General features: G+C 70.6%; 109 protein-coding genes, 1 rRNA gene and 1 riboswitch (1 of these 111 running past the window's edge). Of the genes, 55 read left to right on the top strand and 55 right to left on the bottom strand.

From position 1 onward, the window contains the following. Positions 1-60 carry the 3' portion of a (2Fe-2S)-binding protein gene (locus FDA94_RS27335; RefSeq protein ID WP_137249940.1) on the top strand. It extends 516 nt beyond the left edge of the window, so 60 of the gene's 576 nt are visible here — the last part of the coding sequence; its start codon lies off the left edge, out of view; the stop codon is at positions 58-60. 9 nt (positions 61-69) lie between these two features. Here FDA94_RS27335 and FDA94_RS27330 read toward each other — a convergent pair whose 3' ends face one another. Beyond that, positions 70-453 (bottom strand): YdeI/OmpD-associated family protein, encoded by a 384-nt coding sequence (locus FDA94_RS27330; protein ID WP_137249939.1) that lies wholly within the window; start codon positions 451-453, stop codon positions 70-72. Between the two features lie 94 nt (positions 454-547). On the opposite strand from FDA94_RS27330, the gene FDA94_RS27325 reads away from it, so the two are divergent. From FDA94_RS27325 to FDA94_RS27295, 7 genes are all read left to right on the top strand, one after another. Further along, positions 548-1351 (top strand): ABC transporter ATP-binding protein, encoded by an 804-nt coding sequence (locus tag FDA94_RS27325; protein ID WP_137249938.1) that lies wholly within the window; start codon positions 548-550, stop codon positions 1349-1351. A gap of 12 nt (positions 1352-1363) precedes the next feature. Next, positions 1364-2350, top strand: coding sequence for an ABC transporter substrate-binding protein (locus FDA94_RS27320; protein WP_137249937.1), 987 nt, complete (start codon positions 1364-1366; stop codon positions 2348-2350). Further along, entirely contained in the window at positions 2347-4404 is a 2058-nt protein-coding gene (locus FDA94_RS27315) for an iron ABC transporter permease (protein WP_137249936.1), read from the top strand. The genes FDA94_RS27320 and FDA94_RS27315 overlap by 4 nt, the downstream gene beginning before the upstream one ends. Position 4405: 1 nt before the next feature. After that, a complete protein-coding gene (locus FDA94_RS27310; RefSeq protein ID WP_137249935.1) occupies positions 4406-5296 on the top strand; it encodes a siderophore-interacting protein in 891 nt (296 codons plus the stop codon). Positions 5297-5335: 39 nt separating this feature from the next. Next, a complete protein-coding gene (locus FDA94_RS27305; RefSeq protein ID WP_137249934.1) occupies positions 5336-6124 on the top strand; it encodes an SDR family oxidoreductase in 789 nt (262 codons plus the stop codon). Between the two features lie 193 nt (positions 6125-6317). Continuing rightward, positions 6318-6857, top strand: a complete 540-nt coding sequence (locus tag FDA94_RS27300) for a hypothetical protein (RefSeq protein WP_137249933.1) — start codon at positions 6318-6320, stop codon at positions 6855-6857. A gap of 34 nt (positions 6858-6891) precedes the next feature. Beyond that, positions 6892-8280 carry a PepSY-associated TM helix domain-containing protein gene (locus FDA94_RS27295; protein ID WP_137249932.1) on the top strand — a complete coding sequence of 463 codons (1389 nt, stop codon included), beginning with the start codon at positions 6892-6894 and terminating at the stop codon, positions 8278-8280. A 3-nt stretch (positions 8281-8283) separates the two neighbouring features. On the opposite strand, the gene FDA94_RS27290 is transcribed toward FDA94_RS27295, so the two are convergent. Next, complete coding sequence (locus tag FDA94_RS27290) at positions 8284-9180, bottom strand: sulfite exporter TauE/SafE family protein (RefSeq protein WP_137249931.1); 897 nt, start codon at positions 9178-9180, stop codon at positions 8284-8286. 155 nt (positions 9181-9335) lie between these two features. On the opposite strand from FDA94_RS27290, the gene FDA94_RS27285 reads away from it, so the two are divergent. The 11 genes from FDA94_RS27285 (at position 9336) to menD (ending at position 18900) form a co-directional block, all read left to right on the top strand. Continuing rightward, positions 9336-9713 carry a hypothetical protein gene (locus tag FDA94_RS27285; RefSeq protein ID WP_137249930.1) on the top strand — a complete coding sequence of 126 codons (378 nt, stop codon included), beginning with the start codon at positions 9336-9338 and terminating at the stop codon, positions 9711-9713. Positions 9714-9749: 36 nt separating this feature from the next. Next, positions 9750-10664, top strand: coding sequence for an SDR family NAD(P)-dependent oxidoreductase (locus FDA94_RS27280; RefSeq protein WP_137249929.1), 915 nt, complete (start codon positions 9750-9752; stop codon positions 10662-10664). A gap of 13 nt (positions 10665-10677) precedes the next feature. Next, complete coding sequence (locus tag FDA94_RS27275) at positions 10678-11478, top strand: isocitrate lyase/PEP mutase family protein (protein WP_137249928.1); 801 nt, start codon at positions 10678-10680, stop codon at positions 11476-11478. 10 nt (positions 11479-11488) lie between these two features. Then, complete coding sequence (locus FDA94_RS27270; protein ID WP_137249927.1) at positions 11489-12088, top strand: molybdopterin-dependent oxidoreductase; 600 nt, start codon at positions 11489-11491, stop codon at positions 12086-12088. 76 nt (positions 12089-12164) lie between these two features. Further along, positions 12165-12863 (top strand): ferredoxin reductase, encoded by a 699-nt coding sequence (locus tag FDA94_RS27265; protein WP_137249926.1) that lies wholly within the window; start codon positions 12165-12167, stop codon positions 12861-12863. Positions 12864-12866: 3 nt separating this feature from the next. Then, positions 12867-13136, top strand: a complete 270-nt coding sequence (locus tag FDA94_RS27260) for a DUF6510 family protein (protein ID WP_137249925.1) — start codon at positions 12867-12869, stop codon at positions 13134-13136. Positions 13137-13181: 45 nt separating this feature from the next. Continuing rightward, entirely contained in the window at positions 13182-14312 is a 1131-nt protein-coding gene (locus FDA94_RS27255) for an amidohydrolase family protein (protein WP_137249924.1), read from the top strand. Positions 14313-14390: 78 nt separating this feature from the next. Then, positions 14391-15194 carry a class I SAM-dependent methyltransferase gene (locus FDA94_RS27250; RefSeq protein ID WP_246060181.1) on the top strand — a complete coding sequence of 268 codons (804 nt, stop codon included), beginning with the start codon at positions 14391-14393 and terminating at the stop codon, positions 15192-15194. Then, entirely contained in the window at positions 15194-16378 is a 1185-nt protein-coding gene (locus tag FDA94_RS27245) for an isochorismate synthase (RefSeq protein WP_137249922.1), read from the top strand. The genes FDA94_RS27250 and FDA94_RS27245 overlap by 1 nt, the downstream gene beginning before the upstream one ends. A gap of 6 nt (positions 16379-16384) precedes the next feature. Beyond that, positions 16385-17263, top strand: a complete 879-nt coding sequence (locus tag FDA94_RS27240) for a 1,4-dihydroxy-2-naphthoyl-CoA synthase (protein ID WP_137249921.1) — start codon at positions 16385-16387, stop codon at positions 17261-17263. Continuing rightward, positions 17251-18900 carry a 2-succinyl-5-enolpyruvyl-6-hydroxy-3-cyclohexene-1-carboxylic-acid synthase gene (gene menD / locus FDA94_RS27235; protein WP_137249920.1) on the top strand — a complete coding sequence of 550 codons (1650 nt, stop codon included), beginning with the start codon at positions 17251-17253 and terminating at the stop codon, positions 18898-18900. The genes FDA94_RS27240 and menD overlap by 13 nt, the downstream gene beginning before the upstream one ends. On the opposite strand, the gene FDA94_RS27230 is transcribed toward menD, so the two are convergent. The 7 genes from FDA94_RS27230 to FDA94_RS27200 form a co-directional block, all read right to left on the bottom strand. After that, the gene (locus FDA94_RS27230) at positions 18870-19454 is read right to left on the bottom strand and encodes a GTP-binding protein (RefSeq protein ID WP_137249919.1); all 585 of its coding nucleotides are present in this window, start codon (positions 19452-19454) and stop codon (positions 18870-18872) included. The genes menD and FDA94_RS27230 overlap by 31 nt on opposite strands. Next, positions 19435-19794 carry a DUF742 domain-containing protein gene (locus FDA94_RS27225; protein WP_030452107.1) on the bottom strand — a complete coding sequence of 120 codons (360 nt, stop codon included), beginning with the start codon at positions 19792-19794 and terminating at the stop codon, positions 19435-19437. The genes FDA94_RS27230 and FDA94_RS27225 overlap by 20 nt, the downstream gene beginning before the upstream one ends. Next, the gene (locus FDA94_RS27220; RefSeq protein ID WP_137249918.1) at positions 19791-20204 is read right to left on the bottom strand and encodes a roadblock/LC7 domain-containing protein; all 414 of its coding nucleotides are present in this window, start codon (positions 20202-20204) and stop codon (positions 19791-19793) included. The genes FDA94_RS27225 and FDA94_RS27220 overlap by 4 nt, the downstream gene beginning before the upstream one ends. Next, positions 20201-22453 carry a sensor histidine kinase gene (locus tag FDA94_RS27215; RefSeq protein ID WP_137249917.1) on the bottom strand — a complete coding sequence of 751 codons (2253 nt, stop codon included), beginning with the start codon at positions 22451-22453 and terminating at the stop codon, positions 20201-20203. Before FDA94_RS27215 ends, FDA94_RS27220 begins: the two co-directional genes overlap by 4 nt. Positions 22454-22591: 138 nt before the next feature. After that, on the bottom strand, positions 22592-24088 hold the full coding sequence (locus FDA94_RS27210) for a prenyltransferase/squalene oxidase repeat-containing protein (RefSeq protein WP_246060180.1): 1497 nt from the start codon (positions 24086-24088) through the stop codon (positions 22592-22594). Then, the gene (locus FDA94_RS27205; protein ID WP_137249916.1) at positions 24085-24879 is read right to left on the bottom strand and encodes a terpene synthase family protein; all 795 of its coding nucleotides are present in this window, start codon (positions 24877-24879) and stop codon (positions 24085-24087) included. Before FDA94_RS27205 ends, FDA94_RS27210 begins: the two co-directional genes overlap by 4 nt. After that, positions 24876-26225 (bottom strand): cytochrome P450, encoded by a 1350-nt coding sequence (locus tag FDA94_RS27200; RefSeq protein WP_137249915.1) that lies wholly within the window; start codon positions 26223-26225, stop codon positions 24876-24878. The genes FDA94_RS27205 and FDA94_RS27200 overlap by 4 nt, the downstream gene beginning before the upstream one ends. Positions 26226-26634: 409 nt before the next feature. Between FDA94_RS27200 and FDA94_RS27195 the strand changes: the two genes are divergently transcribed. The 3 genes from FDA94_RS27195 to FDA94_RS27185 all read left to right on the top strand — a co-directional run bounded on the left by FDA94_RS27195 (position 26635) and on the right by FDA94_RS27185 (position 31172). Next, positions 26635-28812, top strand: a complete 2178-nt coding sequence (locus FDA94_RS27195; RefSeq protein ID WP_137249914.1) for a glycoside hydrolase family 5 protein — start codon at positions 26635-26637, stop codon at positions 28810-28812. A gap of 202 nt (positions 28813-29014) precedes the next feature. Beyond that, positions 29015-29974 (top strand): ketopantoate reductase family protein, encoded by a 960-nt coding sequence (locus tag FDA94_RS27190; protein ID WP_137249913.1) that lies wholly within the window; start codon positions 29015-29017, stop codon positions 29972-29974. 85 nt (positions 29975-30059) lie between these two features. Further along, a complete protein-coding gene (locus tag FDA94_RS27185) occupies positions 30060-31172 on the top strand; it encodes a cellulose binding domain-containing protein (RefSeq protein WP_246060179.1) in 1113 nt (370 codons plus the stop codon). 101 nt (positions 31173-31273) lie between these two features. Here FDA94_RS27185 and FDA94_RS27180 read toward each other — a convergent pair whose 3' ends face one another. Then, a complete protein-coding gene (locus FDA94_RS27180; RefSeq protein ID WP_137249912.1) occupies positions 31274-31942 on the bottom strand; it encodes a response regulator in 669 nt (222 codons plus the stop codon). A gap of 73 nt (positions 31943-32015) precedes the next feature. Here FDA94_RS27180 and FDA94_RS27175 point away from each other — a divergent pair, with 73 nt between their 5' ends. Further along, on the top strand, positions 32016-32222 hold the full coding sequence (locus FDA94_RS27175; protein ID WP_062439771.1) for an EF-hand domain-containing protein: 207 nt from the start codon (positions 32016-32018) through the stop codon (positions 32220-32222). A 135-nt stretch (positions 32223-32357) separates the two neighbouring features. Here FDA94_RS27175 and FDA94_RS27170 read toward each other — a convergent pair whose 3' ends face one another. Next, positions 32358-32720: a hypothetical protein gene (locus FDA94_RS27170; protein ID WP_137249911.1), complete on the bottom strand. Its 363-nt coding sequence runs from the start codon at positions 32718-32720 to the stop codon at positions 32358-32360. A gap of 13 nt (positions 32721-32733) precedes the next feature. Further along, entirely contained in the window at positions 32734-33831 is a 1098-nt protein-coding gene (locus FDA94_RS27165; protein ID WP_170991146.1) for an NAD(P)/FAD-dependent oxidoreductase, read from the bottom strand. Positions 33832-33849: 18 nt separating this feature from the next. Between FDA94_RS27165 and FDA94_RS27160 the strand changes: the two genes are divergently transcribed. From FDA94_RS27160 to FDA94_RS27130, 7 genes are read left to right on the top strand one after another with little or no spacing between them, the layout of a single operon-like run. Next, positions 33850-34485, top strand: coding sequence for a helix-turn-helix domain-containing protein (locus FDA94_RS27160; protein ID WP_137249909.1), 636 nt, complete (start codon positions 33850-33852; stop codon positions 34483-34485). A 38-nt stretch (positions 34486-34523) separates the two neighbouring features. Then, on the top strand, positions 34524-35681 hold the full coding sequence (locus FDA94_RS27155; RefSeq protein ID WP_137249954.1) for a homogentisate 1,2-dioxygenase: 1158 nt from the start codon (positions 34524-34526) through the stop codon (positions 35679-35681). Then, on the top strand, positions 35678-36427 hold the full coding sequence (locus FDA94_RS27150; RefSeq protein ID WP_246060178.1) for a hypothetical protein: 750 nt from the start codon (positions 35678-35680) through the stop codon (positions 36425-36427). Before FDA94_RS27155 ends, FDA94_RS27150 begins: the two co-directional genes overlap by 4 nt. Continuing rightward, positions 36424-37521, top strand: a complete 1098-nt coding sequence (gene fahA, locus FDA94_RS27145) for a fumarylacetoacetase (RefSeq protein ID WP_137249908.1) — start codon at positions 36424-36426, stop codon at positions 37519-37521. Before FDA94_RS27150 ends, fahA begins: the two co-directional genes overlap by 4 nt. Before the next feature lie 10 nt (positions 37522-37531). Next, positions 37532-38641: a L,D-transpeptidase gene (locus FDA94_RS27140; RefSeq protein ID WP_246060177.1), complete on the top strand. Its 1110-nt coding sequence runs from the start codon at positions 37532-37534 to the stop codon at positions 38639-38641. Between the two features lie 44 nt (positions 38642-38685). After that, positions 38686-39117, top strand: a complete 432-nt coding sequence (locus tag FDA94_RS27135) for an NfeD family protein (protein WP_137249907.1) — start codon at positions 38686-38688, stop codon at positions 39115-39117. Between the two features lie 2 nt (positions 39118-39119). Beyond that, the gene (locus tag FDA94_RS27130) at positions 39120-40187 is read left to right on the top strand and encodes an SPFH domain-containing protein (protein WP_170991145.1); all 1068 of its coding nucleotides are present in this window, start codon (positions 39120-39122) and stop codon (positions 40185-40187) included. On the opposite strand, the gene FDA94_RS27125 is transcribed toward FDA94_RS27130, so the two are convergent. From FDA94_RS27125 to FDA94_RS27080, 10 genes are all read right to left on the bottom strand, one after another. Beyond that, complete coding sequence (locus FDA94_RS27125) at positions 40184-41491, bottom strand: Fic family protein (RefSeq protein WP_212735533.1); 1308 nt, start codon at positions 41489-41491, stop codon at positions 40184-40186. The two genes, FDA94_RS27130 and FDA94_RS27125, sit on opposite strands and share 4 nt — an antisense overlap. Before the next feature lie 96 nt (positions 41492-41587). Further along, complete coding sequence (locus tag FDA94_RS27120; protein WP_137249904.1) at positions 41588-43174, bottom strand: GTPase; 1587 nt, start codon at positions 43172-43174, stop codon at positions 41588-41590. Beyond that, positions 43171-44889, bottom strand: a complete 1719-nt coding sequence (locus FDA94_RS27115) for a P-loop NTPase family protein (RefSeq protein WP_137249903.1) — start codon at positions 44887-44889, stop codon at positions 43171-43173. Before FDA94_RS27115 ends, FDA94_RS27120 begins: the two co-directional genes overlap by 4 nt. 65 nt (positions 44890-44954) lie before the next feature. Then, positions 44955-45449 (bottom strand): hypothetical protein, encoded by a 495-nt coding sequence (locus FDA94_RS27110; protein ID WP_137249902.1) that lies wholly within the window; start codon positions 45447-45449, stop codon positions 44955-44957. A 247-nt stretch (positions 45450-45696) separates the two neighbouring features. Continuing rightward, positions 45697-47160, bottom strand: a complete 1464-nt coding sequence (locus tag FDA94_RS27105; protein WP_137249901.1) for a sensor histidine kinase — start codon at positions 47158-47160, stop codon at positions 45697-45699. Then, a complete protein-coding gene (locus FDA94_RS27100) occupies positions 47157-47843 on the bottom strand; it encodes a response regulator transcription factor (RefSeq protein ID WP_137249900.1) in 687 nt (228 codons plus the stop codon). Before FDA94_RS27100 ends, FDA94_RS27105 begins: the two co-directional genes overlap by 4 nt. Then, positions 47840-48361 carry a hypothetical protein gene (locus FDA94_RS27095; protein WP_137249899.1) on the bottom strand — a complete coding sequence of 174 codons (522 nt, stop codon included), beginning with the start codon at positions 48359-48361 and terminating at the stop codon, positions 47840-47842. The genes FDA94_RS27100 and FDA94_RS27095 overlap by 4 nt, the downstream gene beginning before the upstream one ends. A gap of 20 nt (positions 48362-48381) precedes the next feature. Then, on the bottom strand, positions 48382-49641 hold the full coding sequence (locus tag FDA94_RS27090) for an ABC transporter permease (RefSeq protein ID WP_137249898.1): 1260 nt from the start codon (positions 49639-49641) through the stop codon (positions 48382-48384). After that, positions 49638-50366 (bottom strand): ABC transporter ATP-binding protein, encoded by a 729-nt coding sequence (locus FDA94_RS27085; RefSeq protein ID WP_137249897.1) that lies wholly within the window; start codon positions 50364-50366, stop codon positions 49638-49640. The genes FDA94_RS27090 and FDA94_RS27085 overlap by 4 nt, the downstream gene beginning before the upstream one ends. Beyond that, positions 50363-51403: an efflux RND transporter periplasmic adaptor subunit gene (locus tag FDA94_RS27080; RefSeq protein ID WP_137249896.1), complete on the bottom strand. Its 1041-nt coding sequence runs from the start codon at positions 51401-51403 to the stop codon at positions 50363-50365. Before FDA94_RS27080 ends, FDA94_RS27085 begins: the two co-directional genes overlap by 4 nt. A 131-nt stretch (positions 51404-51534) precedes the next feature. On the opposite strand from FDA94_RS27080, the gene FDA94_RS27075 reads away from it, so the two are divergent. Then, entirely contained in the window at positions 51535-52935 is a 1401-nt protein-coding gene (locus FDA94_RS27075) for an HlyD family efflux transporter periplasmic adaptor subunit (RefSeq protein ID WP_137249895.1), read from the top strand. Here the strand turns inward: FDA94_RS27075 and FDA94_RS27070 are convergent. From FDA94_RS27070 to lhgO, 3 genes are read right to left on the bottom strand one after another with little or no spacing between them, the layout of a single operon-like run. Then, positions 52932-54323 (bottom strand): sensor histidine kinase, encoded by a 1392-nt coding sequence (locus FDA94_RS27070; protein ID WP_137249894.1) that lies wholly within the window; start codon positions 54321-54323, stop codon positions 52932-52934. The genes FDA94_RS27075 and FDA94_RS27070 overlap by 4 nt on opposite strands. Before the next feature lie 4 nt (positions 54324-54327). Beyond that, positions 54328-55032, bottom strand: a complete 705-nt coding sequence (locus tag FDA94_RS27065; RefSeq protein ID WP_030452139.1) for a response regulator transcription factor — start codon at positions 55030-55032, stop codon at positions 54328-54330. Between the two features lie 33 nt (positions 55033-55065). Further along, positions 55066-56220 (bottom strand): L-2-hydroxyglutarate oxidase, encoded by a 1155-nt coding sequence (lhgO, locus tag FDA94_RS27060; protein ID WP_137249893.1) that lies wholly within the window; start codon positions 56218-56220, stop codon positions 55066-55068. A 21-nt stretch (positions 56221-56241) separates the two neighbouring features. Here lhgO and FDA94_RS27055 point away from each other — a divergent pair, with 21 nt between their 5' ends. Beyond that, positions 56242-56607, top strand: a complete 366-nt coding sequence (locus FDA94_RS27055) for a hypothetical protein (RefSeq protein ID WP_083976857.1) — start codon at positions 56242-56244, stop codon at positions 56605-56607. Positions 56608-56616: 9 nt separating this feature from the next. Here FDA94_RS27055 and FDA94_RS27050 read toward each other — a convergent pair whose 3' ends face one another. Both FDA94_RS27050 and FDA94_RS27045 read right to left on the bottom strand, forming a co-directional pair. Continuing rightward, the gene (locus FDA94_RS27050) at positions 56617-59073 is read right to left on the bottom strand and encodes an SCO7613 C-terminal domain-containing membrane protein (protein WP_137249892.1); all 2457 of its coding nucleotides are present in this window, start codon (positions 59071-59073) and stop codon (positions 56617-56619) included. A 110-nt stretch (positions 59074-59183) separates the two neighbouring features. Next, positions 59184-60173 carry a hypothetical protein gene (locus FDA94_RS27045; RefSeq protein ID WP_137249891.1) on the bottom strand — a complete coding sequence of 330 codons (990 nt, stop codon included), beginning with the start codon at positions 60171-60173 and terminating at the stop codon, positions 59184-59186. 92 nt (positions 60174-60265) lie between these two features. Between FDA94_RS27045 and FDA94_RS27040 the strand changes: the two genes are divergently transcribed. Together FDA94_RS27040 and FDA94_RS27035 are read left to right on the top strand one after the other, a co-directional pair. Further along, positions 60266-61237: an aldo/keto reductase gene (locus tag FDA94_RS27040; RefSeq protein WP_137249890.1), complete on the top strand. Its 972-nt coding sequence runs from the start codon at positions 60266-60268 to the stop codon at positions 61235-61237. Positions 61238-61758: 521 nt separating this feature from the next. Then, positions 61759-62169: a hypothetical protein gene (locus FDA94_RS27035; protein WP_137249889.1), complete on the top strand. Its 411-nt coding sequence runs from the start codon at positions 61759-61761 to the stop codon at positions 62167-62169. A gap of 285 nt (positions 62170-62454) precedes the next feature. Here the strand turns inward: FDA94_RS27035 and FDA94_RS27030 are convergent, their stop codons facing one another. The 4 genes from FDA94_RS27030 to FDA94_RS27015 form a co-directional block, all read right to left on the bottom strand. Next, complete coding sequence (locus tag FDA94_RS27030; RefSeq protein WP_137249888.1) at positions 62455-63693, bottom strand: MFS transporter; 1239 nt, start codon at positions 63691-63693, stop codon at positions 62455-62457. A 149-nt stretch (positions 63694-63842) separates the two neighbouring features. Next, positions 63843-64304, bottom strand: a complete 462-nt coding sequence (locus tag FDA94_RS27025) for a MarR family winged helix-turn-helix transcriptional regulator (RefSeq protein ID WP_137249887.1) — start codon at positions 64302-64304, stop codon at positions 63843-63845. Between the two features lie 118 nt (positions 64305-64422). Continuing rightward, positions 64423-66363, bottom strand: coding sequence for an endo-1,4-beta-xylanase (locus FDA94_RS27020; RefSeq protein ID WP_246060176.1), 1941 nt, complete (start codon positions 66361-66363; stop codon positions 64423-64425). A gap of 145 nt (positions 66364-66508) precedes the next feature. Continuing rightward, on the bottom strand, positions 66509-67981 hold the full coding sequence (locus FDA94_RS27015; protein ID WP_137249886.1) for an NCS2 family permease: 1473 nt from the start codon (positions 67979-67981) through the stop codon (positions 66509-66511). 136 nt (positions 67982-68117) lie between these two features. Here FDA94_RS27015 and FDA94_RS27010 point away from each other — a divergent pair, with 136 nt between their 5' ends. Continuing rightward, the gene (locus FDA94_RS27010; protein WP_137249885.1) at positions 68118-68381 is read left to right on the top strand and encodes a DUF2530 domain-containing protein; all 264 of its coding nucleotides are present in this window, start codon (positions 68118-68120) and stop codon (positions 68379-68381) included. On the opposite strand, the gene FDA94_RS27005 is transcribed toward FDA94_RS27010, so the two are convergent. From FDA94_RS27005 to FDA94_RS26995, 3 genes are read right to left on the bottom strand one after another with little or no spacing between them, the layout of a single operon-like run. Continuing rightward, positions 68323-69063 carry an SAM-dependent methyltransferase gene (locus FDA94_RS27005; RefSeq protein WP_137249884.1) on the bottom strand — a complete coding sequence of 247 codons (741 nt, stop codon included), beginning with the start codon at positions 69061-69063 and terminating at the stop codon, positions 68323-68325. The genes FDA94_RS27010 and FDA94_RS27005 overlap by 59 nt on opposite strands. A gap of 12 nt (positions 69064-69075) precedes the next feature. Next, positions 69076-72165, bottom strand: coding sequence for a sacsin N-terminal ATP-binding-like domain-containing protein (locus FDA94_RS27000; protein ID WP_137249883.1), 3090 nt, complete (start codon positions 72163-72165; stop codon positions 69076-69078). Between the two features lie 26 nt (positions 72166-72191). Continuing rightward, the gene (locus FDA94_RS26995) at positions 72192-72959 is read right to left on the bottom strand and encodes a DUF3027 domain-containing protein (protein ID WP_137249882.1); all 768 of its coding nucleotides are present in this window, start codon (positions 72957-72959) and stop codon (positions 72192-72194) included. Positions 72960-73065: 106 nt separating this feature from the next. Here FDA94_RS26995 and FDA94_RS26990 point away from each other — a divergent pair, with 106 nt between their 5' ends. After that, a complete protein-coding gene (locus tag FDA94_RS26990; RefSeq protein WP_246060175.1) occupies positions 73066-74481 on the top strand; it encodes an MFS transporter in 1416 nt (471 codons plus the stop codon). Here the strand turns inward: FDA94_RS26990 and FDA94_RS26985 are convergent. Continuing rightward, entirely contained in the window at positions 74478-74879 is a 402-nt protein-coding gene (locus FDA94_RS26985; protein ID WP_062338697.1) for a cold-shock protein, read from the bottom strand. The genes FDA94_RS26990 and FDA94_RS26985 overlap by 4 nt on opposite strands. A 90-nt stretch (positions 74880-74969) precedes the next feature. Continuing rightward, entirely contained in the window at positions 74970-75584 is a 615-nt protein-coding gene (locus FDA94_RS26980) for an HAD family hydrolase (RefSeq protein ID WP_137249950.1), read from the bottom strand. Positions 75585-75684: 100 nt separating this feature from the next. Here FDA94_RS26980 and FDA94_RS26975 point away from each other — a divergent pair, with 100 nt between their 5' ends. Beyond that, positions 75685-76362, top strand: a complete 678-nt coding sequence (locus FDA94_RS26975) for a TetR/AcrR family transcriptional regulator (protein WP_137249881.1) — start codon at positions 75685-75687, stop codon at positions 76360-76362. Here the strand turns inward: FDA94_RS26975 and FDA94_RS39470 are convergent. After that, the gene (locus FDA94_RS39470) at positions 76246-77301 is read right to left on the bottom strand and encodes a hypothetical protein (protein WP_170991144.1); all 1056 of its coding nucleotides are present in this window, start codon (positions 77299-77301) and stop codon (positions 76246-76248) included. The two genes, FDA94_RS26975 and FDA94_RS39470, sit on opposite strands and share 117 nt — an antisense overlap. Before the next feature lie 53 nt (positions 77302-77354). Between FDA94_RS39470 and FDA94_RS26965 the strand changes: the two genes are divergently transcribed. Both FDA94_RS26965 and FDA94_RS26960 read left to right on the top strand, forming a co-directional pair. Then, positions 77355-79613 carry a helicase-associated domain-containing protein gene (locus FDA94_RS26965; protein ID WP_137249879.1) on the top strand — a complete coding sequence of 753 codons (2259 nt, stop codon included), beginning with the start codon at positions 77355-77357 and terminating at the stop codon, positions 79611-79613. Positions 79614-79629: 16 nt separating this feature from the next. Beyond that, positions 79630-81270, top strand: coding sequence for a DNA repair helicase XPB (locus FDA94_RS26960; RefSeq protein WP_137249878.1), 1641 nt, complete (start codon positions 79630-79632; stop codon positions 81268-81270). A 242-nt stretch (positions 81271-81512) separates the two neighbouring features. Here the strand turns inward: FDA94_RS26960 and FDA94_RS26955 are convergent, their stop codons facing one another. After that, on the bottom strand, positions 81513-81824 hold the full coding sequence (locus tag FDA94_RS26955) for a hypothetical protein (RefSeq protein ID WP_137249877.1): 312 nt from the start codon (positions 81822-81824) through the stop codon (positions 81513-81515). Between the two features lie 124 nt (positions 81825-81948). Between FDA94_RS26955 and FDA94_RS26950 the strand changes: the two genes are divergently transcribed. Then, the gene (locus FDA94_RS26950) at positions 81949-83940 is read left to right on the top strand and encodes a HelD family protein (protein WP_137249876.1); all 1992 of its coding nucleotides are present in this window, start codon (positions 81949-81951) and stop codon (positions 83938-83940) included. Then, positions 83937-84350 carry a GNAT family N-acetyltransferase gene (locus FDA94_RS26945; protein WP_137249875.1) on the top strand — a complete coding sequence of 138 codons (414 nt, stop codon included), beginning with the start codon at positions 83937-83939 and terminating at the stop codon, positions 84348-84350. Before FDA94_RS26950 ends, FDA94_RS26945 begins: the two co-directional genes overlap by 4 nt. A 56-nt stretch (positions 84351-84406) precedes the next feature. Here FDA94_RS26945 and groL read toward each other — a convergent pair whose 3' ends face one another. The 5 genes from groL to FDA94_RS26920 all read right to left on the bottom strand — a co-directional run bounded on the left by groL (position 84407) and on the right by FDA94_RS26920 (position 89285). Next, positions 84407-86038: a chaperonin GroEL gene (groL, locus tag FDA94_RS26940; RefSeq protein WP_137249874.1), complete on the bottom strand. Its 1632-nt coding sequence runs from the start codon at positions 86036-86038 to the stop codon at positions 84407-84409. A gap of 332 nt (positions 86039-86370) precedes the next feature. Further along, complete coding sequence (locus FDA94_RS26935) at positions 86371-86571, bottom strand: cold-shock protein (RefSeq protein ID WP_030452168.1); 201 nt, start codon at positions 86569-86571, stop codon at positions 86371-86373. Positions 86572-86965: 394 nt separating this feature from the next. After that, the gene (locus FDA94_RS26930) at positions 86966-87241 is read right to left on the bottom strand and encodes a MoaD/ThiS family protein (RefSeq protein ID WP_137249873.1); all 276 of its coding nucleotides are present in this window, start codon (positions 87239-87241) and stop codon (positions 86966-86968) included. Between the two features lie 28 nt (positions 87242-87269). Continuing rightward, entirely contained in the window at positions 87270-88514 is a 1245-nt protein-coding gene (gene thrC, locus FDA94_RS26925; protein ID WP_246060174.1) for a threonine synthase, read from the bottom strand. 14 nt (positions 88515-88528) lie between these two features. Beyond that, a riboswitch (SAM riboswitch) is annotated at positions 88529-88667 on the bottom strand. Between the two features lie 57 nt (positions 88668-88724). Further along, on the bottom strand, positions 88725-89285 hold the full coding sequence (locus tag FDA94_RS26920; protein WP_061299589.1) for an RNA polymerase sigma factor: 561 nt from the start codon (positions 89283-89285) through the stop codon (positions 88725-88727). Between the two features lie 96 nt (positions 89286-89381). Between FDA94_RS26920 and FDA94_RS26915 the strand changes: the two genes are divergently transcribed. Continuing rightward, the gene (locus FDA94_RS26915; RefSeq protein WP_137249871.1) at positions 89382-90806 is read left to right on the top strand and encodes an alpha,alpha-trehalose-phosphate synthase (UDP-forming); all 1425 of its coding nucleotides are present in this window, start codon (positions 89382-89384) and stop codon (positions 90804-90806) included. Between the two features lie 47 nt (positions 90807-90853). Continuing rightward, complete coding sequence (locus FDA94_RS26910) at positions 90854-92008, top strand: MFS transporter (RefSeq protein WP_170991142.1); 1155 nt, start codon at positions 90854-90856, stop codon at positions 92006-92008. On the opposite strand, the gene FDA94_RS26905 is transcribed toward FDA94_RS26910, so the two are convergent. The 3 genes from FDA94_RS26905 to FDA94_RS26895 all read right to left on the bottom strand — a co-directional run bounded on the left by FDA94_RS26905 (position 91986) and on the right by FDA94_RS26895 (position 93724). After that, a complete protein-coding gene (locus FDA94_RS26905; protein WP_137249869.1) occupies positions 91986-92582 on the bottom strand; it encodes a hypothetical protein in 597 nt (198 codons plus the stop codon). The two genes, FDA94_RS26910 and FDA94_RS26905, sit on opposite strands and share 23 nt — an antisense overlap. A gap of 10 nt (positions 92583-92592) precedes the next feature. Continuing rightward, positions 92593-93414, bottom strand: a complete 822-nt coding sequence (gene otsB / locus FDA94_RS26900; protein ID WP_137249868.1) for a trehalose-phosphatase — start codon at positions 93412-93414, stop codon at positions 92593-92595. 70 nt (positions 93415-93484) lie between these two features. Then, positions 93485-93724, bottom strand: a complete 240-nt coding sequence (locus FDA94_RS26895; protein ID WP_062439604.1) for a DUF3263 domain-containing protein — start codon at positions 93722-93724, stop codon at positions 93485-93487. A gap of 55 nt (positions 93725-93779) precedes the next feature. Here FDA94_RS26895 and FDA94_RS26890 point away from each other — a divergent pair, with 55 nt between their 5' ends. The 3 genes from FDA94_RS26890 to FDA94_RS26880 all read left to right on the top strand — a co-directional run bounded on the left by FDA94_RS26890 (position 93780) and on the right by FDA94_RS26880 (position 96258). Then, positions 93780-94592 (top strand): SAM hydrolase/SAM-dependent halogenase family protein, encoded by an 813-nt coding sequence (locus FDA94_RS26890; protein WP_246060173.1) that lies wholly within the window; start codon positions 93780-93782, stop codon positions 94590-94592. Between the two features lie 67 nt (positions 94593-94659). Continuing rightward, the gene (locus FDA94_RS26885; protein WP_137249866.1) at positions 94660-95793 is read left to right on the top strand and encodes a S8 family serine peptidase; all 1134 of its coding nucleotides are present in this window, start codon (positions 94660-94662) and stop codon (positions 95791-95793) included. Between the two features lie 138 nt (positions 95794-95931). Then, the gene (locus tag FDA94_RS26880) at positions 95932-96258 is read left to right on the top strand and encodes a hypothetical protein (RefSeq protein WP_137249865.1); all 327 of its coding nucleotides are present in this window, start codon (positions 95932-95934) and stop codon (positions 96256-96258) included. 83 nt (positions 96259-96341) lie between these two features. Here FDA94_RS26880 and FDA94_RS26875 read toward each other — a convergent pair whose 3' ends face one another. From FDA94_RS26875 to FDA94_RS26855, 5 genes are all read right to left on the bottom strand, one after another. Beyond that, positions 96342-97358, bottom strand: coding sequence for an ABC transporter ATP-binding protein (locus FDA94_RS26875; RefSeq protein ID WP_137249864.1), 1017 nt, complete (start codon positions 97356-97358; stop codon positions 96342-96344). After that, a complete protein-coding gene (locus FDA94_RS26870) occupies positions 97342-98388 on the bottom strand; it encodes an ABC transporter ATP-binding protein (protein WP_137249863.1) in 1047 nt (348 codons plus the stop codon). Before FDA94_RS26870 ends, FDA94_RS26875 begins: the two co-directional genes overlap by 17 nt. 12 nt (positions 98389-98400) lie before the next feature. After that, on the bottom strand, positions 98401-99318 hold the full coding sequence (locus tag FDA94_RS26865; protein ID WP_137249862.1) for an ABC transporter permease: 918 nt from the start codon (positions 99316-99318) through the stop codon (positions 98401-98403). After that, a complete protein-coding gene (locus FDA94_RS26860) occupies positions 99311-100252 on the bottom strand; it encodes an ABC transporter permease (protein WP_137249861.1) in 942 nt (313 codons plus the stop codon). Before FDA94_RS26860 ends, FDA94_RS26865 begins: the two co-directional genes overlap by 8 nt. A gap of 116 nt (positions 100253-100368) precedes the next feature. Beyond that, positions 100369-102036 (bottom strand): peptide ABC transporter substrate-binding protein, encoded by a 1668-nt coding sequence (locus FDA94_RS26855; protein ID WP_137249860.1) that lies wholly within the window; start codon positions 102034-102036, stop codon positions 100369-100371. Between the two features lie 476 nt (positions 102037-102512). On the opposite strand from FDA94_RS26855, the gene FDA94_RS26850 reads away from it, so the two are divergent. The 4 genes from FDA94_RS26850 (at position 102513) to FDA94_RS39465 (ending at position 105079) form a co-directional block, all read left to right on the top strand. After that, on the top strand, positions 102513-103424 hold the full coding sequence (locus FDA94_RS26850) for an ABC transporter permease (RefSeq protein WP_137249859.1): 912 nt from the start codon (positions 102513-102515) through the stop codon (positions 103422-103424). Beyond that, positions 103417-104247: an ABC transporter ATP-binding protein gene (locus tag FDA94_RS26845; protein WP_246060172.1), complete on the top strand. Its 831-nt coding sequence runs from the start codon at positions 103417-103419 to the stop codon at positions 104245-104247. Before FDA94_RS26850 ends, FDA94_RS26845 begins: the two co-directional genes overlap by 8 nt. Positions 104248-104303: 56 nt before the next feature. Continuing rightward, positions 104304-104840: a YbhB/YbcL family Raf kinase inhibitor-like protein gene (locus FDA94_RS26840; RefSeq protein ID WP_137249858.1), complete on the top strand. Its 537-nt coding sequence runs from the start codon at positions 104304-104306 to the stop codon at positions 104838-104840. A gap of 77 nt (positions 104841-104917) precedes the next feature. Next, complete coding sequence (locus tag FDA94_RS39465; protein WP_231515393.1) at positions 104918-105079, top strand: hypothetical protein; 162 nt, start codon at positions 104918-104920, stop codon at positions 105077-105079. A 93-nt stretch (positions 105080-105172) separates the two neighbouring features. On the opposite strand, the gene FDA94_RS39460 is transcribed toward FDA94_RS39465, so the two are convergent. Further along, the gene (locus FDA94_RS39460; protein WP_170991140.1) at positions 105173-105631 is read right to left on the bottom strand and encodes a hypothetical protein; all 459 of its coding nucleotides are present in this window, start codon (positions 105629-105631) and stop codon (positions 105173-105175) included. A 264-nt stretch (positions 105632-105895) separates the two neighbouring features. Continuing rightward, a complete protein-coding gene (locus FDA94_RS26835; RefSeq protein ID WP_137249857.1) occupies positions 105896-107209 on the bottom strand; it encodes a KamA family radical SAM protein in 1314 nt (437 codons plus the stop codon). A gap of 182 nt (positions 107210-107391) precedes the next feature. Here FDA94_RS26835 and FDA94_RS26830 point away from each other — a divergent pair, with 182 nt between their 5' ends. From FDA94_RS26830 to FDA94_RS26815, 4 genes are all read left to right on the top strand, one after another. After that, a complete protein-coding gene (locus tag FDA94_RS26830) occupies positions 107392-107952 on the top strand; it encodes a DUF1707 SHOCT-like domain-containing protein (protein WP_137249856.1) in 561 nt (186 codons plus the stop codon). A gap of 168 nt (positions 107953-108120) precedes the next feature. After that, positions 108121-109122, top strand: coding sequence for a phosphate acyltransferase PlsX (gene plsX, locus FDA94_RS26825; protein WP_246060183.1), 1002 nt, complete (start codon positions 108121-108123; stop codon positions 109120-109122). A gap of 41 nt (positions 109123-109163) precedes the next feature. After that, on the top strand, positions 109164-110885 hold the full coding sequence (gene argS / locus FDA94_RS26820; protein ID WP_137249854.1) for an arginine--tRNA ligase: 1722 nt from the start codon (positions 109164-109166) through the stop codon (positions 110883-110885). A gap of 126 nt (positions 110886-111011) precedes the next feature. Then, complete coding sequence (locus FDA94_RS26815; RefSeq protein WP_246060182.1) at positions 111012-112322, top strand: hypothetical protein; 1311 nt, start codon at positions 111012-111014, stop codon at positions 112320-112322. A gap of 224 nt (positions 112323-112546) precedes the next feature. On the opposite strand, the gene FDA94_RS26810 is transcribed toward FDA94_RS26815, so the two are convergent. After that, the gene (locus FDA94_RS26810) at positions 112547-112930 is read right to left on the bottom strand and encodes a cell division protein SepF (protein WP_137249853.1); all 384 of its coding nucleotides are present in this window, start codon (positions 112928-112930) and stop codon (positions 112547-112549) included. 538 nt (positions 112931-113468) lie between these two features. On the opposite strand from FDA94_RS26810, the gene FDA94_RS26800 reads away from it, so the two are divergent. After that, on the top strand, positions 113469-114686 hold the full coding sequence (locus tag FDA94_RS26800) for a glycosyltransferase (protein ID WP_137249851.1): 1218 nt from the start codon (positions 113469-113471) through the stop codon (positions 114684-114686). 579 nt (positions 114687-115265) lie between these two features. Here the strand turns inward: FDA94_RS26800 and rrf are convergent. After that, positions 115266-115343, bottom strand: a 5S ribosomal RNA gene (rrf, locus tag FDA94_RS26795); the annotation flags it as partial.

Genomic DNA, 115343 nt, shown 5'->3' with positions numbered 1-115343 from the left:
TGTCTCCACTATCGGGTGGGCGGCATCTGCGGCGACTGCGTCCTCACCGCCATCCGCTGACCCGGGTCGTCAGCCCTTGGTGCCCGACCAGCGGCCGTCGGCCTTGGCCTGATCGACCTGGGCCTGCCCGGCGGGGCGCATCCGGCCCTCGTCGATGAGCCGCTGGGCCAGGTCGCTGTTGCGCGGCGACCACTTGGAGGTCTTCTTCCTCGGCTGGTAGCGGAGGATGTAGTAGTCGTCGTCGTAGCGGTACATCTTCGAGTCGACCCAGCCGTAGCACGACGAGCTCTCCAGGGCCTCTTCGAAGGTGATCGTCGGGATCCCGCGCCCCTTCTTCGCGAACTTCAGCCACAGGCCGGGCTCGTGGGCGTGGTTCTTCTCCAGCCAGTCTTCGAACGCCTCGGCGGAGGCGAACGGGATGATCGGGTATCCGTCGGACTCGTGGCGCTCCATGGCGGGAGTCTGCCACCAGAGGTCGCCGTCTAACTGGGGTGTCCTTTTTACCCGATATTGAAGGTTGGCGAAGGTTAGCCTAACCTAAGTCCACGTGACCGAAACTCTCGCGTTGCGCGGCTCCGGCCTGTCCCTCGCTTACCAAGGCACTCCCGTCGTCCGCGACGCCGGGATCACGCTGCGCCCCGGCCGGGTGACCGCGCTCGTCGGCCCCAACGGCAGCGGCAAGTCGACCCTGCTGCGCGCGCTGGCCCGGCTCCACGAGCCCGTTTCCGGTTCCGTACGGCTCGGCGACGACACCTCGGCCTTCGATCTCGCCCCCCGCGAGTTCGCCAGGAAGGTCACGCTGCTCTCCCAGTCACGGCCGACGCCTTCTGGCGTGCTGGTGCGGGACGTGGTGGCGTACGGCCGCCATCCCCACCGGGGGCGCTGGCGGGCCGGAGACGCCGAGGGCGCGGCGGCGGTGGCGCGGGCCATGGACCTGACCGGCACGACCGCGATGGCCGACCGTCCCGCCGACGAACTGTCCGGCGGCGAACTCCAGCGCGTCTGGCTGGCCACCTGCCTGGCCCAGGAGACCGGCGTGCTGCTGCTCGACGAGCCCACCACCTTCCTCGACCTCCGCTACCAGGTCGAACTGCTCGACCTGGTCCGCGACCTCGCCGACCACCACGACGTCGCCATCGGCGTCGTGCTGCACGACCTCGACCAGGCCGCCGCCATCGCCGACGAGGTCGTCCTGCTGCACGGCGGCCGCATCAGGGCCGTCGGCTCCCCCGCCGACGTCCTCACCGAGGCACTCCTGACCGAGGCCTACGGCATCCGGGTCGAAGTGACCCACGACGGCGCGACGATCCGGACCCGTCCGGTCGGCCGTCATTCGAAAAGCACCGTTTAAGGAAGACGTTCAATGAAGCCCCTGCGCACCGCGCTCCTCATCGCCGCCGTCCTGGGATTGGGCGCGTGCGGGACGACCGAGCCCGCCGCAGCCCCCTCCGCCGCCCCCGCCGCCTCCGAGACCCAGGCCCAGGCGATCACCATCACCGACGGCCTCGGCCGCGAGGTCAAGCTGGCCAAGCCCGCCACCCGGGTGGTCGGCCTGGAGTGGGGCGAGATCGAGATGCTCGTCGGCCTCGGCGTGATGCCGGTCGGCGCGGCCGACGTCAAGGGATACGCCACCTGGGTCACCGCCGCGCCGCTCGACCCGTCGGTCAAGGACGTCGGCACCCGTGGCGAGCCGAGCGTCGACGCCATCGTCGCCCTGCAGCCCGACCTCATCGTGATGGAGGCCGCGGCCAACAGCCCGATCGTGGCGCAGCTGGAGAAGTTCGTCCCGGTGCTGGTGCCCAAGGGCTCGTCGGCCACCGACAACCTGGGCCGCATGCGCGCCGACCTGAAGATGATCGCGACCGCCGTCGGCAAGGAGGCCGAGGCCGACCGGCTGCTCACCGACATGGACGCGAAGTTCGCCACCGCCAAGTCGGCCATCGAGGCCGCCGGGCACGCCGGCAGCCCGTTCGCCATGGCCGACGGATGGTCCGAGGGCGGCAGCGTGTCGATCCGGATGTTCGGCAAGGGCGCCCTGGTCGCCGAGACCGCCGAGGCCATCGGCCTGCGCAACGCCTGGACCGGCGACGTCGACCCCGACTGGGGCCTGGGCACCACCGACGTCGAGGGCCTGAGCCCGCTCAAGGACGAGAAGATCCGCTTCTTCTACAACGCCAGCGACGGCGCCGACGTCTTCGCCGACGACCTCAAGAACAACGCGATCTGGACCTCCCTGCCCTTCGTCAAGAGCGGCCAGGTCACCAAGCTGCCCGACGGCATCTGGACGTTCGGCGGCCCCCTCTCGGTGGCCCAGTACGCCGACGCGCTCGTGAAGGCCTACACGGCTTGACCACCACCGTCGTGACCCCCGCCGCCCCCCGTCTCGGGGTGGCGGGCGTCTTCACCGCCGCCGTGGCCGCGATCGTCGTGGTCGCGGCGGTGCACCTCACCCAGGGCACCTCCTCGGTCGGGCTGTTCGACCTGCTCGACACCGGCGACGAGGCCATGCGCGTGCTGCTGGCCTCCCGGCTGCCGCGCCTGCTGGCCGCGATCGCGGTCGGGCTGGCGCTCGGCGCGTCCGGGGCGCTGCTCCAGTCGATCTCGCGCAACCCGCTCGCCTCGCCCGACACCCTGGCGGTCTCCTCCGGCGCCTACCTCGCCGTGGTGGCCGCCGCGGCGCTGGGCGTCAACCTGCCGACCCTGCCGTCGGGCGGGCTGGCATTCCTCGGCGGCCTCGCGGCGGCCGGGCTCGTCATGGCCGTCTCGGCGGGCGGGCGCAGCGGCACCACCCGGCTGATCCTGGCCGGGTCGGCGGCGGCGCTGGCGTTCACGGCGCTGACGAACCTGATGATGATCCTGTTCCAGCAGGAGACGACGGGCCTGTACGCCTGGGGTTCGGGCGCGCTGACGCAGAAGGACCTGTCGGTCGTGACGCAGGTCGCGCCGGTCATCGTGCTCGCGCTGGCCGCCGGGGTCCTCCTCGGGCCCCGGCTCGACGTGCTCGGGCTCGGCGGCGAGGGCGCGACCGTGCTCGGCGTCAACGTGCGCCGGCTGCGGTTCGGGGTGACCCTGCTCGCGGTGCTGCTGGCCAGTGCGGCCGTGGTGATCGCCGGGCCGGTCGGCTTCGTCGGGCTGTGCGCGCCGGTGGTCGTACGGCTGGCCGGGCGGTGGCTGCCCGGCCTGCTGGCGCACCGGAATCTGGTCCCGCTCTCCGGCCTGGCCGGAGTGCTGGTGGTGCTGGCCGCCGACGTGTCGCTGCGGGCACTGTTCGGCGGCCAGTCGGGGGTCGACGTGCCGCCCGGCGTGGTGACGGCGCTGGTCGGCGCCGCGGTGATGGTCTACCTGGCCCGGCGGCACCGCGACGGCGGCCCGGCCCGGCGCCCGCCCGGCATCCGGGCCGCCGCCCACCGCTCCCGCGCCGTCTTCACTGCCTTCGTCCTCGGCGGTACGGCTCTGCTAGCCGGGGCCGTCGTGCTCGGCATGCTCCTCGGCGACACCTTCCTGCGGACCGGCGACATCGGCCTGTGGCTGCAGGGCCGTACGAACATGGGCATCACGTTCGTGCTCGACCAGCGCTATCCCCGCGTCCTGGCGGCGGTGCTGGCCGGGGCCGCGCTCGCGGTGGCCGGCACGATCATCCAGGCCGTCTGCCGCAACCCGCTGGCCGAACCGAGCGTGCTCGGCATCACCTCGGGCGCGGGGGTCGGCGCGATCTCGATCATCTCGTTCGCCCCGGCGGCCGGGCTGTGGGCCGTCACGGGCGCCGCCGGGCTGGGCGCGCTGGTGGCGTTCGCGCTGGTCTACGGCCTGGCATGGAAGGGCGGCCTGAGCTCCGACCGGCTGGTGCTGATGGGCTTCGCGGTCGCCTCGGCGGGCACGGCGCTGACCGTGCTGATCATCGTCGAGACCGACCCGTGGAACACCGCCACGGCGCTGACCTGGCTGTCCGGCTCGACCTACGGCCGGACCCCGCTGCAGCTGCTGCCGGTGGCGATCGCGCTGGCGGTCGTGGTGCCGCTGGTGGCCGGGCAGCGCCGGGAACTCGACCTGCTCTCGCTCGACGAGCACACGCCGCGCATCCTGGGGGTGCCGGTCGAACCGGCCCGCCTCACCGCCCTGGCGGGCGCGGTGCTGCTGACCGCGACCGCCGTCTCGGCGATCGGCGTGGTCGGCTTCGTCGGGCTCGTCGCCCCGCACGCCGCCCGCGCCCTCGTGGGCGGCCGGCACACCCGGGTCCTGCCGGTCGCGGCCCTGCTGGGCGCGCTGCTGGTCAGCCTCGCCGACACCCTGGGACGGACGGTCATCGCCCCCGCCCAGATCCCCGCCGGACTGGTCACCGCCATGCTCGGCACACCGTATTTCGTCTGGCTGCTGTGGCGGTCACGAGCGGGACAGGAGTCCTGACATGCACGACCCCTGGCACGTCTTCCAGGTGCGCGTCCGCCGCGTCGAGCGGCTGAGCCCGGCGTTCCTGCGCGTCACCTTCACCGGCGACGACCTGGAGCACTTCGCCGACCCCGGCTACGACCAGCGGATCAAGCTGGTCGTCCCGATCCCCGAGTACGGGACGCTGCTGTTCCCCGACGGCCCCGACTGGCACGCCCGCTACCGCGCCCTCCCCGACGATCAGAAGAACCCGATCCGGACCTACACCGTCCGCGCCGTCCGCCCCTCGGTCGCGGAGGTGGACGTGGACATCGTCCTGCACGCCGACGACGGCCACCTCGGCCCGGCCGCCCGGTGGGCCGCCGACGTGCAGGAGGACGACCGCTGCGCCCTGTGGGGACCCGACTCCCGGCACGGCGGCCCCTACGGCGGGCTGGAGTTCAAGCTGCCCGCCGACGGGGGCAACCTGCTGCTGGCCGGCGACGAGACGGCGGTCCCGGCCATCACCCGCATCCTGGAGCAGCTCCCCCCGCACATCACCGGGGAGGCGCTGATGGAGGTGCCGGAGACGGCGGACGTACAGAAGGAGACCGCGCCCGCCGGAATGCGGGTCACCTGGCTCCCGAGGAACGGCGCCGACCACGGCTCGCTGCTGATCGACGAGGTGAAGGCGGCGGCGGCCCGCCTCATCCCGCCGGCCGCCCCCGCGCAGGTGGAGGACGTCGACGTCGACGTCGACATTTTGTGGGAGATCCCCGACGCGCCCCCGGCGGCCTGCTACGTGTGGCTGGCCGGGGAGGCCGCGGTGGTCGTGACGCTGCGGCGGCACCTGGTCGGCGAGCGAGGTCTCGACCGGAAGGCGGTGGCGTTCATGGGCTACTGGCGGAAGGGCCGGGCCGAGTCGAATTGAGGTCATGACCTGACCGCAGGGGTTCCTAGGGTCGGCGGCATGACACGCATCCTGGTGACGGGCGCCACCGGCAACGTCGGCCGCCCCCTGGTGAACCGGCTCCTGGCGGAGGGCCACGACGTCCGCGCCCTCACCCGCGACCCCGCGCGAGCGGCGCTGCCGGACGGGGTGGAGGTCGTTCGGGGAGACCTGGCGAACCCGGCGGGCCTCTTCGACGGCGTGACGGCCGCCCACCTCATCACCTTCGCGGGCGACCCGGCGGCCATCGCCGAGGCGGCCCGCGGCCTGACCCGGGTGACCCTGCTGCAGGGCTCCCTCACCGCCGACCCCCTGGAACAGGCCCTCCGCGCGGCGGGCCTGCGCCCGACCTGCCTGGCCCCCGTCGAGTTCATGTCGAACGTCCTGGAATGGGCAGACTCGATCAAGGCGGAGGGCGTCGTCCGCGACGGCTTCGCCGCCATGCCGAGCTCGATGATCCACGAGTCGGACATCGCCGACGTCGCCGCGTGCGCCCTGACGCAGGACGGCCACCAGGACAAGGAGTACTGGCTCACCGGCCCGGAGGCGCTGACCGCGCCCGAGAAGGTGGCGGTGCTGTCGAAGGTCCTGGACCGCGAGATCCGCTTCGAGGAACTCACCGCCGACCAGATGGTCGCCGTCTGGACGTCATGGGGCTTCGGCGAGGAGGACGTCGCCTTCATGCTCCAGGTCCGCACCGACCCCCCGGTCCAGGGCCGCACGGTCCTCCCGACGGTGGAGGAGGTCACGGGCCACCCGGCCCGCACCTTCGCCGACTGGGTCCAGGAGAACGCGGCGGCCTTCCGCTGAAAGAGCCACCCGCATCCCCCGGTGAGGAGGATGCGGGCGGCCTCATCGGCAGCCCGGTGGCGGAGACGCCGGGGGCGGTGCGACGGTCGGCCCGGTGAAGGTTTCATCGAACGGCCGGGGCCTCTGTCGCGTATCTCCGCTCGTGAGAGTTTGAGGCCTTGCCTCTCTGATCGTTTCTGGGAGCATTGCGGTCGTGGACATCGGCGGGCCCGGATTACGCGTCGCACGCGCGGCGCTGTTCGCCGTCGTGTGCGTGCTCGCGTCTCTGGCCATGCACCTGCTCGCCGGCGGCTCCCCGGTCCACCTCCCGCTCATCGGCGCCGCGACCGTCTCGACCGGCTGCGTCGCCTTCGCGCTGGCCCGCCGCCGTCTCTCGGGCGCGGCCCTGCTCGGGTTCTGCTTCCTGTTCCAGTACGGCATGCACCACCTCTTCGCCCTGGGAGCCGTGACCCCTCCGGCCGACCACCACACCGGCGGCGCGGCGGCCACGCTCGGCATGGCCGTCGCGCACGGCGTGGTCGCGGTGCTGTCGGCGGCCTGGCTGTCACGGGGCGAGAGCGCCCTGGCCGAACTGCTCCACCTTCTGGTGGCGCGGCTCCTCGTGCTGCTGCGCCCCCGCGTCCCGGCCGTCGGGCCCGTGGTGTTCCGGCGCGCGGCGGAGGCCGTCCCGGACGGGCGGTTCCTCACCTCCGTTCTCCGGCGGAGGGGTCCACCGGTTCAGCCCGCCCGCTGAACCCGTCGACCTCTCAACCCCGGAGCGAGAAACCATGACCTCGATCGACGTGCGTCCGACGACGCCCGAAACCGACCCTAAAGCGTCAACACACAACTACCGTCTGCTGTGGCGGTGGCACTTCTACGCCGGGGTGTTCGTCGCCCCGATCCTGTTCGTGATGGCCGTGACCGGCTCCATCTACCTGTTCAAGCAGCCCTTCGAGGCCTGGTCGCAGCAGGACGTGCGGGAGGTGGCCGCCGTCGCGGACCCGGTGCCGCTCGCCGATCAGGTCGCCGCGGCACAGGCCGTGAAGCCGGGCGTCGACATCAGGGCGGTGATCCCGCCCTCGGGCCCCGACCGGTCGACGCGGATCATCTTCCAGGGCGCCGACCCGGGCCCGTTCGCCGACGGGATCTCCGTGTACGTCGACCCGGGCGACGGCAAGGTCCTCGGCGTGGTCGACGACGCCGGCACGTTCATGGCGGCGGTTCGCAAGATCCACGGCGAGCTGATGGCCGGGGTCGTCGGCGACCGGATCGTGGAGACGGCCGCGTGCTGGTCGCTGATCCTGATCGCGACCGGCACCTACATGTGGTGGACGACCAGGAAGCGCGCCGCCCCCAAGAAGAAGACGCGCGGTTCGCTGCGCCGGCTGCACATGTGGACCGGCGTCGGCGCCGGCGTGGCGATCGTGTTTCTCGTGCTGTCGGGCCTGCCCTGGTCGGGCTTCTGGGGCGACTACGTGAACAAGGCCCAGGCCTACTTCGACTCCGGCTACCCCGAGGTGACCTCGACGTCGACGCTCAGCGGCGACCTGTCGCACCACCCCGACGCGAAGGTGCCCTGGGCGGCCGAGAACCTGCCCGTGCCGGAGTCGGAGGCGCACCACGGCGGTGGCGGCGGCGTGCTCCAGCCGGGCGCGATCGCGCTGGAGGCGGCGCTGGCGGCGGCCCGCCCGGCGATCCGCGACTGCCCGCCCGGCCAGTGCGACCTGAAGATGCTGCTGCCCGCCGAGCCGACCGGCGTCTACACGGTCGTCACCGACCACTATCGCGACCCGTCGGCCGGGCAGACCCTGCACGTCGACCAGTACAGCGGGAAGATCCTCACCGACTACGGCTGGAACGAGTACGGCGTGATGGCCAAGGCCGTCGAGCTGGGCATCGCGATCCACGAGGGCCGCCGCTACGGCGTCGTCAACCTGCTGGTGATGCTCGGGGCGTGCCTGGCGCTGATCGGGCTGATCGTGACCGGCGTCTGGATGTGGTGGAAGCGGCGTCCGAAGGGCTCGGTCGGCGCGCCCCGCCGCCCGGCGAACGGGCGCACCACGTGGGGCGTGGCGGCCCTGCTCGCCGTGCTGGGGATCCTGTTCCCGCTGGCCGGGCTGACGATGGTGGCGATGCTGGTGATCGACCGGATCGCCGTGCGGCTGGGCTCCTGACGGTCAGGCCGCCGGGGTCAGTTCGGTCTCGGCGGCCTTCGTCTTGCGGTGCTCGCCGACCGAGTAGACGACCGACCCCACCCAGACGAGCGCGAGGACGACGTACACGACCGTCTGGACCGAACTGGAGGCGGCGATCCAGTCACTGCGCAGGAGAGTGCGCACGTTGGTGAGGATGATCAGGCCGCCGACGGCGGAGCCGAGGATGCGCGGCGGCACGTGCCGCACCAGCCAGGCGGCGATCGGCGCGGCGATGACGCCGCCGAGCAGCAGCACGCCGACCCAGGCGAAGTCGATGTTCTCCGAGCCGATGCCGACCAGGAAGCCGAGCGAGGCGGCGATGGCGACGAGGAACTCGCTGGCGTCGATGGAGCCGATGACCTTGCGCGGCTCCATCCGGCCGCTGGCCAGGATCGCCGGGGTGCCGACCGGCCCCCAGCCGCCGCCTCCGGTCGCGTCGACGAACCCGGCGAACAGCCCGAGCGGGGCCAGGAACCGCTTGCGCATCGGCTTGCCGAGCTGTCCCTTGGGCAGGCCGAAGGCGGTGAAGCGGATCAGGATGTAGAGGCCGAGCGTGAGCAGGATCAGCGACATGATCGGCGCGCCCGACTCGGTGGAGAGGCTCGACAGGAAGGTCGCGCCCGCGAAGGCGCCGATGGCGCCGGGGATACCGATCTTCGCGACGACCTTCCAGTCGATGTTGTTGAACCGCCAGTGCGCCACGCCCGAGGCGAGAGTCGTGCCGATCTCGGCCAGGTGGACGGTCGCGGACGCGGCGGCGGCGTTGGTGCCGATGGCCAGCAACAGGGTCGTGGAGGTGACGCCGTATGCCATGCCGAGGCTGCCGTCGACGAGTTGGGCCGCGAACCCGACGAGCCCGAGCAAGATCAGTGACCGCACGGCGTCTCCCTTCGATTCCTACTTTGCCCCTAGGTTAAATGATGACCTTTCTGCGATGAAACAGCCGCTCTGCGCCATCTGCAAAAGACCAGGTCGGGGTAAGGGTCTCGTCACTCGCCCCGCTCGTGGTCGCGCCCCTTCTTAATGTCGGCCGTGTGAACGCATTGACGAGCGGAGACCTCGCCCTCGGCGCGGCCGTCGGGGTCGGCGGGCTGGGCCTGAGCATGGTCGGCCTGTGGGTGAACCGGCGCACCCTCGACGAGCCGGGCCCGCCGGCGGTGGCGTGGCGGATCGCGCGGGTGCGCGGCACCCAGTCGCTGTGCTGGCTGACCAACACCGGCACCGACCGCGCCCTGTCGGTGACGGCCGACTGGCGCAAGGCCGGGCCCGGCCTCGGCGACCTGCCCGCGCAGGTGGCGATCGGGCCGGGGTCGAGCTGGCAGTTCCTGCTGCGCCCGGCGGCCCGGCACCCTTCGGTGATCTGGCTGACCTGGGAGGGGCAGCGGGAACCGGTGGCCGTGCCGATGCCTTGACCGGGCGTTGACGGCTCGCTCGCTAGTTTCGGAGTTATGACCGTTAAAACGCCTTTTGGGGCTGATTCCACGGCGAGTGAGGTCATCGAAGGCATCGACCTCGGCGGCAAGCGCGCCATCGTCACCGGCGCCAACTCCGGCATCGGGCTGGAGACCGCGCGGGTCCTGGCCGACGCGGGCGCCGAGGTCATGCTCGCGGTCCGCGACGTCGACGCCGGCATCCGCGCCGCCGACGAGATCGGCGGCAAGGTCGCCATCGCCCACCTGGACCTGTCCGACCAGACCTCGGTCCGCGACTTCGTCGCCGGGTGGGCCGGGCCGCTCGACATCCTGGTGGACAACGCGGGCATCTCGGCGATCCCGCTGACCCGCACTCCCGAGGGCTGGGAGCTGCAGTTCGCCACCAACCACCTCGGCCACTTCACGCTGACCACGGGCCTGCACGAGGCGCTGGCCATGCGGCCCGGAGCCCGCGTGGTGGTGCTGAGCTCGGTGGCGAACCTGCGGTCGCCGGTCGTCTTCGACGACATCCACTACCTGCGCCGCGAGTACGACCCGATGGAGGCCTACGGCCAGTCGAAGACCGCCAACGCGCTGTTCGCGGTCGGCGCGGCCGGGCGCTGGGCCGGCGACGGGATCATGGTGAACGCGGTGATGCCCGGGGTGATCCGCACCGGCATCCAGCGCTACTTCACCGAAGAGGGCTTCCAGAACCTGTTGGACAACACCGGCCGCCCGGAGGGCAAGACCATCCCGCAGGGCGCCGCGACCACCGTCCTGGTGGCGACCTCGCCGCTGCTCGACGGCGTCACCGGCCGCTACTTCGAGGACTGCAACGAGGCCGAGCCCTACCCGGGCATCGGCCCGAAGCGCGGCTACGCCCCGTACGCGGTCGACCCGGAGCTCGCCATGCGGCTCTGGTACGTCTCACAAGAGATGCTGCAAACCTGATCTACTGAGCCGTATGTCCTCTCTCACCGAGAAAGCACGTGTCTTCCGGTCGCTGCACGTCCCCGGCGACCCGCTCCTGCTGCCCAACGCCTGGGACGTCGCCAGCGCCCTGCTCACCGAGGCGGCGGGGGCCAAGGCGGTCGCCACCACCAGCGCGGGCGTGGCCTGGAGCCTGGGCGTGCCCGACGGCGACAACCTCGGCCGCGACCGCGCCGCCGAGGCGGTCAGGCGGGTCACCGAGGTGGTCGGGGTCCCGGTCACCGCCGACATCGAGGGCGGCTTCGGCGCCACGCCCGACGAGGTGGCCGTGACGATCACCCGGATCCTCGAAGCGGGCGCCGTGGGCGTCAACATCGAAGACGGCGCCCGGAGCCTCGCCGACCAGGCGGCCCGGCTGGCCGCCGCCCGGCAGAGCGCCGACGACTTCGGCGTGCCGCTCTTCATCAACGCCCGCATCGACACCTACCTCAGGGGCGGCGACGACCTGGCCGACACCCTGCGGCGGGCGTCGGCGTTCCTGGAGGCGGGCGCGACCGGGATCTTCGTCCCGGGCGTGCACGACCCCGGACTGGCCGCGCAGCTCGTCAAGGAGATCGACGCGCCGGTGAACATGCTGCTCGGCCCGGGAGCGCCGCCGGTGAGCGCGTTCGCCGAGGCGGGGGTGGCCCGGATCAGCCTGGGCTCGTCGGTCGCCTCGGCCGCCTACGCCGTGGCCAAGGCCGCGACCGAGGAGCTGCTGGCCGGAGGGACGTACACCTCGATCGCCGCAGGTCTCCCCTACGGCGAGCTCAACAACCTCCTGCAAAAGGGGTAGGACGCCAGTTATGGGGATCATTTCGCGCGCCTTCCAGGGCCGCCCGAGAGACCACGACGAGAACCTTCCGCCGGGCCAGTATCTGGTCCACGACTTCCCGGTTCTGTCGGCCGGGCCCACCCCGAGGGTCCCGCTCGACCGGTGGGAGTTCGCCATCGACACCGCCGAGGGCCAGGTCCACCGCTGGTCGTGGGAGGAGTTCCTGGCCCTGCCGCAGGAGACCCCGACCGTCGACCTGCACTGCGTGACCAAGTGGTCGAAGTTCGGCACCGAGTGGAAGGGCGTCAGCCTCGACGTCCTGATGGAGGACGTCGAGTCGGCCGCCGAGTACGCCCTGGCCTACAGCTACGGCGGCTACACGACCAACCTGCCGCTGGAGGACCTGCTCGACGGCAAGGCCTGGATCGTGTACGAGTTCGACGGCGAGGAGCTCGCCCCCGCCCACGGCGGCCCGGCCCGGCTGCTGGTGCCGCACCTCTACCTGTGGAAGTCGGCCAAGTGGATCAAGGGGATCCGGCTGCTCAACGAAGACTGGCCGGGCTTCTGGGAGACGGCGGGCTACCACAACTACGGCGACCCGTGGCGCGAGCAGCGCTACCAGGGTGATTAGACGTGACGCGGACGGCCGAGGGCCGGCCGCGGCTCGGACTCCGAACCTACCTCGAAGAACACAGCTGACCTGGCGGGTGGCGACGGTCACCGAGATCCGCCAGGAGACCCCGACGGCCCGGACGCTGGTCTTCGACGTGCCCGGCTGGCCCGGCCACCTCCCCGGCCAGCACGTCGACGTGAAGCTCACCGCCGACGACGGCTACAGCGCCCAGCGCAGCTACTCGATCGCCAATGGCGACGACGGGGAGCGCGTCGAGCTCACCGTCCAGCAGGTCGGCGACGGCGAGGTGTCGCCCTACCTGACCGAGGTGCTGGAGGTGGGCGACCAGATCGAGCTGCGCGGCCCGGTCGGCGGCTGGTTCGTGTGGCGTCCCCACTCTTCTCCGCCGGTGCTGCTGATCGGGGGCGGGTCGGGCATCGTGCCGCTGATGGCGATGATCCGGTCACGCGGGAAGTCCGACACGCCGTTCCGGCTGCTCTACTCGCTGCGCGATCCCGGCCAGCTGTTCTACGCGCGCGAACTCGAGAAGGTGACGGCGGGGGTCGAGGTGGCCTACCTCTACACCCGGACCGCCCCGCCCGACGCGGGCCGCGCCGCCGGGCGGATCCGCGCGGCCGACCTGGTCGCCTACGGCTGGCCGCCGGAGACCTCTCCCGACGTCTTCGTCTGCGGGCCCACGGGCTTCGTCGAGGCCGCCGCCGACCTGCTGACCGAGCTGGGCCACGACCCCGCCAAGATCAAGACTGAGCGTTTCGGACCCACCGGAGGCTGACCCATGGAGAACCTGGACTACCAGGACGGCAACGCCCTCGCCGGGCCGCTGAGCGAGATCTTCACCCTCGACGTCACCACCGCGCACGGCACCTGCGCGGGCTGCGGCCGGCGGGGGGCGCTGGCCGAGCTGCGCGTCTACGGGCCCGAGCCCGGTCTGGTCGCCCGCTGCCCGGGGTGCGAGGAGGTCGTGCTGACCCTCGTGCGCGGGCCGAAGGACGCCTGGCTCGACCTGCGCGGCTCGGTCTCGTTGCGCATCCCGATCACTGAGTAGCCCCATACTCATGCGCGGGCCCGGAAACAGGCGGATATTCGGGCCATGCTCATCATTCGCGCGCGGCGCGTCTTCGACGGCCGGGACCTGACCGCCAAGCGTGCCGTCGTCGTCTCCGGCGGCAAGGTCGTCGAGCTGCTCGACGACGCGCCGGAGCACGGCGACGTCCGCGACCTGGGCGACGTCACCCTGCTGCCCGGTCTCGTCGACACCCACGTCCACCTGGCCTTCGACGCCTCCCCCGACCCCGTGACGGCGCTCGACCGGGAGGGCCTGTACGACCGGATGCGCGCCCACGCCCGGCAGCAGCTGGCCGCCGGAGTCACCACGGTCCGCGACCTGGGCGACCGCGGCTACCTGGCCCTCCGGCTGGCCGGGGAGATGACCGACGGGCCGGAGATCCTCAGCGCCGGCGCCCCGATCACCTCGGTGAAGGGGCACTGCTGGTTCCTCGGGGGCGAGGCCGAGGGGGTCGAGGGCGTGCGCCGGGCCGTACGCGAACGGGCCGCGAAGGGCGCGCACGCGATCAAGGTGATGATCACGGGCGGCGAGATGACCCCCGGCACCCACTCCCACCTCAACCAGTTCTCCCAGGCGGAGATCGACGCGGCGGCCGACGAGGCCCGCCGCCACGGGTTACCGATCGCCGGTCACGCCCACGGCGGGCCGGGCATCGCGGCGGCGGTCGCGGCCGGGTTCGACTCGGTCGAGCACGTCACCTTCCTCACCGCCGACGACGTCGCGCCCGACCCGGCGATCATGGCGGCCATGGCCGCGAACGGCGTCGCCGCCTCGCTGACCGTCGGGGTCACGCCGGGCGTCACCCCGCCGCCGAGGATCGCCGCGCTGATCCCGAAACTGTTCGATTCGTTGCGCCTCCTGCGCTCCTCGGGCGTCACCATCGTCGGCGGCAGCGACTCGGGCATCGGCCCGCCCAAGCCCCACGGCATCCTCACCCACGGCGGCGAGATGCTGACCGTGGCCGGGATGACGCCGGTGGAGATCCTGCGCGCCTTCACCTCCGACGCGGCCAGGGTGTGCCGGATCGAGAACCGGAAGGGGCGCATCGCGCCGGGCTTCGACGCCGACCTTCTCGCGGTGCGCGGCGACCCCACGACCGACCACACCGCCCTCCGCGAAACCGCCGCCGTGTTCCGGAACGGCGCATCACTCTGAGTGTCTGCCGATGTCCTGATGTAATCACGCCCTAGCATGCGGAACCGGACTGCTTGTCTTTCCCGGGGGGGAAATCCAGTGACGCATGCGCTCGCGCACCAATATGTGTTCGACAACGACGGAGACCACTCGGCCGACCAGCACCGCTGCCTGGCCGACCTGCTCGACCCGCTGACCTTCGGCCGGCTCGCCCAGACGGGCGTCGGCGACGGCTGGAACTGCCTGGAGATCGGGGCGGGCGGCGGCAGCGTCGCGCGGTGGCTGGCCGACCGGGTCGCACCCCGCGGCCACGTCTTCGCCACCGACATCAAGCCGGGCCTCATCCCGGCCCACGACGGGCTGACCGTCACCAGGCACGACATCGTGCGCGATCCGCTGCCGCCGGCGGCGTTCGACCTGGTCCACGCCCGGCTGGTGCTCAGCCACCTGCCCGAGCGGGCGGCCGTGCTGGCCCGGCTGCGCGACGCGCTGCGGCCGGGTGGATGGCTGCAGATCGACGAGATCGACGTCACCCACTGGCCCGCCCTGCTGACCCCCGACCACGGCTCCCGCGAGCTCTACGAGACGTTCCTGCGCGCGATGGCCACCGTGCTCGTCGGCGTGGGCAGCGACCCGACGTGGGGACGTTCGGCCGCGCAGGAGATCGCCCAGGCCGGGTTCACCCAGATCGACCCGTGGTGCCACGTCGAGGTGTGGGGGCCGAAGTCGCCCGGCCTGGAGCTGCTCACCAGCAACAGCTTCCATCTGGAAGACCACTTCCTGGCCACCGGCCTCACCCGCGACCAGCTCGACGAGGTGCGGGCCGTCATGGCCGACCCGGGGTTCCGCTCGGTGTCCTTCACCGTCCACTCGGTGCTGGCGCGCCGGCCAGAGGAGACCTGATGGAGCTGGTGCGGACGGTCCCGATCCAGGATCCCGGCCCGCTCATCGACGCCGCGCCGTTCGCCGACAGCCTGCTCTGGCTGCACGGCGACGAGGGCATGGCCGGATGGGGGATCGCGGCCCGGTTCGAGGTGAGCGGGCCCGGCCGGTTCGAGCACGCCCGCCGGTGGTTCCGGCAGTGGCTGGCGCGGCGCAACGTCGACGACCGGGTGGGCCTGCCGGGCTCGGGGCCGGTCGCGTTCGGCAGCTTCACCTTCGACCACGGGCCCGGACGGTCGGTGTTCGTCATCCCGCAGGTGCTGATCGCCCGGCGCGGCGGCGCGTCGTGGATGACGACGGTCGGCGACCCCTGCCATCCCGATGGAACGGTCCCGGACCCGTTGCCGAACGTACGGTGGCTGGCCGAGCCCGACGCCGAGGAGCGCTGGCACAAGCAGGTGTCCCGGGCGGTCGAGGACATCAGGGCCGGGCGGCTGCACAAGGTCGTGCTGGCCAGAGACGTGCGGGGGCTGCTCGGGGGGCCGTTCGACCCGCGCACGGCGGTCTCGCGGCTGCACGACCGCTTCCCCGGCTGCTGGACGTTCGCCGTCGACGGGCTCGTCGGCGCCTCGCCCGAGCTGCTGACCGGCCGGTTCGGGCGGATGGTGAAGTCGCTCGTGCTGGCCGGCACCGACTGGCCCGGCGGGGCGATCGGCCTCGGCACCGAGAAGACCGCGGTCGAGCACGAACTGGCCGCCGACTCCGCCGAGGACGTGCTGCGGGCGCACTGCTCGCAGCTCGACGTCCACGAACCGCACGAGCTGCAACTGGCCAACGTCACCCACCTGGCGACCCGCATCAGCGGCACGCTCAGCCACAACGTCGACGCGCTCACCCTCGCCTCGCGGCTCCATCCGACCGCCGCCGTCTGCGGCACCCCGTTCCGGGAGGCCCTGTCGCTGCTACGCGAGCTGGAGAACCTCGACCGGGGGCGCTACGCCGGCCCGGTCGGCTGGCAGGACGCGCGCGGCGACGGCGAATGGTGCATCGCGCTGCGGTGCGCCGAGGTGAAGGGACCCGACCTCCGGCTGTTCGCCGGATGCGGCATCGTCGGCGACTCGAACCCCGCCTCGGAGTGGCACGAGACCGAGGCCAAGCTCGGCGCCATCCGGGATCTGTTCGCCGAACCCACTTGCGTAAAGTGAGACAGCATGGTTTCTGAACTGTTCGACGAGAAGGCGTGGCGCCCCGTCGAGGGCTTCGACTTCGCCGACATCACCTACCACCGCGCGGTTGACCAGGGCACGGTTCGGATCGCCTTCAACCGTCCCGAGGTGCGCAACGCCTTCCGCCCGCAGACGGTCGACGAGCTCTTCCAGGCGTTCGACCACGCCCGGCAGCAGGTCGACGTCGGGTGTGTGCTGCTGACCGGCAACGGGCCCTCGCCGCGCGACGGCGGCTGGGCCTTCTGCTCGGGCGGCGACCAGCGCATCAGGGGCAAAGACGGCTACCAGTACGCCGACGGCACCCCGGCCACCGGCCGGCTCCACATCCTGGAGGTGCAGCGGCAGATCCGCTTCATGGGCAAGGTCGTCATCTGCGTGGTGCCGGGCTGGGCGGCGGGCGGCGGCCACAGCCTCCACGTGGTGGCCGACCTGACCCTCGCCAGCCGCGAGCACGCGAAGTTCAAGCAGACCGACGCCGACGTCGCCAGCTTCGACGGCGGCTTCGGCAGCGCCTACCTGGCCCGCCAGGTGGGCCAGAAGTTCGCCCGCGAGATCTTCTTCCTGGGCGACACCTACGACGCCGAGGCCGCCCACCGGATGGGCATGGTCAACGCGGTGGTGCCCCACGAGGAGCTCGAGGTCGTCGCCCTCGAATGGGCCCGCAAGATCAACGCCAAGAGCCCGACCGCGCAGCGGATGCTCAAGTACTCGTTCAACCTCATCGACGACGGTCTCGTGGGCCAGCAGGTGTTCGCCGGGGAGGCGACGCGGCTGGCGTACATGACCGACGAGGCGGCCGAGGGCCGTGACTCGTTCCTGGAGAAACGCTCACCCGATTGGAGCCCGTTCCCATGGCACTTCTGAGCGGGAACGGCTCCACCGCGCTGGCCGGGGTGGTCGTCGACGAACTGGCCCGCTGCGGGCTGGCCGAGGTCGTCGTCTCCCCCGGCTCGCGGTCGACGGCGCTCGCCCTGGCCTTCCACAACAACGACGACGTGCGGCTGCACGTCCGGGTCGACGAACGCTCGGCCGCGTTCCTGGCGCTGGGCCTGGCCCGGCGGTCGGGCCGCCCGGTCGCTCTCGTCTGTACGTCCGGCACCGCCGCCGCCAACTACCTGCCCGCTGTGGTCGAGGCCGCCGAGTCGGGCGTCCCACTGCTGCTGCTGACGGCCGACCGGCCGCCGGAGCTGCGGGCGACCGGCGCCAACCAGACGATCGACCAGATCAAGCTCTACGGCGGCCACGTGCGCTGGTTCTGCGAGATGGGGGCGGCCGAACCGGGCCAGATGCCCTACTGGCGGACCACCGTCGACCGGGCCTGGTCGGCCATGCTGCACCCCGACCCGGGGCCCGTCCACGTCAACCTGGCCTTCCGCGACCCGCTGATCCCGTCGGGCGACGCCGACAAGCTGCTGGAGGGCCGCGCCGACCGCCGTCCGTGGACGGTCATGACGCCGCCCGCGCCGGCCCTCGACCCGGTCGAGCTCCCGGCCGAGGAGCGCGGCGTCATCGTGCTCGGCGACGGCGCAGAAGACGACGACTGGGAGGGCCTGGCCGAGGCCACCGGCTGGCCGATCCTGGCCGAGCCGACGAGCGGCCACCGCAGCGGCCCGGCGGCGATCTCGACCTACCGCAGCCTGCTCGGCGACCCGGCGTTCGCCCGGGTGTTCCGGCCCGGCCTGGTCGTCACCTCCGGCCGGGTGGGGCTCTCCCGCGCGGCGCTGGCCTACATCCGGTCGGCCGAACGCCACGTCGTGGTCTCCCGCGCCGCCCGCCACCCCGACCCGACCCGCACCGCGATGGCGGTCGTGCCGTCGGTGCGCCCCGGCGAGACGACCGGCCCGACCGACTGGACGGCCACCTGGCACGAGGCCGAGAAGCGCGCCCGCGACGCGATCGACCTGCTGCTCGACGCCACTCCGGTGAGCGAGCCGAGGCTGGCCCGCGACCTGGTCGCGGCGCTGCCGTCGAACGCGCTGCTGTTCGCCGGGTCGAGCATGCCGATCCGCGACCTCGACCTGGCGATGCGGCCGCGCGACGGCGTGCGGATCCTGGCCAACCGGGGCGCGTCCGGCATCGACGGCCTGGTGTCGTCGGCGATCGGCGCGGCGCTGGCCCACGACGGCCCCTCCTACGCCCTGATCGGCGACCTGTCGCTGATCCACGACCAGAACGGCCTGGTCATGGGCCCGATGGAGCCCCGGCCCGACCTGACGATCGTGGTCGTCAACAACGACGGCGGCGGCATCTTCTCGACCCTCGAACCGGCCGGTCGGCCGGAGTTCGAGCGCCTCTTCGGCACGCCCCACGGCGTCAGCGCCCGCGACGTCGCCGCGATGGCCCAGATCCCGTACGCGCGCGTCAACGGCGTGAACGAGATGCAGCCCAGCACCGGCCTGTGGGTGGTCGAGGTCGTGACCGAACGCGACGAACAGGCAGCCGTCCGCCGACGCATCCAGGAGGCGGTGTCTCAGACCTTGGCCACCGGCCGCTTGCTGTAGGCGTGCTGGACGAGGGTGATCAGCACCTCTTTGCCGGAGGCGCGACGGCGGGCGTCGCACAGCAGGACGGGGATGTCCGGCGGCAGGCTGAGCGCCATCTTCACCTCGGCCAGGTCGTAGACCGGGGCGCCCTCGAAGCAGTTGACCGCGACCACGAACGGGGTGCCGCGCCGCTCGAAGTAGTCGACCGAGGGGAAGCAGTCGGAGAGGCGGCGGGTGTCGGCGAGCACGACTGCGCCCAGGGCGCCCCTGGCCAGTTCGTCCCAGACGAACCAGAACCGCTCCTGGCCGGGGGTGCCGAACAGGTAGAGCACGTAGTCGTCGCCGACGCTGATCCGGCCGAAGTCCATCGCCACCGTGGTGGTGGTCTTCCGCTCGACGCCCGACAGGTCGTCGACGCCGACGCTGCGGTCGGTCAGCACCTCTTCGGTCCGCAGCGGGCGGATCTCGGAGACCGCGCCGACCATCGTCGTCTTGCCCACCCCGAAGCCGCCCGCGATGAGCAGCTTCACCGGCGTGGGCATGCGCACCTTGTCAGAGGGCACGGAGGCCATCGAGCACCGCCCTATACATTCGCTCGTCGAGTACGTCCACCTCGGGCTGCGGGTCCTGGACGGCCACGAAGCCCGAATCGAGCAGGTCGCCGAGCAGCACCCGGACCGTGCCCGCGGGCAGGTCGAGGGCGGCGGCGATCTCGGCCACCGACAGCGGCCGGCGGCACAGCCGCACGATCGCCAGGTGCTCGGGGTCGAGCCCGACCTCCAGCCCGGTCGGCTGCCTGATGGCGACCGCCAGGGAGATCAGGTCGAGGTTCGCGCGGGCCTCGGTCCGGCCGCGCGAGATGACGTAGGGACGGACGACCTGCTCGTCGTACAGCTGCTCGTCTGGGTTCACGGGTCGCTCCTGCCCGTAGAAGACGCCGCGGACCGTGCGGGAGACGTCAGGTACTGGCCGACGCGGACCACGAGCATCGCCATCTCGTAGGCGACGAGGCCGACGTCGGCGTCCTCCTCGCAGAGCACCGCGAGGCACGCGCCGTGGCCGGCGACGGTGACCACCAGGTAGGCCGACCGCATCTCGATGATCGTCTGCCGGACGGCGCCGCCCTCGAAGCGTTCGCTCACACCGCGGGCCAGCGACTGCACTCCGGCGGCCACCGCCGACAGGTGTTCTGCGCTGGATATCTCCAGGTCCCGTGAGCTCGCGAGCAGCAGCCCGTCGGAGGACAGCACGATGCCGTGCCGAACCTCCCGGACGTTGCTGACCAGGTCGTCGAGGAGCCAGGCGAGGTCGGCGGCGGTCACCGATCGTCCCCTTCGTTCTGTTGGAGTTTGCGGGCCGCATCGGACCGGCCCCGCCGGGTGCCCGACTGGAACGAGCCCATGATGCGCATGATCTCTTCGGGTGACCGTTCGTCGTCCTCTTCCTCCGGATCGGCGAATTCGTCGACCGCCTCGCGCAGCGACGGGGCGATGCTCGCCTGGGGAACGCGGAAGGGCAGACCAGACGGGGTGAACTCGGTCACGGTGGCCTCCGGGACGCGCGGAGCGACAGGGGTGTCCTGCTCGGGCTCGGGGCGGCGCTGGGTGAGCTGAGCCACGGGCGCGGCGAGCATCGTGACCTCGGCCAGTCTCGGGAGGGCCTCGGGCAGCTGCTCGGCCGGGGGGATCTCGGCGGGCCGGTCGTCGATGACCAGCTCGCTCGGCAGCAGTACGACGGCGGTCGTGCCGCCGTAGGGGGAGCTCTTGAGCGACACCCGGATGCCGTGGCGTTCGGCCAGGCGGCTGACCACGTAGAGGCCGAGCCGGGCGGTGCTCGACAGGTTGAACTCCGGCGGGTTGAGGATGCGGGCGTTGGCCTCGTCGAGGTCCTCCTGGGTCATCCCGAGACCCCGGTCTTCGATCTCGATGGCGTAGCCGCTGGCGACCGGGTGCCCGCCGACCTGCACGACCGTGTAGGGCGGCGAGAACGACACGGCGTTCTCGATGACCTCGGCGAGCAGGTGGATGACGTCGCCGACGGCCCGTCCGGTCAGGTCGACCTGGCCCATCGGCATGATCGTCACACGCGTGTAGTCCTCGACCTCGGCGAGCGCGCCGCGCACCACGTCGACCATCGGGACCGCGCGCCGCCAGGCGCGGGCCGGGCTGGCGCCCGACAGGACGATGAGGTTCTCGGCGTTGCGGCGCATGCGGGTCGCGAGGTGGTCGACCCGGAACAGGTCCCTGAGCTCCTCGGCGTCGGTCTCGCGGCGCTCCATGACGTCGAGCAGGGTGAGCTGGCGGTGCACGAGCGACTGGGTGCGCCGGGCCAGGCTGAGCAGGATGTCGCGGATCGACTGCCGGAGTTCGGCCTCCTCGACGGCGGTCCGGATCGCGGTCTCCTGCACGGCGTTGAACGCCTGGCCCACCTGGCCGATGACGTCGCCGCCGAACTCCAGGGGCGGCGCCTCCTTGGCGACGTCGACCTTCTCGCCGTGGGCGAGCCGTTCGACGACGCCGGGCAGCCGCTCGTCGGCGAGCTGGTGGGCGGCGTCGCGGAGCTTCTCCAGCTGCGCGACCAGCCGCCGGGCGGTGGTGATCGACAGGATGATCGAGGCGATGACGGCCACCAGGCCGAGACCGCCGGCCAGCACGAGCCGGAGGATGACGCCCAGCGCGACCGGCGTGGCCCGCTCGACCACCCGGTCACCGCCCGCGAGGACCTCGTCCATCATCCGGCCGAGCGCGACCGAGGTGGTCTGCCGCCACTGGTCGGCGGTGACGGGCGGCGCCTCCAGGGTCCGGCCGCGCTCCATCACCGCGTTCTCGGTCTGGCGGAGGCGGGTGAAGGCGTCGCTCTCGAGCAGCGTGTCGAAGTAGGCCCGGTCGGCGGGCCGCAATTCGCTGACCTGCTCGGCCGTGTGGAATCGCTGGGCTCCGACGATCTGGACGAATTTCGCGTGTTCGGCGGCGCCGAATCGGCCGGCCGCGATCGCGCCCGCGAGCAGCGCGTCCTCTTGCGAAAGAACTTCACGTGCGCGCTGAAGGCTGATGAAAGTGCGAGCATCCTTCGCGATTTCGTCGTCGTCGAGGGTCGCGACGGAGAAATACGTGCGGAAGACGGCGTCGAGCATCTTGGTGTAGCCGTCGGCGGCCTGGTCGCGGTTGATGCGGCCCTGGTCGACCGCCTTGCGGATGTCGGACAGGCCGGACAGCAGGCCGAACAGCTCGTCGAGGCGCTTGGTCGTGTCGGGGCTGGAGGCGAACTTGACGTCGTCGCCCTTGGCCAGGCTCTCGAAGTGGGCCCTGGTCTGGTCGGTCTTGACCCGCAGCCCGGCCATGTCGGCCAGCGGGCGGCGGCTCGCGAGCTGGACGACCGACGCGCGCCGTTCGTCCTGGAGGGCCAGCACGAGCGCGTCACTGGGCTGCGCGACACCCTGGTCGAAGGTGTTCACGAACAGGAGGTTGACGCCTTCCCGGAGCGTGACCCAGGCCGCGAACCCCCAAAGGGCCGCGAGGGACAGCAGCAGTGCCACCACCTTGGTGCGCACTCGGGAATTGCGGAAGCGCATATCAACCACCCTGGGACGTTTCCCGGCGATTACTAACTCGTCACCGCTTAGCGGGGATTTCCGGGGCGCAAGCCGCAAGCGCCCCGGGGAACCTTAGCAATGCCGGGAAACACACTCAACACGTGTCCCTTTATGTACTCATATCTGAAGATAGGCCGCTGCATTCCGTCGCGTGAGATGACGCGCCGCGATCATGGCCGCTCTGACGATGGAAACGGGCAGGTACAGATCCTTGTCGTGCCACAGCGGCGGCCATTCCGAGACGTCGTCTTCGTCGGTCAGAAAGGCGTGCCCCCGGGCCGCCGCCTCACGGTGCAGGGGGCCGCCGGCGAGCAGTAAGATCTGCAACGCGTAGGCGGTCTCCTCCGGCGTGCCGGCCCACCTGCCCCACGATCCGTCGTCCCGCTGGCTGGCGAGTGTCCAGGTCAGCGCCCTTGCCACACTCTCTTCCGCAGCCTTGCCGCCGTACTCGCGCAGGGCCAGGGCGGCGCAGGCGGTGGCGTAGAGGGGGCTGGCGTGCCAGCGGTCGTGCCACGAGCCGTCGGGGAGCTGTTTCGCGATGAGCCACGCGGCGGCCTTCTCGGCCCGGGGGCGGTAGCGGCGGGCGTCCGGCACCAGCGTCAGGTGGCGGCCCAGGGCGTCCAGCACGTGGGCGTTCGTGCTGATGGAGGCCCCTTCCTCGCCCTGCCAGGTGCAGAAGTGGGTGTCGAGTTCGTAGGCCAGCAGGCACTCGGGGTCGTACGGGATCCCGAACAGCCCCAGGGCGTAGAGGGCCACCGAGGTGGTGTCGCAGTCGGGCGGCAGGCCGGGGCCGGCCGGGCTGCCCACGGGGCCGATGGCCGCCACCAGATCGGCCAGCATCTCGGCCGGGGGATCGACCGGCACACCGGCTCTGACCAGCGTGCTCAGCACCCAGCCGCGTTCGAAGACGGTGATCGGCAGGCCCACCGGGACCGGTCCGCCGAACCGCCTCGCCACCGCCTCCAGGTGCAGGCGGGCCGGGTTGCCGGCGTCCATGAGCCCCCGGTCGCCGAGGTAGGCCGCGGTCGCGGCGGGGGATGCTCCGACCGTACCAATAGAAGTAAGGCCGGTTTGCGCAAAAGTGGCGGAATCTCCCGCTATTTCCAGAGCATGAAGCAATTTCTCTGGAACTTGCGCACCCGATTTCAACCAGCCGCGAATTCGGCCGAGCGGGGCCGTGCTCATGCCGGGCGGGAGCGGCAGGCCCGGGTCGCCGAGACGCGCGTTGATCAGGCCGATCAGGTGCGGCACGATCAGCTCGATCGCCGGCATGTCGGGCAGCGGCCGCCACGGCTCGTCGATCAGCCGGCGGGCCAGCACGGCCAGGCCCCGCTGCGCGGCGGCCTTCGGATCGCCCCGGCGCGGCGCCGGATCCCCCCGGTCGACGGCGGACAGCAGACCTTCGGTCGCCGACAGGGTGGGCACCAGGTCGTAGCCGTCGGGCGCACCCCAGCCGCCGTCGGGCCGCTGCTCGGCGCACAGGTACTCGACGCGTTCGGCGTGCCCCACCAGCCAGGGCGCGAGCGTGACCAGGCGGCCGGTCTCGTAGACCGACGGCGACACGTCGCCCCACGGCCGCGACATCAGGTCGCGCACGAGTTCGTCGGCGGTCACCGGCTCCCCCAGTAGTCGGCGACGCCGTAGAAGCCGGAGCTGTAACCGATCTGACGGCCCAGGTAGTCGGCCTGGGGGCCGTCGCCGATGAGCTTCCCGGCGGTGCCGACCAGGGTCTCGATGCGCTCACGGACCTCGCCGGGGGTCGGGCCGAGCATCAGCGCGTTCAGGTCGCCCCAGCTGACGTCGCGGTGGTGGGTGGCCAGGTCGTTCAGCAGGCGCAGCACCTTCTGCACCTCGTCGCTGGCCGGGAGCAGGCCGGGCACGTCGGCCACCCCGTTCCTGGTCCAGTGGGCGACGTTGACGAACGTCGAGCCGAAGTTGGCCGCGTTGTCGAGGTAGGCCTCCAGCGTCGGCAGTTCCCCGCTCGCCTTCCAGGCGAACTCGCGGCGCATGGCGTGCAGCATCCGGGCCAGTTCGGCCTCGAACAGCCCGGTGGTGTCGGCCACCTCGTCGCGGATCTCGCCGAGGAAGGCGGTCAGCGGGCTTTCGACGGTCCCGGCGAGGCACTCGCCGACGATCGCGTCGACCTCTTCGGCCCGGGACGCCCTGTGGTCGATCAGCCAGTCGACCGCGAAGATCCACAGGGACAGCCGGTTGGCCACCCTGAGCTCGGCCACGGTCGCGTCGGGCGAGCCGAACGCGTTGGCCAGCGAGACGGCGTTGAACAGGGTCGCGTCGAACGGCTTGGCCGGGAACAGGCCGGGGTGGGCGGCGGCGCGGGCGGTCAGATCGCGCGCGGAACCCGCCGCCAGCCCGCTGACCCGGCCGGCGGCGTGGGCGTCGATCACGAGGTCACCCGGCGCAGGATCAGCTCGATCTTCTTGCGGCTGCGCAGCGTTCCGGCGGGCTGCACCGGGAACGGCCCTTCGGTGACCAGCTCCGGCCGGAACCGCTTCAGCAGCCCGGCGATCAGCAGCGGCGCCTCGATGAAGAACAGGTGCTGCCCGAGGCACAGGTGCGGCCCGGCGCCGAACGGCAGGTAGGAGTAGCGGTGCCGCTTCTCGCGGTCGCCCTCGAACCTGGTGGGGTCGAAGGTCAGCGGGTCGGGCCAGAACTCGTCCAGGCGATGGGTGATGTACGGGCTGATGAGCACCTGCGACCCGGCCCTGAGGGTGACCCCGCCGACCTCGTGGGTCCTGGTCACCAGGCGGGGCATGGCCCAGCCCGCCGGATAGAGGCGCATCGTCTCGCGCAGCACCATGTCCAGGTAGCGCAGCTTCGGCAGCGCGTCCGCGCCGACCGGCCCGTCGCCGGTGGCCTCGTCGATCTCCGCGTAGAGTCGCGCCGCCACGTCGGGATGGCCGTGCAGGATCGGCCACAGCCAGGTCAGCGCGACCGCGGCGGTCTCGGTGGCGGCGCCGTAGATGCTGGCCAGGTCGTCGCGGAGTTTGAGCTCGGTGAGCTCGCGACCCTCGTCGTCGCGAGCGCGGACGAGCGCCGAGATGATGTCGGGCCCGTCGCTCCTCTCCTTGCGGGCCTGCCTGATCAGCGGGTAGATCACGTCGTCGATGGTCTGCCGGGCGCCCATGAACTTCTTGTCGCCGGGCAGCGGCACCCGGTCGGGCACGAACGGCAGCGCGATCCGGAAGCCCAGCGACGTGTTCGCGGTCGTGTACGCCGGCCCGAGGACCTCGGCCTCCCGGGGGGAGATCCGGTCGCCGAAGAGCACCGAGACGACCGCCCGGGTGACGATGCGGTTCATCACGTCCATGGCGTCGATCGGCACGTCCGGGGTGAGCTCGTCGAGACCCTGGTCGATCGTGGCCGCCATGTCGTCGGTCAGCGAGGCCACGTAGCGCGCGGTGAAGAGCGGCTGGAGCACCTTGCGGCTGGCCGCCCAGCCGGGCCCGTCGCCGATGACGCTGTCGCCGAGCAGCCGCTCGACGGGCTTCCAGAACATGCCCTTGCGCAGAAAGCTGGTCCAGTCGCCGCGCAGCGCGTGCTGGAGGTGATCGGGGTGGCTCAGCAGGTAGGGCCGGAACGGCCCGACGTCGAGCCGGACGATCTCCCCTCGGGCGTCTCTGGCCACGTCGGCCAGGCCTTCGAGCGGGGCTTTGACGACCATGGGCAGCAACCGGCGTAACGGCAGGTTGCGCGGGGGCCGGGCGGGTCTCGCGGGTGTCTCGACGGACATTTCTCGGTGCTCCCCACAATGAAGGATTTGCGCAGCACAGTCAGCGCCCCGGCGGAGGAGCGCTTGAACGGTCCAAGAGATCGGGCGTACGTGACCAGGAACGGCGACCGGTTTCGACGGTCCGAAGAGTGCCGGTTACCTCCCGATTTTCCGCTTCACTAGCTATATGTCGCACCTGTGATGATTTGCCGTAACTTCGGCATCACCGGCGCAGTATCACATGATCAAATGACGATGATCAAGATTGCAGTGGAGTGACACTTTTGTAGGCACCTGACCGAAATACCTGGATCGGTCCTAATTTGCCGTCATTTGCGACATAATGCGCCAATCTGACCAGCGAGAACACCCCTAGTCGGAAGGCCTGTGGGGCTGGTTGGATCACGGGGTGCCCCGCCGTCTAGTCACCGTGGACCCCACCGCCCTCCGCGCCGCGGGCGCCGGGTCCGCCGTGCTCGCCGGGCTGCTCCTGACCTTGGACCTGGCCGACCCGACGGGCCTGCTCGCCCCCGGCCGCGCCGAGGCCGTGCTGACCGTGACGGCCTTCTTCGGCGCCTCCTACCTGCTGCGGCGGGGCTTCCTGGCCACCTGGGGCCTGCTGGTCCTGGCCGCCGTGGTGGGGCGCTTCCTCGGGACCGTTCCGCTGGGCGAGGGGCCCTTCACCACCGCCTGGGCCGCCGGCTTCACCGGCGTCTACCTGGGCGTCCTCTGCTGGCCCGCCGCGATCCCGGCTTGGATCGTGACACGCCGCACCCGGCGGGTCTGGGGGCGGCCGGTGCCGGAGTTCACGGTGATGACGGCGTTCGCGGGCGTCGGAGGGCTGCTCGTGCTCGGTTCCGGGTGGTGGACGCACTCGCCCGTCGGTTACGCGTTCGGTGGCGGGTGGTGGTTCTTCGCGCCGACCGCCGGCGCCGGGGTCGTGGGCGGGCTGGTCGGCCTCGCGGTGTTCCTCGCCGTCGTCCACGTCGCGTCGGCGCGGCTGGTCGCGGGGCCCGGCCGGTTCGTCGGGTGCTGGCTCGCGTGCCTCTGCGGGGGGCTCTTCCTGGGCTTCGCCCAGAGTGTGGCGGCGCTGTTCGCGTACGGACCCGCCGACGCCGTCTCGGGCGACCTGTGGCCGGTGCTCGCCCTGTTCATCAGGATGGCGGTGGGGGCCTCCTACGGCACGGTGATCGGGCTGTTCGCCGCCACGGCCACGATCCTGCTGCCCGGACGGAAGAAGGCGGCCGTACCCGCCCTGGCCCTGGCGATGACGCTGTCGCCGGAGGCCTCCGCGCTGCCCGACCGGGCCATCACCGACGGCCACGGCCGCCAGGTGCTGTTACGCGGGGTCGGGGTGAACCAGCTCGTCGACTACTGGAGCGGCGACTCGACCAAGGAGACCGTGCGCCCCCTCACCGACGGCGACTTCCGCCAGATGGCCGCGATGGGCTTCTCCGTGGTCCGGCTGGCCGTCTCGTGGTCGCTGCTCGAACCCACGCCGGGCACGCTCGACGCCGGTTATGTGGCCCGCATCCGCCGGGCCGTCGACCAGGCCGCCGCCAACGACATGGTCACCGTCATCGACCTGCACCAGGACGCCTGGGGCCGGGGCGTGGTCGCCCCGATGGGCTCCACCTGCCCGACCGGCACCACCCCGCTGATCGGCTGGGACGGCGCCCCCGGCTGGGCCACCCCGTTCGACGGCAGCAAGCGCTGCCAGTTCCTGGTGAAGGAACTGGCCCCGGTGGTCAACCGGGCCTTCGGCGACTTCTACGCCGACCGCGGCGGCGTCCAGACCCGGCTGGTCGCGACCTGGGGGCGGCTGGCCCGCGAGTTCGCCGACTCGACCGCCGTCGCCGGGTTCGACCTGATGAACAGCCCCGGCCTCGGCGAGACCCCGCCGCTGACCTCCTCGGCCGCGCTCGGCCGCTTCTACGCCCGCGCCGTCGCCGCCATCAGGGAGGCCGAACGCGCGGCGGGCGGCCACCGGCACCTGATCTTCTTCGAGCCGGGCCCGCTGTGGGCGCCCTGGCCCGGCTTCGCCGCCGACCCCCGCCTGGTGCTGGCCGTCAAGCCCGGCGACCTGCCGATCGACCCGGCCCGCGCGGTCGCCCTCGCGGCCCGGATGGCCGACCGCTACGGCACGCCCCTGTGGACCAGCGCGTGGGGCGGGGGGCGGCTGGCGGCGTACGCGAAAGCGGAGGACAGCGCCATGATCGGCGGCGCCTTCTGGGTGTGGAAGCAGGCCTGCGGCGACCCGCACCTGGCCGGGACCGATCCGGCCATCGCCGGGAACCTGATGACCGTCGACTGCGTGACCGGCACGGAAAGGGGACCGTCACGCTCCGTGAGCAACGCCGTGAGCAGGGCATACCCGAGGGCGGTGCCGGGCCGCCTCGCCTCGCTGTGGTCGGATCCGGAGCGTCGCCACCTGCGGCTGACCGGAACCAAGGGGACCGGGCGGTGCGACCTCGACGTCTGGGCGCCGGGCCCGACCCGCCCGGTCGTGACGACCTCGGGGATCTCCAGCGTGGCGTTCCGGCAGGTGCCCGGCGGGTGGCGGCTCTCGGGCTGCCCGGCGGGCGACTTCGCGCTGGAGTTGCGCTAGGGACCTAAGCGGTCGCGGTGACCAGCCAGGCGAGGCCCAGCAGGATGACGACCGGGATCAGCCAGACGACGACCTCGATCGCGAACTCCTTGTACATGAGCCTTCCTTCCGTGCGGTCCGCAGTTTCGTTCAGGCAGCATATTGGGTGACCCGAAATCCGCCGAAGTCAACAGTCCACGGTCACGTTGGCAGAATCGGGCATATGCGCTACGTCATCATCGGGGCCGGCGGCATCGGGGGCACCATCGGCGCCCGCCTCTTCCAGTCCGGCCACGACGTCATATTGTCCGCCCGAGGGTCTCATCTGGCCGCGCTCCGCTCAACCGGGCTGCGTTTCATCACCCCCAACGGAACGGAAACACTTCGGATCCCCGCCGTGGGCGGCCCGGCCGATCTCGAACTGCGCGAGGACGACGTGCTGATCGTCGCCACCAAGACGCAGGACACCGCGGCGGCCCTGGCGGCGTGGGCCCCGCACGCCGACGGCCTGCCGGTGGTCTGCGCGCAGAACGCCGTCGAAAACGAGCGCCTCGCCCTGCGCCTGTTCGCCGACGTCTACGGAATGCTGGTCTGGATGCCCGCCCTGCACCTGGAGCCCGGCACGATCGTCGCCTACGGCACTCCCAAGTCCGGCATGCTCTCCGTCGGACGTTATCCACAGGGTGTGGATAAACTCTCCGAGACGATCGCCGCCGACCTCGACCGCAGCGGCTTCGCCTCGTGGGCCGACCCCGCGATCATGCGCTGGAAGTACGGCAAGCTCCTCGGCAACCTCGGCAACGCCGTCGAGGCCCTGGCCGGCCCCGACCCCGCCGGGCTCGACCTGGCCGGGCGGGCCCGCGAAGAGGGCGTCGCGGTCCTGACCGCCGCCGGCATCGACGTGACCACGCCCGACGAGGAACGCGCCCGGCGCGGGCGGCTGGTCGAGCACGGCGAGATCGAGGGCGTGCCCCGGCCGGGCGGCTCGTCATGGCAGAGCCTGGCCAAGGGCAGCGGCACGATCGAGGCCGACTACCTCAACGGCGAGATCGTCCTGCTCGGCCGCGCCCACGGGGTGGCGACCCCGGTGAACGCGATGCTGCAGCGCGAGGCGAACCGGGCGGCCCGCGAGTCCCGCCCGCCCGGCTCCCTCTCGGTCGGCGAGCTGACGGCCCTGATGTGAAACGTACATGCGTCATCCCAGGTCAGAGCCCTGGGTCAGAACAAGTTTCTAGGAGCTGAGCGGCCGGTCTTCTTACCATCCGCCCGTGAAGACGTCGAAGATGAGCGCCCTGGTGGCGGCTCTGGTGCTGCTCGCCGCGTTCTTCGTCACGCGGCCCGCCGAGGCGGCCACGGTGCGGATCATGCCCCTGGGCGACTCGATCACCGGCTCGCCCGGCTGCTGGCGCGCCCTGCTGTGGCAGCGCCTGCAGCAGACGGGCTACACCTCGGTCGACATGGTCGGCACGCTCGGCCCGCAGGGCTGCGGAGTGAGCTACGACGGCGACAACGAGGGCCACGGCGGCTACCTGGTGACCAACGTGGCGGCGCAGAACCAGCTCGTCGGCTGGCTGAACGCCACGAGCCCCGACATCGTGCTCATGCACTTCGGCACCAACGACGTCTGGAGCAACCGCTCGACCCAGCAGATCCTCGACGCCTACTCGACCCTGGTCACCCAGATGCGGGCCAAGAACCCCGCGATGAAGATCCTGGTCGCCAAGATCATCCCGATGAACCCGTCGACCTGCGGCGAGTGCGCCCAGCGGACGATCAACCTCAACAACGCGATCCCCGCCTGGGCCGCCGCCCGCACCACGGCCCAGTCCCCGATCGTGGTCGTCGACCAGTGGACGGGCTTCAGCACCGCCACCGACACCTACGACGGCGTCCACCCGAACGCCTCCGGCGACCAGAAGATGTCCAACGCCTGGTACCCGGCCCTGACCGCCGCCATCAACGGCACCACCCCCTCACCGTCACCGAGCCCCTCACCGAGCCCCTCACCGAGCCCCTCACCGAGCCCCTCACCGAGCCCTTCACCGTCGCCGAGCCCCTCCCCTTCGCCCTCGCCTCAGCCCGGGGGATGCACGGCGACCTACACGCCGGGCACCCAGTGGGGCGGCGGCTTCCAGGGCGAGGTCACCGTCAAGGCGGGCAGCGCGGCGATCAGCGCGTGGACGGTCAGGTGGACCTTCGCCAACGGCCAGCAGATCACCCAGCTCTGGAACGGCTCCCACACCCAGTCGGGCACCCAGGTGACGGTCCGCAACGCGGGCTACAACGGCAACCTGGGAGCGGGCGCCACCGCCACCTTCGGCTTCCTCGCCTCCTGGAACGGCACGAACACGGCCCCCGTGCCCACCTGCACGGCCGGCTGACCCCGCGCGGGGCCGCCCTGAGAGCGGCCCCGCGAGGTGAGACGAAGCCCGGTCGCGCCAACCCCCCTGGGCGCGGCCGGGCTTTGCGTTTCCCCGTGGGTCTAGGGCTGGAAGCGGTAGCCCATGCCCGGTTCGGTCACCAGGTGGATCGGGTGCGCCGGGTCGGACTCCAGCTTGCGGCGGAGCTGGGCGAAGTACTGCCGCAGGTAGTGGGTCTCCTTGAGGTACGCCGGGCCCCAGACCTCGGTCAGCAGCTGGCGCTGGCTGATGAGTTTGCCGGGGTTGCGGACCAGGATCTCCAGGAGGTGCCATTCGGTGGGCGTCAGTCGTACACCACCTGAAATGGTCTTGTCGGACAGGTCGACCACGTGGTCGCCGATCTTCACCGTCACGGGTTCCGCGCCGGTCGAGGCGCTGCGGCGGGTGACCGCGCGGATGCGGGCCAGGAGTTCGTCGATGCCGAAGGGCTTGGTGACGTAGTCGTCGGCGCCCGCGTCGAGGGCGCCGACCTTGTCGAGGCTGCCCGATCGGCCCGACAGGACGATGATCGGCACCTTGGTCCAGCCGCGCAGGCCGTGGATGACCTCCACGCCGTCGAGGTCGGGCAGGCCGAGGTCCAGGACGACGAGGTCTGGGTGCCAGTCGGCCGCCAGGCGCAGCGCGGCGGCGCCGTCGGCCGCCACGGCCACGTCGTATTCGCGGGCCGCCAGGTTGATCCGCAGGGCCCGCAGCAGCTGAGGCTCGTCGTCGACAACGAGGATCCGCGTCATGAATGCGAGGCTACGCCGGTCTTGGGCAGAGATATCCCGCTAGGGTGCTGATCGCGTATCTGAGGAGGAATTCATGAGCGAATACGCTCCCACCTTCGCCCTCGTCGACGCCGACGGCGACGGCCTCATCTCGGCCGAGGAGCTGACCCGCCTGGCGGATCTGCTCGGCCAGCCCCTCGGTGAGGCGGGCGCGGCCGCAGTGATCGCCAAGGTCGACGGCGACGGAGACGGCCTGATCAACCTGTCGGAGTTCGGCGCCTGGCTGGAGTCGTCCCGCTAGGCGATCGGTTCCGCGACCGGGGTGCGTGCGCTCACCCCGGTTTTTCTTCGTTACGGCTCCGCCCACCCCGGCCCCGCCCGCCGTCGCCGGTCCGCGCCGTATCCGGCGCCGGCCACCCGCTTCCGGCCGCCTCCGTCACGGGCTTTCCACCGGGAAGGGGTCGATCAGGACCGCCTCATAAGGGGCGACGGCGCAGCCCTCACCGGTGCACTCCTGGTCTTCTTCCCGGTAGCCCTCGGGGAACGACGACGTCTCGTCGCCCAGCTCGCCTCCGTCGCCGGTGGGACAGCCGCCCTCGCAGACCAGGTCGACCTCGGGCGCCTCCATGGGGGTCGCCCCCTCCAGGCCCGGTGAGACCGCGGGCGCGACGGGGGCCGCCGACGCCGTCAGAACCGCCGCGGTCAGCAGGGCCACGACGATCTTGCCGAGCACCGAGGCCTGCCCGCCCGGCGTGTCCCCTTCGACCGCGATCTCCTCGGCCGCCCCGAAATCCGCCATGCCGGGCAGTAGATCACGTCTCGCCGCTGGTCCGCAGGCCGCGCGCGCTTTCCCTCGGGTGGAGGCCGAACCGGGGGTCGACGGCCGCCTCGCCGTTCAGAACCGAGGTCAGCCGGGCCGCCAGGACCGGGGCGTGCTTGAAGCCGTGGCCGCTGTCGCCGCCCATCACCCACACGCCGTCTTCGATCTCGGCGACGACCCACTCGGCGTCGGGGGTGAGGGCGTACTGGCAGACCTGGGTGAGGCCCAGCGGGACCTCGGCCAGCGACGGGAACCGGCGGGCCAGGTAGTCGCGGGCCCGCTGTTCGCTGGCCGCCAGGATCTCGCCGCGCGGCGACTCGGGGTCGAACCCGGGCTCCCCCTCGACGTCGCTGGTGATCTTCATGCCGTGGCCGTCGATGTCGCCGTGGCCGTAGGCGGAGCCGCTGTAGTCGCAGAACGCGGGCACGCCGGTCCAGTCGGCGGCGAAGTGGGTGGTGTCCTGGCGGGTGACCGTGATCGGCAGCCCGTGGAACAGGCCGGGCAGCCAGGCCCCGCAGGCCCAGACGACCTGGTCGGCGCCCGTCCGCTCCCCGTCGACGACCACCCCGCGCCCGGCGGGCCGGGCGGTGCCCCTGACCAGGGTGACCCCGGCGTCCTGGGCCAGGCCCGTCACCACCTCGGTCGCGCGCCGGGCCCGGACCACGCCGGCCTCCGGCTCGTAGAGGACGGTGGCCAGGTCGTCGTGGCGCATCTCGGGGTAGAACAGCGCCGCCTCGGCGGGGTCGAGCAACGTACAGGGGATGTCGAGGTCTTTCAGGACCTCGGCGCTGCGGACCTCCCAGCCGTCGGCCTCGCGGCCGAACCACATCAGCCCCTGCGGCAGGAAGATCTGCTCGCCCACTCGCTCGTTGAGGGCCAGCCACTCGCGCGTCGACTCCCAGGCCATCTGTGAATAGAACTCCGACGTCCCGTGGGCCGAGCGCACCAGGCGGGTCTCGCCGGCGCTGGCGCGGCGGGGGTCGTCTGCGTCGAGACGCTCGATCAGGGTCACCCGGCGGCCCGACTCCGCCAGCCGGAGGGCCAGCGACGCGCCCCAGATCCCCGCGCCCACCACAATCACGTTCTGCACCGTCTCATAATCGTCCCCATGGCTGTTGAGTCGGCACAGACCCTTGAGCGCGGGTTAAGGCTGCTCCGTCTCCTCGCGGAGACCCCGGGCGGGCTGACGCCGACGGAGCTGGCCGCCGCCCTGAACGTCAGCCGGCCCGTCGTCTACCGGCTGATCGCCTCGCTGCAGAACGAGGGGTTCGCGCGGCGCGACGCGGCCGGGCGGGTGCTGCTCGGGTTCGGGGTGGTCAAGCTGGCCCAGGCGGTCCAGCCGCTGCTGATGGCGGCGGCCGTGCCGGCGCTCCGGCGGCTGGCCGAGGCGTCGGGGGCGACCGCCCATCTGACCGTGGCCGAGGGCGGCGAGGGGCTGGCCATCGCGGTGGTCGAGCCGTCGTGGACGAATCTGCACGTCGCCTACCGGGCAGGTTCCCGGCATCCGCTGTCCAAGGGCGCCGCGGGGCTGGCGATCCTGTCACTGAGGGAGGGCAAGCCGCGTATTCAGGCCACCGAGGGGCAGCTTCAGGAGGGAGCCCGTGGTGTGGCCGCGCCGATCACGGGGCTCGAGTGGCTGGAGGCGTCGGTCGGGATCATCTCGTTCGGCGATCTCGACGTCTCGGTCGCGGGGCCGCTCGTGTCGGAGGCCGCCAAGGAGCTCGGGGAGGCGCTTGACGTATAGTGGACGTCAGCGTCCGGTATGCGTACAGGGAGGCGACGATGCCGCACTATCGCACCGTGGGAGAGGTTCCCCGGAAACGTCACGTCCAGTTCCGCCGTCCGGACGGTGGGCTCTACGCCGAAGAGCTGATGGGCGAGGAGGGCTTCTCCTCCGACGCCTCGCTGCTCTACCACCGCTACGCCCCCACGGCCATCACGAAGGCCGAGGCCGTGAGCGGCGGCCACGGCGTCCTGGAACCCAATCTGCCGCTGTCGCCGCGCCACTTCCGCACGCAGGACCTAGCCCCTGAAGGCGACCTCGTCTCGGGGCGGCGGCTCCTGGCGGGCAACGGCGACGTCCGGCTCGGCTACGCCGCCACCGACCGGCCCAGTGAGCTCTACCGCAACTCGATGGCCGACGAGTGCGTCTACGTCAAGTCGGGGCGGGCGCGCTTCGAGTCGGCCTACGGGGCGCTCGACGTCGGCGAAGGCGACTACGTCGTCATCCCGACCGGGACCATCCACCGCTGGGTGCCCTCGGGCCGCGTCGAGGCCCTCACGATCGAGGCCTCCGGGCACATCCGGCCGCCGAAGCGCTACCTGTCGCAGTCCGGCCAGTTCCTGGAGCACGCCCCCTACTCCGAGCGCGACCTGCGGGCCCCCACGGAGCCGCTGATCGTCGAAGGGGAGGACGTCCCGGTCCTGGTCCGGACCCGTGGCGGGCTGACCCGGCTCACCTACCGCAACCACCCGTTCGACGTGGTCGGCTGGGACGGGTGCCTCTACCCGTACGTGTTCAACATCGACGACTTCGAGCCCGTGGTGAAGAAGACCCACGCGCCGCCGCCCGTGCACCAGACGTTCGAGGGGCCGGGCTTCGTCATCTGCTCGTTCTGCCCCCGGCCGCTCGACTTCCACCCGGAGGCGGTGCCGATCCCGTACAACCACCACAACGTCGACTCCGACGAGTTCATGTTCTACGTCGGCGGCGACTACTCGGCGCGCGCGGGCTCGGGCATCGACGTCGGGTCGGTGTCGCTGCACCCGGCCGGGTTCACCCACGGGCCGCAGCCGGGCGCGGTCGAGGCGGTCATCGCCTCGGGGGCGACCCAGACCTCCGAGCTGGCCGTGATGATCGACACCTTCCGGCCGCTCGACCTCGGACCGGGCGCGCTGGCCTGCGAAGACGGCGACTACGCCTGGACCTGGGCCCGGTGAACCCGCTGTTCGCGGCCCTCGTCGACGACGCGGGGCTGTTTCCGCCGACTTCGCTGCCCATGGCCGACGCGCTGGCCCGCCACGAGGCCGACCGCGCCACCGGGAGCGAGGTGCTCACCCACCGGTTCCTCTGCCTGGCCAGCCGCCTCCACGAGATCACCGCGCCCCGGCCCGGGAAGATCGGGGTGATCGTGGACGATCCGCTCGCCGACCTGGGTGATCCCGACTTCATCGAGGTGCGGCTCGGCAAGCCCGTGCCCCGCACCGGCGCCCGGCTGTTCGTCGAGGTCACCGCCGACGAGCTCGACGGGATCGACGCCGTCGCCCATCCGCACCACGACCACGGCCAGGCCGGGTTCAAGATCAGGTGCGGCGGGCCGACCCGGGAGGCGTTCCCGTCGCCCGAGGAGGTCGCCCGGTTCATCACGTTCTGCGCCCGGAACGGGATCCCGTTCAAGGCGACCGCCGGGCTGCACCACGCGGTCCGCCACTACGACACCACGCTGGGCGTCTGGCGTCACGGGTTCCTCAACCTGCTGCTGGCCACCCACGCCGCCCTCCACGGCGGCGACCCGCTGCCGATCCTGGAGTCGGTCGACGCCGACGGGCTGGCGCGGGCGGCGGTGGCCGTACCGAGGGAAGAGGCTCTGAAGACGAGGGAGACCCTCGTCTCCCACGGCTCCTGCAGCACCGCCCAACCCCTCAAGGACCTGCGGGAACTCGGCCTGATCGGAGAAGACGCGTGAGTTTCGGACTCGACAACCTCCCCTATGGCGTGTTCTCCGTCGACGGAGGGAAACCCCGGGTCGGGGTGCGGCTGGAAGACCAGGTCCTCGATCTGGCACCCCTGCTCGGCGACGACGTGTTCCGGGAGCCGACCCTCAACCCGTTCATGGCCCGGGGGCGCGGCGCGTGGCGGGCCACGCGGGGCCGCGTACAGGATCTGCTCGCCGACGACCGCGGCGCCGAGCACCTGATCCCGCTCGACCGGGTACGGCTCCACCTCCCCATCGACGTGGCCGACTACGTCGACTTCTACGCCTCCCTCGAACACGCCTCCAACCTGGGCCGCATGTTCCGCCCCGACGAGGAGCCGCTGAAGCCCAACTGGCGGCACCTCCCGGTCGGCTACCACGGGCGGGCCGGCACGGTCGTCGTCTCCGGCACCGAGATCCGCCGCCCCTGCGGCCAGCGGCCGTCGTTCGGCCCGTCGGCCAAGCTCGACATCGAGGCCGAAGTGGGCTTCGTGGTCGGCGCGGGCAGCGAGCTGTGCCGACCGGCGGGCGCGTTCGACGAGCACGTCTTCGGGGTCGTGCTGGTCAACGACTGGAGCGCCCGCGACATCCAGGCCTGGGAGTACGTCCCCCTCGGCCCCTTCCTCGGCAAGTCGTTCGCCACCTCGATCTCCGCCTGGGTGACCCCGCTCGACGCTCTCGACCACGCCCGCGTCGGAGGCCGCGAGCAGGACCCGGCTCCGCTCGACTACCTGCGGCGCAACGCCGAATGGGGGCTCGACCTCGCCCTGGAGGTGCGGCTGAACGGCGAGGTGGTCTCCACCCCGCCCTACCGCGACATGTACTGGACCCCCGACCAGATGCTCGCCCACATGACCGTCAACGGCGCCTCCCTGCGCACCGGCGACCTCTACGCCAGCGGCACCGTCTCGGGCGAGGACTCCCCCGGATCGCTCATCGAGCTCACGTGGAACGGCGCCCGGCCCATGAAGAGCGGCCAGTCGTTCCTCGAAGACGGCGACGAGGTCACCATCACCGCCACGACCCCGTCAGGGCTGTCCCTCGGGGAGGTAACCGGGCGTATCCTGCCCGCTACCGTTCGGTAGCGTTGGCGCGGTGCCGCGCCTCTTCTGCCTGCTCACGGCCCTGATGACACTTCTCGGTTGTTCGCCCGTGACCGCCCTGACGCCCATCGGCGTCGCGATCTCCCCAGCGCTGGGCGAGAAGAGGGCGGTCCCCGACCGGGGCCTGACGATCAAGGCCCTCGGCGGCACGCTGAGATCGGTCACCGTGACCGCGGCCGGCCTCCCCGTCCTGGGCAGGTACCACCACAACCGCACCGAGTGGCGCTCGTCGTGGTCGCTGCGCCCCGGCACCGACCACCTCGTCACCGCCGTCACCACCGACCGCCGCGTCAGCGGCCGGTTCCGCACCCTGACGGCCACCCCGGCCACCCCGCCCAAGGTCGACCCGCTCCCGGGGGAGACCGTCGGCGTCGGCATGCCGATCGTGGTCGAGTTCAAGGTCCCCGTCCCCGACCGCGCGGCGGTCGAGCGCGCCTTCGAGGTCGTCCCCGACCGCCCCGTCGAGGGCGGCTGGCACTGGTTCTCCGACACCCAGGCCGTCTGGCGCCCCCGCTCCTATTGGCAGCCCGGCACACGGGTCCGCTTCACCGCCCACCTGACGGGTCTGCGCTTCGCTCCGGGCGTGTACGGCACCACCGACCCCTCGGCCACCTTCGTCGTCGGCCGCAGCATGAGCAGTCACATCGACACGGCCAACCACCGCATGACCGTCCACCGCGACGGCCTGCTCGCCCAGGAGATGGCGATCAGCGCCGGCATGGCCACGACCAAGGAATACACCACGACCAGCGGCGTCCACCTGACGATGGAGAAGAAGGAGAAGGTCCGCATGGTCTCCCCGCGCCGCAAGCCGGGCGACCCCGAGTACTACGACCTGATGATCGACCACGCCGTCCGCATCTCCAACAGCGGCGAGTACGTCCACGCCAAGGACAACACGTGGGCGCAGGGCCGGCTGAACGTCAGCCACGGCTGCGTGAACGCCCGCCCCGACAAGGCGAAATGGTTCTTCGACAACTCGCTGCGGGGAGATCCCGTGGTGATCGTCGGCACCGACAGACCACTCGAACCGGCCAACGGGTGGGGATTCTGGCAACTTACCTGGAACGCGTGGAAGGCGGGCAGCGCTCTCGCTTCCTGACAGGTAGGTTGATATTAGGAACCCCCTATCGATAGGGCGGTGCAATGGACTCGTGGATCGTGTGGTTGATCCTGGCGGCGGCACTGGGAATCGCCGAGCTCTTCACGCTCACCGCCGCCATGGGGATCATCTCGGTCGCGGCGCTGCTGACAGCGGGCGTGGCCGCGATCGGGCTGCCGCCCGGCCTGCAACTGCTGGTGTTCGTCCTGGCGTCCGGCGGCGGCCTGCTCGGTCTGCGCCCCCTGGCGATGCGGCATCTGAAGCAGGCGCCCGCCCAGAGGTTCGGCGTCTCAGCCCTGGTCGGCAAGTCGGCGTACGTGACCCACGAGGTCACCGGCCGAGGCGGCCGGGTCAAGATCGGCGGCGAGGAGTGGTCGGCCCGCGCCTATGACGAGACCCTCGTCATCCCCGTGGGGACCACCGTCGACGTGTTCGAGATCGAGGGCGCCACCGCTCTCGTCTATCCACGGGAGTGACCATGGAAGTCGCCCTGCTCGTCATCCTGATCCTGGTCGCGATGTTCGCGGTCGTCACGGTCTTCCGGACGGTACGGATCGTCCCCCAGGCGCGCGCCGCCAACGTCGAGCGCCTGGGCCGCTACAGCCGCACCCTCGATCCCGGCCTGAACTTCGTGATCCCCTACATCGACCGTGTGCGCCCGCTGATCGACCTGCGCGAACAGGTCGTCAGCTTCAAGCCCCAGCCCGTGATCACCGAGGACAACCTGGTCGTCGACATCGACACGGTCCTGTACTTCCAGGTGACCGACCCGAGGGCGGCGGCGTACGAGATCGCGAACTTCATCCAGGGCGTCGAGCAGCTGACCGTGACGACGCTGCGCAACGTGGTCGGCGGCATGGACCTGGAGAAGACGCTGACCAGCAGAGACACCATCAACAGCCAGCTGCGGGGCGTGCTCGACGAGGCGACCGGCAAGTGGGGCATCCGGGTCAACCGGGTGGAGATCAAGGCCATCGACCCTCCCAAGACCATCAAGGAGGCGATGGAGAAGCAGATGCGCGCCGAACGCGACAAGCGCGCCGCCATCCTGACGGCCGAGGGCCTGCGGCAGTCGCAGATCCTGACCGCCGAGGGCGAGAAGCAGAGCGCCATCCTGCGCGCCGAAGGCGAACGCACCAGCCAGATCCTCAAGGCCGAGGGCCAGTCGCAGGCGATCGACGAGGTCTTCCAGGCCGTCCACCGCAACGACCCCGACCCGAAGCTGCTGGCCTACCAGTACCTCCAGATGCTGCCGCAGCTCGCGTCCGGCCCCGGGAACACGTTCTGGGTGATCCCCTCGGAGGTCACGTCGGCCCTGCAGGGCGTGTCGAAGGCCTTCACCGAGGCCCTGCCGCAGTCGGCCGCCACCCGCGAACAGCCCGAACGCGACCGGCCGGCCGGTTCGGAGGCGGTCCGCGAGGCGGAGGCCGCGGCGGCCGAGGCCAAGGCGGAGGCGGAGGCCGATTCACTGCCGAGGTCGATCGAGCGCGGCAAGGCGGTGCCCGACCCCCTGGGCGACCTCAACCGGTCACGCGACCGCGCCTAACCGCCGAGACCGAGGACTTGCCGAAGGTCACGGACCGCCAACCAGGCGAATCCGCGGCCTTCGGGGATCTTCGTGAGAAGGCCGCGCGTCTCCAGTCCCTGCAGGTCGGTTCGGGCCGTCTGCGCGGTCACGTTGTGGCTTCTCGAGTGCGACGCCACCGTGTAGCGGGCGTCTGATCTCTTGATCGCGTTTTGGAGGAGCGCGATCTGACGGTGATTGAAGTGTCCGGCGAGCCCGGCCACCGCCCGCTGTAGATCGCGGGTCTGCCGGACCTTCCGGTCGAGGTATTCGTGCAGGTCGGTGATGGCCTGACTGATGATGCCGAGCTGGGCGGCGATGAAGTAGGTCAGGTCGCCCGCGTCCTGCTCACAGTGGAGGAAGCTGCGGCCGTATTGAGCCTGCCCCCGTTTGATCAGGCGGGAGATCGACAGGAACTCGGTCAGCCAGTAGTCCTGGTTCAGCATCGACCAGTAGAAGAGGACGCGGGCGGTGCGGCCGTTGCCGTCGACGAACGGGTGGTCGTAGGACAGCATGAAGTGCAGCACGATCGCCCGCACGACCGGCGGCACATAGGAAGTACCGCTCTCTCCGTTGGCGAAGGCGCACAGCGCTTCCATCCGCTGCGGCAACTCATCCGCCGGAGGCGGCGTGTGGAGGATGTTGCCCTCCATGTCGCTGACGACGACCCGCTCTTCGCCCGGCAACTGCAGTCGACCTGCCGTCGCGGGGTCGTCGAGGGTCCCTTCCGTGACGATGCGGTGGATTTCGGCGATCAGCGCCGGAGTCAGCTTCTCTTTGCGCAGTTCGCCGACCCGACGCATGGCTCGATAGTTGTTGAGGATCATCAACTCGTCATGAGTGCGCGCACTACGGCCCGTCCGCAGCATGGCCTTCGCGACCTGGTAGGTCGTCGACGCCCCCTCCAACTGGGAGGATGTGATGGCCTCCTCGATCAGCGAGTTGACGACGTACTGGTCACGGGTCGGCGCGTCATGCGTGACGGGTTCAGGCACCCCGATGCGGCCGCTGGTGTGCTTGGCCACGTTCTCGATGCCCCGGAGCACCTCGTCGGGTAGGGCGTACCCGAACCAGACGCCTTTCTCGAACTGCAGCGGCAGGATGCGACGGACCCCCGCGCGGGCGAGCTTGGTCGCGGCCCACCACTCCTCGACTGTCACCCCGTCAGGAACGGGGCGACGACGAAACTCATCCCACGGCAGGTAGCGGTCGTTCGCGATCGACACGCCTTTGGAGATCAACGCGAGCAGGCGGCCTTCTGGAAGCGAGTCGAGGATCGCCCCCACCGAGGGCGGCGGCTTCGGTATACGCATCCGGCCCTCCAGCGCTAGCTGCTAATTCCGCTCAGATTAGCAGCTAATTAGCTGCTAAGTTCGCCAGAATTAGCTGCGCGCCGTCTTGGCCTGCTTGACGAAGGTGACGTAGCGGGTCTGTTCGTGGTCGATCGGCTTGATGATCATTCGGTCGGCCACGTCGGAGATGTTCTGGCGCAGGACTCTGGCCGACTTGCGGGCCTTCCTGCGGCTGCCGATCCAGGCCAGGCCCCGCGTCAGCAGGGCCACCACCACCCCGATGACCGCCGCCCCGACCAGCAGCGTCGTCGGCCACGGCACGTCTCCGGCGGTCGGCGTGTAGAGGCTCGGCAGTTGCAGGAAGCCCAGGGCGTACAGGACCACCAGCCAGCCCAGCCCCACCAGGAGCGTCGCGAACAGCAGCCATTGGAGGGCGTTGACCGCGCGCCACCACAGCGGGCGGCGTTCCATGCCGAGGTCGCTGCCGGCCACCGCGCGGTCCAGGGCGTCAGCCAGGGTGTCGTGGTGTTCGCGGGCCGAGCGGCGGATCGCGGCCGCCCACGGCTCCGGGACGCCTTCGGCCGCTTCCAGGCCGACCGCTCTGACCGCCGAGTCCATCTGCGAGGTCTGGATCGCCGACGCGTGCGGCAGGGAGGTGCGGCCGGTCGTGGGGCGCTGCAGGTGCAGGCGGCGCAGGGGGTCGGGGCGGAAGCGGCGGAGCCAGCGGGTCACCGGCCAGCCCATCGCGGCGACCGCGCGGTGCCGGTGGGCCTTGGCCACCGCCCCGACCACCAGGGGGACGCCGGCCGCTTCGGACAGGGCTTCGTCCAAGGCGTCGTGGTCGGGGGTGCGCAGGTCGGTGGCGGGCAGGCCGCCGGAGGCGGCGATCAGGTGGTCGGCGGCTTCGGCCGTGTCGGCCTCCAGCCGCGACGACCACGCGTGGCGACGGCTGACCAGCTCGGTGAGCAGGTCTTTCAGCTCCTGTACGCCCTCTCCCGTCACCGTCGACACGGGCAGGATCGGCACGTCGCGCAGGCCGTCTTCGGCCAGCAGGCGGCGCAGGTCGTCGAGGCAGCGCCGGACGGCGGCCGGGGGCAGGCGGTCGACCTGGTTCAGGACGACCAGGGTCACGTCGGCGTGCCTGGCCAGCGGTCGCAGGTAGCGCTCGTGGATGGCGGCGTCGGCGTACTTCTGGGGGTCCATGACCCAGACGAGCTGGTCGACGACGGCGACCAGGCGGTCGACCTCCAGCCGGTGGGAGAGCTCGATGCTGTCGTGGTCGGGCAGGTCGAGCAGGATCAGCCCGGCCAGGTCGTCGGAGTGGACGACGTGCCGGGTGGGCACGTCGAGCCAGTCGAGCAGCGGACCCGAACCCTCCGGCGACCACAGGGCGCCCTGGGCCTTGGAGGTGGTCGGGCGGGTCACCCCGACCGTCGCCACGTCGCCGCCGGCCAGCACGTTGAACAGCGACGACTTGCCGCTGCCGGTCGCGCCGGCCAGGGCGACCGCCGTGTGGTCGACCGAGAGGCCCGCGCGGGCGCCGGCTCGGGCGACGACGGCGCGGGCGTGGTCGACCGGCTCCCTCGCGACCCTGCCGTCGGCCAGGTCGGCGGCGGCGCCGAGGGCCTTGAGGCGGTCGTCCAGAGAGATGTGGGAGCGGCGCCGCAGGAGCTTCACGCGGCACCGCCCGGGAAGTCGGTCTTGCGCTGTTCGACGGCGTCGGCGGCGGCCCGCAGGGCGTGGGTGTCGGTGGACTCCATGCCTTCGAGCAGCGTGTAGAAGCGCCGGGCCTCCTCGTCGAACAGGTCCCTGACCCGCTGCCGGAGGTTGGCGCGGGCGGCGTCGGTGAGGCGGCGGACGGCCTGGTCGCCGAAGACCGCCTCCAGGAGTTTCTGGCTCAGGACGGTGGTGCCGCCGGCGACGCCGATCTCGATGCCGGTCAGGCCGCCCGTCGACGCGAACACCGTCAGCATGATCAGCAGGCCCAGGCCGTTCACCCCGAACGAGGCCGCCCTGGCCATGCTGCGCTTGTCGGCGCCCTCCTCGCGCACGAGGTCGAGCACGTAGCCCTGCCAGTCGCGGACCGCCTTGGCGGCCTTCGGCGGCAGGTCGGCCGACACCCGGCCGAGTTTTCCCGCGGTTTCGATTCCGGTACGTTCCAGCAGGTCACGACCCTGCGGAGTGGAGAGCCACGCGTCCACGGAACGTTCGGCCGAACCGTCGGCGGTGGCCCTGATCAGCGACTCGACGCCGCTCTCCAGGGCCACCCTGAGGCGCTTGTCGGGGGCCGGACGCCCGGTGAAGGCGGCCACCACCTTGTCGCGCAGCCAGCCCACCCGGGTCTCCAGGGAGCGCATGAAGTCGCCGGTGCCGACGAAGTCCTGCCAGCGGTTCAGCACCTCGCCGCGCAGCAGGGTGCCGTCGCGCATGGCCTCGTCGAAGTCGGCCATGCCGACGTCGTAGCCCTTCTCGACCAGGCCGCGCAGTTCGTTCGCGCCGAGCAGCTGGCGCTCGGCGGCCTCGGCCAGGGCCGGGACCCGGACCGACAGGCTGTCGAGCGCGCCGCTCAGGGTCCGGCGGACCACGTCGGCGCGGGCCTCGTGGTCGGCCGAGAGGCCGTCGAGCCACTTCTTGATCGGCCGGACCGCCATCTCGGGCAGCCGGGCGCGTTCGCTCGGCAGCGGCAGCTCCGGCACCTCGAACAGCGGGGTGCCGGCCAGGCCGTTCTCCTTGAGCAGGCGGCGCAGGTCGGCCGCGACCGGCACGCGGGCCTCCTCGGGCACCCGCTGGAGGATCACGGCCATCGCCGTGCTGCGTTCACTGGCGATCCGCAGGAAGCCCCAGGGGACCTCGTCGGCGTACCGGCTGGCGGTCGTGACGAACAGCCACAGGTCGGCGGCCGCGAGGAGCTGGGCGGCGAGCTCGCGGTTGGCGGTGACCACCGAGTCGATGTCGGGGGCGTCGAGCAGGGCCAGGCCGGGCTGGATCAACGGGGAGGTGACGATCCTGAGGGTGCCGGGCTGCTGGCCGTCGCCGGTCGAGCGGGGCATGCCGGGCAGCACGTGCGCGGAGGTGAACCAGGCGGCGTCGGCCGTGCTGGCCACCAGGGTCGGGGCCAGCGTGGTCGGGCGCAGCACGCCCGGGGCGGTGACGTCGTCCTGGACGAGGGAGTTGACCAGGGTCGACTTCCCGGCTCCGGTGGAGCCGCCGACGACGGCCAGCAGAGGCGCGTCGATCGCGGCCAGGCGCGGGATGAGGTAGTCGTCGAGCTGCCCGGTCAGCTCCTTCTGAGCGTGGCGGTCGGCTTCGACGTTCCCGATGGCGAGCGGGAAGAGGTCGCGGCCGAGCTGCGCACGCAGGCTTTTCAGCGCGGTCGCCAACCCTTCGGACATATGGTCCGACTTCCCTCAAAGGAGCGTGCGCAACGTGATAGACACGCCAATTCGCCGCAAAGGCCTTACGAGCCTGACGGCATCAGGGGGCGGCACTTCTCCAGCGCCTTCTTGATCGCCGGATCCTCCTGGTTCACGTCCCGGAAGCTCTTCACCTCCGCGCCGTTGTCCTTCATGCAGGTACGGAAGGCGTTGAGGGCCGAGCCGTCCATCTGCATCCGCCCACCGCCACAGGCCTGGAAGGCCTCCCGCGTCTTGTCGTCCATGGACGGGAAACCTGACGGCCGAGACCTGGGCTCGCCCGAAGGGCGGGTGCCCCACTGGCCGTCGCCGGCGGGTGAGCCCGAGGGCCGTTCGCCGGGCCGGCCACCGTTGTTCCGGAAGCCGCCTTCGGGCAGGGAGACCCCGTGCTCCTTGAGGCACTCGGCGAGGGCGGTGCGATCGCCCGGTCCGCCCGACGGCACGGGTGCCGGGGCGGCGGCGGTCTCCTTGGTGCCGCCACAGGCGGTCAGAGACAGGAGCAGGGCCGCGGTCAGGGCGGCGATGACGGTCTTCGGCACGGGTCCCATCGAAGGCCCCCGGAATATGAGGCCGTTGAGTCGGCCCTGAGAGGAAGCTGGCAAATCCAGCACAGGCCGGCATCTCAGGGAGGCCCGGGGAGCGATCTTTGAGTGATCTGGCGAGCGGATCTTGCAGCAGCCGGGCGGGCGGATCTCAGAAAAGCTGGGCGCGCGGATCTTGAAGCAGCCGAGCGGGCCGATCTCAAAAGCTGGGCGCGCGGATCTAGAGAAAACCTGGCGCGCGGATCTAGTGAAGCCTGGCGGGCGGGTCGCCTCCGTGGTTCTTCGGTAGTTCCACGCGGAAGACCGCGCCCTTCTTCCCGTTGGCCGCGCAGATCCTCCCCCCATGCGCCTCGACCAGGGCCGCCGCGATCGACAGGCCCAGCCCCGCGCCGCCCTTCCTCGCCCCCCGGCTCCGGGACGGGTCGTCGCGGTAGAAGCGCTCGAAGACGCGCTCGGGGTAGCGCAGCCCCGGGCCCTCGTCGGCGACCTCGATCACGACGCCCGTCCCTTCCGAGCCGACCGCCACGGTGAAGCCCGTCCCCTCCGGGGTGTGCTTGAGCACGTTGCCGACGAGGTTGCCGAGGACCTGCCGGAGCCGGGCCTCGTCGCCGACGATCGTCAGGGGGTCGTCGGAGCCGTCGAGTCGTACCAGATCGATCTCGCGCTCCGGAGCCAGGAGGCGGGCGTCGAGGACTTCCCCGGCCGCCAGGCTGAGCACATCGACCGGTTCGCGTTCGAGGGGGCGCTGCTGGTCGAGGCGGGCGAGCAGGAGCAGGTCGTCGACCAGGACGCCCATGCGGGAGGCCTCGCCCTCGATGCGGGCCATCAGCTTCTCGGTGTCGGGGTCGGCCTCCTGGCGGTAGAGCTCGGCGAAGCCCCTGATGGAGGTCAGCGGGGTGCGCAGCTCGTGGGAGGCGTCGGCGACGAAGCGGCGCATCCTCTCCTCGGAGCCGCGCGCCTCGGCGGCCGACCTGCGCGCGGCCGTCTCCGACTGCTCCCGGTGGCGGAAGGCCAGCTCGATCTGGTGCAGCATGCCGTTGATCGCGCCGCCGAGCCGGCCCATCTCGGTGCTGCGGGGCTGTTCGGGCACCCGCTGCGACAGGTCTCCCCCGGCGATGGCGGCGGCGGTGTGCTCGATCTCTCCGAGGGGACGCAGGCTGCGGCGTACCAGCCAATAGCAGGCGAGGCCGAGCGCTACCAGCACGCCCGCGCCGGCCCCGGCCACGATGACGGTGAGCCGGGCGACCGTGTGCTCGATGTCGCCCATGCTGACCGCGACCACGCGGCTGCGCCCGTCGGGAGTGGGCACGGCCACGGCCCGCCACGCGGGGCCCGTCCCGTCGGCCGATTCGACGGTGAAGGGGTGCCCGGCGAGCGCCGCGACCTTCGCGTGGTTCAGGCCGGTCAGCGCGGGCTCCTCCGCCGCGGTCGACGTGGCGATCTGGTCGGCCACCTTGCCGTCGGCGTCGAGGATGAGAACGTGGAACAGGCCGGGCAGCCGCTGTGGCCGGGACTTGGGCAGTTGCAGCAGCGGCTTCAGGTTCAGCTCGCGCAGCGGCGCACCGGCGGCGGTCAGTTGCTGGTCGATGCGGCCGACCAGGTAACCGCGCAGCAGCCTGACCGCGAACACGCCGGTGAGCGTGATCGCCAGGGTGACCAGGACGAGCGTCCCGGCCACCAGCCGCGCCCAGAGCGGCACCCGCCTCATCGGCGGGGCGCCCGCAGCACGTAGCCGACGCCCCGCAGGGTGTGGATCAGTTTGGGATCCCGGGTGTCGATCTTCTTCCGCAGGTACGACACGTACGACTCCACCACGTTCCGGTCGCCGCCGAAGTCGTAGCGCCAGACGTGGTCGAGGATCTGCGCCTTCGACAGCACCCGGCCCTGGTTGACCATGAAGTAGTGGAGCAGCTTGAACTCCGTCGGCGACAGCCGCACCTGGCGGCCCGACCGCCAGACCTGGTGGGCGTCCTCGTCCATCTCCAGGTCGGCCACCCGCAGCCGCACGGGCGCGGGGTCGGCGGCCCCGGCGCGACGCAGCACGGCCCGGATGCGGGCCAGCACCTCGTCGAGGGAGAAGGGCTTGGTGACGTAGTCGTCGCCGAGGGCCAGGCCCGCGAGCTTGTCGTCGTGTGACTGGCGGGCGGTCAGGAAGACGACCGGAACCCGCCGTCCGGCTGCGCGGAGGCGGGTGGCGACGGCGATGCCGTCGATGTCGGGGAGCATGACGTCGAGGATCATCAGGTCGGGTCTGAAGCGTTCGGCGGCCTCGACCGCCTCCCTGCCGTCGGACGCCGTGATCACCTCGAATCCGGCGTAGCGGAGGCTGGTCGACAGCAGCTCCCTGATGTTCGGTTCGTCGTCGACGATCAGGAGCCTGGCCTCACTCATTGGTTCGCTCGCATTCTCGGCACGCCACCGCCTTCGGTCACGCTGGTGGCCGCGACGTTCCCGTCGGCGTCCCTCTCGCCCTGGACGACGACCGACGCGCCCGGCTTGAGGTCCGACAGCTTGCCCTCTTTGGAAATTCGCACTTCGGTGTCGGCACCGGTGGTGACGACCGTGGTGGTGCCGTCGGCGCCCTCGACGTAGACCTTGGCGCCGTCGACCAGTTTGACCGTACCGACCGTTCCCTGCCGGTTCGGCTGGCCACCCATCTGGCCACCGTTCTGGCCGGCGCGACCGGCCATGAGCTGGCCGATCACGGCCGCCCGGTCGTCGGGGGCGCCGAAGGTCTTCTGGGCCTGGATCCCGACCAGGATCCCGGCCACGAGCACCACCCCTGCGGCCAGGAACAGGGTCAGTCTGGGGAGTTTCGCCCGCTTCGGGCGGGCGGTCAGCTCCTCGGTGAGCTCGCCGCGGAACGGCGAGGTCTCGAGCAGCTCGTCGGCGGACATGCGCCTGGGCACCGTGACTCCTTAACTCGAAGCTACTCGAAGCGCAGGGCTTCGATCGGCCGCAGCTTGGCGGCGCGGTTGGCGGGATAGCTGCCGAAGAACAGCCCGATGGCGACCGAGACCCCGAGCGCCAGCACGACCGAGCTCGGCACCACGACGGGCGTGATGCCGGCGATGGTGAACTGCGCGCCCGCCACCGCGATCGCGACCCCGAGCAGGCCGCCGATGAGGCTCAGCAGGGTCGCCTCGACGAGGAACTGGCCGAGGATCGCGCCGCGCGGGGCGCCGATGGCCTTGCGGATGCCGATCTCGCGGGTCCGTTCGGTGACCGTGACCAGCATGATGTTGGTGATACCGATGCCGCCGACCAGCAGGCTGATCGCCGCGACGGCCGCCAGCAGGACCGTGAACGTCGAGGTCGCGGCGCTGACGGTCTCCTGGAGGGTGGCCTGGTTGAGGATCTGGTAGTCGGCCGCGACCGTCCCGCCGACGCCGTGCCGCTGGTCGAGCACCGAGGTGATCTCGGCCTGGGCGGCGGCCACGTCGTCGGCCGATCCGGCCTTGACGAGGATCTGGTTGAGCGGCCCGAACCCGGTGAGGCTCTGCTGCACCGAGGGCAGCGGCGCGATGGCGAGGTCGTCGGCGTCCTGGAACCCGCCGGTCGACCCGGCCTCCTTCAGCACCCCGACGACGGTGAACGGCACCCCGGTGACGGTGATCTGCTTCCCGACCGGGTCGAGCGCGCCGAACAGGTTCTCGGCCACGGTCTGCCCGATGACGATGACCTTGCGGGCGGCCAGCACGTCGTCGTTGAAGAAGTAGGCGCCCTTGGCGACGGGCTTGTTGGAGGCCTCGAAGTAGCTCGGGTAGGTGCCGACCACCTGCTGAATGGAGTGGGAGGCCCCTTCGTACGACGCCGCCTGCGAGTTGGCCGAGACGACCGGCGACACCGAGGCCACATGGGGCGCGGCCGCTTTGTCGGCGAGCGCCCTGGCGTCGTCCACGGTCAGCGGTTTGGCCTGGGTGCGCGGCCCGGTGTCCTCCTGAGGCTGAGCCATCCGGAAGCCCCCGCCGCCACCACCACCGCCGCCGGTCGACGAGCTCACGGTGAGCGTGTTGGCGCCGAGCTGCTGGATGTTGCGCTGGATCGACTGCGAGGAGCCCTCGCCGACCGCGACCAGCAGGATCACCGCCGCGACCCCGATCAGGATGCCGAGCGTGGTGAGCGCGGAGCGCATCTTGTTGGCCGCCAGCCCCCGGACGGCGAACCGGACGATCTCGACGGCGTTCACGCGGTCACCTCCTTGAGCCGCGGCGGCAGGCCGTCCACGGGAGCGAGCCGGGTGTCCTCGATGATCCGCCCGTCCCGCAGCCGGACCACCCGCTTGGCGTGCTCGGCGACGTCGGCCTCGTGGGTGATGACGACGATCGTGCGGCCCGCCGCCGACAGCCGGTCGAAGATGCCCAGCACGTCGAGGGTGGAGGTGCTGTCGAGCGCGCCGGTCGGCTCGTCGGCCAGCAGCAGGGTGGGCGAGTTGACCAGCGCGCGGGCGATGGCGACCCGCTGCTGCTGGCCGCCGCTCAGCTCGTTCGGCTGGTGGTTCACCCGGTCGGCCAGGCCCACCAGGTCGAGCGCGGCCAGCGCCCGGCGACGCCGCTCGGCCGGTCTGACCCCGCCGTAGGCGAGCGGCAGTTCGACGTTCATGACCGCGGACATGCGCGGGATCAGGTTGAACGACTGGAAGACGAACCCGATCTTGCGGTTGCGGACCACCGCCTGCCGCCGGTCGTCGAGCGCGCCGACGTCCACCCCGTCGAGGTGGAACTCCCCTGCGCTCGGGACGTCGAGGCAGCCGATGATGTTCATCAGGGTCGACTTGCCGGAGCCGGAGGCCCCCATGATCGCCACGTAGTCGCCGGGCTCGACCTGGAGCGAGACCCCGCGCAGGGCGTGCACTGCCGTCTCGCCCGCGCCGTAGACCTTCGTGGCGTCCCGTACGTCCAGCACCAGACTCATCGCCGCCCACCGAACCCGCCACCGCCGCCGAAGAGGCCTCGGGGTTGGCCGGTCGGGGTGACGACCGGCCGCACCACCTGGTCACCCTCCTGGAGACCCGAGACGATCTCGGTGCCCGTGGTCCCCTTCACCCCGGTCTCGACGACCTTGACGGTCTGCGTGCCGTTCTCCAGCACGGTCACCGTGCTGCGCCCGCCGGCCGTGGTGATCACCGCCGAGGGCACGGTGAGCACGTCGTCGGCCCGGTCGACCACCACGCTCACCGAGGCCGTCTGCCCCAGCCTGACCTGGCCGGGGATGTCGGTCAGCGTGATCGTGGCCGCGTAGGAGACCACGTTGTCCTCCGTCTGCGGCTGTGCCCCGATGAGCGCGACCTCGCCCGTGGCGGTCACGCCCGGGATGGCGTCGAAGGTGATCTGGGCCTGCTGGCCGACCTTCAGCCTGGTCACGTCGGACTCGGTGAAGTTCCCGACGATCTGGAGCCGGCCGGGGTCGACGACGTCGACGAAGCCGCCCTCCTGGACCTGCGAGGGCCCGCCGACCGTGCCGCCGACCGCCGTGACGGTCCCGGTGAACGGGGCCTTGATGACGGTGCCGGCGAGGGTCCGCTTGGCGGCCTGGTAGGCGTTCTTCGCGGACACGTACTGGGAGTAGCCCGAGGCGCTTTCGGTGTCGCCGTCCTCGGCGGCGTCGAGGCTCGCCTTGGCGGCGTCCACCCCTTCGCGGGCGCTCTCGTCGTCGAGCCGGGCCAGCACCTGGCCCTTCTTCACCTTCTCGCCGGGTTCGACGGAGATCGACTCGACGGTGCCCTGGGTCGCGAAATTCAGCGAGCGGGCGCGGGCGCTCTCCACCGCCCCCGACGCGGTCACGGCCGACTCGACGGTCCCTCGGGTGACCCTGGTGGTCAGCACGTTCCCCGACTCCGCCGGCTCGCCCCCGCCCCCGAGGGACGCCCACGCCGCCCCGGCCCCGCCGAGCAGCAGCACCCCCAGGGAGGCGTTCAGGATCAGCGCTCTGCGCTTCGTCGACAACTTCACAGGGATGGACACTGCCGGTCCAGGTTTGGAGCGCCCTCCGCCGGTCCTGAACGTTTCCTGTCAAGGGTCCACAGGTAACTCGCAGTTTCGGCTCAGCGGAACATGACGCGCGGTCACCAGGATGACGAGCCATGACTCGTACCCGGCTACGCGCCGGCGGCCTGGCCCTGGCCGCCGTCGCCTTGGTGACCACCGGCGCGATCCTGCTCAGGGATGACCCGCCGGCCCTCCCTGACGTGGAACTCGTCGCCGCCCGGCGCGGCGACGTGACCTCGGTCGCCTCCGCCGCCGGGAACACCGTCGACGACGGCATCCACGACCTGGCCTTCTCGACGGCGGGAACGATCGAGAAGGTGTACGTCAAGATCGGCGACAAGGTCCGCAAGGGCGACCTGCTGGCCCGCGTCGACGACACGATCGCCCGCGAGAACTACGACGCCGCCAAGGCGTCCTTGGCCGCGGCCGAGGACCGACTCGACACGGTCGAAGGCTCGGGCGCGACGGGCGGCTCATACGCCGCCCCCACCCGGCAGCCCCAGGGCGGCCCCCAGGCGAGCTGCCCACCCACGGGAGACCAGCCGACCACGCAGCCGTCGGGGAAGCCGAGCACCCCGTCGCCGTCTCCCTCGCCTTTCAAGGGCGTGCGAGCCGCAGCGGTGTCGTTCACCAAGATCACCACTCCGTCACCGTCGGGCAAGCCGTGGCGACAAGGGGAGCCGGAAGTCCACCTCGACCCCACGAGTGAGCCGTCTCCCTCGCCATCCCCGACCCCCACCCCGAGCACCGCCCCACCACAACAACCTCAGGGCCAGGCCTGTGACCAGGACCGGCAGCAGCAACAGCAGCGCCCCCAAGGCGGCGGCGGCCGGATCCCGCAGCAGCAGGGGGGCGGCGGCCCTCAGATGACCGAGGCCGAGGCGGAGGCCGCCGTCACCAGGGCCAAGAACGACCTGAACGCCGCGAAAGACGCCCTGAAGGGCGTCGTCATCAAGGCCCCCTCGGCCGGTACGGTCCTCCAGGTCAACGGCGTCGCGGGCGACCCCTACACCCAAGGGGCCTTCGTCAGCCTGGGCGACCTGAACGACCTCCAGGTCAAGGCCCTGTTCACCCAGTCGGACATCGGCACGCTCAAGACCGGCCAGCAGGCCGTCATCACCCTCGGCAACCCCGCCGGCGCCTACGAGGGCGAGGTCTCCCACATCGACCCCATGTCCACCACGACCGACCGCCTGGTCCGCTACGGCGTCACCATCTCCTTCGACGACCAACCGCCAGGCCTCCTCCTGGGCCAGACGGCCACCGTCCAGGTCGTCACCGGCGCATCCCCGGACGCGGTCTACGTCCCCGCTCGGGCCGTCCAGAACGACACGGTCATCCTGGCCGACGGCGCGAAGCGCAAGGTCACGACGGGCGTCCGCAGCGACACCACGGTGGAGATCACCGGCGGCCTGACCGAAGGCGAGAAGGTGGAGCTCCCGGGCGCGTCCGCCCTCAACGGCGAGTTCCCCGACAGCACCTTCCCCGGCCTCTAGTCGGGCTCCGGTTCCAGGCGTAACACCACGCGGAACGCCGCCCCGGCTCCCGGCGACGTCTCCACCGTCACCGTCCCCCCATGGGCCTTGACCAGGGACGACACGATCGACAGCCCCAGCCCGGCGCCCGACGACTCGTCGTGGGTGCGGGCCGGGTCGGCGCGGTAGAAGCGTTCGAAGACCCGCGCCGCCTCGTCGGCGGTCATCCCGGGCCCCTTGTCGGCGACCTCGACGAACGCCTCGGTCCCGCCCGCGCCGACGGTGACCATCACCGGCACCCCGTCGGGCGTGTGGGCCAGGGCGTTGGACATCAGGTTGCCCACGACCTGCCGTAACCGCACCTCGTCGCCCGACACGATCGGCGCCGTCGTCCCCTCGACCGCCAGGGAGATCGACCGGCCGGGAGACAGGATCCGCGCGTCCTGGACGGCGTCGCCCGCGATGGCCAGCAGGTCGACCGGCTTCGACTGGAGGGGACGCTGCTGGTCGAGGCGGGCCAGCAGCAGCAGGTCTTCGACGAGGAGGCTCATGCGTTCGGCCTCGCTCTCGATGCGGCGCATCAGCCGCGTCACGTCGGTCTGCGGGGCCTGGCGGTGGAATTCGGCGTACCCGCGGATGGAGGTCAGCGGGGTGCGGAGCTCGTGGGAGGCGTCGGCGACGAAGCGGCGCATGCGCTCCTCCGACTCCCGGGCCGCCGCCTCCGATCGGGAGCGGTCGTCGAAGGCCTTCTCGATCTGGGCGAGCATCCCGTTCAGCGAATGGGCCAGGCGGCCGACCTCGGTGCGCGGGTCGCGGTCGGGGATGCGGCTGCTCATGTTCCCGGCGGCGATCGATCCGGCCGTCCGCTCGATCTCGGCCAGCGGACGCAGGCTGCGCCGGACCAGCACGATCCCCAGCACGCCCGCCAGCGCGAGCACCACCGCCCCGCCGAGGATGACGATCAGGCCCAGGCGGCTGGTGATCTGGGTGACGCCGCCGAGCCCGATGGCCGTCACCAGGGTGCGGCCGCTCGCCAGCGGCACGGTCTTGACCCGCCACGACACGCCGTCGGACGACCGCGTCGCGATCTCGCCCGGCGGCGGCAGGTCGGCCGGGCTCGGGCCGCCGATCACCGATTCGCCGGCCGCCGACGGGCCGATCGTGCCGTCGGCCTCGACGACCTGCACCAGGCCCTCGGGCGGCAGCCGCTGCATCGAGTAGGTCAGGTCGCCGCTGTGCGCGAGCCGGGCCAGCGTCTGGACGCTGAGCTTGGCCACCTGTTCGTCGACGCGGTCGATCAGGTAGCTGCGCAGGAGGGACACGCTGGCCGCGCCGATCACCAGCAGGGTCCAGGCGACGAGGGCGAGCATCGCCGCGATCAGTTTCGTACGCAGCGACACCCGGCTCATGTCATCAGGCCGAGGTTCGCATCACGTAGCCCACACCGCGCAGGGTGTGGATGAGTCTCGGCGCCGACCGGCTGTCGATCTTCCGCCGGAGCACCGACACGTAGGACTCCACGATCCCGGCGTCGCCCCGGAAGTCGTAGTCCCACACGTGGTCGAGGATCTGCGCCTTCGACAGCACCCGCCCGGCGTTGGCCATGAAGTAGCGCAGCAGCTTGAACTCGGTCGGCGACAGCGGCACCGGGTTGCCCGACCGCCAGACCTCGTGGGACTCCTCGTCGAGTTCGATGTCGGCGAAGGTCAGCCGGGGCGGCGGGGCGGTCGGGTCGCCCGCGGTGCGGCGCAGCACGGCCCGGATGCGGGCGATGACCTCTTCGAGCGAGAACGGCTTGGTGACGTAGTCGTCGCCGCCCAGCGTCAGGCCCCGGATCTTGTCTTCGGTGGCGTCGCGGGCGGTCAGGAAGACCACGGGCGTGAAGGTGCCGCCGCCACGCAGCCTGCGGACGACGTCGAAGCCGTCCATGTCGGGCAGCATCACGTCGAGCACGATCAGGTCGGGCCGGTGACGGGTGGCCGCGGCGACTCCCTCGGTGCCGCTGGAGGCGGTGCTGACCTCGAAGCCGGCGTACCGCAGGCTCGCGGCCAGCAGTTCGAGGATGTTCGGCTCGTCTTCGACGATCAGCAGTCGGGCTTCGGGAGTCACCATGAGCATCTTCTCGGACGATGGGGGGCGTACCTGAGCACTTTATGAAGAATCGCTTAAGGTTGCCGTCAAATCAGCCACATGCCGGCCGATCGCGAAGCTCGACGTCGCCGCCGGAGAGGGCGCGTTGCGCACGATCAGGACCCGCCCGTGGCGGTCGATGGCGAAGTCGTCGACCAGCGCGCCGTCGCGCCCGACGGCCTGGGCCCGCACCCCGCTGCCCGCCCTGACCAGGTCACCCTCGGCGAGCGCGGGCACGTAGCGGCGGGCCGCCTTGAGGAACGCCGACGGCCGCAGCGAGCCGTTGAGCTCGCGCAGGCCGGTCACCCAGTGGCGGCGGGCCATCTTGCGGGTGCCCGGCCAGGCCAGGACCCGGGCCAGCTCGCCGAACCGCACGTCGCGCCACGAGTAGCCTTCGAGCGCCAGGGCCATGATCGCGTTGGGGCCGACCAGCACCTCGCCGTCGACCCGCTTCGTCAGGTGGACGCCGAGGAAGGGGTAGCGCGGGTCGGGCACGGGATAGATCAGGCCTCTGACCAGGCTTTTCGCCGTGCCCGTCAGGCGGAAGTATTCGCCGCGGAACGGCACGATGCGCACCTCTCCCCGGCCCGCCAGGGCGTCGGTGCCCAGGCCGGCGCAGACCACCAGGCGGTCGAAGCGCAGGCCGCCCGCCGCCACGCCCGTGGCCGACTCGTGGATGGCCGGCACGGGGTGCGAGAGCCGTACATCCAAGGATGCGGCGAGATGCCGGGCGACGGCGGGAAAGTCCGCGACGGCGGTATGGGGGGAATGCACGGCGCCGACGCCGACCGCATGGGGCTCGATCTCGCGCAGCCCGAGGGCGTCGAGTTCGGAGACGTCCGGTACGCCGTTCGCTCGCGCCCGGTCCGCGATCTCCCGCAGCCCCGCCCGCTCGGCCCTCGTCGAGGCGATCACGAGCTTGCCCGCCTCGTCGTAGGGCAGCCCGTGCTCCTGGCAGTATTCGCGCAGCAGCGCGACCCCTTCGCGGCACAGCCGCGCCTTCAGCGACCCGGGCCGGTAGTAGATCCCGGCGTGGACGACCCCGCTGTTGTGCCCTGTCTGGTGGGCGGCGACGCGGTCTTCCTTCTCGAGCACCGTCACCTCGGCGCCCCGGGAGGTCAGCTCGCGCGCCACGGCGAGCCCGAGGATGCCGGCTCCGACCACCCCGATCTTCATGCCTTCGATAATATCGAACACGTGTACGTTCCACCGGGATGGCCACCCGAAGTACGCCCACCGGGCAGCCCCGACTGGCAGACGTCGGCCGTCAACTGGCTGCTCGACGCGGTGCCGCCCGACTACCGCGCCTACGGGGTGCTGCGCCGGCATCCGCTCGCGCTGGCCCGCATGGCCGGCCACACCGTGCGCGCCCAGGTCGAGGGCGCGCGGGCGGGCTACCGCGACGCCGCCGTCGACCTGAAGGAGCACCTGCCGCCCCACGTGGTCGAGGCGGTCCTGGAGGTCTACCGCCGCGAGGGTCCCCGGCTCGTGGCCCTGGCCGAGTCGATCGCCCTGGTCGAACGAGCGCTCCGGGGAGAAGAGTTCGTAGAAGGGAGACGCTGACGGCAGGCTTCACCGCAGACCCCGGATCGCCGCGCCGACCCGCTTGACGTCGCGGATCCGGCTCTCGTACGTCGCCCCGACCAGCAGCAACAGCAGCCCGCCCACGGCCATCGGCACCCACCGGGGAACCAGGAGCACCAGGTCGGCCACCCAGGGCGCGATCTCGTGCACGGTCACCGCCGCGAGCGTGAACCCGCCGAGCACGGCGGGCGCCTGCAGCCGCCGCAGCGCCCCGACGACCAGCACGCCCAGCGCCGCGATCCCGAGCGCCAGCGGCCTGGCCCACCCTTCGGGCTGGTCGTAGAGCACGAACAGGCTCGGCAGCAGCGTGAACGTCAGCCCCGCGCCGTAGGCCCGCCACGACGACCCGGTCCGCGCCTTCCACCACCCGAACACCAGCAACACGGCCGAGAACGGCGCCGTGTAGGCCTCGACGAGCGTGACGTCCTCGGCGTAGAGCCGCGCCCACGAGGCCGTCAGCAGCAGCGCGGTGGCCAGGTACCCGACCTTCCCACGCTCCTTCCGCAGCGCCACCCCCGCCGCGATCACCCCGGCGGCGGCGGCCGCGAGACTGAACATCCTCAGGTCGTGTACGACCGCCAGCCCCGCCACCCCGAGCACCCCGGCCCCGATCTCGGTCCGCCGCCAGGGCGCCGCGGCGGCGGCCACCGCGAGCAGCACGAACGTGAGGAACCGAGGCTGAAGGTCGGCCGCGAGCCAGGCCGCCACCGCGAACCCGCCGGCGTAGACCACCCCGACGTTGGCCGCCCAGGTCCGCGACTTCTCTGTCCGGTACGCGACCCCCGCCGCGATCAGAGCCGACGCGGCCAGTACGACGAGCGTCGCCGTCTCACTGACCAGCCCCCACACCACGGCGACCACGCTGACGCCGAGGGCGAGCCGGGCGAACGCGGGCTGCGGCACGGCCGCGATCCCGGCGGTCAGCGCCAGCAGCACCACGATCATGACCGGGTAGGGCAGGTCGAACACCGGCGGCACGAACGCCACCGCCAGCGCCCCCACCAGCACCGCGACGACCTTCTGCTTCACCGTCAGCGCCAGCGCGGCGGCGATCAGCACGAGCAGCAGCAGATCGGGCACCCCCGGCACCCACGGCGACCGGCTGAGGTAGTCGCCCGCCCCCGCGCCCCAGCTCGCCGACCAGACGCCGTGCCCCCAGTCGAGCGGCCCGCGCAGCACGATCAGCACCGGCGCCAGCACGCCGATCGACGTCACCGCCCCCACGACCAGCGCGGTGGTCCTGGCCCGCCCCCGCAGCACCAGCGCGAACACCCCCGCCGCCACCGGCGCGACCAGGACGACCCACGCGAACGGCACGACCACCGCGACCGGCGCCCGCACCGCGAACACCCCCGCGACGACGCCCCCGACGATCGGGACCAGCGGGAACTTCTTCGCCCTGCGGGCCATGAACCCCGCCTCGGCGGCGGCCACGGCCAGGATGACGGCGTAGGCGACCGCCTTGGCCAGGTCGTCGAGGTAGGCCATCGACTGGAAGAGCGCGATGTAGACGCCGATCGCCCAAGTGGCGATCAGCCCGACCAGGGCGACCTTGCGGCGGGCCCAGGTCCAGACGGCGACGTCGAACGCGGCGGTGAGGATCAGCGCCGCAGCGGCGTGCGCGACGGTCTCGTCGGCGATGAAGACGATCAGCGGGAACTGGGCGAGCCCGATGGCGATCGGGACCGGAAGCGACAACCTGGCGTAGCCGCCGTAGAGGGCGAACACCCCCGCGGCGAGCGCGATCAGCACCGCCGTGTACGGCAGCGAGTCGACCCTCGGCTCGAACCAGACCTGGTAGGCGGCGTAGCCGTCGAGCAGGAACAGCGCCAGCCCGAGGATCGCGACCGTCTCGGCGGTCGCCTTGAGATTGCGCCTGACCAGCAGGAACGGCGCCGCGAAGGTCAACGCGGTGAACCCGGCCAGAATGGCGGCACGCCCCCCGATCCCGACGGACCCCCAGCTCACGATCGTGAACACGAACGCCGCCACGACGAGCAGCAGCCCGCCGAGCCCGAGCAGCAGATTCCGGACGGCGGAGGGCGACATCTCCCGCTGGGGCGCGACGTCTCCATGGAAACCGGGCTGCCCCTGCGCACCCACCGGCCGCCCCAGCGGCATCCCGTGCTGATCGGCGCGCCCCTGCGCGCCCGCCGGCCGGTCTTCTTCGGCTTGCGCCGGGCCGCTCGTCGGCGCCTGGGCTCCCCCGGCCCAGGCGCCGGTGGGCTGGTGCTCTCCGGCGGCGCGGAGCGCGGTGAGCAGCTCCGCCCTCCTGCCGAGCAGCCGGGCCTCGCGCCCCCGTAGATCGTTCAGAGCGAGGTCGAGCTGCCACAACTCGGCCGCGATCGGGCCGTGGAGCGGAAGCTCGCAGGCCGGGCAGCGGCGAGGTGACCCGTCGATTGGGGCACCGCAGTCGGGGCAGGCAGGAGAGCCGGCGGAGTGCATACGGGAACGATCTCGCTTGACCGCATGTCGGCGCTATGGAGCACCTACTCAATTCGCGATGAGTATCCCGGTATGTGGATGACAAAAGCGCTCAGATCACCGCGAGATGACTACCGCCCGGCCCAGCGCGCGATGCCGACGATGATCCCGACCGCCCCGACCGCCACGCCGAGCCACAACGCGATCATGAGCCCCGTGTCCGCCCCCTGCGACTCGACGGCCACCGGCTGCGTCGAGGGGCTCGGCTTGGGGGCCTCGGGGGTGGGCGAGGGGCTCGGGACGGCGCTCTCCGGCAGGGGAACCCGCACGACCGGGCTGCGCCCGCCCTCCGACCCCGTCAGCAGCGACTTCCCGTCGGCCGAGTAGGTGATCGACTCCGCCTGCCGCAGCATGGGCATCGCCACCCCCGAGATCTCGTCGTCGATCTTCCGGTAGAGGGTCGCCGAGAAGTAGGTCCGGATCACGAAACTCGACCCGTCCGGCGCGAAGGCCGCGTCGGTCGCCATGGTCGGGGCCGACCCCACCCGCTTCAGCACGTTCACCTGGTCGGTTCGCAACTGCTTGGGCGCGGCGTAGATGAGCCCGTCGAACTCCTTGGTCACCACGTAGAGCCGCCCTGTCCGGGGGTCGACCATGAGACCTTCGGCGTTCCGCGCCTGGTCGGCGTACCGGAACCGGTATCTCACCGCCGAGACGGTGCCGCCGCGCAGCCGGGCCGGCTCTGTCACCTTGTAGACGGAGATGTCGGGCCACGCCCCGTCGAGATTGTCGCCGATGTCGCCGAAGAACAGCACCCCGCGCCCCGACCGGTCGCGGTAGGCCGCCATGCCCTCCCAGTCGCGGGCCTCGGCGTTCGCGACCGTGTACGCCGCCTTGGTCCGCCCCGTCGCGGAGTCGACGGCGTAGAAGACGGCCCCGGCGTCGCTGTCGTTGTGGGTGTAGACGATCCCGGGATGCGTGGGCGAGACGGCCAGCCCGCTCGACTCGGTGATCCGGGGGTCGGTGAACTCGAACAGCTCGTCGTCGTCGGCGTGCGCCGGAACCACCCACAGAACCGCGACCAGCAAGGCCAGCCCGATCCCCCGAAATGTCCACCCCATGGGAGACATCCTGCCTTGTCGAATGGCCGCGCCTGCGGCGCGGCGGGGAGAGGGCTGGCCTGGAGTCCACTCCAGGTTCCTATGGTGGAAGCATGGACTACGCGCAGCTCGGTCGTACCGGACTCAAGGTCAGCAAGCTCTGCCTGGGCACGATGAACTTCGGCCCGCAGACGTCGGAGGAGGACTCCTTCGCGATCATGGATCGCGCCCATGAGCTGGGCATCAACTTCTTCGACACCGCCAACGTCTACGGATGGGTGAAGGGCGAGGGAGTCACCGAACAGATCATCGGCCGGTGGTTCGCCCAGGGTGGCGGCCGCCGCGAGAAGACCGTCATCGCCACCAAGCTCTACGGTTCGATGGGCGACTGGCCCAACGAGACGTTCCTCTCGGCGCTGAACATCCGCCGCGCCTGCGACGCCTCACTGAAGCGCCTGCAGACCGACTACATCGACGTCTACCAGGCCCACCACGTCGACCGGAACACCCCCTTCGATGAGTTCTGGGAGGCTATGGAGGTCCTGCGCCAGCAGGGCAAGATCCTTTACGTGGGCTCGTCGAACTTCGCCGGCTGGCACATCGCCAAGGCTCAAGAGACGGCCCGCCGCCGCAACTTCCTCGGCCTGGTCAGCGAGCAGTCGAAGTACCACTTGCTGGAGCGCTCGGTCGAACTCGAAGTCCTCCCGGCGTGCGAGGACTACGGCCTGGGCGTCATCCCGTGGAGCCCCCTGGCGGGCGGCCTGCTCGGCGGCGTCCTGCGGAAGATCGACAAGGGCCGCAGCGCCACCGAGGACATGCTCCAGAGCCTGGAGAAGGTCCGCCCCCAGATCGAGCAGTGGGAGGCCTTCTGCGACGACCTGGGCGAAGACCCCGCCAACGCGGGCCTCGCCTGGCTCCTCCACCAGAAGGCCGTCACCGCCCCGATCATCGGCCCCCGCACCGCCGACCAGCTCAACGGCTCCCTGCGCGCCCTGGAGATCAAGTTCGACGACAAGGCCCTGGCCCGCATCGACGAGATCTTCCCCGGCCCCGGCGGCACCGCCCCCGAGGCCTACGCCTGGTAAAGGAAAGCCCGGTGCGGCAGCTCGCCGCACCGGACTTCCAGGGTCTTCCGGTGACGGCTCCGCTTGCCCGGGCTTCAGGATTGATCACGCAGGCGCGGGCGGTAACCCTCTATCGGTGCTGCCATGGGGCACGGTGCCGTCATAACTGCCGGACGCCAAGGTGGAGCCGTCCGCGCGAAAGCCAGAGCGCGAATGCCTTCAGGATGGCCGGTGAGAGTCGCGCCAATGGCGCGGGTGGCCGCGTTCTGAGGGCCAAGACGGCGACGGTGATTCCCAGGAGGACTGCGGCTTGTGAATCCACGCTACAACCGGGCGGTGTCATAGGGATCTCCTGGAAGAGACCGTTTCGTTCGCTCCCGCGAACCGGCAGGGGCCGCGTTGCCATCTGTGAGAACAATTCGGCGACTCGACCTGAAGCGATGCGGCAGCATGAGAAGGGCGATCTCAGTCTGGTTGGCTCTTTTCCGGGAGTGGCAATGACTGTCTCAGCTCGGTCCGGAACTTCTCCGGGTGACGATGGCATGGAGATCACCATTAGCCTGACCGCGGCCGAAGTCAGGTGTATCGGCGATGACGCACTCAAGCTGACGGAAATCCTCGACAGCCACTTGTGGGCTATGGCCATGCTTCGGACCGGGGTCAACTTCCGCGATTCGGGCTCTCTTCCGCCGACGCTTGGTGATTGGGCGGCAGTGCTGTGGGGCGGGGGTCGCCTTACGCCTCGTCTTCAGGGCATCCGCAGTGGGGCGATCCGAGCCTTCATGGCGGCGGGAGGGACCGAGGAGCGTCTGGCCGACGTACTGGGTCTGGATCGGCCCACCGTGGAAGAGGTCCTGGGGAGGTTGAGAGCCGGTGACAATGGTGACACCAGTGACTTTGAGCTATGGGCCATGACGCGAAAGCCTGAAGATCGCGCCGGAGAGAGTGCGTGAACCGTCGGCCGCGATAGGCCGGTCCTATGGCCGGACAGCGGATGCGCCGTAGGCACTTGAGCGAATGCCGTTATCGGTCCCCTGCTCCCTGGCAGGTCACCGCCGGGGAGCAGAGAGGCTGAGCCACGAGCGCCCCGGCCGCCGCGCCGAAGGCGCGGCCTTTAGACAAGCGCGCCCACGACGACGAGCAGCATCAGCAAGCCGAGTACGGTCGGCAGCAGCCAGCGGCGGGGACGGTCCACGGCGTCGAGCCTAGCCAAGCCCATGGGGTGCCGCTGACCATCCTCAGACCGCGATCGACGCGGTGGCCGCATTCAGGGCCACCGCCTTACGCGCCGCGACCAGTCGGGTGATCAGCACGGCCATCGCCACCCCGGTCAGGCTGAGCAGGCCGGAGACCATGATCCCGACCCGCGGACCGGCCATTTCGGCGATCCAGCCGATCAGCGGGGCGCCGATCGGAGCCCCGGCGGTGAAGACCAGGACGTAGATCCCCATCACCCGTCCGCGCATCTCGCTGGACGCCCCGAGCTGCAGGGTCGAGTTGGCCATGGTCTGCACGGTGATCATCGCCAAGCCGGCCGGGACGAGTGCGATCAGGAAGGCCCAGTACGCCGGCGTCACCGCCGCCGCGATCTGGGCGGCCCCGAAGGCGACGCCCGCGGCGACCATCATCCGCCGCGACGGGGTGACCCGGCGGGCCGCCAGGAGCGCCCCCACGACGGCCCCGATGGCGAACGCGCTGCTGCCGATCCCGAACGCCGACGCCCCCGCGTCGAACACCTCGGTCGCCATCAGCGCGATCGACGTGGTGAAGCTCTGCGCGAAGACCGCGACGAAGCCGACCATGAGCACCGGGAGCAGCAGTTCGGGCTTGCCCATCACGTATCGGACGCCTTCTCTGGCCTGTCCCTTGCCGCGCTTGACCGGCTCGGGGGTGCGCAGTTCGGCCGTGCGCATCAGCAGCATGCCGCCGATGGTGAAGGCGAAGGTGAGGGCGTTGACCAGGAACAGCGGGCCGGTGCCGCCCAGCCAGTTGATCAGGAGCCCGGCGACGGCCGGGCCGACCACGCGGGCCAGGTTGAACGAGGAGCTGTTGAGGGCGATGGCGTTCGAGAGGTCGTCGCGGCCGACCATCTCGACCACGAACGACTGCCGGGTGGGCACCTCGACGCAGGCCAGCAGCCCGAGCGTGAAGGCCATGACGTAGACGTGCCAGACCTGGGCCTGCCCGGTGACGGTCAGCACACCCATGGCCAGCGCGAGCGCCGCCATCAGCGTCTGGGCGGTCATCAGCAGGCGCCGTTTCGGGACGCGGTCGGCGAGCACGCCGCCCCACATCCCGAACAGCATGATCGGCAGGAACTGGAGCGCCACCGTGATGCCGAGCGCGGTGCCCGACCCACCGGTCAGGCTCAGCACGAGCCAGTCCTGGGCGGTGCGCTGCATCCAGGTCCCGACGTTGGAGACCACGCTGCCGGAGAGGAAGAGCCGGTAGTTGAAGTTCCGCAACGACCGGAACATGCCGGACTTCTCCGGCCTGTCACCAACGGCCTCGGCCGCGGGAGCAGGCGTCTCCGCCGCCGAGGCGTCGTCGAGGGAGGCTGGGCCGGGCTCCCGAACCGCCCCAGCGCCCGTCCACTTCGCCAAATCGGCCGCGCTGCGCAGCCGTCTCACATTTGGGAGAGCTTTTCCAGGATGGGGGCGGCCCGACGCAGGATCGCCTTCTCCTCCGGTGTCAGCTCGCCGAGTCGCTGGGCCAGCCAGGCCTCCTTGCGGCGGCGTTCCTCTTTCAGCAGGGCGGCGCCCGCCGGGGTGACCGACAGGGTCACCTGACGACGGTCGGTGGGGTGGGGGGACCGGGCCAGCAGGCCGCGTTCCTCCAGATGGCTGACCACCCTGGTCATCGAGGGGGGCTGCACCTTCTCGTGCTCGGCCAGCTCGCCGGGGGTCATCGTGGTGTGCCGCTCGACGGCGGCCAGGGCCGCGAGCTGCGTGGGCGTCAGGATGTGACCCACGGCCTGCTTGCGCAGGCGACGGGTCAGCCGGGCCAGCGACACGCGCAGCGCGGACGCCAGACCGGCGTCGCTGCGCAGGTTCGCAGCCGGATCCGTGTTCTGAGGATTCGTTAGCATGAGTCATTACCTTTGCTAACTATATGGCACACCTTGGCATTCCTGCTCAGGGATACCTTCCCCGAAAAGGCCGGGCACGGCCCCCGAAGGAGACCGTGCCCGGGTCAAGAATCGAGCATCAGGCGCAGGTGTAACCCGACGCCGTCGAGGTGTCGCCGGTCGGACGCGCCACCTGGAAGCCGAACGTCGTGCTCGCGCCGGAGCCGAGGTTGCCGTTGTAGGCGGCGTTGCGCGCCGTCACCGTGTTCCCGGACACCGTGAGGACGGCGTTCCAGGAGCCGACGATGGAGTGGCCGGAGGGCAGGGTGAAGGTCACCGTCCACGAGGTGCGCGACGAGCTGCCGTTGGTCACGGTCACCGGCTGCACGACGTAACCGCCGCCCCACTGGGTCTGGATGGTGCCGGTGGCGCTGCAGCCGCCGGAGCTGCCGCCCGTGGTGGTGAAGGTGACCGAGGTCGAGTTCCCCGACAGGTTGCCCGCCCCGTCACGCGCCCGGACGTAGACCGTGTAGGCCGTGTTGGCCGACAGCCCGGTCAGGGCCACCGAGTTCGTCGTGGACGTCGCGATCTGCGTACCGGAGGAGTTGTAGACGTTGTAACCGGCCAGACCCGAGCCGCCCGAGTCGGTCGACGCCGTCCACGACAGCGTGGCGCCCGACGAGGTGATGCTGGAAGCCGTGGGGGTGCCGGGGGTGGTGGGGGCGGTGGTGTCGCTGCTGCCGCCCGTGGTGGTGAAGGTGACCGAGGTCGAGTTCCCCGACAGGTTGCCCGCCCCGTCACGCGCCCGGACGTAGACCGTGTAGGCCGTGTTGGCCGACAGCCCGGTCAGGGTCACCGAGTTGGTGGTGGAGGTCGCGATCTGCGTACCGGAGGAGTTGTAGACGTTGTAACCGGCCAGACCCGAGCCGCCCGTGTCGGTCGACGCGGTCCACGACAGGGTGGCGCCCGAGGAGGTGACGCTGGACGCGGTCGGGGCGCCCGGTGTCGAAGGTGCCGTGGTGTCGTTCGGGGTGCCGTTGTCGAGGGCGTTGTGGACCGCCGTGTACGACGGCTTCTGCGAGTAGTTGTTGTCGTAGATCAGCGCGAAGCCCTCACCCGGGAAGGTGTCCGGGACCCACGAGTACTTGTCGGTGAAGCCCCAGATGGTCACGCCGGCGCAGGCCGTGACCGCGAGGCAGGCGTTCACCACGTTGGTGTAGTAGGTCGCCTGCTGGGTGTCCTTGGCCGAGGTGCGCGAGCCCTGGATGCGGACGTCGAGCTCGGTGATCCTGACCTGGACGCCGAGGTTGGCGAAGCGCTGCAGGTTCTGCTGGAGGTCGTTCGGGAAGCCGTACTGGGTGGAGAGGTGCGACTGGAAGCCCACGCAGTCCACCGGCACGTTCTGCGAGCGGAGCTGCGAGACCAGGTTGTACATCGCGGTGCTCTTCGCGTTGATGCCCTCGACGTTGTAGTCGTTGATGCACAGCCGCGCGTCGGGGTCGGCGGCGCGGGCGGCGCGGAAGGCGTCGGCGATGAAGCCGGAGCCCAGCGTGTTGTACCAGAAGGACGAACGGAAGCTGCCGTTCTCCTCGAAGACCTCGTTCACCACGTCCCACGAGACGACCGTGGGGTTGTTGGCGTAACGGCCCACCACCGTCGCGATGTGCTCGTTCATCGCGGCGCGCATGTTGGTGGCCGACAGGCCCTGCACCCAGCCCGGCGTCTGGTTGTGCCAGACGAGGGTGTGACCGTGCACCTGCTGGTTGTTCGCGGTGGCGAAGTTGACGATCTGGTCGGCGCCCGAGAACGTGTACTGGTTGTCGTTCGGCTCGGTGTCGCTCCACTTCATCGCGTTCTCGGCGGTGATCTGGTTGAACTCACCGGCCGCGATGTTCCGGTACGCCGTCTCGTTGGCGAGCGGCGAGGTGGCGAGCGCGGTGCCGATGAACTTGCCGCGCGCTTGGGCGTGCACGCGCAACGCCGCGTCGGCCGAGGCCGGCGTGGCGACGAGCACCGTCGCGGCGGCCGAGGCGAGGGCGCAGGCCGCCGCCGCCAGGGAACGCCATGTGAAGGTACGCACTGGATCTCCTGTTCCGAAACCTTTCGGTAACTCCCGTGTCGCACGGAAGGCTAGAATTGGCCGTAAAACACGGTCAATGCGCTATCCGTGCGACGTGGGGAGTCCTGCGGAGATCCGGCAATCTATCGGCAAATAGTTGAAAGTTTCAGAAGCCGAAGAGGATCTTGATCGGGCCGAGCGCGAAGTAGATCGTGAACAGCACCGCCACCAGCCACATGAGCGGGTGCACCTCGGACGTCTTCCCCTTCACCGCCTTGATCAGCACATACGTGATGAACCCGGCCCCGATGCCGTTGGCGATCGAGTAGGTGAACGGCATCAGCACGATCGTGAAGAACGCCGGGATCGCGATCTCCAGGTCGGTGAAGTCGATCTCCCGGATCGAGGTCATCATCAGGAAGCCGACCACCACCAGCGCGGGCGCCGCGGCCTCGTACGGGATGATGTTGACCAGCGGCGCGAGGAACATCGACGCGAGGAACAGCAGACCGGTCACCACCGAGGCGAGCCCGGTCCGCGCGCCCTCGCCGACGCCCGAGGCCGACTCGATGTAGGTCGTGTTCGACGACACCGACGCGGCGCCGCCGGCGGCGGCCGCGATCGAGTCGACCAGCAGGATCTCCTTGGTCTTCGGCAGCGTGCCGTCGTCCTGCACCAGGTTCGCCTGCTTGCCGACGCCCACGATGGTGCCCATCGTGTCGAAGAAGTCGGTGATCAGCAGCGTGAACACCAGCAGCACGGCCAGCACGACCGACAGCTTGGTGAACGCCCCGAACAGGCTGAACTGGCCGATCAGCGAGAAGTCGGGCAGCGCGAAGATCTGGTCGAGCCCCGGCAGCGCGGGCACGTTGAGGCCGAAGCCCTGCGGGTTGGTCTTGTCGCCGTCGACGGCCGGGCCAATGTTCCCGATCGCCTGGACGATGATCGCGAAGATCGTCGCGCCGACGATGCCGATCAGGATCGCGCCCTTCACCTTCCGCGCCACCAGCAGGACGGTGCCGAGCAGGCCGACCACGAACACCAGGATCGGCCAGCTGGTCAGCCCGCCGCCGATGCCCAGCTCCAGGGGCGGCGCCGGGGCGGCCGTCTTGCGCACGAATCCGGCGTCCACGAAGCCGATGAGCGCGATGAACAGGCCGATGCCCACCGAGATCGCGGTCTTCAGGCTCGCCGGGATGGCGTGGAAGACGGCCGTCCGGAACCCGGTCAGCACCAGCACCAGGATGACCAGGCCTTCGAGGACCACCAGGCCCATGGCGTCCTCCCAGGACACCTCGGAGGCGATGCTGTAGGCGACCAACGCGTTGATGCCCAGGCCCGCCGCCAGGGCGAAGGGCACGTTCGCCACCACGCCCATCAGAATGGTCAGCAGGCCGGCCACCAGCGCCGTCGCGACGGCGATCAGCGAGAGGTTGGGAGCGGACCCGTCGCCGAGGAACTGGCCGTCGGCGTCCTGGACGAAGCCCAGGATGATCGGGTTGAGCACGACGATGTAGGCCATCGTGAAGAACGTGGCCAGACCACCACGGACCTCAGCGCCGACCGACGAACCCCGAGCCGAAATCTTGAAATAGGTGTCGAGGAAACTGCTGCTTTGGGGGGTTTTGACATCACTCACGTGCGCAGAGTGACACCCCTTACCACCAGGGAAAAGACCTAGGTCGCCGACGTGACTTTTTCGTTGCGGTTTCGTACGCGACCCGCGTCGAACCTCACCTGAGCCAGTTGTGACCTGCCGGATTTAGGCTGACAGGGTGACCCGACAGCGGCGGCCCGATCCAGAGCCCCTCAAGACCAACGACTCCGCCACGATCACGGTCGGCATCGTCCTGTGGGCGATCGCCCTCATCGTCATGCTGATCGTCCGGCCCGACCAGGGCTGGTACGCCTGGACCTGCGTGGCCGGGATCGGCATGGGCTTCTTCGGGCTCTGGTTCGTCCGCCGGCGCGACCGCAAGGTCAGCTCGTCCGCTTCAGCAGAAGCGTCACAAAGCCCAGCACCCCCCGGTAGCCCTTGAGCCACATGTCGCGGTGGGCCAGCGCCGCCGCCCGCGCCGTGTCGCCGTCGGGGCCGGGGTGGTCGACCGCCCAGCGCAGCAGGCTGCCGGTCCACGACCACTCGTAGTCGTCCCACTCGGACAGTTCGCTCGTGTAGGCGTAGACGGTCGCGTAGCCCGCGCTCTCGGCCCGCTCGACGGTGCCGGCCAGGTCGGCGTACTCCCCCGGTTCGGCGCCCAGCGTGATCAGCGTCTCGGCGTTCGGCGGGACCTCCCAGAAGCCCTCTCCGATCAGCGCCAGGCCGCCCGGCTTGAGGTGCTCCTTGAGCGCGTTGGCGGTCTCGACCAGGCCGCCGTAGGCGTGCGTCGCGCCGACGCACATGACCAGGTCGTAGAGGCCGTTCTTGTAGTCGGCGGCCGGCGTGTGGTGCAGGGTGAGCTGGTGGTCGAGGCCCTGCCGCTCGGCCATGATCCGGCACGACTCCAGGCCCTCGCGATGCACGTCGACCGCGTCGGCGGTCGCGTCCTCGTGCATGGCCAGGGCGCGGAGCGTCCAGACGCCGTGGCCGCAGCCGATGTCGAGGACGCGCGGCTGGGCGCCGAGCTTGGCCCGGCGCAGGATGCGCGTGACCGTCTGACCGCTCACCGGAGCGGCGATCGGGTGGTCGGTGTGCGCGATGTGACTGATCAGGTGACGTTCCACCCTGGCAGTGTTTCAGCCGTCGAGGTCGGCCTCCGCCAGCAGGAGCGGAACCCGGCCGGGATCGCGCAGCAGCGCCTCGACCGCGAGCCGGTCGCCCCACTGCCCCGCCGCCCACGCGAGCCCGCGCGCCAGCCCCTCGACGCCGGACGCGTGCACCCGGCCCTCGAAGAACCGCCACGGCACCGGCCTGCCGTCGACGAGCAGCTCCTCATGCCGCGTGTACGAACTGGGCGCCCCCGGCAGCAGCCTGCGCACCTGAGGGGGCACGGGGGTCTCCTCCCCCGACGACGTGACGTCGCCGGTGACGACCTCGCCGACCAGCGGCAGGTCGAGCACCTCCGACAGCGCCTCGGCCTGGTCGAAGCCGACCAGCACGAGCGGCCGGTCGGCCACCAGGGCGAGCAGGTCGGGGGCCTCGACGACCACCGGTTCGAGCTCGCCGTCGACGTCGGCGACCACGATCTCGCCGTTCTGCACCGCCCGGACCGCCGCCGGAGGGCTGACCCGTTCGGGGCTGACCTCGGCCAGCGCCTTCCACAGGGCGCGGAGCTGGGCCCGGTCGACGGGCCGCGCGGCGTCGGCCATCAGGTCGAGGAGCTCTTCGGGGCCGCCGTGCGAGGCGAGCAGGTCGGCCAGGGTGGAGCGGACCCCGATCATCGTGAGGGCGGCCTCGTCGGCGACGGGGGGCGCGTCGGCGTACAGGCCGAAGAGCAGGGGGTCGGCCGACGGCAGCCGCAGGGAGGTCGGCGGTTTCCCGTCGATCACGGGGTGGTGCGCCAGCCACCAGCCGGTGTAGGAGGGCACCTCGTGGACCTCGCCGCCCGCGACCACCCGCATCGGCTGCAGGGCGGCGCGCAGCGGCGGCCGGGCCAGCAGCGGCAGGGCGGCGGCCCAGTCGGCGACGTATTCGAGGTCGCGGATGGCGGTGAACTCGCGCGCCACGGGCGGCACGTCGAGCTCGGGCAGCAGGTCGAGGACGGCGTCGAGCCACTCGTCTTCACGGTCGAGGTCGTGGTCGCAGTCGTCGGGGTCGAGCACCACGTCGGCGTCGTTGACCACGGCGAACCCGTCGAGCACGCCGGCGGCGGCCAGCACCCGGGAACCGAACTTCTCCACCAGGTCGGGCGCCGCGAACGGGGCCTCCTGGTCGATCAGCCTGGCCAGGTCGCCGCCTTCGAGCAGCAGGTCGCCGGCGGCGTAGACCTCGCCGTCGGCGCCGCGCAGCGCCAGCGCGGCCAGCCAGGGCGCCTCACCGGCGGTCAGCCCGGCGGCGTCGACCAGGGCCAGCACCGCCTGCGCGACCGGCTCGGGGTCGGCCGACCCGGCCGACTCGGTGACGGCCGCGTGGGTGAGCGGGTCGTCGAGGACGGTGCGCGGCGTCGCCTCGGCCGCGCCCAGCCGCAGCAGCAGCGGGTGGGCGGCGTCGTGGTGGACGATCCGCAGGCCCAGCGGCGCCAGCAGCGCCGCGTCGAGCGCCTTCTCGCCGTCGGTCATGATGAGCGTGCCCCGGGCGCCCCGGACCAGCCGCCCGTCGGCCAGCGGCACCGCCACGGCCCCGACCGCTTCGAGGTCGTCGGCCGGGAGCACCTGGTAGAGCGCCCGCCACCAGGCCGGCTCACGGTCCTTCACGGCGTCGCCGGTGAGCATGTCGATCACGTCGGCCAGCTCGACCTTGCGGATGCCGAGGCCCGGCAGCGCGTGGTGGCGCACCGGCCACCCGGCCGGGAGCAGGCCCGGCACCATGTCGGCGATCATCGTCAGGAACTCGCCGGCCCCGGCCACCACCCGGGCGTCGCGCCCGGCGATGACCAGCTCGTCGTCCGCGGCGAAGGAGAGCGGCGCCAGCCCGTCGGCCGCGCGCCGGGCGTTGACGACCTCGGCGTAGCGCCCAGCGGGCTCCTCGGGCGCCGAGATCGCGGGCAGCAGCGGCAGGTCGGGCAGCAGGGCGAGGATCTCGCTCCGGATCGCCGCGTCGAGCTCGCCCTTCGCCAGCACCTGGGGCACCAGGTCGAGCAGCCGGGGCGTACGCGGCAGCGACCGCAGCAGGTCGCAGTAGACCTCGGCCGAGCGGCGCACCAGGAAGTCGGTCAGCGGGCCCGTCGCGACGTGACGCCGGTCGGTGGCCAGCGGGAACGTGGCGATCAGCAGGGCGGGCAGGTCGAGCGGCTCGTCGGAGGGCGTCGGCGCGTGCACCGCCGACGGCACGTCTTTCGGCAGCGGCAACGCCTCGCCGTCGCGCCGGGCCTGGTCGCCCCACGCACGCGCCTGCCCGTGGGCCACCGCCCCGGCGATCGGGACGGCCCAGCGCACCTGCCAGAACGGACGGGCCCGCTCTTCGGTCGGCCGGTCGGCGAACAGGTCGCCCACCTGCTCGGGCGTGAACTCGCCCGACGCCTCGACGACGTGCCACCCGGCGGCGGTCACGCTGCGCCAGACCCCGTCGACCTCGATGTCGATGGCCGACAGCGCGGGCATGACCAGCGGCAGCGCCGGGCTGGTCTCCTCGAGCATCCGCCGGACGGCGTCTTCGGCCGCGGCGTTGCGCAGGGGCAGGCGTACGACCGAGTCGAAGCCCTCGGGGACCGTCAGCTCGGCCGGGAACGGCAGCCGCAGCAGCGGCACGTGGCCCTCACGCCCGGCCAGTTCGTTCTCCAGTGAGGGGATCGCGGCGACCAGGTCGGTGGTCAGGGCGCGCGACCAGCGCACCCCGCCGGTCGCCCGGGAGGCGATGGCGGGGTCGTCGCTGACCGAGACGACGGCCGCGAAGCCGACGCCGAACCGCCCGGCCGCACCGGCCTCGTCGCGCTTGCCGGAGACCCGGAGCGTCGAGAGGCCCTCGACCCCGGCGGCGTCGAGCGGGGCGCCGGTGTTGGCGGCCTCGAGCACGCCCTCGCGCAGGGTCAGCCGCAGCCGGCCCGGCACCCCGGCGCTCTGCGCGGCGTCGGCCGCGTTCTGGGCCAGTTCGACGATCAGGCGGTCGCGGTAGCCGCCGAGGGCGAAATCCTCCTCGGCATTGGCGTCCTCGCGGAACCGGGCGGGCGAGGCCGTCCAGGCGGCGAGGACGTTCTCACGCATGCGGGTGGTGCCGAAGAAGTCGTTCATCACACGCTTCCGGGATTAAAGGGAGGTCAGCCTTCCGGCATGGGGTCGTAGCCCAGGTCGTCGAGGATCGGCTGTGGAGCCTCGCCCGCCGCCGACGGCGCCGGGGCCGCCTCGGAATGGGCGCCGCAGCCGTGGTCGGCGGCGACGACCTTACCGTCGTCGGGGGCGAACTCGTTGGCGCACACTCCGAAGCCCAGGCGCAGCGCACCGGCGAGAGGCCAGTAGAAACCACAGGTGGAGCACTGGGCGGGGGCCGCCGTCGCGAGCGGCGAATCGGGGCCGGATTCGCCGCTGTGCCAGCGGTTGACCGCCAGGTCGCGGCCGATGGCCGACAGGACCCGGGCCCGGCCGAGGCCGTATTCGAAGAGCATCTGGTGGTCGGTCTCGTCGTCGGCCTCGGCCTCGGCGGTGAAGCCGGGCGCGAGCCGGTCGTCGTCGGCCTCGGCCGGCAGCAGGTCGCCGGGCCCCAGGTCACCGGGGCGCAGACGGCGGCTCCACGGCACCCAGGTCGGCGCCAGCAGGGCGCCCTTGCCGGGCAGCAGCACGGTCTCACTGACGGTGACGGCCTTCGCACGCGAAGCACGGGCCACTGTGATCGCCCAGCGCCAGCCCTCGTATGCTCGATCGAGGCAGGCGAAATAGTGGGTGACCACCCGGTCGCCCTCCGCGTCGAAACCCAGGTGTTCGCCGACCTCACCCGGCCTGGCGATCCCCTCGGCCGCAGAACGAGCCAGGTCGACGGCGGCGGCGCAGGCCTGGTCAGCGGCGGGGGTTCTCACGCGGGTACGGCTCACACTCCATTTTCACCTACCTGAGGAGCGATTTTCACCCTCCTCGAGAGCGGACAGCACCCGAGTGCGTCGGTAAGACTGGAAATTCGACACGAGAGGAGCGGATGGGGTGGCGGGTGCCTGGGGCAAGGTCCGTGACGCGGGCCGCGCGATCATGTCCGCGACCGCACGGACCGGCCGGTCGATCGGCCGGGGCGCCGGCAGTGTCGGGCGGGCCAGCCGGCGGCTGACCCACGCGAAGGGCGCCGACCGGACCGGCCTCGGCCGTCTCATCGAGGTCACCGCCGTCCACAGCGCGGGCGACGCGTTCATCACGGTCTCACTGGCGGGGGCGCTGTTCTTCGGCATGCCCGTCGGGCAGGCGCGCGGCCAGGTGGCCCTCTATCTGCTCGTGACGATGGTGCCCTTCACCGTCGTCGCCCCCTTCGTCGGCCCGGTGCTCGACCGCTTCCGGTCGGGCCGCCGCTACGTCATCGCCGGCACCCTGTTCGCGCGCGGCCTGCTCTGCTGGGGCATGGCCTCCAGCGTCGTCTACGGCGACACGCTCTCGCTCTTCCCGGCGGCCCTGGCGGTGCTGGTGCTGTCGAAGGCCTACAACGTGTCCCGGGCGGCGATCATGCCGAGCGTGCTGCCGGCCGACATAGGGCTGGTCACCGCCAACGCCCGGGTGGCCCTGTTCGCGCTGGTCGCCGCCGGCGGCGCGGCCGGGCTCGGGGCCGGCCTGGTGGCCTGGCTGGGCGCCGAATGGGTGCTGCGGATCGCGATGGTGCTGTTCCTGGTGGCCGGGGTGGTGTCGATAAGGCTGCCCCGCCACGTCGACTCCCCCGACGAGGAGGAGACGGCGAAGCCGCCGGGCGTACGGGCCCTGCTGAACGTCGGGCCGATCGTGGCCGAGTCGATGCGGGCCAACGCGGCGATCCGGCTCCAGGCCGGTTTCCTCGTCTTCTTCCTGCTGTTCCTGGTCCAGGACGAACACCTGCCGGGGCTGGCGCCGGAGATCACTCTCGGCCTGCTCGCCGCGGCGGCCGGAGGCGGCGGCCTGTTCGGCGCGGCGGTGGCGTCGTGGGTGAAGTCCTACTCGCCGCACCTGATCGTGCTGACGACGCTCGCGCTGACCACGCTCACCACGCTCGTGGCGACGTTCTTCTTCAGTCTCTGGACGGCCGTCGCGGTCGCCCTCATCGGTGCGTTCGCGCAGGGTCTGGGCAAGCTCGCGCTCGACGCGATCATCCAGCGGGAGATCGGCGAGGAGGTCAGGTCGTCGACGTTCGGAGTGGTCGAGGCGCTGCTCCAGATCGCCTGGGTGTTCGGCGGCCTGATCGGACTCATGTTGTCGCTGTTCGCGCAGGGCACGGCCGGGCTGGCGGTGATGGCGACCCTGCTGGCGGTCTCGCTGGTCTGGCTGCTGGTCACGCGCCGTCAGCGGAAGGTCATGAGCGCGTCGACGGCGGTCACCGTGCCATTGCGGCCGGTGGCTCAGCCACCGGCCGCAGGGGACACGAAACCACTGACAAATCCCTTTTAGGCGTCAATGTCGTCCGCAATTGCGCGAATCACGGTTGCGACCTTCTTCGCGTGGACGGGCTCGGGGAGTTTGCCCTTCTGGTAGGACGAGGTCGACAGTTCGTCGAGCAGTTTGATCAGGTCTTCGACGATGACGACCATTTCGTCGGGCTTTTTGCGCTTCCCCTTCGGACGCGGCGCCTTCGCCAGGGTCGGGGGCTGCTCCAGCACCCTGACCGACAGCGCCTGCTGGCCGCGCCGCCCCTCGGCGACCCCGAACTCGACTTTCTGGCCGGGCTTGAGGGCTTCCACGCCTTTGGGCAGCGCGGATGAATGCACGAAGACCTCACCGCCGTCGTCACGGGTGAGGAAACCGAAACCCTTGGTTTCGTCGTACCACTTGACCTTGCCGCTGGGCACAGGAGTGACCTCGTTCAAACTGTCGTGGAAGGGAATGGATGTAGGTTATGCCCACTAGGGCTCCCGGGTGACCGCCGAAAGCCCGTCAAATTACGCGGGAATCGACGTCCCGGTGGTGTACCAGGAGACGAACTCGGTGAGGTCGGCGACGACCACGTCGGCGCCCCGCTCGGCCAGTTGCGCGGGGGTGCAGCCGCCCGTCGCCACGGCCACGCTGATCGCCCCGCCCGCGCGGGCCGCCTCGACGTCGGCCACGTGGTCGCCCACGTAGACCGCCGCCCCGAAGGCGGCGATGGCGGCGCCCTTGTCGGCGCCGAAGACCGATCCGGCGATCTCGTCGACGTCGAGCCCGAGGGCGTCGACCGTGCGCCGGGCGTCGCGCGGGTTCTTCCCGGTGACCACGATGATCCGGCCCCCGGCGCGGCGGACGGCCGCCAGAGCCTCGTGGGCGCCGGGCATGGCGACGGTGGCGGGCAGCGCGATGCCCGGATAGAGGGAGCGGTAGAGCGCGACCGCGGCCGGGATCTCGTCGGCCGGCAGCCATTGGGCCAGCTCGTCTTCCAGGGGCCAGCCGATCCGCGACACCGCGACGGCGACGTCGATGGGGGTCTGGAGCGACGGCAGCATCGCCTCGTAGACGGCCGCGATCGCCGCGCGTGTGTCGGCGAGCGTCAGGTCGAGGTCGAAACCGACGTTGATCCCCATGCTGTGCACGGATCAAGGATGCCAAAGTGCGCGATCCCCCGCGAAGTGGATCTTCCTTTTAAAGCTGGGCGGTCTACGCTGTCCCTCGCGGGAGGTACAGATGAGCACACGGGGTCGCATCATCGAGGAGGCGCTACGGCTGTTCGCCGAGCGCGGCTACAACGCGACCTCGGTGGCCGAGATCGAGGCCGCCGCCGGCCTGTCCCCCGGCGCCGGGGGCCTCTACCGGCACTTCAAGTCCAAGTACGAGGTCCTGGCGGCCGCCGTCGCCGACCGGGCGTCGCGGAACGAGATAACGCTCGACGTCGCCCAGACCGAGCCGATCGAGGTCAGGCTGGCCGCGATGTGCCGCGCCGGGCTCGGCAAGATGGACGAGGAACGCCTGCTCGCCCAAGTCTTCTTCCGCGACCTGTCGCAGTTCCCCGACCTGGTCGCGGTGGTCACCGAGGGCCTGCTGCAGCCCATGTTCGACGCGCTCACCGAGTGGTTCGCCTGCCAGCCCGAATACCTCGACGCCCAGGTCGACTGGGCCGGGGTCGGCTCGGTGCTGGGCGGCTCGATCATCAACTACCGCCTGATCGAGTACACCACCGGAGAGGCGCCCGGCCGGGTGGCCACCGACCGCTTCGTGTCGGCGTGGATCAGGCTGGCGCTCGGGCTGCTACCGCCGGGCGTGTGTGGAGACGGGTGGGTCGAAGAGGCGGTAGAGCAGCCACGTGAGGCCGACGGCGGTGCCGATGATGAACGCGATGCCGGCGACCTCGTTGAAGCGCGCTAGCAGCCCTTCGACGGAGGTCCGCTCCGGGCCGGTCAGGGCGAGGATCCCGCCGCCGAAGATCCAGGCCAGCGCGGGCGCCCCCAGACCGGCCAGCCGGTCGGGCATGTTCCACCCCTGACACGACAGCGTGACGACCGCCCCAAGGGCCCACACGATCCCCGGGACGGGGAAGATCAGCACGACCGGAAACCGGAAGGGCACCAGCAACGCGGCCAGCGCGAGCAACACCAGCGCCGCGACCTCCCGGGGCCGCCCATGCAAGATCGACCACGCGTCGGGCGTCGGCCTCCGCCGCCACCGCGGCACCAACCGACCACCCGGCGCCCCCGCCCTCCAGGCCCGGCGGGTGGGACTGATCACGATCGGCTGCGGCAGCTCCGATCGCGGCTGACCCGAGTGCGGCTGACCCGAGTGCGGCTGACCCGAGTGCGGCAGACCGGGTCGCGGCGGGCCCAGCCCCGCTGATCCCGCCCCCGACCGACTGGAACCCGGCTGGCTGGAACCTGGCTGGCTGGAACCTGGCCGGCCCGAACCCGAGGGACCCGAACCCGCTGCGCCTGATCTCGATTGCCCCGTGCCCGGCCTGCCCGGACGCGACAGGCCTCCCGAACCCGGCCGGCCCAGGCGGGGAAGGTCTGGGCGGGGTGGGAACGACCGGCGCAGGGCGCTCATCGGGCGTGTCTGCTCGGCCGGGGGCTCAGGGGGGAGTTCGCCGCGTAAGCGGCGGACCTCGCGTTCGACCATGTCCTGCGGGGTGCCGAAACGGGCCAGGAGGCGGGCGACCGATTTGGGGTTCTCGTCGCCTTTGCGCTCTTGGTCGACCCGTTCGCGTACCCGCCGGACGTAATCGAGGCGTTCCTCGGGGCGCATCCGGCCGTGGGCGGCGTCGGCCACCCGGCTCACGAATTCCAGCACGAGCTGGTCGGCTCGCTCGATCACTCCGTCATAGTGCCCCAGCGTCGCAGTCCATGCGAGCTCCTACGATGGAAAGGATGAGCGACGGGTTCACGGAGTGGCTGCGCAGCAGGAGCGACGAGCAACTGCGCGTCCTCGCCATGTCCCGACCTGAGCTGATCACCCCGGTTCCGGCGAATGTGCCGGGTTTGGCGGCGAGAGCCGGCACCCCGTCCGCGGTCGGCCGGGCCCTCGACCGGCTCGACGGCTTCACCCTCGCGGTGGCCGAGACCCTGGTCGTCTTCCCGCCCGGCGAGCTGTCGGCGGCCATCCACCGGGCCACGGAAGACGCCCCCGGCACCGACGAGGCGATCACCAGAGCGCTGGCCACACTGACCGAGATGGCGCTGGTCGACGACGAGCGGCGGCTCGCGCCCGGCGTACAGGAGGCGCTCGACCCGCCCGCCGGGCTCGGGCAGCCGGCGGACCGGGTCTTCCGCCACGACGAGCGCGCGATCACGCTGGCCGATCCCCGTGCCGTCCGGAAACTGATCGCGCAGGTCGGGCCGCAGGCCCGCGCCGCGCTCGACGAGCTGGCCTGGGGGCCGCCGTCGGGGCGGGTGCCCAACGCCCGGCGCGAGGTGTCGGTCGAGACCGCCCAGTCGCCCATCGAGCAGCTGCTGGCCCGGGGCCTGCTCGCCGCGATCGGCGACGAGACCGTGACGCTGCCGCGCGAGGTCGGGCTGGTGCTCCGCGACGACCGCCTCCACCGCGACCTGTCGCCGGTCCCGCCGCCGCTGGAGGGCGCCACCCGCCGCGCCGACCTCGCCTCGCGCACCGCCGCCGGTCAGGCCTTCAGCTTCGTACGGGCCGTCGAAGAGCTCTGCGAGATCTGGAGCGTCGACCCGCCGGGGGTGCTGCGCACGGGCGGCCTGGCCATCCGCGACCTGCGGCGCGCCTCCCAGCAGCTCGACGTGCCCGAATGGACGGCCGCCCTGGTCATCGAGGTCGCCCACGCGGCCGGGCTGATCGCGGCCGGCGGCCCGGCCGACGCCGAGTGGCTGCCGACGCTCTCCTACGACCTGTGGCGGGCCCGCCAGACCGAAGACCGCTGGGAGGCCGTCGCGCGGGCCTGGCTGGGCCTCGACCGGGTGCCGGGCCTGGCGGGCGCCCGCGACGACCGCGACCGGCTGCTCAACGTGCTCCATCCCGACCTGCGCCGAGGGGCCGCCGCCGAGATCCGCCGCCGGGTGCTGACGGTCGTCGCGGCGACCGAGCTCGCGCCCTCGCAGGAGTCGGTGCTGGCCCGGCTGACCTGGGAACGCCCCCGCCGCAGGGGCGCCCACCTGGCCCGGCTGACCGAGTTCGCGCTGCGCGAGGCCGAGGTCGTCGGCCTGACGGGACTCGGCGTCATGTCGCCCCACGGCAGGGCCGTCCTCACCGGCGTCAAGGCGGCCGACCTGCTGGCGCCGCTGCTGCCCGAACCGGTCGACCACGTGGTGCTGCAGGCCGACCTGACCGCCGTCGCCCCCGGGCCGCTGACCGGCGAGCTCGACCGGTGGCTGGGGCTGGCGGCCGACGTCGAGTCGAAGGGTGGCGCGACCGTCTACCGGTTCTCCGAGGGCTCGATCAGGCGGGTGCTCGACGTCGGCCAGAGCGCGGAGGAGATCCTGGCGATGCTGGCCCGCCACTCGACCACGCCGGTGCCGCAGCCGCTGTCCTACCTGGTGACCGACGTCGCCCGGCGGCACGGCCGCCTGCGGGTCGGGTCGGCGTCGTCCTACCTGCGCTGCGACGACCCGGCGGTGCTCGACGAGCTGCTGGCCGACCGGCGGGCCGGGGTGCTGCGCATGCGGCGGCTGGCCCCGACCGTGCTGGTGTCCAAGGCGTCGCGGGCGACCATGCTCGACTCGCTGCGCGCGATGGGCTACGCCCCGGTGGCCGAGTCGCTCGAAGGCGACGTGCTGATCACCCGGGCCGATGCCCGGCGCACCGAGGCGCAGCCGGTCCGGCAGGTCAACGGGCTGGTCGCCCCCGAGGCCGAAGTGGTCACGGCGGCGATCCGGGCCCTGCGGGCCGGTGACCACGCGCTGCTGTCACGGCCCGTCCCGGTGGGCGAACCGAGCGGCGCGGTGCCCCGCACCCCGGCGACGGCGACGATCTCGGCGCTCCAGGAGGCCATCAAGCAGGGCTCCCGGGTTTGGATCGGTTACCTAGACTCACAAGGTCAGGCCACGAGCCGGATCCTCGAACCCGCGAGAATAGAGGGTGGCTACCTGACGGCGTACGACGAGACGAGGGCGGCCATCCACCGCTTCGTACTCCACCGGATCACCGGCGTCGCCGACGTCAACTGATTAGGGGGCACCACCCGTGAACGACGGGCCGCTCATCGTCCAGTCCGACAAGACCCTGCTGCTGGAAGTCGACCACGAGCGCGCCGACGAGTGCCGACGGGCCATCGCGCCGTTCGCCGAACTCGAGCGCGCGCCCGAGCACGTCCACACCTACCGCATCACCCCGCTCGCCCTCTGGAACGCGCGGGCCGCCGGGCACGACGCCGAGCAGGTGATCGACGCCCTCATCGGGTTCAGCCGCTACCCCGTCCCCCACGCGCTGCTGGTCGACGTCGCCGAGACGATGGCCCGCTACGGCCGCCTGCGGCTGGAGAAGCATCCCGTCCACGGGCTCGTGCTGACCAGCACCGACCGAGCCGTGCTCGAAGAGGTGCTGCGCGCCAAGAAGGTGCAGCCGATGATCGGCGAGCGGCTCGACGGCGACGTGGTGGCCGTCCACCCGAGCGAGCGCGGCAACATCAAGCAGCTGCTGCTGAAGCTCGGCTGGCCGGCCGAAGACCTGGCCGGTTACGTCGACGGCGAGGCCCACCCGATCGCCCTCACCGAAGAGGGCTGGGCGCTGCGGCCCTACCAGAAGGAGGCCGCCGACGCGTTCTGGCACGGCGGCTCCGGCGTCGTCGTGCTGCCCTGCGGCGCGGGCAAGACGATCGTCGGCGCGGCGGCGATGGCCCATGCGCAGGCGACCACCCTGATCCTGGTCACCAACACGGTGAGCGTGCACCAGTGGAAGACCGAGCTGATCAAGCGCACCAGCCTGACCGAAGACGAGATCGGCGAATACACCGGGACCAAGAAGGAGATCCGCCCGGTCACCATCGCCACCTACCAGGTGATGACGTCCAAGCGCGGCGGCGTCTACCGGCATCTGGAGCTGTTCGACGCGCGCGACTGGGGTCTGGTCGTGTACGACGAGGTGCACCTCCTGCCCGCCCCCATCTTCCGGATGACCGCCGACCTCCAGGCACGCCGCCGGGTGGGCCTGACGGCCACGCTGGTGCGCGAAGACGGCCGCGAGGGCGACGTGTTCTCCCTCATCGGCCCGAAGCGCTACGACGCGCCCTGGAAGGAGATGGAGAACCAGGGCTACATCGCCCCGGCCGACTGCGTCGAGGTCAGGGTGACCCTGCGCGACGACGAACGGCTCGCGTACGCGATGGCCGACACCGACGAGCGCTACCGCTTCGCCGCCACGACTCCGTCGAAGCTGCGCGTCACCGAGGCGCTGGTGAAGAAGCACGCCGGGGAGCAGATCCTGGTCATCGGGCAGTACATCGACCAGCTCGACGAACTCGGCGAGCATTTGAACGCGCCGGTCATCAAGGGCGAGACCAAGGTGAAGGAGCGTGAGCGGCTGTTCCAGGCGTTCCGCGACAAAGAGCTGCAGGTCCTCGTCGTGTCGAAGGTGGCGAACTTCTCGATCGACCTGCCGGAGGCGGCGGTCGCCATCCAGGTGTCGGGCACGTTCGGCTCGCGCCAGGAGGAGGCGCAGCGCCTCGGCCGGGTGCTGCGGCCGAAGGCCGACGGCGGGGGCGCCCGGTTCTACTCCATCGTCAGCCGCGACACCGTCGACCAGGACTTCGCCGCCCACCGGCAGCGCTTCCTGGCCGAGCAGGGCTACGCCTACCAGATCATCGACGCCGACGACGTCCTCACGTAAATAAAAGACCCGGCGGGACAACTCCCGCCGGGTCTACTTAGAAAACATACTTAAGTCCACGAAATTCCGTCGGCCCGAGACAACCGCATCACCCCCTCGTGCCTTGGCCCCCACAGCCAAAGATGGCATCAACGCCCAGTTCGGGCATACCCCCATTGTCCTGGGCAATCACCTAATTTGCCGCGCTTTTCTAGGGCTTTTCCCATACCGATTGATTAAGACTTCGGAGGGTATTCGCGAGATTACTGCGCGACCAGACCTCCGACGAATAGTACGCCTTCCGCGCCCATCCATGCGGCGATTGCGTACACGAGAAGACGGGCGCGCCACGTCAGCCACGCGCCGATCGTGAGAGCCGTCGCGACGACCGCGAAAAGCGAGGAGACGGCCGTCACGAGGGCCATGCGGCCGCCGCAGTCGTCGGCCGGTTCGCCGCTGGCGCAGAACGCCTCCAGGCCCCAGCCCGCGTACACGGAAAGCCCCCAGAGCGCGGCCAGCAGCAGCATGACGGCGGCGGGCAGCGCGGGCGGGAGCGGGATCGGGCCACGGAACACCTCTGCTGCCCTACCCAGCCACAACGCGAGTCAGTCGGCCCATAAACCTTTTGGCCTGGCCGGGACTGCCGACTAAGCTGGCCGGTTCGCCCACCCGAAACACTCCGGCAGGAGGCACTCCGTCATGCCCCAGCACACCCTCGCCCCCGACATACCCCCGGCCGACGACCTCGCGGAGGAGCGGCGGCACCTCGACGAGTCGCGGGCGGCCTTGCGCGCCATGCGGGAGCACGCGCAGTCGCTGTCGTCGGACATGGCCGGTGACTGGGTCTCCCGGCAGGTGCTCCAGGGTCTGCTCGACCAGCGCGTCGCGGCGCTCGCCGACCACCCCGACACCCCGCTGTTCTTCGGCCGCCTCGACCGCGACGGCGCCGACGACCTCCCGCCGGTCCTGTACGTCGGCCGCCGGCACGTGCACGACGGCGGCGGCCGGGCGCTCGTCATCGACTGGCGCGCGCCGGTCTCGCGGGCGTTCTACCAGGCCAGCCCGGCCGAGCCGATGGGCGTCGACCGCCGCCGCCGGTTCGGCTACCAGGGCGGCGAGCTCACCGCGTTCGAAGACGAGGACCTGGCCCACGGCGGCGACCTCGGCCCCTCGCGCATCCTGACCGACGAGATCGAGCGCCCGCGCACCGGCCCGATGCGCGACATCGTGGCCACGATCCAGCCCGACCAGGACGAGATCGTGCGCGCCGACCTCGGCGTGACCGTGTGCGTGCAGGGGGCGCCGGGCACGGGGAAGACCGCGGTGGGTCTGCACCGCGCGGCTTATCTGCTGTTCACCCATCGCGAGAAATTGTCTCGCGCCGGCGTGATGATCGTGGGCCCTAACCGCGCCTTCTTGTCGTACATCTCCTCGGTGCTCCCCGCTCTCGGCGAGGTGAAGGTCGACCAGACGACCGTGGCGGGGATCCTGGGAGACCACGCCCACCCCGAGGAACCCGCCGTCTCGGCGGTCAAGGGCGACGCGCGGATGGCCCGGGTGCTGAAGCGCGCCCTGTGGCTCCACGTGGTGAAGCCGGTCGAAGGAGTGCTGGTCACCAAGGGCGCCAACCGCTACCGCGTGGCCGACTACGAGGTGCGCGAGATCGTGGCGTCGCTCCGCGGCACCACCCGCTACAACCCCGGGCGGGCGACGCTGGCGCAGCGGCTGGCCCACCAGGTGCTCGTCCAGATGGAACGACGCGGGGAGTCCCCCGACGACCGGGTGCAGGACGCGGTGGCGCGCTCGAAGCCGGTCAAGACCGTCGTCGACCAGGTCTGGCCGAAGCTGGTGCCGGAGCAGGTGCTCTTCCGGCTGCTCTCCGACCCGACGTTCCTGGCCAGGGCCGCGAAAGAGGACCTGACCCCCGAGGAGCAGACGGCGCTGCTCTGGACGAAGCCCTACAAGTCCCACAGGAGCGCGAAGTGGAGCGGCGCCGACGGAGCGCTGCTCGACGAACTCGCCGACCTGATGGACCGCACCCCGTCCCACGGCCACCTCGTGGTCGACGAGGCGCAGGACCTGTCGGAGATGCAGCTGCGCGCCCTCGGCCGCCGCTGCCGGACCGGTTCGGCGACCATCCTGGGCGACCTCGCGCAGGGCACCACTCCGTGGTCGGCGCGCTCGTGGAACACCGTGCTGACGCATCTCGGCTTCGCCGAGGGTCTGGTGACGGAACTGACCCTCGGCTTCCGCGTGCCGCGCGAGGTGCTCGACTACGCCGCCCGCCTGCTCCCCGGCATCGCCCCCGAACTGGCCGCGCCGCGTTCGCTGCGTCCGGGCGCGGGGTCGCTGAGGCTGGTGGAGACCTCCGATGTCATCGGAGGCGTGAGAGACGCCGTGAGCGCCGCGGGTGAGGGTTCGGTGGGCGTCATCGTCCGCGACGCCGACGCGGAGACCTTCGCGACCGCGCTCGGCGCTCCCGTCCTGGGCCCCGACGGCGACGGCTCCAAGGTGCTCGTCGTCCCGGCGGGCCTCGCCAAGGGCCTCGAGTACGACCACGTCGTGGTCGCCGAACCGGCCGACATCGTCGACGCCGAACCGAGGGGCATGGCCCGCCTCTACGTCGTCCTGACCCGAGCCGTCACCACTCTGACCGTGGTGCACGCCAAGCCGCTCCCGGAGGCCCTGTGACCACGATCCGCACCGCGACTCTCGCCGACGTCGAGGCGATCCTGACCTTCTGGGTGGCCGCCGCCGAGGGCACCGACCGCCGTGACGACCCCGCGAAGGTGGTCGCGCTCATCGAGCGCGACCCCGAGGCCCTGCTCGTGTACGAACTCGACGGCGCCATCGCCGGCACGGTCATCGCGGGATGGGACGGCTGGCGGGCCCACCTCTACCGGCTCGCGGTCGCGCCCGAGCACCGCCGCAAGGGCATCGCGCGGCAGCTCATCGCCGCAGCGGAGAAGCGCTTCAAGGCGTTCGGCGCCTTCCGCGTCGACGCGATGGTCCTGAACGACAACACCGACGCCCATCCCGCGTGGTCGGGCACGGGATACACGCGACAGGAGCAATGGGGCCGCTGGGTCAGGCACCTGTAGAACAGAAGAAGGCGGCCCCGGCAACGGGGACCGCCTCATCTGTTTTCCGGGATGGACTAGAAGTCCATGTCCCCGCCGCCGGGCATGCCGCCGCCCGCGGGAGCCGGGTTCTTCTCCGGCTTCTCGGCGATGACGGCCTCGGTGGTGAGGAACAGGGCCGCGATCGAAGCGGCGTTCTGCAGCGCGGAGCGCGTCACCTTCGCCGGGTCGATGATGCCCGAGTCGAACATGTTGACGTACTCGCCGGTCGCGGCGTTGAGGCCCTCACCCGGAGTCAGGTTGCGGACCTTCTCCACCACGACGCCGCCCTCGAGGCCGGCGTTGACGGCGATCTGCTTCAGGGGCTCCTCGAGCGCCTTCTTCACGATCGCGGCGCCGGTCGCCTCGTCGCCCGACAGCTCCAGCTTGTCGAACGCCTTGGCCGAGGCCTGCAGCAGAGCCACGCCACCGCCGGGGACGATGCCCTCTTCGACGGCCGCCTTCGCGTTGCGGACGGCGTCTTCGATGCGGTGCTTGCGCTCCTTGAGCTCGACCTCGGTGGCCGCGCCCGCCTTGATGACGGCGACGCCGCCGGCGAGCTTGGCGAGGCGCTCCTGGAGCTTCTCGCGGTCGTAGTCGGAGTCGGTGTTGTCGATCTCGGCGCGGATCTGGTTGACCCGGCCGGCGATCGCCTCGGCGTCACCGGCGCCGTCGACGATGGTGGTCTCGTCCTTGGTCACGACGACCTTGCGGGCGCGGCCGAGCTGGTCGAGCGTGGTCGACTCGAGCTTGAGGCCGATCTCCTCGGAGATGACCTGGCCGCCGGCCAGCGTGGCGATGTCGCCCAGCATGGCCTTGCGGCGGTCGCCGAAGCCGGGGGCCTTGACGGCCACCGAGCGGAACAGACCGCGGATCTTGTTCACGACCAGGGTCGCGAGAGCCTCGCCCTCGACGTCCTCGGCGATGATCAGGAGCGGCTTGCCGGCCTGCACGACCTTGTCGAGCAGCGGCAGCAGGTCCTTGTTGGCGGAGATCTTCGAGTTGACGACGAGGATGTAGGGGTCCTCCAGGACCGCCTCCATGCGCTCGGGGTCGGTCACGAAGTAACCCGAGTTGTAGCCCTTGTCGAAGCGCATACCTTCGGTGAGCTCGAGCTCGAGCCCGAAGGCGTTGCTCTCCTCGACGGTGATGACGCCTTCCTTGCCGACCTTGTCCATCGCTTCCGCGATGAGCTCGCCGATCTCGGTGTCACCGGCGGAGATCGAGGCGGTGGAGGCGATCTGCTCCTTCGTCTCGACGTCCTTCGCGAGCTTCGAAAGCTCCTCGCTGACGCGCTCGACGGCGGCCTCGATGCCCTTCTTCAGGGACATCGGGTTGGCGCCGGCGGCGACGTTGCGCAGGCCCTCGCGCACCAGCGCCTGGGCGAGCACCGTGGCGGTGGTGGTGCCGTCACCCGCGACGTCGTCGGTCTTCTTCGCGACTTCCTTGACGAGCTCGGCCCCGATCTTCTCCCACGGGTCTTCGAGCTCGATCTCCTTGGCGATCGAGACACCGTCGTTGGTGATGGTGGGGGCGCCCCACTTCTTCTCCAGCACGACGTTTCGGCCCTTGGGGCCGAGGGTCACCTTGACGGCGTCGGCGAGCTGGTTCATGCCGCGCTCGAGACCGCGCCGGGCGTCCTCGTCAAACGCGATCATCTTGGCTGCCATAAGGCTGGACCTCCCAGTAGAGGGTGGCTTCGAAAAAGAGGGACCGAGCCGACGCCCGCGACGGCAAGGCCCGCACACCCTTGGCAGGCCCCATCGCCTCGATCCGTATTGGTTGGCACTCCCGGCCGGGGAGTGCCAACCAACTGTTTAGCACTCTACCTACGCGAGTGCAAGCCGAAGACCAGGAGGGGCAGGTCAAACAGGTCGGGCAGCAGAAACCCGGCCCGCAGGCTGCGGGCCGGGTTCCAGGTCGCTGGGGTGGTGGGGTTGGTTACAGCCGAACCGTTCTCGACCGCTCACGCGGGAGGGCCGAAAGGTTCGAGGTCTGGGGGTCAGACGGTCCGGACAGCCTCCGCCTGCGGGCCCTTCTGTCCCTGCGTGATGTCGAACTCGACACGCTGGCCCTGCTCGAGGGCCTTGTAGCCGTCCATCATGATTGCCGAGTAATGGACGAAAACGTCCTTACCACCGTCTACCGCGATGAAGCCGTAGCCCTTGTCCGCGTTAAACCATTTGACGGTGCCCTGCGCCACTTTCCGACTCCTCTTGCTGGGCCTGGCAACGGACCCGCCCATTCCACCGCTGGTCCGTGACCTTTCGCGCCGGAACAGTGACGCCCTTTAAGGCAGGTTCACAGCGCGAGCCACGACCGGCCTACGGCCGTCCGCGTCTCGCTTTTCCCCGGCTACGTCGATCGTTCTCGACCATACACATGGCAAGGCGTGGGACAACAGAGTCAATCGGCCCCTGACTTGTAGTCGTTCGCCCAAAGCGAGAGGGCTTCTTTTTCGGTTAGTGATTGGTTGGTTGAGAATTGCACCATATGCCATAGCACTCATTAAGCTTCGATAACGATAGAAGTGCAGGTAAACATAGAAACACCCACGCACTGTAGGAGTACGTGGGTGTGGGAAAGGCTGCGGAAGGTCACCCTCCGGCTACGGCCGGGATCACGGAAATCTGTACGCCCGCAGGGGTTGGAGTGTCCAAACCTTCGGAGAATCGGACGTCCTCTTCCCCGACGTAGACGTTGACAAAACGCCGCACCTTGCCCGATTCGTCGAGGATCCTGGCCCCGATGCCGGGGTAGTCGGCGTCGAGTTTCGCGAACACCTCGCGCAGCGTCGCCCCTTCGCCGGCGACCTCGGCCGCGCCTCCGGTGTACGTACGGAGAATCGTCGGAATCCGCACAGAAACACTCATTGTTGACGCTCCTTAACGAACAGTTAGATTAGTTGGCGAAAGCCGTACGGAAGGCGTCCAGCGACGGACGAATGACGGCCGTGGGGCGGGCCTCCGACTGGACGGCGTCGAGGGTCTTGAGGCCCTCGCCCGTGTTGAGGACCACCGTGGTGGCGTCGGGGTCGATCACGCCGGCCTCGGTGAGCTTGCGCAGCACGCCGACCGTCACGCCGCCGGCGGTCTCGGCGAACACGCCCTCGGTCCGGGCCAGCAGGCGGATCGCGGCGACGATCTCGGGGTCGGTGACGTCCTCCACGGCCCCGCCGGTGCGCCGGGCGATGTCGAGCACGTAGGGCCCGTCGGCCGGGTTGCCGATGGCCAGCGACTTGGCGATCGTGTCGGGCTTCACCGGGCGGACGACGTCGTGCCCGGCCTTGTAGGCGGCCGACACCGGGGAGCAGCCCTCGGCCTGCGCCCCGAAGATCTTGTAGGGGGTGTCCTCCACCAGGCCGAGCGCGATGAGCTCCTTGAAGCCCTTGTCGATCTTGGTGAGCTGGGAGCCCGAGGCGATCGGGATGATGATCTGCTCGGGGATCCGCCAGCCGAGCTGCTCGGCGATCTCGTACGCCAGGGTCTTGGAGCCCTCGGCGTAGTAGGGCCGCAGGTTCACGTTGACGAAGCCCCACTTCTCGCCCAGCGGGTCGCCGATGAGCTCGGAGCAGAAGCGGTTGACCTCGTCGTAGCTGCCCTCGATGCCGACGAGCTTGCCGCCGTACACGCTGGCGACGACGATCTTGGCCTCTTCGAGGTTCGACGGGATGAACACGCACGAGTCGAGCCCGGCCCGCGCGGCGGCGGCGCCGACGGCGCCGGCCAGGTTCCCGGTCGAGGAGCAGGAAAGGGTTGTGAACCCGAAGTTACGGGCCGCCTCAACGGCGATCGACACCACTCGGTCCTTGAAGGAGTGGGTCGGGTTGCCGGAGTCGTCCTTCACGTAGAGGTCGCGGAGCCCGAGCTCGGCGCCGAGGTTCCCGGCGCGGTGGAGCTTGGTCCAGCCGGGCTGGAGGTTGGGCTTGTCGGCGACGTTCGCCGGGACGGGCAGCAGTGCCTTGTAACGCCAGATGTTGGCCGGACCGGCGGCGATGTCCTCGCGGCTGACGGTCCCGAAGTCGTACGCCACCTCAAGTGGCCCGAAACAGTCCTGACAGGCGAAGATCGGGCCGAGGTCGTAACGGGCGCCACACTCGCGGCAGGAGAGGGCGACGGCGGGTCCGAAGTCGTGCTGAAGCGCCATGAAGCGAGGCCTTTCCCTCATCTTCGCCTGCGACCGCCTTGATCACAGGCCGGAATTGGCACCTGTTCCGACCGGCCTCGCCACGTAGCGAGTTGAGTCGGAAGGGTTGCCGGGGCTTCGCAGGGCCGGTCCCTCCACCCCTCTGGATGAGCAAATATTCAGTTGTCCTGAAAACTGTACCCCGGGCTCCTCAGAGTCCGAATCGGCGTCTCATCTTCCGAGATATCCGTCTCCAAGAGAGGCCTGGATGTGCTTCCTGGCCTGGTGGATGCGGCTCTTGGCGGTGCCGAGCGGGATGCCGAGCTGCGCGGCGATGTCGGAGTAGTCGAGCTGGACGATGTCGCACAGCACCAGCGCGCGGGCCAGGTCGGGCTTCTCGGCCTCCAGCGCCTCGATCGCGTCGAGCAGGTCGAGCCGGGCACCGGCGATCACGCTGACCCGGTGGGGGTCGGGACGCTGCTCGGCCAGGTCGTCGCTCGACTGCTCGGCCGAGCGGCGCTTGAGCGTGCGGTAGGTCGTGCGGGCGCAGTTGGCGGTCACGATGTGGAGCCAGGTGGAGAAGCGCGAGCGGCCCTCGAAGCGGCCGATGTTGCGGGCGACCGCGAGCAGGGTGTCCTGACAGGCTTCTTCGGCGTCCTGCCGGTAGGGAAGCAGGCGTTCGCAGTGGCGCAGCACGTCGGGTTCGACGCGGCGCAGCAGTTCGCCGAGGGCGACGTGGTCGCCGGTGGCGGCGGTGCGGGCCAGTTCCTCGGTGGTCTCGTCAAGCGGCATTGACTGCCCCGATTCTTCGGCGGCCGGGGGTTTCCTGACATCCTATTGCCGACGACATCTTTTCTTAGTCCTCCGGCCATCTGGGGTGTGCCCACCGTGAGTTCAACGCTGATCGCCTCCAATCGCGGGCCCGTCTCGTTCATCCTCTCGGATGACGGCGCGCTGACGATGCGGAGAGGCGGCGGCGGGCTGGTCTCCGGGCTGTCCGAAGTGGCCCGGGGCGACGACCACCTGTGGATCTGCGCCGCGCTCTCCGACGGTGACCGCAGCGCGGTCCGGCTCGCCCCCGAGGGCCGCATCGACCGCGCGGGCTACGACACCGGGCCGGTGCGCATGCTCGACATCGCCCCCGCCGTCTTCCACCGGGCCTACAACGCGGTCGCCAACTCCACCCTGTGGTTCGTCAGCCACCTGCTCTACAACACCCCGTTCGCGCCCACCTTCGACACCCGGTTCCACCGCGAGTGGGAGTCCTACCGCGAGTACAACGGCGCGTTCGCGCTGGCCCTGGCCGAAGAGGCGGCCCACGGCGCGAAGGTGATGATCCAGGACTACCACCTGACCCTGGCCCCGGCGATGCTCCGCGTCGACCGGCCCGACCTGCGGGTGGCCCACTTCTCCCACACGCCGTGGGCGCCGCCCGAGTACTTCTCGCTGCTGCCCGACGGCATCGCGGCCGAGATCCTCCAGGGCGTGCTGGGCGCCGACCACGCCGGCTTCCTGACCGACCGGTGGGCGGCGGCGTTCATGGACTGCTGCGAGGCGGTGCTCGACGCCCGGGTCGACCGCGCGGCGAAGACGGTGGAGTTCGAGGGCCGCCTCACCCGGATCGGGGTGCACGCCCTGGGCGTCGACGGCGACGCGCTGGTGGCCCGCGCCTTCGAGCCCGACGTCGAGTCGCACATGCTGGCGATAAAGGAGCAGGTGGGCGACCGGCGGCTGATCGTGCGCATCGACCGCACCGAACTGTCCAAGAACATCGTCCGCGGCATGCTCGCCTACCGCGAGTTCCTGGCCGAGCATCCCGAGTGGCACGGCAAGGTCGTCCACCTGGCCTTCGCCTACCCCTCGCGCCACGACCTGCCCGAATACCGCGAATACACCGCGGCCGTGCAGCGCTGCGCCAAGGAGATCGAAGACGAGTACGCCACCGACGACTGGGACCCGCTGATCCTCAACATGCAAGACGACTATCCGCGCTCGCTGGCCGCCTACCGGATGGCCGACGTGCTGCTGGTCAACCCGATCCGCGACGGCATGAACCTGGTCGCCAAAGAGGGGCCGATCCTGTCGCCGCGCTGCGTGCTGGTGCTCTCGCGCGAGGCGGGCGCGGCGGCCGAACTCGGCGCCGACTCGCTCCTGGTCAACCCCTACGACGTCTCGGGCACCGCCGCCGCCCTGCACGAGGGCCTGGTCATGCCCGACAAGGAACGGGCCGAACGGTGCACGCGCCTGCGCCGGGCGGCCACCGCGATGCCCCCGGAGATGTGGTTCGCCGACCAGTTGGCCGCCCTCACGTGACGTTGTACGGTTTCCCCATATAACGATCTATATCGGGGGAAATGCCGGTGTCCACGCCTGCGATCACGTTCACGAGGGACCGGCCCACCTGGTTCGTCTATCTGATGCTGGCGACGTTCTCCACGTACCTCTACGGCCTGTCGTCGGCGCTCCCCACCCTGCGCGCCGAACTCGGCGTCACCCAGGCGGTCGCCGGGCTGCACGGCACCGGCATGGCCGTCGGCAGCATCGCGACGGGCCTGTCGCTGCCCTGGCTGACCCGCCGCCACGGCCGCCGCGCCGCCGTCTGGATCGGGATCGGCGGCATGAACGCGGGCATGCTGCTGGTGGGTCTCGGCCCGACGCTCCCCTTCACCCTGGCCGGGTACACGATCGCCGGCGGCTTCGCCGCCATCGCCCTGTACGTCTCCATGGCCGCCCTCAGCGACCACCACGGCCCGGCCGGACCGGCGTCGATCAGCGAGGCCAACGCGGTCGGCGTCCTCGCGGGCATCCCGGCCACCTACGCGTTCAGCCTGCTGGCCGAGTCGGTGCTGGGCTGGCGGGCGGCCATGTTCATCCCGGTCGTGCTCACCGCCGTGCTCACGTTCGCGATGGGCCGGATCTGGTTCCCCGAGATCCCGGCCGAGCACGCGACGCGGCGGACGAGGCAGCCGTTCGGCTGGCGCTTCCACTTCGCCGGCGCGGTGCTGCTCTGCTGCGTGGCCGTCGAGTTCACCTTCAACCTCTTCGCCGCCGAGCTGTTCTCCCAGCGGACCGGCCTGACCCTGGCCGAGGCGGCCACCGGCCTGACCGCCATGCTCTGCGGCATCGCCGCCGGACGCTTCGGCGGCGCCGCGCTCACCCTGCGCTACCCGGTCTGGCAGGTCTTCCTCGGCACCATGGCCGTGACGCTGGCCGGCTGGGCGGTCTTCTGGTCGACGACCGCCGTGGCCGTCGGCTACATCGGGCTGGCGATCAGCGGCGTCGGCATCGGCATGCTGTTCCCGCTGGGCCTGACCCGGATGATCGAGACCTCGGGCGGCCGGCCCGACCAGGCCAGCGGGATCGCGTCGGTGTGGGCGGGGGTCGGCTCGGGCACCGGGCCGTTCGTCCTCGGCGCGCTCGGCGACGCCTTCGGCACCCACGCGGCGTTCCTGCTGGCCCCCGCGCTGCTCGGCCTCGCGGCCGGCGGCCTGCTCAGTTCCAGGTCGACTTTCTGAGGATGGTCGCCAGGCCCGGCGTCTTCCACTGGTCGACGATGAGGATCTTCGACTGCGGCAGGTACCACTCGCGCTGGGTGAAGGTGCCGGCGAAGTCGTAGTTGGGCGGGCCGTACACGCAGTTGCCCTTCCACTCGCGGTAGTGGGCGTTGTGGCCGGCGCCGACGAGCCGGTAGCCCTTGACCACGGGCTTGGTCTTGAACGAGCTCATCCACAGCTTCTTGTCGTAGACGCAGGGGCCGACGTCGGTCGCCGGGCTGTAGGGGCGGCTCGGGTCGTAGGGGTTGAAGGTCTCGTGACCGACCCTGATCGCGGCCGGGCCGAACACCCAGAAGCTGCGGCAGCCGGAGTCGCGGTAGCCGAAGTTGCGGGTCCCGACGGTCGGGCAGACGCCGGTGACCACGCGCGTGTAGTCCTTGGCGACCTTGTAGACCTTCCAGGTCGCCGGGACCCTGATGGTCAGGCCGTTGCGCAGGTGGACCGACTTGGTGCCGGGAGCGGCGGCGGCCGGGGAGGGGACGAGTGCCGCCAGGGCCAGGCCGGCGGCGGCCGCCGCCAGTGTTCTGGAGATCATGGCGCCGACGCTACTGCTCGCGGCTTGCAATCGACTTGAGGAGATCTTCGAGGAACGCGACGACGCCGTCGGGGCCGTCGACCACGACGTCGGCCTGCTCGGCCAGTGCGGTGACCTCGGCCGATCCCGAGCAGACCCGTACGCCGGGAATGTCCACCGAGGCGACCGCCTCGAAGGCGGCCAGGTCGCCCAGATCGTCGCCGACGAACATGACCGAGCGGGCCCGCTCGGCGGCGAGGAGCTCCTTGAGCGCCTTGCCCTTGTCGACCCCGGGCCCGCGCAGCTCCAGCACCTTGCGGCCGGGCTCGACGACCAGCCCGTTGACGGCGGCCAGCTCGACGAGCGGCGCCCGCAGCGCCTCCAGCGCCGCGTCGGGGTCGGGACAGCTCCGGGTGTGGACGGCCAGCGCGCGCCCCTTGTCTTCGATCGTCACGCCTTCGAGGCCCGACAGCAGGGCGGGCAGCTCGGCGCGGATCTTCGTCAGCCCGGCCGGCGGGGGCGGCGAGGTGATCTCCCCGCCCTCCCAGCGCTCGATGCCGTACTGCCCCAGGATGACCAGGCCGGGGACCTCGACCAGGTCGGGGCCCTCGGGGGTGTCGCCCAGGGCGAGCGCGGTGCCCGGCGGGCGGCCGGTGACGACCGCGATGCGGCGCACCACCTCGGCCAGCCGGATCAGCGCCGAGGGCGCGGCGGGGTGGATCCAGGCCGCGGAGGGGTCGGTGACGATCGGGGACAGGGTGCCGTCGAAGTCGAGGCCGATGACGGCGCCGCCCGGGTCGTTCACCATCGCCTCAAGACCGGCCCGGCCGCTTTCGGTCCGGACGTCCGGCATGTCCCCCACGTTTCGCCCCTTTCGTCGTGCGACGGTCACTCTGTCAATCGCAGGTTAACGCGATCTGAACTCAAGCTGACCGGCCGCGTCCCCGGCGGCGGGCGTCGCGGCGCTCGCGCAGGCGGTTGACCAGCGCCGGATCGGCGGCCAGCGCCTCGGGGCGGTCGATCAGACCGGCGAGCACCTGGTAGTAGCGGGTGGTGGACATGCCGAAGGTGTCTTTGATCGCCTGCTCCTTCGCGCCCGGGTGACGCCACCAGCCGCCCTCGAACGCGAGGATGTCCCTGTCTTGAGGGGAGAGACCGTCCACACGGGCAATGCTAACTGTCGCCATTTTCCGGGGAGGCAACGTAATGTCACCAGGTGTGACGCCTGTTATCACTCTCCTGACCGACTACGGTCTCGAAGACGGTTTCGTGGCCGCGTGTCACGGCGTTATCGCCGGTATCGCCCCCGAGGCCCGGATCATCGACGTCGGCCATCTCGTCCCCGCGGGCGACGTCCGGCGCGGGGCCGCGATCCTCGCCCAGACGATCCCCTACCTGCCCCGTGGAGTGCACATCGCGGTGGTCGACCCGTCGGTGGGGTCGAGCACCCGGCGGGCGGTCGCGATCGAGGCGGGCGGGCGGGTGTTCGTGGGGCCCGACAACGGGGTGCTCTCGTGGGCGGTGCACGCCGTCGGCGGCGCGACCGGGGCCTACGAGCTCACCAACGAGGACGTCTGGCTCAAGCCGGTGTCCCGGACCTTCCACGGGCGTGACATCTTCTGCCCGGTCGCCGCCCACGTGGTGGCGGGCCGAAAGGTGGCCGGGCTCGGCACCCCGATCCCGCCGCGCGAGCTGGTGACGCTGCCCGAGCCGACCTCCCGGCTGCGCGACGGCGCGTGCGAGGGCGAGGTGCTCTCGGTCGACCGCCACGGCAACGTCCAGCTCTCGATCACCGCCGCCGACCTCGGCTTCCTGGGGGTCCGCGACGGCGACACCCTGGCCGTCTGGCTCGGCCGCCGCCAGCTGGCCGTCCCCTACCGCGACACGTTCGCCGCGGTTCCGCCGGGAGACCTGGTGGCCTTCACCGACTCGGCCGGTCTGGTGGCCGTGGCCGTCAACGCCGGCGACGCCGCCCAGCGGCTGGGGTTGCCGCCGGGTGCGCACGTACGTCTTTCTCCCGCCCGGACATAACGCATTGTATTTGAATGTTCACGGAAAGGTCAGATCAGCGGGCGTGAGCGTGCCAGAATAGGCCGCCGTGACCTTCCTGGCCAAGCCGTTCTCGCTGCTTGCCGTGGTCTGTCTGCTCGCCGGATTCGTCGTCGCGCCGCCCGCGGTCGCCGACGATCCGGGGGCGGCGGCCCGGGAGCGGCAGTGGCCGTTGGAGGTCATGGGCGTACCGGCCGCATGGGAGCTGAGCCGGGGCGAGGGCGTCACGGTGGCCGTCCTCGACACCGGCGTCGACGCCCGCCACCCCGACCTGGCCGGCGCGGTCGTCGAGGGTCCCGACCTGACGGGGGCCGGGACCACCCACATCGCCCATCACGGCACGTCGATGGCCAGCCTGATCGCCGGGCGCGGCCACGGCCCCGGCGGAGACCTCGGGGTGGTCGGGGTGGCCCCCCGCGCGACGGTGCTGTCGATCCGGGTGACCCTGGAGACCCATGACCCGGCCCGCGCCGACCCCCGCGTCGCGCGGCAGGTCAGGGGCGCGGTCGCCCGGGGCATCCGCTGGGCCGTCGACCACGGCGCCGACGTGGTGAGCATGTCGCTCGGCGGCGCCGACGGCAGCTATGAGGGCAGCCCCGACGAGGCGGCGGCGGTCCGCCACGCCCTGTCGAAGGGCGTGGTGCTGGTGGCCTCGGCCGGCAACGACGGCGCGGGCGCCAACCGGCCCACCTATCCGGCCGCCTATCCGGGGGTGATCGCGGTCGGCGCGGTCGACCAGCGGCTCGGCCCTGCGCCGTTCTCCAACCGGCGGAGCTACGTCTCGGTGACCGCCCCCGGCACCGGCATCGTGAGCGCCGACGCCCGCGGCTCCTACGTGGTCGGCGACGGCACCAGTTCGGCCGCCGCGTTCGTGGCGGGCATCGCCGCCCTCGTGAAGGCCCGGCACCCGGGCATGGGCGTGTCCGACGTACGCCGGGCGATCCTGCAGGGCGCGGTCTGGTCGAACGCGGGGCGGCGCGACGACGCCTACGGGCACCGGGTGGCCAACGCGCGGCGGGCGCTGCTGGTGGCCGGCGCGCCCCGGCGGGCGGCGATGGCGACGCGGCCCCGGCAGGCGAGCGTCACGGGCCCGGCCAGATCTACCGGTTCGGGGCCGTTGATCTGGTCTGTCCTGTTGCTCCTTGTCGCCGCGTTGGTGGCGAGGCTGGCGCTTCGCGCCTGACCATTGCGGCTTCCTTGCCGCTCCCTGACCGGATGGGGGGTCCTCCCCTTACGAAAGACCGGGTAGACATGTCTCTGACTACACAGAGTAGTCATCCGCGTGCTCAGCCGCCCGGACTTACCTCAGGGAGAAACACATATGATCCGCCGCATCGTCGTCACCTCGGCCGCCGCTGGTCTCGTCGTCGTCGCCCCCGCCAGCATGGCGCACGCCGACACGCCCGTCACCAACCTGCTCAACACGCAGTGCGTGTCGTCGCCCGAGCACCTCACCGGCCTCCCCGTGCTGGCCACCCTGCTCGCTCCGGTCTGCGGCCTGGTCAAGAGCCTGCCCGGCGTGGTCGGCCAGGTCGTCGGCGGCGCCACCCAGGGCCTGCCGCTGCCGCAGCTGCCCTCGGTCCCGGGCGTCCCGGGCGTCGGCACCGTCACCGGCCTGCTGCCGGTCAGCGCCGTCTCGGTTCGCTAGTTCTCGCGCACCACTTGCGAAAAGGCCCCCGCCTGGATCCAGCGGGGGCCTTTTCCGTTACTCCGCGTAACAGAATCTCCGGGTTACGAGGCGTGCACCACGTCGTGGACCTCGGCGAAGTGGCAGGCGCTCTCGTGGTCCGTACCGGGACGGATCTGCAGCAGCGGCTCCTCGACGGCGCAGATCTCCTGCGCCTTCCAGCACCGGGTCCGGAACCGGCACCCCGACGGCGGGTTGGCCGGCGACGGCGGGTCACCCTGCAGGATGATCCGCTCGCGCGTCTCCCGGCCCTCCGGGTTGGGCACCGGCACGGCCGACAGCAGCGCCTGCGTGTAGGGGTGGCTCGGCTTGTCGTAGATCTCGGTGTCCTTGCCGATCTCCACGATCTTCCCGAGATACATCACCGCCACGCGGTCGGAGATGTGCCGCACCACCGACAGGTCGTGCGCGATGAAGATGTACGCCAGCCCGAACTCCGACTGCAGCCGCTCCAGCAGGTTGATGACCTGCGCCTGGATCGACACGTCGAGCGCGGAGACCGGCTCGTCGCAGATGATGATCTCAGGCTGCAGCGCCAGCCCACGCGCGATGCCGATGCGCTGCCGCTGACCACCGGAGAACTGGTGCGGGTAGCGGTTGATGTGGTCGGGGTTGAGGCCGACCACCTCCAGCAGGTCCTGCACCTTCTTGCGGCGGTCGCCCTTCGGCGCCACCTCGGTGTGGATCTCGTAGGGCTCGCCGATGATGTCGCCGACCGTCATACGCGGGTTCAGCGACGTGTACGGGTCCTGCATCACCATCTGGATGTTGCGCCGGAACCGCTTCAGGTTGCTGCCCCTGTGGACGTCGACGAGCTCGCCGTTGACCTTGACCGAACCGGACGTCGGCTTCTCAAGCGCCATCAGCAGCTTGGCCAGCGTCGACTTGCCGCAGCCCGACTCGCCGACCACGCCGAGGGTCTCGCCCCGGCGCAGGTCGAAGCTGACGCCGTCGACCGCCTTGATCGCGCCGATCTGGCGCTTCATGACGATCCCCTGCGTCAGCGGGAAGTGCTTGACCAGGTCGCGGACCTCGAGGATGGGGTCACCCTGCGGTGCCATCGAGGACCTCCCTCCAGTAGTGGCACGCGCTGCTGCGCGTACCGCTGATCTCGTGCAGCGCCGGGACGTCGGTGACGCAGTTGTCCTGGCGGAACGGGCAGCGGGGGTGGAAGGCACAACCCGTCGGCATGTCGAGCAGGTTGGGCGGCAGGCCCTTGATGGCGTACAGCTCCTGGCCCTTCATGTCGACCCGGGGGATCGACTCGAGCAGGCCCTTCGTGTACGGGTGCGCGGCGTTGCTGTAGATGTCGTGCACCGGGGCGTTCTCGACGATGCGGCCGCCGTACATGACCGCGATCTTGTCCGCGACGTCGGCGACGACGCCGAGGTCGTGGGTGATCAGGATCAGGCCCATGTTGCTCTCGCGCTGGAGTTCGGCCAGCAGCTCCATGATCTGGGCCTGCACGGTGACGTCCAGGGCGGTCGTGGGCTCGTCGGCGATGAGCACCTCGGGGTCGAGCGCGATCGACATCGCGATCATGATGCGCTGGCGCATGCCGCCCGAGAACTGGTGCGGGTAGTCGTTGACGCGCTGCTTGGCGGCCGGGATGCGGACCCGGTCCATCAGCTCGACGGCCTTGGCGTAGGCCGCCTTCTTCGACATGCCCTTGTGGACGCGGAACATCTCGGCGATCTGCCAGCCCACGGTGAACACCGGGTTGAGCGCCGAGAGGGCGTCCTGGAAGATCATCGCGATCTGCTGGCCGCGGATCTGGCTGCGCTGGGCCTCCGACAGCTGGAGGAGGTCGGTCCCCCGGAAGCGGATCTCACCCTTGGGGATGCGCGCCGGCGGCATGTCGAGGATGCCCATGATGGCCTGGGCCGTCACCGACTTGCCGGAGCCCGACTCGCCCAGCACCGCGAGGGTCTCCCCGGCGTTGAGCGCGTAGGACACGCCGTTGACCGCGCGGGCCACGCCCTGCCGCGTGGAGAACTCCACGTGCAGGTTGTCGACCGCGAGCAGCGGCTCGGTGCCGATCGTGCCGCTGTCGGCCGGAAGCAGGTGCGTGTCGACGGACGGGTTCTTCATGTACGCCCCCTCCTATCGAAGCTTCGGGTCGAGAGCGTCGCGGACGGCGTCGCCGAGCATGACGAACGCCAGCACCGTGAGGCTCAGGAACAGGGCCGGGAACAACAGCGCCTCCGGGGCCTGGAGGAACCGGTTGCGCGCGTCGGCGATCATCAGACCCCACGAGATGTCGGGCGACTGGATGCCGACGCCGAGGAACGACAGCGCGGCCTCGGCGGCGATGAAGACGCCCATGTTCATGGTCGCCACGACGATCACCGGGGCCAGGGCGTTCGGCAGGATGTGCCGGCCCATGAGCCGGCCGGGACCGGCGCCCAGCGCCCTCGCCGCGAGGACGTAGTCCTGGCTCTTGGCCGACATGACCGCCGCCCGCATGATGCGCAGCACCATCGGCCAGGCGAGCACCGACAGGGCCAGCACCACGGTCCAGATGCCCGCGTTGTCCCGGCCGACGAGGGCCAGGATCAGCAGCGCGCCCAGGGTCGAGGGGATCGCGAAGAAGATCTCCGCGACGCGCGACAGGATCGTGTCGGTCCACCGGCCGTAGAACCCGGCCAGCAGGCCGAGGAGACCGCCGATGAGCGTGGTGACCACGGTCGAGAACACGCCCACCATGATCGAGATCCGGGCGCCGTAGATGACCCGGGAGTAGGTGTCGCAGCCCTGGTTGTCGGTGCCGAAGATGTGCGCCGCGCTCACGCCCTGGCGGGCCTTGGTCAGGTCGCACGTGGTCGGATCAAATGCGTTGACCGAAGAGAACAGACCCGGAATGATCGACATGACCACGAGGATCGCGATCATGACGGCGGCGATGATGAAGACCTTGCTCCGCCGCAGGTCGTACCACGCGTCCGACCACAGGCTCGCCGGTTTCTTCTGCTTCGGCGGCTTGACCGATTTGGGCTTCTGCTCGGTGAGCGTGTCACTCATAGCGGATCCTGGGGTCGAGGACGGCGTACAGGAGGTCGACGATCAGGTTGGCGGCGATGAAGATCAGCACAAGGACGGTCACGATGCCGACGACCACCGAGTTCTCCGACAGGTAGACCGAGTCGACGAGCTGTCGGCCGATGCCGTTGAGGTTGAAGATCGTCTCGGTGATCACCGCGCCGCTCATCAGGGTGCCGAGGTCGGCGCCCAGATAGGTGACGAGCGGGATCAGCGAGTTGCGCAGCGCGTGTCTGCCCAGCACTCTTCGCCGTGGCATGCCCTTGGCGACGGCGGTCCGCACGTAGTCGGCCCGCAGCGTCTCCATCAGGCTCGTCCGGGTCAGTCGTGTCAGGTACGCGATCGACGTTCCGGCCAGCACGATGCCCGGCAGCAGGTAGCTGCGCCAGCCTTCGGAGGTGCCGGCCACGGGGAAGAAGTCGATGCCCGTGGAGGTCTTCAGTTGCAGCCCCAGCACGAGCTGGAGCACGAAGCCGCTGACCAGCGTCGGGATCGACACCAGCAGCAGCGTGAAGGCGAGGATCGCCGTGTCGGCGGCCTTGCCGCGGCGCAGCGCGGCGATGAGGCCCAGGCCGATGCCGACGATCGCCTCGATCACCAGGGCCGTCATGGCCAGGTTCAGGGTGATCTGGAACTTGCCTTCGAAAATGGTGGAGACCGGCAGTCCTCGGAAGGTCGTTCCGAAGTCTCCGGTGAGGATGCCCTGGATGTAGTAGCCGTACTGGACTACCAGGGGTTCGTCCAGATGGAACATCTCACGCATGGTGGCCCGGAACACCGGGTCGACCGCCCGGTCTCCGGCGAGAGCCTGAATGGGGTCGCCGGGGAGCCAGTAGACGAGCGTGAAGATGAGAAACGTGGTGCCAAGCAGCACAGGGATCGCCTGGAGCAGGCGCCTGACAACGTAGCGGCCCATTCGGTCTCCCGATCATGACGAAGGGCAGCCCCACCGCAACCGAGTAGGGCTGCCCCAAGAGTGAAGGTCCATCCCGGGCGGCTCAAGGGGTTCCGCCGCCCGGGTTGGATGCCGTCTTAGGCCCTTTCGACGTTCACGATGTCGATGCGCTCGAACGGGTCGATCTTGACGTTCTTCACGTTCGAGGAGAAGGCCGCGTTGGTCTGGTAGAAGTAGACCGGGATGTAGGGCAGTTCCTTCAGCAGGATGTCGTCAGCGGCCTGGTAGGACGCGATGCCCTCTTCGACCGTGGGAGCCGAGTCGGCCTTCTTCAGCAGCTCCTCGAAGTCCTTGTTGTTGAACCCCGAGTAGTTGGAGCCGGCGTTGGCCGCGAAGATCGGCTTGAGGTAGTTCTCCGGCGACGGGTAGTCCATGATCCAGGCCATCCGGAAGAGGCCCTTCCACTTGTCCGCGCCCAGGTCGTCGAGGATGGTGGCGAACTTCTCGACCGGCTTCGGCTCAACGGTGGCGCCGAGGTTGGTGCGGAGGTTGTTCGCGACGGCCTCGATCCACTCCTTGTGCGCGCCGTCGGCGTTGTAGCCCAGCTCGATCGTGCCGGCCTGCGCGCCGCCGTTGGCGTCCCACAGCTCCTTGGCCTTCACCGGGTCGTAGGTGCAGGCCTCGCCGCAGGCGCCCTGACGGTAGCCCGCCACGACCGGGGAGATGAAGTCGTCGGCCGGAACACGGGTGCCGGAGAAGACCTGCGTGGTGATGGTCTTGCGGTCGATGGCCATCGAGATGGCCTTGCGCAGCTCGGGGCTCTTGGCGTAGTCGGCGCCGACCTTGGTCGGGAAGCCCAGGTAGCCGATGCCCGAGGAGGGCTGCTCGATGTAGCGGTCGCCCAGCTCGGCCTTGGCGGAGGCGATGACCTCCGGCGGGAGCTGGTCCATGATGTCGATGTTGCCGGCCTGCAGGTCGCGGTAGGCGGTGTTCAGGTCGGTGTAGATCGCGAAGTCGACGGCCTCGACCTTGGCCTTGGCCTCGGCGTAGTCGTCGTTGCGGACCAGGGAGATCTTGGTCTCGACGCCGCGCTTCCACGGCTTGGCCATCTTGAAGGGGCCGTTGCCGATGGGGGACTCGCCGTAGGCGGCGGTCACCTTGCCGTCAGGGCCGAAGGCGGCCTTGGGCATCGGGTAGAAGGCGGTGTAGCCCAGCATCGTGGGGAAGCCCGAGAAGGGGTTCTTCAGCTGAACCGTGAAGGTCAGCGGGTCGACGACCTTGAGGCCGGTGAGGCTGGTCGCGGTGGCCGCGGGGGCCTCCTGCGGGCCTTCGCCGTCGGGGTCGACCGGGTTCATCTCGTCGTAGCCGGTGATGGAACCCATGAAGTAGTTGGCCTCGTACGCGTTCGCGCCGTTGGCGGTGTAGTTCCAGGAGTCGACGAAGCTCTGGGCGTCGACCGGGGTGCCGTCGTGGAACTTGTAGCCGTCCTTCAGCTTGATCGTCCAGTTGGTCTGGTCGTCAGAGGTGATGGACTCGGCGATCTGGTTGATCGGCTTCTTGTCAGCGTCGTAGTTGACCAGGCCGATGAACAGGGCGTTGAGCACCTCGGCGCCGTTGGTCTCGGCGGTGTTACCCGGGACGAGCTCGTGCTGCGGCTCGCCGATCTCGACAACGACCGGCGCGGCGGCGGCTCCCTCGCCACTCGCGGCAGGGTCGGTGGCCTCGTCGCCGCCGCCACAGGCGGCCAGGCCGAGCGCCAGCACGGCAGTGCCGGCGATGATCTGTGCGCCCTTGAATACGCGCATAGTGAGTAGATCCTCCCTCAAAGGATGGGCGTTGGCGCTGAGCTGCGAGATGTCCAGGTCGGCGCACCCTCGGGCCCTTGTGGGGACCTCAGATTTGCAGACACGGTCAAACGAGCTGACGCCCTGCCAGTCGTCCGCGAGCATCCCTCACCACACACCGCAGTGTTGTCTCTGCTGCGTTGCAGTTCGGTCACACGTGCGTCAGTCGGGCGTCACACGCATACCAAGAAGGTCGCCTCAAACCTCTTAAACTGCTCCAAAACTCCCACAAAGGTACACATGTCCGTGTACTGGTAGAGACACGGTACGACCTTTGCGGTACCCATCGTGGCGTTGTCCCCATATCAGGACCTGGTGGGCTACCTTTGACCAAGCCGTGGCACCCCCGCCACCGGCGGCTTCGCCCGACCCCACGAGGAGCCAACGGATGACCATCGCAGGCTTCTCGTTCACCAGCATCCAATAGAGTCCTTGCCATGAGCCAGCCGGATTCCGCCGTCGCGGACGCGCAGGGCGGCGCAGCGACGGAATCGCTGGCCGCGCTCGCGAAGCGTCACGGCCTCCGTCGCGCGATCGCGCGCCCGAGCCTGCCTTTCTACGTGGGGCAGCTCTGGGCCCGCCGGCACTTCGTGCTCAAGTACGCGACGTCGCGCAACGTCTCCAAATACAGCCAGTCGATGCTGGGCCAGCTCTGGCAGCTCCTCACGCCGCTTCTGAACGCCGGCGTCTACTACCTGATGTTCGGCGTCATCCTCGATCAGAAGAAGGACATCTCCAACTACACGGCCTTCCTGATCACCGGCGTCTTCATCTTCACCTTCACCCAGCGGACCGTCAGCGGCGGCGCCAAGTCGATCTCGAACAACCTGTCGCTGATCCGGGCGCTCCACTTCCCGAGAGCCGCGCTGCCGCTGGCCTACGCGGTGCAGGAACTCCAGCAGCTGCTGTGGTCGATGCTGGTGCTCATCGGGATCGTGCTCCTCACCGGCGAGCCGCTCACCCTCTACTGGCTGCTCATCCCGGTCGCGCTGCTGCTCCAGCTCACCTTCAACATCGGAGCCAGCCTCTTCATGGCCCGCGTCGGCGCCTTCGCCCGCGACATGAACCAGCTGCTCCCGTTCATCATGCGGACGTGGCTCTACGCCTCGGGCGTCTTCTTCAGCATCCCCGACCGGGTCGCCGACCTGCCCGAGTCCCTGGCGTTCGTGCAGTACATCATGGAGCTCAACCCGGCCGCGGCCTACATCGAGCTCATGCGTGACCTGCTGATCCAAAGCCACACCCCGCCCCAGTGGGCCTGGACGACTGCCATATTCTGGGCCGTGTTCGCCCTTGTCATCGGATTCTGGTACTTCTGGCGCGCCGAAGAGAGGTACGGACGTGGCTGAGGCGAAGCCGATGGCGATGGAAAGGGTGTGGCCGTTGACCGCCGAAGAGCAGGAGGCGACCGCGAAGTCGTCGGCCACCGGCACTCCGACCGTCATCGTCGACGACCTCCACATCGTCTACAAGGTCTACGGTGCGACCTCGGCCGAGGAGAAGGGCAACGCCGCCACCGCCCTCCTGCGACTGGTGAAGCGCCAGGGCCGCCCGCAGATGCGCGAGGTCCACGCCGTGAAGGGCGTCTCCTTCGTGGCCCGCCACGGCGACGCGATCGGCATCATCGGCCGCAACGGCTCGGGCAAGTCGACCCTGCTGCGCGCCATCGCCGGGCTGCTGCCGCCGCACTCGGGCGCCGTCTACACCGACGGCCAGCCCTCGCTCCTGGGCGTGAACGCCGCCCTGATGAAGGAGCTCACGGGCGAGCGCAACATCACCCTCGGCTGCTACGCGATGGGCATGACCCCTTCGGAGGTCAGGGCCAAGTACGACGAGATCGTCGACTTCTCGGGCATCGGGGAGTTCGTCCAGTTCCCCATGTCCACCTACTCGTCGGGCATGGGCGCCCGCCTGCGGTTCGCCATCGCGTCGGCGAAGGTACACGACGTGCTGCTGATCGACGAGGCACTGGCCACCGGTGACCGCGAGTTCCGCAAGCGCTCCCAGAAGCGCATCATGCAAATGCGCGAGTCGGCCGGCACCGTCTTCCTGGTCGCCCACAACCTCGACGTCATCGAGGAGACCTGCAACCGGGTCATCTGGCTGCACAAGGGCAAGATCAAGATGGACGGCGACCCGGCCGAGGTGATCGGCGCCTACAACAAGGCGTGAGTGGTAGAGGATAGGCCCGCAGAAGATCGCGACCTATCCCGAGCGGAGAAGCGGCCATGCCGACGCCAGCACCCATTCCCTACGACCACCTGCCGGAGGTCCCGGCGCTCACCGTCGAGGCCTCCGGGCTGACCGACGGCGCGACGCTGCCCGACCGCCACGTCTTCAACGACTGGGGCTTCTCCGGCGAGAACGTCTCCCCGCGCCTGACGTGGTCGGGCGCCCCCGAGGGCACCCAGAGCTACGCGGTCACCTGCTTCGACCCCGACGCCCCCACGGGCAGCGGCTTCTGGCACTGGCTCGTGTTCGACATCCCGGCCTCGGTCACCGAGCTCCCCGAGGGCGCCGGCAACGGGCCCGACTTCGCGGGGCTGCCGGCGGGCGCCGTACACACCAGGAACGACTACGGCCTCAAGGAGTACGGCGGCGCCGCGCCGCCCCCCGGGCTGCCGCACCGCTACCTGTTCGCCGTGCACGCCCTCGACACCGACAAGCTCGGGGTCGACCCCGACGCCAACCCGGCCGTGGTGGGCTTCAACATCACCGCCCACACCCTCGCGCGCGGATTCATCGCACCGGTGTACGAAAGCTGATGCCGCTGCGCCCGGTGTTCCATTATGATTCGAACGGGGATTCGATCTAAGGAACGCCGATGCACTGGGAGGGCGGGATGAGTGAGCTGGTGACGGCCATCGATCATCTGGCCGACGAAGACCCGTCTGAACTTTCACCTGCCCTGCTGACCGAGCAGCTCATCGAACTGCACTGGCAGATGGCCAGACTGCAGGCACAGATCGCCAGGCGCACCTCCGTGCGCCCCTGGGCAAACTGAAAACGGCCGGTGCCTCCCGAAGGCACCGGCCGTTTTCACATGTCAGAGGTACGGAAACGTTGACGTGGCCACGCCAACGTGTCCGAGAGGCACTTAGCGGGTGCCCGAGACGATGTTCTTGACCGCGCCCGACAGACCCTGGGCGGCCTTGCTCACCTGGGTGGCCGAACCGGTCAGGTCCTTGCTGGCGCCGCTGATCTGGTCGGCTCCACCGGCGATCTGGCCCGCGGCGCCGGTGAGGGCGTCCAGCGCGGGGGCGAGCTGGGTCGAGACGTCGTTGCTGCGCGCGGTCATCGGGGTGGCCTGCACCGGCAGGCTCGCGCCCGGGAGGGCGGGCAGGGCGCCGGTGAGCTGCCCGACCGGGTTGGCGCCCGGGAGACCCGGGAGCTGGCCGCCGACCGGCAGGCCGTTGAGCAGGCCGGAGACCGGGTTGCCGCCGGCGCCGCCGAGCAGGCTGGAGATCGGGTCGTCCGCGGCCTGAGCGGGCGCGGCGAACATCGCTGCGACGCCGAAGGTCGCGACGACGATGGCTGCCTTGATCATTCGCTTCATGTAAATGCCTCCTGAGTCCCGTCCCAGGTCAGGGAACGGGAACCGAGAACCCCCGCGTAACCGGCGCGGGTTCGCGCCGGCCGATTGGCTAGGCCGAATTTCTATCACCACGAGAAACGGCCCGGTGACCGGGAGTCACAACGCCGACGGGCTGGAGGACGCCCGACTTCGCGGCACATGGTGGGAATTCACATCCGGCCCGGGAGAAAGGCACGGTAAACGCGGCTCCCGGGCCGGGGGGAATTGTTTTCCGTCTCCTTGGGGTCAGGCCGCGACCGGAGCCGCCGGCTCGAAGGGGAAGCGGTCGGCGAACGCGGGCCGCAGGTCGGTCAGCCAGACGGCGGTGGGGTCGTACCGGGCGAAGAAGGGACGGCCGACCAACTCGGGGTCGCGGGCCTGGATGAAGTGGAGCACGAACACGCGCTGCCCGTTGATCTCGGTCACGCCGTCGACGCAGACCTTGCCGGGGGTGGCCGACATCGAGGGACCTCTGACCGTCCGGCAGAGACCGGAGACCTGGGCATAGGCGTCTCTGAAGGTCTCGTACGCGTCGGCCAGCGGCACCGCGAAGTAGTCCTGCGGCCCGGTGTCCCGCTCGACGAACATGTAATAGGGCACCATGCCCATCGCGTTCTGCCGGCGCCACATGTGCGCCCAGGTGGCCGCGTCGTCGTTGATCGTGCGGATGAGGGGGGCCTGGGTCCGGACCGTGGCGCCGGTGTCCAGGATTCGCCGCACGGCCGAACCCACCGCTTGGGGTTCGAGCTCCCGAGGGTGCGAGAAGTGCGCCATGAACGCGAGGTTCTTGCCCGACCTGACCACCTGCTCGAACAGCTTGAGGGTGTCGTCGGCGTCGGGGTCGGTGACGAACCGGCCGGGCCAGTAGGCCAGGGACTTGGTGCCGATGCGGATCGAGTCGATCTGCGGCAGGTCGAGCAGCGGCTCGACGTAGCGGCGCAGCACCGCCTCTCCCATGATCATGGGGTCGCCGCCGGTGAACAGCACCGACGTCACCTCGGGGTGACGGCGGATGTAGCCGACGAGCGCGTCGACGTCGCCGGAGGCGAACTTCAGATCGGGCTCGCCGATGAACTGGGCCCAGCGGAAGCAGTAGGTGCAGTAGGCGTGGCAGGTCTGCCCCTGCTTGGGGAAGAACAGCACGGTCTCGGGGTATTTGTGCTGCATACCGGGCACCGGCTCGTCGCCGATCTTGGGCACGTTCAGGTCAAGCTGACCGGCCGGATGGGGGTTGAGCCCCATGCGCACCTCGTTGGCCGCCGCGGTCAGCTGCTTGACCGGGGCGTTCGTCCTGATGAGGTTCGCCAGACGGGAGACATCCGCTTCGGGCAGCATGTCCTCTTGAGGAAAGACGAGCCGATAGATCGGATCGTCGGGGACCGCAGACCAGTCGATGAGCTCGTCGACGACGTAGGCGTTGGTGCGGAACGGCAGCACCGTCGCCACCGCGCGGACCCGTAGCCGCGCCTCCTCGCCGAACCCGGCCTTCTCGCGAAGCAGGTCGTCGAGATGTTTCGTCGTGTAAGCCCGGAAGCCGCGGGTTCCCTCGTTGAAGATCACTCGGCCTTCCCTTCTCGGTAGTTTTTCCGATCCCGTGTAAACCAAGGAGGCCTGTCAGGCGTCTGGGCATCCTCTATACCGGTATCGGCCCGTCCCGACAGCCGAATTCAGGATTTGGTAAAGGCCGTAGTCATGATTATTGCCTCTCGCGACATATCTCGAATAGGGGTAATCTGGGTCATGTGACGACAGAAGACGCAGGTCAGCGCGCCTCCGACGCCGACCGCGACCGGGTCGCGGCGATCATCGCCGAAGGCCTGGCCACCGGCCGCCTCACCACGGCCGAGCACGCCGACCGTCTCGAGGCCACCTACGGCGCGGTCACCATGGGCGAACTGGTCCCGATCACCAAGGACCTGCCCTCGACCGTCGCGACCACCGCCCCGGCCGACGTCGGCCGCAAGAACATCACCGCCGCGTTCAGCAAGGTCATCAAGAACGGCCGCTGGGTGCCCGGCCGCCACCTGCGCCTCCGGGCCCGCTTCGGCGCCCTGATCATCGACTTGGGCGACGCGGTGCTCCCCGGCCGCGAGATCACCGTCGACATCAGCGCCGCGTTCAGCAAGGTGATCATCCGAGTGCCCGACAACGCGAACGTCATCGACGACGGCAGCGCGGTCTTCGCGAAGCGGATCGTCTCGGGCGGCGAGAAGGACGACGGTCCGGTGATCCGGGTGACGGGCAACGCGGCCTTCTCCAAGGTCATCGTGTCCCGCAAGGTGTGGGACCCGAATCTGCGCTGAGCGAGGCGCGGACGGCCGAAGGACGGCCGTGACTCGCGACGGGAATCTGCCTCAACGACACGCGAGCCGACGGACGGCGCATCAACCCGCCCCGCCTACCATTCACTGAGATTCCCGGATCGATTGGATGGCGCTGTGGCCGTATCGTCGCCGGTCGCGCTCGACGCCATGGGCGGCGACCACGCGCCAGAACAGATCGTGGCGGGGGCCGTCGTGGCCGTCAGAGAGCTCGGGATCCCGGTCGTGCTGGTCGGCGAACCCCGGCCGCTCCACGACCTCCTGACCCGCTACGGCGCCGCATCCGAGATCCCCATCGTCCGCGCCGAAGAGGCGATCTCCATGGACGAGGGCGCCCTGGCCAGTCTCCGCCGCCCCCGCTCCAGCATCGCCGTGGCCTGCCACCTCGTCCGGAAGGGCGACGCGTCGGCGGTCGTGTCGGCCGGTTCGACGGGCGGCGTCGTCGCCACCGCCAAACTGCGCCTCAAGACCCAGCCCGGCGTGCTCCGCCCCGCCATCGCGGTCGCCCTGCCCACCGTGCCAGACCCGACGATCCTGCTCGACGCGGGCGCCAACGCCGACGCCAAGCCCGAGATGCTGGTCCAGTTCGCCCACCTCGGCGTCGCCTACGTCGCCACCGCCCTCGGCCACGACAACCCCCGCGTCGGCCTGCTCACCATCGGCGCCGAGGCCGAGAAGGGCAACAAGGTCGTCAAACGGGCCCACGAGCTGCTGGAGGCCGCCCCCGGCATCCGCTTCGCCGGCAACGTCGAGGGGCACGACCTGCTGTCGGGCCGCGTCGAGGTCATCGTCGCCGACGGCTTCACGGGCAACGTGGCGCTCAAGACCATGGAGGGCAGCGTCCGCTACGCCTTCGGCCAGCTCCGCCAGGCCGTCGACGGCAGCACCGTGGCCAGGATCGGCGGCCTCCTCCAGCGTCCCCGCCTGCGCGGCCTCTACGAACGCCTCGACCCCGAGGCGCACGGCGGCGCGGTGCTCCTCGGCCTCAACGGCTGCGTGGTGATCGCGCACGGTTCCTCGCGCGCCAAGGGCGTCGCGGCCGCCTGCGAGCTGGCCGCCCGGCTGGCCGCCGAGGGCGTCGTCGGAAAGGTCGGCGAGCGCATCGCGGCCATCCCCCGGTCCCACCGGCTGTGGTTCTCCGACCGGCGGTAACCCTGGCGACGACGGCGGTTGCGCGTCGCTAGGCTTTGTGTATGACCGACCCACAACTCGTGCTCGCCGAGCGTGTCCAGCAGGCGCTGGCCACCGCGTTCGGCCAGGAATACGCCGCCGAGGATCCGCTGATCAGGCCCTCCCAGTTCGCCGACTACCAGGCGAACGTCGCGATGAGCCTGGCCAAGCGACTCCGACGCGCGCCGCGAGATGTGGCCCAGGAGATCGCCGCCAACCTCGACCTGCCCGGCACCGTCGAGGTGAGCGGCCCGGGGTTCCTCAACCTGCGCTTCCACGACACCTGGATCGCCGCCGAAGCCGGCGCCCTGCTCACCGACGACCGGCTCGGCGTGGCCCGCGAGCTCCCGTCGAAGACGGTCGTGGTCGACTACTCCGCGCCCAACGCGGCCAAGGAGATGCACGTCGGCCACCTGCGCACCACCGTCGTGGGCGACGCGCTGGTCCGCGTACAGGAGCATCTCGGCAACCGGGTCGTCAGGCAGAACCACCTCGGCGACTGGGGCACCCCGTTCGGCATGCTCATCGAGCACCTCCTCGACATCGGCGAGGAGGCGGCGGTCGCGCAGCTCGAGGCCGGCAACGGCAACGACTACTACCAGGCCGCCCGCGCCAAGTTCGACGCCGACGCCGAGTTCAACCGCAGGGCCCGCGCCCGCGTGGTGACCCTGCAGGCCGAAGACCCCGAGACGATGCGCCTGTGGCGCATCTTCATGGACGCCACGGTCCGCTACTTCAACAAGGTCTACACCCAGCTCGGCGTCACCCTGACCGACGACGACATCGCCGGCGAGAGCATGTACAACCACGCCCTCGCCCAGGTCTGCGACGAGCTGCAGGAACGAGGCATCGCCGAGATCAGTGACGGCGCGCTGTGCGTGTTCCCGCCCGGCTTCACCGGACGTGAGGGCGCCCCCCTCCCGTTCATGATCAGGAAGTCCGACGGCGGCTACGGCTATGCGACCACCGACATGGCCACCATGCGCTACCGCGTCCAGGACCTGAAGGCCGACCGCCTCCTCTACGTCATCGGCGTCACCCAGTCGCTGCACATGCAGATGCTGTTCGCCTCGGCGAAGATGGCCGGCTGGCTGCCCGACCACGTCTCGGCGGAGCACGTGCAGATCGGCAGTGTGCTCGGCAGCGACGGCAAGATGTTCAAGACCAGGGCCGGCAAGTCCATCAAGCTGCTCGAACTCCTCGACGAGGCCGAGACCAGGGCGGCCGCCGTGCTGGCCGACCGCGAATACGACGAGGCCACCCGCACCGAGATCGCCCACGCCGTCGGCATGGGCGCGGTGAAGTACGCCGACCTGTCGGTCAGCCACGACAGCGAATACGTCTTCGACTTCGACCGCATGCTCGCCCTGACCGGCAACACCGGCCCCTACCTCCAGTACGCCACCGCGCGCATCCGCTCCATCTTCCGGCGCGGCGAATACGACCCGGCCGCCTCCTACGGCCCGATCGTCATCACCCACCCGGCCGAGCGCGCCCTCGCCCTCGAACTGCTGGGCTTCGCCCCGGTCGTCGCCGAAGTGGGCGCGCGCAACGAGCCCCACCGCCTGTGCGCCTACCTGTTCGACCTGGCCAGCGCGTTCACGACCTTCTTCGAGAACTGCCCGGTGCTCAAGGCAGACTCCGAGGAGGAGCGCCAGTCCCGCCTCGCGCTGTCGCAGCTGACCCTCCGGGTGCTGCTGCAGGGGCTCGACCTGCTGGGGATCACGGCGCCCGAGCGCATGTGAAATCCACAGATCGGCGCGCCTTAGAACACGAACAGGTCACGGCCGTCTAGTGTGGGCGCGGTCAAGGGAGCGTCTGCGGAGCGTAAAGCAGACGTCCACCTGCCGTGGGGGAGTCAGCGCGTGAGCATGGATGTAACAGCCCGGCCGGAGTCGTCCGGCAGCGCCGACGCCACAGAGCTGCACCGCTACGCCGAGGCGCTGCTCGTCCACCTCACCGCCGACGGCGGCGCGCCGCCGCCACCGCCCGGGGCGATCGACGTCCCGGGCTACTGGCTCTCCCCCGCAGTGCGGGCCCTGGCGCTGATCCTCAGCGGCGACGACGCGATGGAGCCGCTGTCCGAGGCGGCCCAGCTCGACGGCGCCAAGACGGCGCTGTTCCTGTGCCTGGCCTTAGCCGTCTGCGGCCACGGCGACCGCATCCACGCCTCGTGGCTCGGCACCGCCTTCGGCGACCTGTCGTCCGAACGCCCGGTGACGGCGGGCCAGCGCGCGCTGTGGCTGGCCGCCGCCAGGGGGGCCTACGGTCCGGCCGGCAAGATCTTCGTGCTGCGCAAGCTCGACGCCGTCGACGTGCTCCACGACGACGACGTGTGGCTGAAGGCGCTCGTCCCGGCCGAACCGGGCCTGGTGGTGCCGCCGTCGCTGGCCGACTTCCCCGAGCTGGCCCAGATCCCGGCGCTGGGCGGCCCCGTGCAGGCCGCCGCCCGGCTGGCCAGGCTCCGCCACCGGTGCGAGGAGATCACCTCCGTACCGCCGCCCACGGGCGCGCTGCCCCAGACCCGCGCGGTGTGGCCCGACACCGAGCCGATGGCGGTGCTGTCGGCCCTCGTCGGCTCCCCGGAGGCCGGGGGTCCGTTGAGCTCCCTGAACGGTCACCTGCTCGACGACCTGAAGCCCGGCGCCGACCCCTACTTGGCCGCGCTCGCGCTCCACGTCGCGGCCCCCGCGATCGGCACCGCCGCCGCCCACCTCGCCGACCGCACCGACACCGAGCAGCCCGAGACGCTGGTCCTGCCGATCCTGGGCCACTCGATCATGCTGCGCCCCGACGGCCCCGACCCCGAGGCGATGGCCGACGCGGAGCGCCGCATCATGGCCGGTTACATCCCCCGGCGGCCGTCGCCCATGCCCGGCTATCTGGCCGCCGTCGGCGGCCTGGTCGTCTTCACGCTGGGTTTCGTGTTCTCGATGATCCTGGCGGTCGTCGGGGTCGGAATAGGCGCTTTGGGGGCGTGGCTGTTGTGGCGCTTCCGCGGCCGCGAGAAGGCCGATCTGGCATTGGTCAACGCACAAGTGGCCGAACTCCACGAACTCGCCACTTCGGCGGTCTGGGCCCTGCACGAATATGCCCGCGAGGCCAAAACGCGCCGAGACCAGGCGATGTCCGACGTGGCCGAGGTGGGTCGGCTGCTGAAGCGCGGACCCCGCGCCGGCTGAAATGTCCGGGGGAATATCCACATTTCCCCGGAAAGGGCCGGAGAAAATGAGAGACCCGGCCTGCGGAATCCCATCGCAAGCCGGGTCGAAATGGTCGGTCGGGGCTGGTCGGAACATGCCCTGGGTGTCGGACGGTTTACGTGTGCGGCCGGCGGAGGGGCCGGCGAGGGGTGGGTGGTGAGAGGCCTCGGCGTCGCCTCTCCACCCGCTCGGCGAAGTGACCGTTAAGCGGTGGTCACCTCAACGTTCGACGGCGTGAGCAGGAACACCTTGTCGGCGATCCGCTCGATGCGACCCTCACAGCCGTAGGCGAGGCCGGCCGCGAAGTCGACCATTCTGGTCGCCTCCATGGTCGACATCGTCGCGACGTCCATCACGATCGTGTGGCCGTCGCGGAAGTGACGGCCCACGGTGAGCGCGTCGTCGTACTTCCTCGGACGTACCATCACGATTCGCGACGGTTCGCCCGTCGGCTGCCAGCGTTTTGCCGCCCTTTCGGAGGCCGGCATCCAATCGTCGTCGTATTCCTCTTCCCCATAGGGCTCTTCCGAATATTGCTCGGCTCCGCCCAGGCCAAGGTAGGTCGCCACCTTGCGCACTGCCCCCATCGGCTTCGTCCTTTCCGGGTTTGTCCCGACACAAGGGACGCTAACCGACCATTCTCTTATGGCGACTCGACACGCCTATACATGGGATTCTCTTTGTCGCGGGTCGTCAGTAGCCCCGTGACATGCGCGCCTGCACCGTAGATTCGTTTACCGACCAGCCATTCAAGGGTAACCCGACGAGCTTCCGCCTGCTGGAAGGTCAGATAACCAGATCGACGATGAGCACCATTGTGGCGGAAATGCGGCATTCGCTAAACAGATTATTCGAGCGCCGAATCAATTCGCTGGACAACGAACTCCGACCACAGAGCGTGACCAACCGGATCCCCCGGACGAATTGCACAGATCATGGGAACTACCCGTGCCCACCGGAGCGCCATATATGCGGGAATGCCCGTCGGGCACCGAAGGCGAAGACTGCGGGGGCACCTCACACTCCCCGCCACTTTCAACCTATAGCCGACTCCCGGGCTTGCCGCAAGACCCCCATGACCCCTCACAATCGGTGGCCCGAACCACTTCCAGGGGGAAAACACCCATGCGCGTACTGCTGTCGACCATCGGCTCGCGGGGCGACGTCCAGCCGCTGGTGGCGCTCGCCACGCAACTCCGGGCCCTCGGCCAGGAGGTCCGCCTGTGCGTCCCGCCCGACTTCCGCGACTGGATCGAGAGCCTCGGCATGCCGGTCACCCCGATCGGCCCCGAACTCCGCACGCTGACCGCCGCCACCCCGCCCGCGAACGCCACGCCGCCGTCTCCGGAGCAGCTCCGCCGCCTGGCGGAGGCCTCCGTGACGGCCCAGTTCGAGACCGTCATGACCGCCGCGAAGGACTGCGACCTCATCGTGGCCGCCACTGCCATCCAGGTGGCCGCCCGCTCGGTCGCCGAGGTCCTGAAGATCCCGTACGTCTTCACGGCCTTCTGCCCGATCGTCCTGCCCTCCGTCCACCACGCCCCGGCGCCCGCCCCCGGCCGTCCGCCCGTCGACGGCGACAACCGCACGCTGTGGGCCGAGGACGCCGCCCGCTTCACGACCAACTTCGGAGCCGCCCTGAACAACCACCGCACGACACTGGGCTTGACCCCCGTCTCCGATGTACGCGCCCACATCTTCGCCGACCACCCCCTCCTGGCCGCCGACCCGACCTTGGCGCCCTGGCCCGAGCCGGGCGGCGACGTCGTGCAGACAGGGGCGTGGATCCTCCCCGACGAACGCCCTCTGTCCTCCGAGCTGTCGGCGTTCCTGGACGCCGGCGACCCACCCGTCTACTTCGGCTTCGGCAGCATCCGCGCTCCCCGAGGGCTGGCCGAGGCGATGCTCGAAGCGGCCAGGGCGACCGGACGAAGGGCGATCCTCTCCCGGGGCTGGGCCGACCTGCTGCCGGAATCACCGGGGCCGGAGGTCCTGTCGATCGGCGAAGTGAACCAGCAGGCGCTCTTCTCCCGGGTGGCCGCGGTCGTGCACCACGGCGGCGCCGGGACGACGACGGCGGCCGCGCTGGCCGGCACGCCTCAGGTGGTGGTTCCGCAGGTGTACGACCAGTACTACTGGGCCGAGCAGATCCACCGCCTCAACGTGGGCATCGCGCACCCGCCCGGTGTGCCGACGGCCGAATCGTTGACCGTGTCCCTGAGCGAGGCCCTGTGGCCCGACATCGCGAACAACGCGGCCGGTCTGGCGGGGAGGATCCGAACTGACGGCGCGAGCGCGGCGGCGAACCACGTGCTGAAGCTCGCCGCGGAGGCCGGCAGCTGACGTCGCCTCAGAACACGTAGAGACGCCGCTGCTCCTGCACGAGCCCTGAAATGACAGAGCCTGGCCGGGCGACGAGAGTGTCTATCCCATGGGCCGAACTCCGCAGTGCCTCTCGCAGGCGAACGCATCGGGGCTGCGTGGCCAGGCTCTGGCGATACGGGAGCCGCATGCCTCGCACACACCCGGGACACGCCGAACGCCCGACCGGCGGCTTTCAAGGGATCCGGTTCTCCCGCAGAAATGACGAAACCCCGGCCGCACGACCAGGGTACAAAAAGGCCCCGCGAAACCTGGAAGCCGCCATGCCACACGCACATCCGTGACACGCCGGCGGAGGTTCAACATCCACGCTCGAAACGACGAAGGCCCGACCGTGCGGCCAGCCATAAAAGGTGACCTCAGCAGCCGGAGCCTTGCTTAGAAATGACGAAAGCCCGAAGCGCCGCCAGGCAAGAACGTGGCCGCTTCGGGCCGGAGTTCGCCTCAGAAACGCAGAAAGCCCGGCCATAAGGCCGGGCAATACCCCCCGTGAAACGTCGAAGGCCCCGATCAACGATCGGGGCCTTCGATATAAAGATTGTCCGGCGGTGTCCTACTCTCCCACACCGTCCCCGGTGCAGTACCATCGGCGCTGGAGGGCTTAACTTCCGGGTTCGG

The organism is Herbidospora galbida, assembly GCF_005233835.1.
Classification (GTDB): domain Bacteria; phylum Actinomycetota; class Actinomycetes; order Streptosporangiales; family Streptosporangiaceae; genus Herbidospora; species Herbidospora galbida.
The sequence above is the reverse complement of the archived record's forward strand: the minus strand, read 5'-3'. Positions and strand labels throughout refer to the sequence as shown.

Coding starts and splice junctions, on each gene's coding strand:
- FDA94_RS27330 (WP_137249939.1), bottom strand. CDS start 453: ATGGAGCGCCACGAGTCCGACGGATACCCGATCATCCCGTTCGCCTCC.
- FDA94_RS27320 (WP_137249937.1), top strand. CDS start 1,364: ATGAAGCCCCTGCGCACCGCGCTCCTCATCGCCGCCGTCCTGGGATTG.
- FDA94_RS27310 (WP_137249935.1), top strand. CDS start 4,406: ATGCACGACCCCTGGCACGTCTTCCAGGTGCGCGTCCGCCGCGTCGAG.
- FDA94_RS27305 (WP_137249934.1), top strand. CDS start 5,336: ATGACACGCATCCTGGTGACGGGCGCCACCGGCAACGTCGGCCGCCCC.
- FDA94_RS27295 (WP_137249932.1), top strand. CDS start 6,892: ATGACCTCGATCGACGTGCGTCCGACGACGCCCGAAACCGACCCTAAA.
- FDA94_RS27280 (WP_137249929.1), top strand. CDS start 9,750: ATGACCGTTAAAACGCCTTTTGGGGCTGATTCCACGGCGAGTGAGGTC.
- FDA94_RS27275 (WP_137249928.1), top strand. CDS start 10,678: ATGTCCTCTCTCACCGAGAAAGCACGTGTCTTCCGGTCGCTGCACGTC.
- FDA94_RS27270 (WP_137249927.1), top strand. CDS start 11,489: ATGGGGATCATTTCGCGCGCCTTCCAGGGCCGCCCGAGAGACCACGAC.
- FDA94_RS27260 (WP_137249925.1), top strand. CDS start 12,867: ATGGAGAACCTGGACTACCAGGACGGCAACGCCCTCGCCGGGCCGCTG.
- FDA94_RS27255 (WP_137249924.1), top strand. CDS start 13,182: ATGCTCATCATTCGCGCGCGGCGCGTCTTCGACGGCCGGGACCTGACC.
- FDA94_RS27245 (WP_137249922.1), top strand. CDS start 15,194: ATGGAGCTGGTGCGGACGGTCCCGATCCAGGATCCCGGCCCGCTCATC.
- FDA94_RS27240 (WP_137249921.1), top strand. CDS start 16,385: ATGGTTTCTGAACTGTTCGACGAGAAGGCGTGGCGCCCCGTCGAGGGC.
- menD (WP_137249920.1), top strand. CDS start 17,251: ATGGCACTTCTGAGCGGGAACGGCTCCACCGCGCTGGCCGGGGTGGTC.
- FDA94_RS27230 (WP_137249919.1), bottom strand. CDS start 19,454: ATGGCCTCCGTGCCCTCTGACAAGGTGCGCATGCCCACGCCGGTGAAG.
- FDA94_RS27215 (WP_137249917.1), bottom strand. CDS start 22,453: ATGCGCTTCCGCAATTCCCGAGTGCGCACCAAGGTGGTGGCACTGCTG.
- FDA94_RS27200 (WP_137249915.1), bottom strand. CDS start 26,225: ATGTCCGTCGAGACACCCGCGAGACCCGCCCGGCCCCCGCGCAACCTG.
- FDA94_RS27190 (WP_137249913.1), top strand. CDS start 29,015: ATGCGCTACGTCATCATCGGGGCCGGCGGCATCGGGGGCACCATCGGC.
- FDA94_RS27180 (WP_137249912.1), bottom strand. CDS start 31,942: ATGACGCGGATCCTCGTTGTCGACGACGAGCCTCAGCTGCTGCGGGCC.
- FDA94_RS27175 (WP_062439771.1), top strand. CDS start 32,016: ATGAGCGAATACGCTCCCACCTTCGCCCTCGTCGACGCCGACGGCGAC.
- FDA94_RS27170 (WP_137249911.1), bottom strand. CDS start 32,720: ATGGCGGATTTCGGGGCGGCCGAGGAGATCGCGGTCGAAGGGGACACG.
- FDA94_RS27160 (WP_137249909.1), top strand. CDS start 33,850: ATGGCTGTTGAGTCGGCACAGACCCTTGAGCGCGGGTTAAGGCTGCTC.
- FDA94_RS27155 (WP_137249954.1), top strand. CDS start 34,524: ATGCCGCACTATCGCACCGTGGGAGAGGTTCCCCGGAAACGTCACGTC.
- FDA94_RS27135 (WP_137249907.1), top strand. CDS start 38,686: ATGGACTCGTGGATCGTGTGGTTGATCCTGGCGGCGGCACTGGGAATC.
- FDA94_RS27130 (WP_170991145.1), top strand. CDS start 39,120: ATGGAAGTCGCCCTGCTCGTCATCCTGATCCTGGTCGCGATGTTCGCG.
- FDA94_RS27115 (WP_137249903.1), bottom strand. CDS start 44,889: ATGTCCGAAGGGTTGGCGACCGCGCTGAAAAGCCTGCGTGCGCAGCTC.
- FDA94_RS27105 (WP_137249901.1), bottom strand. CDS start 47,160: ATGAGGCGGGTGCCGCTCTGGGCGCGGCTGGTGGCCGGGACGCTCGTC.
- FDA94_RS27100 (WP_137249900.1), bottom strand. CDS start 47,843: ATGAGTGAGGCCAGGCTCCTGATCGTCGACGACGAACCGAACATCAGG.
- FDA94_RS27085 (WP_137249897.1), bottom strand. CDS start 50,366: ATGAGTCTGGTGCTGGACGTACGGGACGCCACGAAGGTCTACGGCGCG.
- FDA94_RS27075 (WP_137249895.1), top strand. CDS start 51,535: ATGACTCGTACCCGGCTACGCGCCGGCGGCCTGGCCCTGGCCGCCGTC.
- FDA94_RS27070 (WP_137249894.1), bottom strand. CDS start 54,323: ATGAGCCGGGTGTCGCTGCGTACGAAACTGATCGCGGCGATGCTCGCC.
- FDA94_RS27065 (WP_030452139.1), bottom strand. CDS start 55,032: ATGCTCATGGTGACTCCCGAAGCCCGACTGCTGATCGTCGAAGACGAG.
- lhgO (WP_137249893.1), bottom strand. CDS start 56,220: ATGAAGATCGGGGTGGTCGGAGCCGGCATCCTCGGGCTCGCCGTGGCG.
- FDA94_RS27050 (WP_137249892.1), bottom strand. CDS start 59,073: ATGCACTCCGCCGGCTCTCCTGCCTGCCCCGACTGCGGTGCCCCAATC.
- FDA94_RS27045 (WP_137249891.1), bottom strand. CDS start 60,173: ATGGGGTGGACATTTCGGGGGATCGGGCTGGCCTTGCTGGTCGCGGTT.
- FDA94_RS27040 (WP_137249890.1), top strand. CDS start 60,266: ATGGACTACGCGCAGCTCGGTCGTACCGGACTCAAGGTCAGCAAGCTC.
- FDA94_RS27035 (WP_137249889.1), top strand. CDS start 61,759: ATGGAGATCACCATTAGCCTGACCGCGGCCGAAGTCAGGTGTATCGGC.
- FDA94_RS27030 (WP_137249888.1), bottom strand. CDS start 63,693: ATGTTCCGGTCGTTGCGGAACTTCAACTACCGGCTCTTCCTCTCCGGC.
- FDA94_RS27025 (WP_137249887.1), bottom strand. CDS start 64,304: ATGCTAACGAATCCTCAGAACACGGATCCGGCTGCGAACCTGCGCAGC.
- FDA94_RS27000 (WP_137249883.1), bottom strand. CDS start 72,165: ATGAACGACTTCTTCGGCACCACCCGCATGCGTGAGAACGTCCTCGCC.
- FDA94_RS26980 (WP_137249950.1), bottom strand. CDS start 75,584: ATGGGGATCAACGTCGGTTTCGACCTCGACCTGACGCTCGCCGACACA.
- FDA94_RS26975 (WP_137249881.1), top strand. CDS start 75,685: ATGAGCACACGGGGTCGCATCATCGAGGAGGCGCTACGGCTGTTCGCC.
- FDA94_RS26965 (WP_137249879.1), top strand. CDS start 77,355: ATGAGCGACGGGTTCACGGAGTGGCTGCGCAGCAGGAGCGACGAGCAA.
- FDA94_RS26950 (WP_137249876.1), top strand. CDS start 81,949: ATGCCCCAGCACACCCTCGCCCCCGACATACCCCCGGCCGACGACCTC.
- groL (WP_137249874.1), bottom strand. CDS start 86,038: ATGGCAGCCAAGATGATCGCGTTTGACGAGGACGCCCGGCGCGGTCTC.
- FDA94_RS26930 (WP_137249873.1), bottom strand. CDS start 87,241: ATGAGTGTTTCTGTGCGGATTCCGACGATTCTCCGTACGTACACCGGA.
- thrC (WP_246060174.1), bottom strand. CDS start 88,514: ATGGCGCTTCAGCACGACTTCGGACCCGCCGTCGCCCTCTCCTGCCGC.
- FDA94_RS26920 (WP_061299589.1), bottom strand. CDS start 89,285: ATGCCGCTTGACGAGACCACCGAGGAACTGGCCCGCACCGCCGCCACC.
- FDA94_RS26905 (WP_137249869.1), bottom strand. CDS start 92,582: ATGATCTCCAGAACACTGGCGGCGGCCGCCGCCGGCCTGGCCCTGGCG.
- otsB (WP_137249868.1), bottom strand. CDS start 93,414: ATGCCGGACGTCCGGACCGAAAGCGGCCGGGCCGGTCTTGAGGCGATG.
- FDA94_RS26880 (WP_137249865.1), top strand. CDS start 95,932: ATGATCCGCCGCATCGTCGTCACCTCGGCCGCCGCTGGTCTCGTCGTC.
- FDA94_RS26875 (WP_137249864.1), bottom strand. CDS start 97,358: ATGGCACCGCAGGGTGACCCCATCCTCGAGGTCCGCGACCTGGTCAAG.
- FDA94_RS26870 (WP_137249863.1), bottom strand. CDS start 98,388: ATGAAGAACCCGTCCGTCGACACGCACCTGCTTCCGGCCGACAGCGGC.
- FDA94_RS26865 (WP_137249862.1), bottom strand. CDS start 99,318: ATGAGTGACACGCTCACCGAGCAGAAGCCCAAATCGGTCAAGCCGCCG.
- FDA94_RS26860 (WP_137249861.1), bottom strand. CDS start 100,252: ATGGGCCGCTACGTTGTCAGGCGCCTGCTCCAGGCGATCCCTGTGCTG.
- FDA94_RS26855 (WP_137249860.1), bottom strand. CDS start 102,036: ATGCGCGTATTCAAGGGCGCACAGATCATCGCCGGCACTGCCGTGCTG.
- FDA94_RS26850 (WP_137249859.1), top strand. CDS start 102,513: ATGAGCCAGCCGGATTCCGCCGTCGCGGACGCGCAGGGCGGCGCAGCG.
- FDA94_RS26840 (WP_137249858.1), top strand. CDS start 104,304: ATGCCGACGCCAGCACCCATTCCCTACGACCACCTGCCGGAGGTCCCG.
- FDA94_RS39465 (WP_231515393.1), top strand. CDS start 104,918: ATGAGTGAGCTGGTGACGGCCATCGATCATCTGGCCGACGAAGACCCG.
- FDA94_RS39460 (WP_170991140.1), bottom strand. CDS start 105,631: ATGAAGCGAATGATCAAGGCAGCCATCGTCGTCGCGACCTTCGGCGTC.
- plsX (WP_246060183.1), top strand. CDS start 108,121: ATGGGCGGCGACCACGCGCCAGAACAGATCGTGGCGGGGGCCGTCGTG.
- argS (WP_137249854.1), top strand. CDS start 109,164: ATGACCGACCCACAACTCGTGCTCGCCGAGCGTGTCCAGCAGGCGCTG.
- FDA94_RS26815 (WP_246060182.1), top strand. CDS start 111,012: ATGGATGTAACAGCCCGGCCGGAGTCGTCCGGCAGCGCCGACGCCACA.
- FDA94_RS26810 (WP_137249853.1), bottom strand. CDS start 112,930: ATGGGGGCAGTGCGCAAGGTGGCGACCTACCTTGGCCTGGGCGGAGCC.
- FDA94_RS26800 (WP_137249851.1), top strand. CDS start 113,469: ATGCGCGTACTGCTGTCGACCATCGGCTCGCGGGGCGACGTCCAGCCG.